The sequence below is a fragment of the Pseudomonas sp. 9.1(2019) genome, assembly GCF_009910445.1.
In the GTDB taxonomy this organism is placed as follows: domain Bacteria; phylum Pseudomonadota; class Gammaproteobacteria; order Pseudomonadales; family Pseudomonadaceae; genus Aquipseudomonas; species Aquipseudomonas paraversuta.
This window is the reverse complement of the sequence record NZ_VBWF01000003.1, coordinates 56,853-172,195: the sequence shown is the minus strand read 5'-3', so window position 1 is coordinate 172,195 and position 115,343 is coordinate 56,853. Positions and strand designations below refer to the sequence as shown.

The 115,343-nt window shown below is 58.0% G+C and carries 97 protein-coding genes and 3 pseudogenes (2 of these 100 cut by a window edge); 68 read left to right on the top strand and 32 right to left on the bottom strand.

Annotated elements, in window-relative coordinates:
• The 5 genes in view from xerC to FEZ21_RS03815 are tightly spaced (at most 13 nt apart) and all read right to left on the bottom strand, a layout consistent with a single transcriptional unit that may run on beyond the window.
• A protein-coding gene (gene xerC / locus FEZ21_RS03835) for a tyrosine recombinase XerC (protein ID WP_160626478.1) crosses the window boundary here: on the bottom strand, window positions 1–812 show its 5' portion. 85 nt of this gene lie to the left of the window's left edge; the window shows 812 of its 897 coding nt (coding positions 1–812); the start codon lies at window positions 810–812; its stop codon lies beyond the left edge, outside the window.
• Between the two features lie 2 nt (window positions 813–814).
• Window positions 815–1,531 (bottom strand): DUF484 family protein, encoded by a 717-nt coding sequence (locus FEZ21_RS03830; protein ID WP_010656738.1) that lies wholly within the window; start codon window positions 1,529–1,531, stop codon window positions 815–817.
• Window positions 1,532–1,544: 13 nt separating this feature from the next.
• Entirely contained in the window at window positions 1,545–2,375 is an 831-nt protein-coding gene (gene dapF / locus FEZ21_RS03825; RefSeq protein WP_003437904.1) for a diaminopimelate epimerase, read from the bottom strand.
• Between the two features lie 4 nt (window positions 2,376–2,379).
• Window positions 2,380–3,627, bottom strand: coding sequence for a diaminopimelate decarboxylase (gene lysA, locus FEZ21_RS03820; protein WP_003437906.1), 1,248 nt, complete (start codon window positions 3,625–3,627; stop codon window positions 2,380–2,382).
• Between the two features lie 9 nt (window positions 3,628–3,636).
• Window positions 3,637–3,792, bottom strand: a complete 156-nt coding sequence (locus tag FEZ21_RS03815) for a lipoprotein (protein ID WP_010656736.1) — start codon at window positions 3,790–3,792, stop codon at window positions 3,637–3,639.
• A gap of 203 nt (window positions 3,793–3,995) precedes the next feature.
• Between FEZ21_RS03815 and cyaY the strand changes: the two genes are divergently transcribed.
• The 3 genes from cyaY (at window position 3,996) to rnk (ending at window position 5,104) form a co-directional block, all read left to right on the top strand.
• Entirely contained in the window at window positions 3,996–4,328 is a 333-nt protein-coding gene (cyaY, locus tag FEZ21_RS03810) for an iron donor protein CyaY (protein WP_003437908.1), read from the top strand.
• On the top strand, window positions 4,325–4,546 hold the full coding sequence (locus FEZ21_RS03805) for a DUF1289 domain-containing protein (protein ID WP_165439565.1): 222 nt from the start codon (window positions 4,325–4,327) through the stop codon (window positions 4,544–4,546). Before cyaY ends, FEZ21_RS03805 begins: the two co-directional genes overlap by 4 nt.
• Window positions 4,547–4,690: 144 nt before the next feature.
• Window positions 4,691–5,104, top strand: coding sequence for a nucleoside diphosphate kinase regulator (rnk, locus tag FEZ21_RS03800; RefSeq protein WP_003437910.1), 414 nt, complete (start codon window positions 4,691–4,693; stop codon window positions 5,102–5,104).
• Between the two features lie 56 nt (window positions 5,105–5,160).
• On the opposite strand, the pseudogene FEZ21_RS03795 reads toward rnk, so the two are convergent.
• A pseudogene (locus FEZ21_RS03795) lies at window positions 5,161–6,435 on the bottom strand (class I adenylate cyclase); the annotation flags it as partial.
• Between the two features lie 179 nt (window positions 6,436–6,614).
• Window positions 6,615–6,884 (bottom strand): TIGR02647 family protein, encoded by a 270-nt coding sequence (locus FEZ21_RS03790; protein WP_003437912.1) that lies wholly within the window; start codon window positions 6,882–6,884, stop codon window positions 6,615–6,617.
• 406 nt (window positions 6,885–7,290) lie between these two features.
• On the opposite strand from FEZ21_RS03790, the gene oscA reads away from it, so the two are divergent.
• The 5 genes from oscA to FEZ21_RS03765 all read left to right on the top strand — a co-directional run bounded on the left by oscA (window position 7,291) and on the right by FEZ21_RS03765 (window position 11,334).
• A complete protein-coding gene (gene oscA, locus FEZ21_RS03785; RefSeq protein ID WP_003437913.1) occupies window positions 7,291–7,473 on the top strand; it encodes a sulfur starvation response protein OscA in 183 nt (60 codons plus the stop codon).
• A gap of 68 nt (window positions 7,474–7,541) precedes the next feature.
• Window positions 7,542–8,555 carry a sulfate ABC transporter substrate-binding protein gene (locus FEZ21_RS03780; protein ID WP_003437914.1) on the top strand — a complete coding sequence of 338 codons (1,014 nt, stop codon included), beginning with the start codon at window positions 7,542–7,544 and terminating at the stop codon, window positions 8,553–8,555.
• 90 nt (window positions 8,556–8,645) lie between these two features.
• Complete coding sequence (gene cysT / locus FEZ21_RS03775) at window positions 8,646–9,464, top strand: sulfate ABC transporter permease subunit CysT (RefSeq protein WP_003437916.1); 819 nt, start codon at window positions 8,646–8,648, stop codon at window positions 9,462–9,464.
• Window positions 9,465–9,477: 13 nt separating this feature from the next.
• The gene (gene cysW, locus FEZ21_RS03770; protein WP_003437917.1) at window positions 9,478–10,350 is read left to right on the top strand and encodes a sulfate ABC transporter permease subunit CysW; all 873 of its coding nucleotides are present in this window, start codon (window positions 9,478–9,480) and stop codon (window positions 10,348–10,350) included.
• Window positions 10,351–10,353: 3 nt separating this feature from the next.
• Window positions 10,354–11,334: a sulfate/molybdate ABC transporter ATP-binding protein gene (locus tag FEZ21_RS03765; RefSeq protein WP_003437918.1), complete on the top strand. Its 981-nt coding sequence runs from the start codon at window positions 10,354–10,356 to the stop codon at window positions 11,332–11,334.
• Between the two features lie 50 nt (window positions 11,335–11,384).
• Here the strand turns inward: FEZ21_RS03765 and FEZ21_RS03760 are convergent, their stop codons facing one another.
• Together FEZ21_RS03760 and prlC are read right to left on the bottom strand one after the other, a co-directional pair.
• Entirely contained in the window at window positions 11,385–11,666 is a 282-nt protein-coding gene (locus FEZ21_RS03760) for a YheV family putative zinc ribbon protein (RefSeq protein ID WP_003437919.1), read from the bottom strand.
• The gene (gene prlC / locus FEZ21_RS03755) at window positions 11,663–13,741 is read right to left on the bottom strand and encodes an oligopeptidase A (RefSeq protein WP_165439556.1); all 2,079 of its coding nucleotides are present in this window, start codon (window positions 13,739–13,741) and stop codon (window positions 11,663–11,665) included. Before prlC ends, FEZ21_RS03760 begins: the two co-directional genes overlap by 4 nt.
• 75 nt (window positions 13,742–13,816) lie before the next feature.
• Here prlC and FEZ21_RS03750 point away from each other — a divergent pair, with 75 nt between their 5' ends.
• Window positions 13,817–14,365 carry a gamma carbonic anhydrase family protein gene (locus FEZ21_RS03750; protein ID WP_160626476.1) on the top strand — a complete coding sequence of 183 codons (549 nt, stop codon included), beginning with the start codon at window positions 13,817–13,819 and terminating at the stop codon, window positions 14,363–14,365.
• Between the two features lie 22 nt (window positions 14,366–14,387).
• A complete protein-coding gene (locus tag FEZ21_RS03745; RefSeq protein WP_003437923.1) occupies window positions 14,388–15,035 on the top strand; it encodes an HAD family hydrolase in 648 nt (215 codons plus the stop codon).
• A 65-nt stretch (window positions 15,036–15,100) separates the two neighbouring features.
• Here FEZ21_RS03745 and FEZ21_RS03740 read toward each other — a convergent pair whose 3' ends face one another.
• Window positions 15,101–15,580, bottom strand: a complete 480-nt coding sequence (locus FEZ21_RS03740) for a DUF962 domain-containing protein (RefSeq protein ID WP_160626474.1) — start codon at window positions 15,578–15,580, stop codon at window positions 15,101–15,103.
• 154 nt (window positions 15,581–15,734) lie between these two features.
• On the opposite strand from FEZ21_RS03740, the gene FEZ21_RS03735 reads away from it, so the two are divergent.
• The 3 genes from FEZ21_RS03735 to FEZ21_RS03725 all read left to right on the top strand — a co-directional run bounded on the left by FEZ21_RS03735 (window position 15,735) and on the right by FEZ21_RS03725 (window position 18,246).
• A complete protein-coding gene (locus FEZ21_RS03735) occupies window positions 15,735–16,316 on the top strand; it encodes an alpha/beta hydrolase (protein ID WP_003437925.1) in 582 nt (193 codons plus the stop codon).
• A 50-nt stretch (window positions 16,317–16,366) separates the two neighbouring features.
• A complete protein-coding gene (locus tag FEZ21_RS03730; RefSeq protein WP_003437926.1) occupies window positions 16,367–17,263 on the top strand; it encodes a sigma 54-interacting transcriptional regulator in 897 nt (298 codons plus the stop codon).
• Between the two features lie 200 nt (window positions 17,264–17,463).
• On the top strand, window positions 17,464–18,246 hold the full coding sequence (locus FEZ21_RS03725; RefSeq protein ID WP_003437927.1) for a MetQ/NlpA family ABC transporter substrate-binding protein: 783 nt from the start codon (window positions 17,464–17,466) through the stop codon (window positions 18,244–18,246).
• 51 nt (window positions 18,247–18,297) lie between these two features.
• Here the strand turns inward: FEZ21_RS03725 and FEZ21_RS03720 are convergent, their stop codons facing one another.
• On the bottom strand, window positions 18,298–19,464 hold the full coding sequence (locus FEZ21_RS03720) for an AAA family ATPase (protein WP_010656734.1): 1,167 nt from the start codon (window positions 19,462–19,464) through the stop codon (window positions 18,298–18,300).
• 118 nt (window positions 19,465–19,582) lie between these two features.
• Between FEZ21_RS03720 and FEZ21_RS03715 the strand changes: the two genes are divergently transcribed.
• The 4 genes from FEZ21_RS03715 (at window position 19,583) to FEZ21_RS03700 (ending at window position 25,780) form a co-directional block, all read left to right on the top strand.
• On the top strand, window positions 19,583–20,674 hold the full coding sequence (locus tag FEZ21_RS03715) for an efflux RND transporter periplasmic adaptor subunit (RefSeq protein ID WP_003437929.1): 1,092 nt from the start codon (window positions 19,583–19,585) through the stop codon (window positions 20,672–20,674).
• Entirely contained in the window at window positions 20,671–21,753 is a 1,083-nt protein-coding gene (locus FEZ21_RS03710; protein ID WP_010656733.1) for an efflux RND transporter periplasmic adaptor subunit, read from the top strand. Before FEZ21_RS03715 ends, FEZ21_RS03710 begins: the two co-directional genes overlap by 4 nt.
• Window positions 21,750–24,812, top strand: coding sequence for an efflux RND transporter permease subunit (locus tag FEZ21_RS03705; protein WP_003437931.1), 3,063 nt, complete (start codon window positions 21,750–21,752; stop codon window positions 24,810–24,812). Before FEZ21_RS03710 ends, FEZ21_RS03705 begins: the two co-directional genes overlap by 4 nt.
• A 227-nt stretch (window positions 24,813–25,039) precedes the next feature.
• Complete coding sequence (locus tag FEZ21_RS03700) at window positions 25,040–25,780, top strand: SDR family oxidoreductase (protein WP_003437932.1); 741 nt, start codon at window positions 25,040–25,042, stop codon at window positions 25,778–25,780.
• A 91-nt stretch (window positions 25,781–25,871) separates the two neighbouring features.
• Here the strand turns inward: FEZ21_RS03700 and betT are convergent, their stop codons facing one another.
• From betT to FEZ21_RS03685, 3 genes are all read right to left on the bottom strand, one after another.
• A complete protein-coding gene (betT, locus tag FEZ21_RS03695; protein ID WP_003437933.1) occupies window positions 25,872–27,869 on the bottom strand; it encodes a choline transporter BetT in 1,998 nt (665 codons plus the stop codon).
• 320 nt (window positions 27,870–28,189) lie between these two features.
• A complete protein-coding gene (locus tag FEZ21_RS03690; protein ID WP_003437934.1) occupies window positions 28,190–28,516 on the bottom strand; it encodes a DOPA 4,5-dioxygenase family protein in 327 nt (108 codons plus the stop codon).
• Window positions 28,517–28,544: 28 nt separating this feature from the next.
• A complete protein-coding gene (locus tag FEZ21_RS03685; protein WP_010656731.1) occupies window positions 28,545–29,456 on the bottom strand; it encodes a LysR family transcriptional regulator in 912 nt (303 codons plus the stop codon).
• A gap of 112 nt (window positions 29,457–29,568) precedes the next feature.
• Between FEZ21_RS03685 and betC the strand changes: the two genes are divergently transcribed.
• Together betC and FEZ21_RS03675 are read left to right on the top strand one after the other, a co-directional pair.
• A complete protein-coding gene (betC, locus tag FEZ21_RS03680) occupies window positions 29,569–31,077 on the top strand; it encodes a choline-sulfatase (protein WP_160626472.1) in 1,509 nt (502 codons plus the stop codon).
• A gap of 146 nt (window positions 31,078–31,223) precedes the next feature.
• Window positions 31,224–32,792: a SulP family inorganic anion transporter gene (locus FEZ21_RS03675; protein ID WP_160626470.1), complete on the top strand. Its 1,569-nt coding sequence runs from the start codon at window positions 31,224–31,226 to the stop codon at window positions 32,790–32,792.
• A gap of 84 nt (window positions 32,793–32,876) precedes the next feature.
• On the opposite strand, the gene aroE is transcribed toward FEZ21_RS03675, so the two are convergent.
• Both aroE and hemF read right to left on the bottom strand, forming a co-directional pair.
• The gene (aroE, locus tag FEZ21_RS03670; RefSeq protein WP_003437938.1) at window positions 32,877–33,698 is read right to left on the bottom strand and encodes a shikimate dehydrogenase; all 822 of its coding nucleotides are present in this window, start codon (window positions 33,696–33,698) and stop codon (window positions 32,877–32,879) included.
• Window positions 33,698–34,624: an oxygen-dependent coproporphyrinogen oxidase gene (hemF, locus tag FEZ21_RS03665; RefSeq protein WP_003437941.1), complete on the bottom strand. Its 927-nt coding sequence runs from the start codon at window positions 34,622–34,624 to the stop codon at window positions 33,698–33,700. Before hemF ends, aroE begins: the two co-directional genes overlap by 1 nt.
• A gap of 161 nt (window positions 34,625–34,785) precedes the next feature.
• Between hemF and FEZ21_RS03660 the strand changes: the two genes are divergently transcribed.
• Entirely contained in the window at window positions 34,786–35,763 is a 978-nt protein-coding gene (locus FEZ21_RS03660; RefSeq protein ID WP_003437943.1) for an NADPH:quinone reductase, read from the top strand.
• A gap of 120 nt (window positions 35,764–35,883) precedes the next feature.
• Here FEZ21_RS03660 and FEZ21_RS03655 read toward each other — a convergent pair whose 3' ends face one another.
• Window positions 35,884–36,441 (bottom strand): L-threonylcarbamoyladenylate synthase, encoded by a 558-nt coding sequence (locus FEZ21_RS03655; protein ID WP_010656728.1) that lies wholly within the window; start codon window positions 36,439–36,441, stop codon window positions 35,884–35,886.
• A 35-nt stretch (window positions 36,442–36,476) separates the two neighbouring features.
• A complete protein-coding gene (dprA, locus tag FEZ21_RS03650) occupies window positions 36,477–37,574 on the bottom strand; it encodes a DNA-processing protein DprA (RefSeq protein ID WP_037001082.1) in 1,098 nt (365 codons plus the stop codon).
• 396 nt (window positions 37,575–37,970) lie between these two features.
• Between dprA and def the strand changes: the two genes are divergently transcribed.
• From def to FEZ21_RS03625, 5 genes are all read left to right on the top strand, one after another.
• The gene (gene def, locus FEZ21_RS03645) at window positions 37,971–38,477 is read left to right on the top strand and encodes a peptide deformylase (protein WP_003437949.1); all 507 of its coding nucleotides are present in this window, start codon (window positions 37,971–37,973) and stop codon (window positions 38,475–38,477) included.
• Window positions 38,478–38,688: 211 nt separating this feature from the next.
• Window positions 38,689–39,648: a methionyl-tRNA formyltransferase gene (gene fmt, locus FEZ21_RS03640; protein WP_160626468.1), complete on the top strand. Its 960-nt coding sequence runs from the start codon at window positions 38,689–38,691 to the stop codon at window positions 39,646–39,648.
• On the top strand, window positions 39,645–40,955 hold the full coding sequence (gene rsmB, locus FEZ21_RS03635; protein ID WP_003437953.1) for a 16S rRNA (cytosine(967)-C(5))-methyltransferase RsmB: 1,311 nt from the start codon (window positions 39,645–39,647) through the stop codon (window positions 40,953–40,955). Before fmt ends, rsmB begins: the two co-directional genes overlap by 4 nt.
• 19 nt (window positions 40,956–40,974) lie before the next feature.
• Window positions 40,975–42,351, top strand: a complete 1,377-nt coding sequence (trkA, locus tag FEZ21_RS03630; protein WP_003437955.1) for a Trk system potassium transporter TrkA — start codon at window positions 40,975–40,977, stop codon at window positions 42,349–42,351.
• Between the two features lie 10 nt (window positions 42,352–42,361).
• Window positions 42,362–42,673: a hypothetical protein gene (locus FEZ21_RS03625; protein ID WP_160626466.1), complete on the top strand. Its 312-nt coding sequence runs from the start codon at window positions 42,362–42,364 to the stop codon at window positions 42,671–42,673.
• Between the two features lie 80 nt (window positions 42,674–42,753).
• Here the strand turns inward: FEZ21_RS03625 and FEZ21_RS03620 are convergent, their stop codons facing one another.
• Both FEZ21_RS03620 and FEZ21_RS03615 read right to left on the bottom strand, forming a co-directional pair.
• Window positions 42,754–43,641, bottom strand: a complete 888-nt coding sequence (locus FEZ21_RS03620; RefSeq protein ID WP_003437960.1) for a lysophospholipid acyltransferase — start codon at window positions 43,639–43,641, stop codon at window positions 42,754–42,756.
• A gap of 76 nt (window positions 43,642–43,717) precedes the next feature.
• On the bottom strand, window positions 43,718–44,275 hold the full coding sequence (locus FEZ21_RS03615; protein WP_003437962.1) for a DNA-3-methyladenine glycosylase I: 558 nt from the start codon (window positions 44,273–44,275) through the stop codon (window positions 43,718–43,720).
• Window positions 44,276–44,356: 81 nt separating this feature from the next.
• Between FEZ21_RS03615 and glyQ the strand changes: the two genes are divergently transcribed.
• The 4 genes from glyQ (at window position 44,357) to FEZ21_RS03595 (ending at window position 48,766) form a co-directional block, all read left to right on the top strand.
• Window positions 44,357–45,310 carry a glycine--tRNA ligase subunit alpha gene (gene glyQ, locus FEZ21_RS03610; protein ID WP_003437964.1) on the top strand — a complete coding sequence of 318 codons (954 nt, stop codon included), beginning with the start codon at window positions 44,357–44,359 and terminating at the stop codon, window positions 45,308–45,310.
• Window positions 45,307–47,361 carry a glycine--tRNA ligase subunit beta gene (gene glyS, locus FEZ21_RS03605; RefSeq protein WP_003437966.1) on the top strand — a complete coding sequence of 685 codons (2,055 nt, stop codon included), beginning with the start codon at window positions 45,307–45,309 and terminating at the stop codon, window positions 47,359–47,361. Before glyQ ends, glyS begins: the two co-directional genes overlap by 4 nt.
• 8 nt (window positions 47,362–47,369) lie before the next feature.
• A complete protein-coding gene (gene gmhB / locus FEZ21_RS03600) occupies window positions 47,370–47,906 on the top strand; it encodes a D-glycero-beta-D-manno-heptose 1,7-bisphosphate 7-phosphatase (RefSeq protein WP_029612713.1) in 537 nt (178 codons plus the stop codon).
• Between the two features lie 77 nt (window positions 47,907–47,983).
• Entirely contained in the window at window positions 47,984–48,766 is a 783-nt protein-coding gene (locus FEZ21_RS03595; protein ID WP_003437968.1) for a 1-acyl-sn-glycerol-3-phosphate acyltransferase, read from the top strand.
• 232 nt (window positions 48,767–48,998) lie between these two features.
• Here FEZ21_RS03595 and FEZ21_RS03590 read toward each other — a convergent pair whose 3' ends face one another.
• The 6 genes from FEZ21_RS03590 to dnaA form a co-directional block, all read right to left on the bottom strand.
• Window positions 48,999–50,621, bottom strand: coding sequence for an MFS transporter (locus FEZ21_RS03590; RefSeq protein ID WP_003437971.1), 1,623 nt, complete (start codon window positions 50,619–50,621; stop codon window positions 48,999–49,001).
• A gap of 95 nt (window positions 50,622–50,716) precedes the next feature.
• Window positions 50,717–52,372, bottom strand: a complete 1,656-nt coding sequence (locus FEZ21_RS03585) for a GMC family oxidoreductase (protein WP_160626464.1) — start codon at window positions 52,370–52,372, stop codon at window positions 50,717–50,719.
• A gap of 344 nt (window positions 52,373–52,716) precedes the next feature.
• Complete coding sequence (gene gyrB / locus FEZ21_RS03580) at window positions 52,717–55,134, bottom strand: DNA topoisomerase (ATP-hydrolyzing) subunit B (protein WP_003437974.1); 2,418 nt, start codon at window positions 55,132–55,134, stop codon at window positions 52,717–52,719.
• A gap of 5 nt (window positions 55,135–55,139) precedes the next feature.
• The gene (gene recF, locus FEZ21_RS03575) at window positions 55,140–56,243 is read right to left on the bottom strand and encodes a DNA replication/repair protein RecF (RefSeq protein ID WP_003437976.1); all 1,104 of its coding nucleotides are present in this window, start codon (window positions 56,241–56,243) and stop codon (window positions 55,140–55,142) included.
• A gap of 21 nt (window positions 56,244–56,264) precedes the next feature.
• On the bottom strand, window positions 56,265–57,368 hold the full coding sequence (gene dnaN, locus FEZ21_RS03570; RefSeq protein ID WP_003437977.1) for a DNA polymerase III subunit beta: 1,104 nt from the start codon (window positions 57,366–57,368) through the stop codon (window positions 56,265–56,267).
• Window positions 57,369–57,406: 38 nt separating this feature from the next.
• Entirely contained in the window at window positions 57,407–58,915 is a 1,509-nt protein-coding gene (gene dnaA, locus FEZ21_RS03565; protein ID WP_003437978.1) for a chromosomal replication initiator protein DnaA, read from the bottom strand.
• 563 nt (window positions 58,916–59,478) lie between these two features.
• Here dnaA and rpmH point away from each other — a divergent pair.
• From rpmH to FEZ21_RS03415, 28 genes are all read left to right on the top strand, one after another.
• Complete coding sequence (gene rpmH / locus FEZ21_RS03560; RefSeq protein ID WP_003213577.1) at window positions 59,479–59,613, top strand: 50S ribosomal protein L34; 135 nt, start codon at window positions 59,479–59,481, stop codon at window positions 59,611–59,613.
• Between the two features lie 16 nt (window positions 59,614–59,629).
• Complete coding sequence (gene rnpA / locus FEZ21_RS03555) at window positions 59,630–60,031, top strand: ribonuclease P protein component (protein ID WP_029612709.1); 402 nt, start codon at window positions 59,630–59,632, stop codon at window positions 60,029–60,031.
• Entirely contained in the window at window positions 60,024–60,269 is a 246-nt protein-coding gene (gene yidD, locus FEZ21_RS03550; RefSeq protein WP_003437980.1) for a membrane protein insertion efficiency factor YidD, read from the top strand. Before rnpA ends, yidD begins: the two co-directional genes overlap by 8 nt.
• A 2-nt stretch (window positions 60,270–60,271) precedes the next feature.
• Entirely contained in the window at window positions 60,272–61,957 is a 1,686-nt protein-coding gene (gene yidC / locus FEZ21_RS03545) for a membrane protein insertase YidC (RefSeq protein ID WP_003437981.1), read from the top strand.
• 80 nt (window positions 61,958–62,037) lie between these two features.
• The gene (gene mnmE / locus FEZ21_RS03540; protein ID WP_003437982.1) at window positions 62,038–63,414 is read left to right on the top strand and encodes a tRNA uridine-5-carboxymethylaminomethyl(34) synthesis GTPase MnmE; all 1,377 of its coding nucleotides are present in this window, start codon (window positions 62,038–62,040) and stop codon (window positions 63,412–63,414) included.
• 186 nt (window positions 63,415–63,600) lie between these two features.
• A complete protein-coding gene (locus FEZ21_RS03535) occupies window positions 63,601–65,217 on the top strand; it encodes an ABC-F family ATP-binding cassette domain-containing protein (protein ID WP_160626462.1) in 1,617 nt (538 codons plus the stop codon).
• A 502-nt stretch (window positions 65,218–65,719) separates the two neighbouring features.
• The gene (gene mnmG / locus FEZ21_RS03530) at window positions 65,720–67,612 is read left to right on the top strand and encodes a tRNA uridine-5-carboxymethylaminomethyl(34) synthesis enzyme MnmG (protein ID WP_003437986.1); all 1,893 of its coding nucleotides are present in this window, start codon (window positions 65,720–65,722) and stop codon (window positions 67,610–67,612) included.
• On the top strand, window positions 67,609–68,253 hold the full coding sequence (gene rsmG / locus FEZ21_RS03525) for a 16S rRNA (guanine(527)-N(7))-methyltransferase RsmG (protein ID WP_003437989.1): 645 nt from the start codon (window positions 67,609–67,611) through the stop codon (window positions 68,251–68,253). Before mnmG ends, rsmG begins: the two co-directional genes overlap by 4 nt.
• Window positions 68,254–68,271: 18 nt before the next feature.
• Complete coding sequence (locus FEZ21_RS03520; protein ID WP_003437990.1) at window positions 68,272–69,063, top strand: ParA family protein; 792 nt, start codon at window positions 68,272–68,274, stop codon at window positions 69,061–69,063.
• A 9-nt stretch (window positions 69,064–69,072) separates the two neighbouring features.
• Window positions 69,073–69,945 (top strand): ParB/RepB/Spo0J family partition protein, encoded by an 873-nt coding sequence (locus FEZ21_RS03515; protein WP_003437992.1) that lies wholly within the window; start codon window positions 69,073–69,075, stop codon window positions 69,943–69,945.
• Window positions 69,946–70,093: 148 nt separating this feature from the next.
• A complete protein-coding gene (locus tag FEZ21_RS03510; RefSeq protein WP_003437994.1) occupies window positions 70,094–70,501 on the top strand; it encodes a F0F1 ATP synthase subunit I in 408 nt (135 codons plus the stop codon).
• A 16-nt stretch (window positions 70,502–70,517) separates the two neighbouring features.
• Window positions 70,518–71,387 carry a F0F1 ATP synthase subunit A gene (gene atpB, locus FEZ21_RS03505; protein WP_003437996.1) on the top strand — a complete coding sequence of 290 codons (870 nt, stop codon included), beginning with the start codon at window positions 70,518–70,520 and terminating at the stop codon, window positions 71,385–71,387.
• A 119-nt stretch (window positions 71,388–71,506) separates the two neighbouring features.
• Window positions 71,507–71,764, top strand: a complete 258-nt coding sequence (gene atpE / locus FEZ21_RS03500; RefSeq protein WP_002555987.1) for a F0F1 ATP synthase subunit C — start codon at window positions 71,507–71,509, stop codon at window positions 71,762–71,764.
• A 57-nt stretch (window positions 71,765–71,821) separates the two neighbouring features.
• On the top strand, window positions 71,822–72,292 hold the full coding sequence (locus tag FEZ21_RS03495) for a F0F1 ATP synthase subunit B (RefSeq protein WP_003437998.1): 471 nt from the start codon (window positions 71,822–71,824) through the stop codon (window positions 72,290–72,292).
• Window positions 72,293–72,304: 12 nt separating this feature from the next.
• Window positions 72,305–72,841: a F0F1 ATP synthase subunit delta gene (locus FEZ21_RS03490; RefSeq protein WP_003437999.1), complete on the top strand. Its 537-nt coding sequence runs from the start codon at window positions 72,305–72,307 to the stop codon at window positions 72,839–72,841.
• A 21-nt stretch (window positions 72,842–72,862) separates the two neighbouring features.
• Window positions 72,863–74,407 carry a F0F1 ATP synthase subunit alpha gene (atpA, locus tag FEZ21_RS03485; protein ID WP_003438001.1) on the top strand — a complete coding sequence of 515 codons (1,545 nt, stop codon included), beginning with the start codon at window positions 72,863–72,865 and terminating at the stop codon, window positions 74,405–74,407.
• 50 nt (window positions 74,408–74,457) lie between these two features.
• Window positions 74,458–75,318, top strand: coding sequence for a F0F1 ATP synthase subunit gamma (gene atpG / locus FEZ21_RS03480; protein ID WP_003438003.1), 861 nt, complete (start codon window positions 74,458–74,460; stop codon window positions 75,316–75,318).
• A gap of 27 nt (window positions 75,319–75,345) precedes the next feature.
• Window positions 75,346–76,725, top strand: a complete 1,380-nt coding sequence (gene atpD / locus FEZ21_RS03475; RefSeq protein WP_003438005.1) for a F0F1 ATP synthase subunit beta — start codon at window positions 75,346–75,348, stop codon at window positions 76,723–76,725.
• 56 nt (window positions 76,726–76,781) lie between these two features.
• A complete protein-coding gene (locus FEZ21_RS03470) occupies window positions 76,782–77,201 on the top strand; it encodes a F0F1 ATP synthase subunit epsilon (RefSeq protein ID WP_003438007.1) in 420 nt (139 codons plus the stop codon).
• 114 nt (window positions 77,202–77,315) lie between these two features.
• Window positions 77,316–78,683, top strand: coding sequence for a bifunctional UDP-N-acetylglucosamine diphosphorylase/glucosamine-1-phosphate N-acetyltransferase GlmU (gene glmU, locus FEZ21_RS03465; protein WP_003438009.1), 1,368 nt, complete (start codon window positions 77,316–77,318; stop codon window positions 78,681–78,683).
• A gap of 267 nt (window positions 78,684–78,950) precedes the next feature.
• Window positions 78,951–79,718, top strand: a complete 768-nt coding sequence (locus tag FEZ21_RS03460; protein WP_003438010.1) for a DeoR/GlpR family DNA-binding transcription regulator — start codon at window positions 78,951–78,953, stop codon at window positions 79,716–79,718.
• Between the two features lie 9 nt (window positions 79,719–79,727).
• Entirely contained in the window at window positions 79,728–81,563 is a 1,836-nt protein-coding gene (gene glmS, locus FEZ21_RS03455) for a glutamine--fructose-6-phosphate transaminase (isomerizing) (protein ID WP_003438011.1), read from the top strand.
• Window positions 81,564–83,291: 1,728 nt separating this feature from the next.
• Window positions 83,292–85,208 carry an Ig-like domain-containing protein gene (locus tag FEZ21_RS22850; protein ID WP_160626460.1) on the top strand — a complete coding sequence of 639 codons (1,917 nt, stop codon included), beginning with the start codon at window positions 83,292–83,294 and terminating at the stop codon, window positions 85,206–85,208.
• Window positions 85,090–90,633 (top strand): BapA/Bap/LapF family large adhesin, encoded by a 5,544-nt coding sequence (locus tag FEZ21_RS22585; protein WP_373683719.1) that lies wholly within the window; start codon window positions 85,090–85,092, stop codon window positions 90,631–90,633. Before FEZ21_RS22850 ends, FEZ21_RS22585 begins: the two co-directional genes overlap by 119 nt.
• A gap of 247 nt (window positions 90,634–90,880) precedes the next feature.
• Entirely contained in the window at window positions 90,881–92,299 is a 1,419-nt protein-coding gene (locus FEZ21_RS03430; RefSeq protein ID WP_160626458.1) for a TolC family outer membrane protein, read from the top strand.
• Complete coding sequence (locus tag FEZ21_RS03425; protein WP_003438029.1) at window positions 92,296–94,479, top strand: type I secretion system permease/ATPase; 2,184 nt, start codon at window positions 92,296–92,298, stop codon at window positions 94,477–94,479. The genes FEZ21_RS03430 and FEZ21_RS03425 overlap by 4 nt, the downstream gene beginning before the upstream one ends.
• A 94-nt stretch (window positions 94,480–94,573) precedes the next feature.
• Complete coding sequence (locus tag FEZ21_RS03420) at window positions 94,574–95,764, top strand: HlyD family efflux transporter periplasmic adaptor subunit (protein ID WP_160626527.1); 1,191 nt, start codon at window positions 94,574–94,576, stop codon at window positions 95,762–95,764.
• Between the two features lie 13 nt (window positions 95,765–95,777).
• Complete coding sequence (locus FEZ21_RS03415; RefSeq protein WP_003438033.1) at window positions 95,778–96,710, top strand: S9 family peptidase; 933 nt, start codon at window positions 95,778–95,780, stop codon at window positions 96,708–96,710.
• Between the two features lie 58 nt (window positions 96,711–96,768).
• Here the strand turns inward: FEZ21_RS03415 and murF are convergent, their stop codons facing one another.
• The 3 genes from murF to FEZ21_RS03400 form a co-directional block, all read right to left on the bottom strand.
• Complete coding sequence (gene murF / locus FEZ21_RS03410) at window positions 96,769–99,903, bottom strand: UDP-N-acetylmuramoyl-tripeptide--D-alanyl-D-alanine ligase (protein WP_160626456.1); 3,135 nt, start codon at window positions 99,901–99,903, stop codon at window positions 96,769–96,771.
• A 209-nt stretch (window positions 99,904–100,112) separates the two neighbouring features.
• A complete protein-coding gene (locus tag FEZ21_RS22580) occupies window positions 100,113–100,313 on the bottom strand; it encodes a ribbon-helix-helix protein, CopG family (RefSeq protein WP_029612854.1) in 201 nt (66 codons plus the stop codon).
• Between the two features lie 172 nt (window positions 100,314–100,485).
• Entirely contained in the window at window positions 100,486–100,785 is a 300-nt protein-coding gene (locus tag FEZ21_RS03400; protein ID WP_160626454.1) for a hypothetical protein, read from the bottom strand.
• Here FEZ21_RS03400 and FEZ21_RS03395 point away from each other — a divergent pair.
• The 9 genes and pseudogenes from FEZ21_RS03395 to cfaB all read left to right on the top strand — a co-directional run bounded on the left by FEZ21_RS03395 (window position 100,784) and on the right by cfaB (window position 110,997).
• Entirely contained in the window at window positions 100,784–101,029 is a 246-nt protein-coding gene (locus tag FEZ21_RS03395) for a hypothetical protein (RefSeq protein ID WP_160626452.1), read from the top strand. The genes FEZ21_RS03400 and FEZ21_RS03395 overlap by 2 nt on opposite strands.
• A 390-nt stretch (window positions 101,030–101,419) precedes the next feature.
• Window positions 101,420–102,334, top strand: a complete 915-nt coding sequence (locus tag FEZ21_RS03390) for a LysR family transcriptional regulator (protein ID WP_003438040.1) — start codon at window positions 101,420–101,422, stop codon at window positions 102,332–102,334.
• Between the two features lie 162 nt (window positions 102,335–102,496).
• Complete coding sequence (locus FEZ21_RS03385; protein WP_160626450.1) at window positions 102,497–103,831, top strand: serine hydrolase; 1,335 nt, start codon at window positions 102,497–102,499, stop codon at window positions 103,829–103,831.
• Between the two features lie 104 nt (window positions 103,832–103,935).
• Window positions 103,936–105,834 (top strand): annotated as a pseudogene (gene hflK / locus FEZ21_RS03380) (protease modulator HflK); the annotation flags it as partial.
• A gap of 17 nt (window positions 105,835–105,851) precedes the next feature.
• Window positions 105,852–107,681 carry a cation-translocating P-type ATPase gene (locus tag FEZ21_RS03375; protein ID WP_165439554.1) on the top strand — a complete coding sequence of 610 codons (1,830 nt, stop codon included), beginning with the start codon at window positions 105,852–105,854 and terminating at the stop codon, window positions 107,679–107,681.
• A 110-nt stretch (window positions 107,682–107,791) separates the two neighbouring features.
• Window positions 107,792–108,043 carry a hypothetical protein gene (locus FEZ21_RS03370; protein WP_160626448.1) on the top strand — a complete coding sequence of 84 codons (252 nt, stop codon included), beginning with the start codon at window positions 107,792–107,794 and terminating at the stop codon, window positions 108,041–108,043.
• Between the two features lie 65 nt (window positions 108,044–108,108).
• Complete coding sequence (locus tag FEZ21_RS03365; protein WP_160626523.1) at window positions 108,109–108,954, top strand: DUF692 domain-containing protein; 846 nt, start codon at window positions 108,109–108,111, stop codon at window positions 108,952–108,954.
• Window positions 108,945–109,730: pseudogene (locus tag FEZ21_RS03360) on the top strand (DNA-binding domain-containing protein). Before FEZ21_RS03365 ends, FEZ21_RS03360 begins: the two are co-directional and overlap by 10 nt.
• An 85-nt stretch (window positions 109,731–109,815) precedes the next feature.
• A complete protein-coding gene (gene cfaB / locus FEZ21_RS03355; protein ID WP_003438061.1) occupies window positions 109,816–110,997 on the top strand; it encodes a C17 cyclopropane fatty acid synthase CfaB in 1,182 nt (393 codons plus the stop codon).
• Between the two features lie 51 nt (window positions 110,998–111,048).
• Here cfaB and cls read toward each other — a convergent pair whose 3' ends face one another.
• A complete protein-coding gene (gene cls, locus FEZ21_RS03350) occupies window positions 111,049–112,488 on the bottom strand; it encodes a cardiolipin synthase (RefSeq protein ID WP_127196936.1) in 1,440 nt (479 codons plus the stop codon).
• Window positions 112,489–112,626: 138 nt separating this feature from the next.
• Here cls and FEZ21_RS03345 point away from each other — a divergent pair, with 138 nt between their 5' ends.
• The gene (locus FEZ21_RS03345) at window positions 112,627–113,151 is read left to right on the top strand and encodes a DUF3617 domain-containing protein (RefSeq protein ID WP_003438065.1); all 525 of its coding nucleotides are present in this window, start codon (window positions 112,627–112,629) and stop codon (window positions 113,149–113,151) included.
• On the opposite strand, the gene FEZ21_RS03340 is transcribed toward FEZ21_RS03345, so the two are convergent.
• Both FEZ21_RS03340 and folE2 read right to left on the bottom strand, forming a co-directional pair.
• On the bottom strand, window positions 113,148–113,708 hold the full coding sequence (locus tag FEZ21_RS03340) for a DapH/DapD/GlmU-related protein (protein WP_160626446.1): 561 nt from the start codon (window positions 113,706–113,708) through the stop codon (window positions 113,148–113,150). The two genes, FEZ21_RS03345 and FEZ21_RS03340, sit on opposite strands and share 4 nt — an antisense overlap.
• Window positions 113,708–114,601, bottom strand: coding sequence for a GTP cyclohydrolase FolE2 (gene folE2 / locus FEZ21_RS03335; RefSeq protein WP_010657061.1), 894 nt, complete (start codon window positions 114,599–114,601; stop codon window positions 113,708–113,710). Before folE2 ends, FEZ21_RS03340 begins: the two co-directional genes overlap by 1 nt.
• A gap of 145 nt (window positions 114,602–114,746) precedes the next feature.
• Here folE2 and zigA point away from each other — a divergent pair, with 145 nt between their 5' ends.
• Window positions 114,747–115,343, top strand: partial view of a zinc metallochaperone GTPase ZigA gene (zigA, locus tag FEZ21_RS03330; RefSeq protein WP_160626444.1) — the beginning only. The gene runs 612 nt beyond the window's last position; the window shows 597 of its 1,209 coding nt (coding positions 1–597); its start codon is at window positions 114,747–114,749; the stop codon falls past the right edge of the window.

Here is a 115,343-nt window from a genome sequence, read left to right as displayed (position 1 = left end):
ATTTGAGTGGTCTTGATGTCGGCATGCCCGAGCAATTCTTGCACGGCGCGCAAGTCCTGGGAGGACTCCAGCAAATGGCTGGCAAATGAATGACGCAACATGTGCGGATGCAGATTTTGCCCCAACTCGCGCTCGCCGGCGGCCTTGACCCGCAACTGAATGGCCCGCGGCCCAAGACGCCTGCCACGCTGACTGACAAACACGGCGTCATCCTCCGGGTTGGCCAGTGCCCGCAACGGCAACCACGCCTGCAGCGCCTCACGGGCCTTCTTGCCCACTGGCAGCACCCGGGTCTTGCTGCCCTTGCCGAGTACTTCAACCAGTCCGTCGGCCAGGTCGAGCTGATCCAGATTGAGCCCCGTGAGCTCTGACAGGCGCAGCCCCGATGAGTAGAACAGCTCCAGGATGGCCTGGTCGCGCAGGGCCAGAAATTCGTCTTCAACCGCGCCCTCAAGCAATTGCAGAGCACGGTCCGTGTCGAGGGTTTTGGGCAGGCGACGCTCGCCTTTGGGCGGCGCCAGGCCATTGGCCGGGTCGTGATCGCACAGGCCTTCACGATTCAGATAGTGATAGAGCCCTCGCACTGCCGACAACAAGCGGGCAATGCTGCGTGAGGACTGGCCTTGCTGATGCAGACGCGACACCAGTTGGCGCAGGCGCTGGATATCCAGTGCGCGCCAGCCGGCAATTGATTCTTTGCTGCAAAACGCCAGCACCTTGTTCAGGTCGCGGCGGTAGGCCTGCAGCGTATGGGGCGACACTTGGCGCTCACTGCGCAGGTGGGTGCAGTAAGCGTCCAGCTGTCGCTCCATGACTAACGTACCGGGCGCAGGGCGTTGGTGAAGCGCGGCAATACACGGCCCAGTACTTGCGCGATATAACCGAGGAACAGCGTGCCTACCGAGCTTTTGTAGTGCTGCGGATCGCGGCTGGCAAGGGCCAGAACACCATGCAGCCCCAGATGATTGAGAGCCACTACCGCGGTGGAACCAATCTCTTTGCGCTGCTCTTCACCGAACAAAAAGTCCAGTTCATGCTCACGCAAGCTGCCACTGACGGCCTTGCCTTCAGTCAGCAAGCCACCCAGGGCACGCTGAGCATCGGCGCTGCTGACCCAACGACCGACCGGCATGGGATTGTCACCAAACAGCACCAGGCTGACGAACGGCACCTGAAAGTCCTGACGCAGGCTGTCTTCGACGGCAATCACCAGCTCTTCAAGGCTGGTGGCGTCCATCAAGGCAAGGTTCAGGCGACGGGTTTTTTCGAACAGCCGATCATTGTCGCGGGCTACGTCCATCAACTGTGACAAACGATGACGCATCTCGATATTACGGCCACGCAACAGTTCCAGCTGTCGTTCTACCAGCGAAATCGTATCGCCGCGCTGGTGAGGAATCCGCAGCGACAGGAGCAACTCCTCACGCTGGCTGAAGAAATCCGGGTGAGCTTGCAGATAGGCCGCAACCGTCGCCGCCTCCGGGGTTTCAGCAGGCATTTCGAGATCTGCAGACTGTGGCTTGTCGGTCATCGTTAGCGCTCACTCATAAACGGACTTGTCCTTCGTAAACACGCATCGCCGGGCCGGTCATGATCACCGAATGACCCGGGCCTGCCCACTCGATGGACAGGCGTCCACCGGGCAAATCCAGAATCAACGGCGAGTCCATCCAGCCCTGGCTGATCGCCGCCACTGCCGCGGCACAGGCACCGGTACCGCAGGCCTGGGTTTCCCCGGCACCACGCTCCCAGACCCGCAGTTGCCCGCGCTGACGATCTATAACGTGCAGAAAACCGACATTGACCCGCGCCGGAAAGCGCGGGTGATGTTCAATTTTTGGCCCCAGTTCATGCACCGGCGCAGCGTTGATATCGTCAACGCGCAACACCGCATGGGGGTTGCCCATCGAGACGGCTGCCAGTTCAACGCGCTGGCCGTCGACATCCAGTTCATAGCTCAGCGCCTGGGCGTCGGCAATGAACGGGATCTCTTCGGGGACCAGTCGCGGCGGCCCCATGTCGACGCTGATTTGCCCGTCGCTGCGCACATTCAGTTCGATAATGCCGCCTTTGGTTTCGACCTTGAACTGGCGCTTGGTGGTCAAACGCTTGTCGAGCACAAAGCGCGCGAAGCAGCGTGCACCGTTACCGCACTGCTCAACTTCGGAACCGTCGGAGTTGAAGATCCGGTAACGGAAGTCCACCTCAGGATTGCTCGGCGCTTCGACCAGCAACAGCTGATCGAAACCGACGCCCGTGTGCCGATCACCCCATTGCTTGGCATGCTTGGGCAAAATATGCGCGTGCTGGCTGACCAGGTCGAGAACCATGAAGTCATTGCCCAGCCCGTGCATTTTAGTAAAACGCAGCAACATGGGATTACTCCGGCAACAGGCTTTCGCCGGCAAACAACTCAGCTACGGTCTCGCGGCGGCGAACTTCAAACGCCTGGTCGCCATCCACCAGAATTTCTGCGGCGCGACCACGGGTGTTGTAGTTCGAGCTCATGACAAAGCCGTAGGCACCGGCCGAATGCACAGCCAGCAAATCACCTTCAGCCAGCGCCAACTGGCGGTCTTTTGCCAGGAAGTCGCCGGTTTCGCAGATCGGCCCCACGATGTCGTAAGCACGGGCCTGAGTGTCACGCGGGCGAACCGCAGTCACGTCCATCCAGGCCTGGTACAGCGCCGGGCGAATCAGGTCGTTCATGGCCGCATCGACGATGGCGAAATCTTTGTGCTCGGTGTGCTTGAGATACTCAACCTGGGTCAACAGTACGCCCGCGTTGGCCACAATAAAACGGCCCGGCTCAAATACCAGCGCCAGATCACGACCGTCGAGACGCTCGCGCACGGCCTTGATGTAATCCCCGGCCAGTGGCGGCTCTTCATCGCGGTAACGCACACCCAGGCCACCGCCAAGGTCGATATGACGCAGATAGATGCCGCAATCGCCCAGGCGATCAACCAGCCCCAGCAGGCGGTCGAGGGCATCGATGAAAGGCTCGAGGGTGGTCAGTTGCGAACCGATATGGCAATCGACGCCAACCACTTCCAGGTTCGGCAACTGGGCGGCGCGGATGTACACATCCTCGGCATCGGCAATGGCGATGCCGAACTTGTTTTCCTTGAGGCCGGTGGAGATGTACGGATGCGTACCCGCATCGACGTCCGGGTTGACCCGCAGCGAGACCGGCGCGCGAACACCCAGCTCGGCGGCCACCACTTGCAGGCGCTCCAGCTCATCGGTGGACTCGACGTTGAAACAGTGCACGCCCACTTCCAGGGCGCGACGCATGTCGTCGCGGGTCTTGCCGACACCGGAAAACACGATTTTGTCTGCCGAGCCGCCCGCGGCCAGCACACGCTCCAGCTCACCACGGGACACAATGTCGAAACCGGCGCCCAGACGCGCCAGGACATTGAGCACGCCCAGGTTGGAGTTGGCCTTGACCGCAAAACACACCAGGTGCGGCATGCCGTCCAGCGCATTGGCAAAAGCGTTGTATTGCGCCTCGATGTGCGCCCGGGAATAAACGTACGTCGGCGTGCCAAAGCGCTCGGCAATGGCCGTCAGTGCGACACCTTCGGCGAACAGCTCGCCGTCCCGATAGTTAAAAGCGTCCATGGTGTTCCCTTATTGGTGCTTATGCGCTTGCGATTGCGACGATTTCGCTTGGTCATCGGGGTTTTGGCTGTCATCGGGCAGATACAGCGGACCTTTTTGACCACAGGCAGAAACAAGGCAGGCGACCGCGACGAGCGCAGCAATAGAAGAGATCAGGCGCTTCATGGCGAAATCCTTTGGAAAGCGTTAATTGCGCCCGAGTATACCCAGCGCCTACCAGCTTGCCTATGCAGCAGACAGCTCGAACAGGAGCACCTGTCTGGATAATCAGTGGTGGTTGGCCGAACGCTGTCTTAGGGTTTGCAATCGGCCTGGAGCGCCCGTATCTTGCGAGTTCCGAGCATGACTAGACACTACGAGGTTCCACCATGAGTTTGACTGAAGCCCGTTTTCACGATCTGGTCGATGCCACCCAGGAAAATCTGGAAGACATCTTCGACGACTGTAATCTGGACGTAGATGTAGAAAATTCCGCCGGAATCCTGACGGTCAAGTTTGAGAATGGCAAAGCGCTGATCTTCAGCCGCCAGGCACCTGTGCTTCAGCTCTGGCTTGCCGCTCCCAATGGCGGTTTTCACTTTGACTACGATGAAAAACGCAGTTCGTGGAAGTGCGATAAAAGCGACGAGTTGCTCAGCGAAATGGTCCATCGGCTGACCAAGGAACACGCAGGCGCCGAGCTGGAATTTGAAGAGATCTGATTGTGACTGCTCCTGCTAAACCCGCTAAACCCCTGTACAGCAATATCAGTCCGGCAGTGCCGTCCCCATGTATCAGCACTTGCCGGCTGGATGAACACAAAGTGTGTCTGGGCTGCTTTCGCCACGTTGAAGATATCCGCGAGTGGCGCTCGGCAGACGACCAGCGGCGTCGGGTGATTTGTGAACAGGCCCGGCAACGCCGCATGCCAGGCCACTGACCCCGGATCACTGTCACCAGCTTGTGTATTTATTTTGCTGTGGTAGTGTCCGGGTTCGCCTCGCACTAACGAGGTTCGTCAAAACCCCGCCATTTTCCGGCGGGGTTTTGCTTTTTTGTGCAGAAAAAAGGAGTCTGCCAGGTCATGAGCACCCCAACCCCACTCATCCTCACCCGTCTGGACGTTCAGCGTCTTGAGCAACTCATCGACAGCCTGCCGGAAACGACTCCTGGCGTTGAGGCTTTGCAAGCTGAACTCGATCGCGCCGAAACCATCGTCGGCCACGAAGAAGTGCCTGCTGGCGTTGTGACCATGAACTCGCGTGTCCATTGCCGCGAAGAAAGCAGTGGCAAGGACTATCGCCTGACCCTGGTTTACCCCAAGGACGCCAATGCGGACGAAGGCAAGATTTCGATTCTGGCACCCGTTGGCAGCGCACTGCTGGGTCTGCAAGTAGGCCAGCACATCAATTGGCCAGCGCCGGGCGGCAAAACCCTCAAGCTGGAACTGCTCGAAGTGGAATACCAGCCAAAAGCCCCCGCCGACTTTACCGCTTAAGCCCCCGACGTCACGACGGTAGCGCTCGGCTTCGCGGCGCTACCCCAGCTTCTTTGCAGCGCGCCAGCCTGCTCATCAAGGGCGAACCGGCTCAAAAACCGATAGCTGACACTCAGCTCTTGAGCCAGCGCCAGGCGTTCGTGGCAGGCCTCTTCAGCCTTCCACTGCGAACGATTGTCGAGCGAAGCCAGCTGACACTCCCCCCAGCCCCACTCCCGGGTAAGGCGCTCAAGCAACTGGCGCTGCCACGGCACCCCGCGCGGTACGGCGCTGCCGGTCAGATTGCAATTAACCTTCAGGTACAGGCTGCGGCGCACCAGTTCCAGTCGTCGCAGGTCACCACGGGCAATCAGGTAGCGCTCGATACGCCGGTACACCACCACGTAAGGGTCCAGCTCATCGAGATTCAACTGGTTGGCGTATACCGCCTGCTTGAAACTCAGGCTCAGGCAGTGCACCTGCGGGTGCTCGCTGGCATAGACCTCAATCAGTAACAGCTTGAGCACCGACTTGTAGGGCGACTCTATGCCCTTGAACAATTGCCACAGCCCGGCGCCCAGGAACTCGCCTGGCGGAATGTGCGCCAGATGCCCCAGATCAATCACCTCACCGGATCCGATCAGGCCTTTGCTCAACAAATTACGGGTGAACTCGTCATACCGGACTTCTGCATTGACCGGCACCCACCACCACAGCGGTATGCGCCCCGCGAGCCAGATGGCGGTGCGATAAAACTCATCGAGCAACAAATTGTGCTGCGTTGTGCTGCCATTGCCCGAACACGGCTGAACCTCACGTTCGCCCCGCGCAAAGCGCTGCGCGTCGATCAGATAGAAGTGGGCTTCACAGCCCTGGCTCGCCGCCCACTGCTCCAGGCGATGGCATTTGTTGCGCAATGCCTGCAACGCCACTTGCGACAAATCCGGACCATGGCAAAGCCACACATCCATGTCGCTTTGATCGGTCTGGGCCAACGTCCCCAGACTGCCCATCAAAAAAAGCCCATGAATCAACTGCGGCCTGGCTGAACAGCTCGTGTAGGAAAAGTTGCAGACAAGATGCTGCGCAAGGGCGAGTGTGTCGGCATCGGGTTCATAACCTGACACCCCGGCCGGGGTGCAGTCCGACACATAGCCGGGCAATAACGGGTGGTTCACATGAAATAGCAACGCCAGCAGGTTCAGCAATCGCTGCTGACGTGGTGCCAGGCCTTCCATTGCACGGGCCAGACGTCCTTGATTGACCGTCAGGAAGCGCCCACGCAGTTGATTGAGAATCGGTCGGTCAACTCCCTCATGGAAGGCGCAATGCATTTCAGGGTGGGGTGTCATTTCACACTCAAACCGGCTCGCCAGGTAAGAAAGAGTAGGGAGCTACAGAACGGGAGTTTACAGCCAGCCACAAGAAAGGCTTAGAACGATTGTGTTTTTGACGTCAGATTTTTTACGCGGGGCAGGAAGTGTGCCCGCGGAATCATGATTCTTTTAGATCCCGAGGGCGATGCGTGGCGTCAGGCAAGTTCTGCCAGGGGTACGGCTACAAAAGGCTTGGTAGTCAGAATCGTCAACAGGGTTTGCACATGTTCAACTGCATCACGTCCCAGGCTCGTGAGGTAACCACCATCCGGCTGAGTGATCAGATCTTTTGCATACAGGCGCTTGGCAGCTTCAACCAGCTTTTTATCAGCGCTTTGATGGACTTTCAAACCCTCCTGGGAACTGTCCAGACTAAATTGTGCGAGGACTTCCAGTTCGGCAACCAACTCAGGGGTAAACGACATAAAGACTCCAGACTATGCAGGAAAAGACGACTTCCGCTCTAAAGTGATCGCACTGTCGCTGGCTGTCCAGTGATAGTTCCCACCTTTGTAAAGCAGCGTGTCGTACCTGCCTCGCGTCGACGCGCAGGCGAGGCTCTGGGAGTGTAGTCGCAGTCGTCATTTGCGCCTGATCAAATCGAATCTCAGCAGGCGCAATCTTGCTCGCATCGGCATCCGCCCGCCATTGCAACCAAATAGCTTTGTGCCTATGCCACGCCAGCGCGCGCCTGCAGCCGAGCGTTATCCGGGCATTCAGGGAGAAATGAGTTTTCAGTTATATAAGCATTCTTAAATAGTATTTTTAAGAATATCCCCGCCTCACTACTATTGCCCCCACGCCAGCCATTCCATCTTTCAGGAGCACACCATGAGCGCATCTCTGCGTAGCGTTGACGGTCAGGACGAAGCCACCATTCTGCGGGAAATCCAGAGCGCGCTTCGAGACCTGCGCTTTGGTGCTGTGGAAATCACCGTGCACAACGCTCAGGTGGTTCAAATCGAACGTAAAGAGAAATTCCGGCTGCAGAACTCCACCCAGAAAACCAGCTGAATCGTTGAGCGCGTACTCAGCCGGGTACGCTTATAAAAACTAAAAACGCATGCTTTGGAGCCTCACCTATGTCCCTACGCCGTTACGCTTTGGCCGCGCTGGCCAGTGCCATTTTTGCTGGCTCCGCTGTGGCCAAAGATTACGAATTGCTCAACGTTTCCTACGATCCGACCCGTGAGCTGTACCAGGATTACAACGCAGAATTCACCAATTTCTGGAAAGCCAGCCATCCCGGCGATAACGTCAAAATCCAGCAATCCCATGGCGGCTCGGGCAAACAGGCGCGCGGCGTCATCGATGGCCTGCGTGCCGACGTAGTGACCCTGGCCCTGGCCGGTGACATCGACGAAATCGCCAAACTGAATAAAGGCTCCCTGCCGGAAAACTGGCAGACCCGCCTGCCGGATGCCAGCACCCCTTACACCTCGACCATCGTGTTCCTGGTGCGCAAGGGCAACCCTAAAGGGATCAAGGACTGGGCTGATTTGACCAAAGACGGGGTGTCGGTGATTACCCCGAACCCTAAAACCAGCGGCGGCGCACGCTGGAACTTCCTTGCAGCCTATGCCTATGGCCTTAAAGCCAACGGTGGCGACGAGGAAAAAGCCAAGCAATACCTGAAAACATTGTTCAAACACGTACCGGTGCTGGATACCGGTGCACGTGGGTCGACCATTACCTTCGTCAACAACGGTCAGGGCGACGTACTGCTGGCGTGGGAAAACGAAGCTTTCCTGGCCCTGAAAGAAGATGGCGGCGCTGACAAGTTCGACATCGTCGTACCTTCACTGTCGATTCTGGCCGAACCGCCAGTAGCTGTAGTCGACAAAAACGCCGACAAAAAAGGCAATGCCGAGATCGCCAAAGCGTACCTCGAGCACCTGTACAGCCCGGCAGGTCAGGAAATAGCAGCGAAGAACTTCTACCGTCCCCGTGACGAAAAAGTCGCTGCCAAATACGCCGCGCAGTTTCCGAAACTGGAACTGGTGACTATCGACAAAGACTTCGGCGGCTGGAAGACTGCGCAACCGAAATTTTTCAATGACGGTGGCGTGTTCGACCAGATCTACCAGGCGCAATAACCTGTGGGAGCGGGGCGTTAGCCTCGCTGAAAGCTAGAACATTAAGCCCGCAATCGGTTTGCGGGCTTCGTGCGTTAACCAAGGACTTTTATGTCGCGTCGTATCTCCCCCGTCATACCCGGCTTCGGGCTGACGCTGGGTTACACCTTGGTGTACCTCAGCCTCATCGTGCTTATTCCACTGGCGGCGATGTTTGTACATGCCGCCCAACTGACCTGGGACCAGTTCTGGGCCATCATCAGCGCCCCCAGAGTGCTGGCTGCATTGCAGCTGAGCTTTGGTACGGCCTTCTTTGCCGCGATCATCAACGGTGTAATCGGCACTGTGCTGGCCTGGATCCTGGTGCGCTACACCTTCCCCGGGCGCAAGGTCATCGATGCCATGATCGACCTTCCATTTGCCCTGCCGACTGCCGTAGCGGGTATTGCCCTGACTGCGCTGTATGCCCCCAACGGCTGGATCGGCCAGTTCGCTGCCGACCTGGGCTTCAAAATCGCTTACACCCCGATGGGTATCACCCTGGCACTGACCTTCGTCACCTTGCCGTTTGTGGTGCGTACCGTGCAGCCGGTGCTGGCCGATATCCCCCGTGAAATCGAAGAAGCCGCCGCCTGCCTGGGGGCCAAGCCTCTGCAAGTGTTCCGCTACATCCTGGTACCGGCCTTGTTGCCGGCCTGGTTGACCGGTTTTGCCCTGGCCTTTGCCCGTGGCGTCGGCGAGTACGGCTCGGTGATTTTCATCGCCGGCAACATGCCGTTCAAAACTGAAATTTTGCCGCTGCTGATCATGGTCAAGCTGGACCAATACGACTACACCGGTGCCACGGCCATTGGCGTGATGATGCTGGTGGTTTCCTTCATTTTGCTGCTGGTGATCAATTTGATTCAGCGGCGCATCGAAAAACCGTGAAGGAGGCCTGACCATGTCCAATTCAACACTGAGCGCCTCGACCGTAGCCAACGCCGCCCGCCGTGGCAGCCCGCTGTCGCGGCGCCTGCTGATCGGCTTCGGCTGGCTGTTTTTCACCCTGTTCCTGTTGCTGCCACTGCTGATCGTGGTGTCCCAGGGTTTGAAAATGGGCGTCGGCACGTTCTTCGACGCCATTCTCGAACCCGACGCCCTGTCGGCACTCAAGCTGACCATCATTGCGGTGGTGATTTCGGTACCGCTGAACGTGGTGTTCGGCGTCAGCGCAGCCTGGTGCGTGAGCAAATACAGCTTCCGCGGCAAAAGCATCCTGGTCACCCTGATCGACCTGCCGTTCTCGGTATCGCCGGTCATCGCCGGTCTGGTCTACGTGCTGATGTTCGGCGCCCAGGGCTTCCTGGGCCCATGGCTGCAGGACCACGACATCCAGATCGTGTTCGCGCTGCCGGGTATTGTGCTGGCAACCATCTTCGTCACCGTGCCCTTCGTCGCCCGTGAGCTGATCCCGCTGATGCAGGAGCAGGGCACGCAGGAAGAAGAAGCCGCACGCCTGCTGGGCGCCAATGGCTGGCAGATGTTCTGGCACGTCACGGTGCCCAATATCAAATGGGGCCTGATCTACGGTGTGGTGCTGTGTACTGCACGGGCGATGGGCGAATTTGGCGCGGTGTCGGTGGTTTCCGGGCACATTCGCGGGGTGACCAACACCCTGCCGCTGCACGTCGAGATCCTCTACAACGAGTACAACCACGTTGCCGCCTTCGCTGTGGCCACCCTGTTGCTGATCCTGGCGCTCTTCATCCTGCTGCTCAAGCAGTGGAGCGAATCCCGTATTAACCGCCTGCGCGCCAGCGCCGCGGAGGAATAAACCATGTCGATCGAAGTCCGTAACGTCAGCAAGAACTTCAATGCCTTCAAGGCCCTGAACAGCATCAACCTGGACATTCACAGCGGCGAACTGGTGGCCCTGCTCGGCCCGTCCGGCTGTGGCAAAACCACCTTGCTGCGCATCATCGCAGGCCTGGAAACTCCGGACGAAGGCAACATCGTGTTCCACGGTGAAGACGTCTCGGGCCACGATGTACGCGATCGCAACGTCGGTTTCGTGTTCCAGCATTACGCCCTGTTCCGCCACATGACGGTGTTCGACAACGTCGCCTTCGGCCTGCGCATGAAGCCGAAAAAAGAGCGCCCGAGTGAAACCCGCATCGCCGAAAAAGTTCATGAACTGCTGAACATGGTGCAACTGGACTGGTTGTCGGATCGTTACCCTGAGCAATTGTCCGGTGGTCAGCGCCAGCGTATCGCCCTGGCCCGCGCCCTGGCCGTAGAGCCCAAGGTGCTGTTGCTGGACGAACCGTTCGGCGCGCTTGATGCCAAGGTCCGTAAAGAGCTGCGCCGCTGGTTGGCGCGCCTGCACGAAGACATCAACCTGACCTCGGTATTCGTGACCCACGACCAGGAAGAAGCGATGGAAGTCGCCGACCGCATCGTGGTCATGAACAAGGGTGTGATCGAGCAGATCGGCTCACCGGGCGAAGTCTACGAAAACCCGGCCAGCGATTTCGTGTACCACTTTCTGGGCGACTCCAACCGCCTGCATGTCGGTGAAGACCAGCACCTGCTGTTCCGCCCGCACGAAGTGTCGCTGTCGCGGCATGAACTCGAAGACCACCATGGTGCCGAGGTACGCGACATCCGCCCGTTGGGTGCGACCACCCGGGTGACGTTGAAAGTTGAAGGGCAAAGCGAGCTAATCGAAGTTGAAGTGGTCAAGGACCACGACAGCCTGACCGATCTGGCCCGTGGCCAGACGTTGTTCTTCAAGCCGAAGGTATGGCAGAAGGGCTGACAGCAACACCTGTTGCAGGAGCGAGCTTGCTCGCTCCTGCAACAGGTGTTTTATTCCGGTTTTTTCAGCTTCGGATTCGGAAAAAACTGAACGGCCTGGACCTTGGGGTCCGGGGCTTTTTTCAGGGCTGAAACATTCACCCGCGTACCCAATTCCTTGGGCACCGACAGGCCTTGTTCATTCAACGTGTCCGAATAACCGCAGGCCACGCATTCGCGGTGCGGCACGTCATCTTCGTTCCACATCATCAACTTGTCAGGCTCGCTGCACGCCGGGCAGACAGCCCCGGCGATAAAGCGTTTTTTGGTCACGTTCACCGGTGTGTCACTCATGCTGCCGCGTCCTCGGTCAGACCGCTGTGACGCAATAACGCGTCGATCGAAGGCTCACGACCACGGAAGTCCTTGAACAACTCCATCGGTGCCAGCGAACCGCCCCGGGCCAGAATCGCCTGACGGAAAGCCTTGCCGGTTTGCGGGTTGAACACGCCTTCTTCTTCAAAGCGCGAGAAAGCATCCGCCGACAGCACTTCAGCCCATTTGTAGCTGTAATAACCCGCCGCGTAACCGCCGGCAAAAATATGCGCAAAGCTGTTGGGGAAGCGGTTGTAGGCCGGCGGACGCATGACCGACACTTCGTCGCGGATACCGTCCAGCACCTGCGCCACACTGCGCCCGTCACCATGGGTGGCGTGCAATTCGAAGTCGAACAGCGAGAATTCCAGCTGGCGAACCATCATCAGCCCGGACTGGAAGTTCTTGGCCGCGAGCATCTTGTCCAGCAGGTCTTTGGGCAGGGCTTCGCCGGTCTCGTAGTGACCGGAAATCAGCGCCAGGCCTTCAGGTTCCCAGCACCAGTTTTCCATGAACTGGCTCGGCAACTCGACCGCATCCCAGGCCACGCCGTTGATACCGGACACGCCCGCGTGCTCGATCTCGGTCAGCATGTGGTGCAGGCCGTGACCAAATTCGTGGAACAACGTGGTGACTTCATCGTGGGTCAGCAACGCAGGCTTGCCCGCAACCGCCGGCGTGAAGTTGCACACCAGGTTGGCCACCGGGTTTTGCAGGGTGCCGGCAGCTGTGCGGCGGCGATCACGAGCGCCGTCCATCCATGCACCGCCACGCTTGTTGGCGCGGGCATAGAGGTCAAAGAAGAAACGCCCGATGTGCTGGCCGTTTTCCTTGATTTCGAACAGTCGAACGTCCGTGTGCCAGGTATCAAAGCCCTTGATTTCAGCGATTTCGATGCCGTACAGCTTCTGCACAATGGCAAACAGGCCGCCCAGTACCTTGTCGATCGGGAAGTAAACCCGCAGTGCTTCCTGGGACACGCTGTAACGCTGCTCGCGCAACTTTTCGCCAAAGAACCCGCTGTCCCAGCTTTTCAGCTCTGGGCAACCCTGCTCGGCAGCATAGGCCTGCAACTGCTGCAGATCGCGGACGGCAAATGGCTTGCTGCGCTTGGCCAAATCCCGCAGGAAGGTCAGCACCTGATCCGGGGTTTCAGCCATTTTGGTGGCCAGGCTCAGCTCGGCAAAGCTGGCAAAACCCAGGAGCCGGGCCAGTTCCTGGCGCAGGTCGAGGATTTCTTCCATCACCGGGCCGTTGTCGAACTTGCCCGCATTCGGGCCCTGGTCCGAGGCACGGGTGCAGTACGCGGCATAGACTTCTTCACGCAGGGCGCGATCTTCGGCGTAGGTCATGACCGGGAAGTAGCTCGGGAATTCCAGGCTGATCAGCCAGCCGTCGAGGCCTTTGGCCTGGGCGGCTGCCGCCATTTGCGCCTTGGCCGACTCTGTCAGGCCCGCCAGCGCAGCTTCGTCGGTGATGTGCTTGGTCCAGGCCTGGGTCGCGTCCAGCAGCTGGTTGGAAAACTTGCTGCCCAGCTCCGACAGCTTGCTCTGCACCTCGGCGTAGCGCTTTTGCTCGGCTGGCGGCAGATCGATACCCGACAGGCGGAAGTCACGCAGCGAATGCTCGAGAATGGTTTTTTGTGCCTGGTCGAAGTCCGCTACTTGCGGACTGTGGGCCAGGGCTTCGAAGGCCTGGAACAGTTCGCGGTTCTGGCCCATCTCGGTCGAATAGGCGCTCAATGCAGGCAAGCAGGCCTCGTAGGCTTCGCGCAGTTCGGCGCTGTTGCACACCGCATTCAGGTGGCTGACCGGGCTCCAGGCGGCGCCCAGTCTGTCGTTCAACTCATCCATCGCCAATACCAGGCCGGCCCATGTCGGCTTCTGACCCTGGTCGGCGAGAATTTTTTGAATGCCGGCGCGGTTGTCGGCGAGGATCTGCTCGATGGCCGGCTGTACGTGCTCAGGACGGATCGCCGAGAACGGCGGCAGGTCGTAGGGCTGCAAAAGAGGGTTGTTCTCGCTCACGTTAGGCACCTTGGCTTGAAGAAACATTGGGCCATCTTAATTACAATCGCTGCAGACCGCAGCACTGCTACGCCCTATCACTGCTAAAGAAGGAAGCAATTTGTGTCCATTCGTCCGTTCCAGCAGCACACACCGACCCTGGGCGAGCGCGCCTTTGTCGATCGCTCGGCGGTGGTGATCGGCGATGTCAAGATCGGCGCCGACAGCTCTGTCTGGCCGCTGACCGTCATCCGCGGCGACATGCACCGCATCCGCATCGGCGCGCGCACCAGCGTGCAGGACGGCTGCGTGCTCCACATCACCCACGCCGGGCCCTTTAATCCGGACGGTTTCCCGCTGTTGATCGGCGATGACGTGACCATCGCGCACAAAGTCATGCTGCATGGCTGTACCGTGGGCAGCCGTATCCTGATCGGCATGGGCAGCATCGTCATGGACGGCGCCATCATCGAAGACCAGGTAATAGTCGGTGCCGGCAGCCTGGTTCCCCCGGGCAAACGTCTGGCCAGCGGCTTTCTGTATGTCGGCAGCCCGGTCAGGCAAGTGCGCGAACTGACCGAAAAAGAACAGGCCTTCTTCACTTACAGCGCCGGCAACTACGTAAAACTCAAAGACCAGCACCTGGCCGAAGGCTACGACCAGCCGGTTTAAGCTCACCATTCTGGAGCCCTGCATGCATTACCAAAACGTTTTGTTCGACCTCGACGGCACCCTGACCGACCCGCGTGAAGGCATCACCCGTTCGATCCAGTTTGGCCTGGGAAAAATGGGCATTGATGAGCCCGACCTGAGCAAACTCGAACACTTCATCGGCCCGCCCCTGCTGCAACAGTTCATGGCCACCTATGGCTTTGACGAGGCTCGGGCGTGGGAAGCGATGGGCTTCTATCGCGAGCGTTTTGCGGTCACCGGCCTGTATGAAAACCACGTCTTCGACGGCGTCCAGCAACTGCTTGAAGAGCTGCAAGGGCAGGGCCGCCAGCTGTTTATCGCGACGTCCAAACCCCACGTCTACGCGCGGGAAATCGCCCGGCATTTTGATTTCGCCAAACACTTCAAAGTGATCTACGGCAGCGAACTGGACGGCACCCGCACCAACAAGGTCGAGCTGATTGCCCATTTGATGCAGGAGCAAGGGCTGGACCCGACCCAGACCCTGATGATCGGCGACCGCAAGCATGACCTGATCGGTGCCCGGGACAACGGCATGGACGCGGCAGCCGTGGGCTATGGTTTTGGCAGCTTTGAAGAGCTGAATTCCTTCGCCCCCAAATACCACTTTGAGACGCTGGCCCAGCTGCATCAGGCATTCAAAGGCTGACAAAAGGCTGTGGGAGCTGGCTTGCCAGCGATGCAGCCATCGCCAGCAAGCGGGCTCCCACACAGTCAAACCTGCCGCGCCTCGATCTCGCGCTTTAAATCCCCGCGCCAGCCCAGCAAAAAGCCCAGCTCCACCACCACAAACAGCGGCCCCACGATCAGCCCGGTCACGTCATCGATAAACGCCGGTTTACGCCCTTCGTAGTAATGCCCGACGAACTGAATCCCCCAGCCGACAACAAACAAGCCAACCCCCCAGCCCAGCCACGCGCCTGTACTCAGCGCCGCCAGGCTGTGCCCCAGCCATACGGCAAGACCCAACAGCAGCGTCATCAACAGCCCCAGGCGCAGCTCCAGGCGCAAGTAAAACACCGCCGCCCCCAGCGTCAGCAGCACCGCGGGAGAAACCCCTGCCAATTGCGGGCGCGACAACAACACCGCAACAGCCACCACAATCAGCGGGATACCAATGAAATGGCTGACGATATTGCGCGGGTCACGGTGGTAAGCGGCGTATTGGCTTAGATGGTCGACCAGGCTTTTCATGGCGGCAGCTCTTGGAGTGGACGATGTGCTGAGCTTAGCCCAGCGCCGAAAATGATTTTTTGGTTATTAATAAATAGCTTCTTATTCCTTAGAGAATCTAAAAACCGTCCCTATACTGACTCGGTAACACACATACCGCTGGAGACGCACACCCATGGGCAACGAATCGATACGCTATTTGATAGTGCCGGGCTGGCAAGGTTCGTCCGACGATCATTGGCAAACCCACTGGCAAAACAGCTTACCGAACAGTACCCGGGTGGAGCAGGACGACTGGCTGACGCCGCGGCGTGAAGACTGGATCGCAGCTCTGGCCGAAGCGATTGCCGCCGACAGCACCCCGGTGATTCTGATTGCCCATAGCCTGGGCTGCATCACGGTGGCGCACTGGGCCGAGCGCGCGCCGTCCAGCCTGCTGAGCCAGGTACGCGGTGCCTTGTTGGTGGCCCCGGCCGATGTCGAACGCCCGGCATGCGCCCCGGCCTTGCGTAACTTTGCACCGATTCCCCGGCAACCGTTGCCGTTCCCGAGCCAGATTGTCAGCTCCGATAACGACTCCGCGGTCAGCGCGCCACGGGCCATGGAGTTTGCCCGCCAGTGGGGTGCCAAGATCGGGATCATCAGCGGCGCCGGACATATCAACGTCAAATCCGGTCACCAGCGCTGGGAACAAGGGTTCGCCTTTTTGTACCGCCTGCAAACCCGCATCGAGCAAGGCGCACTGCGCCGCGCATGAATTTTTTGTAACGCCCGCGCCCACCCATCGGCGGCGGGCGGGAGCCAGCCATGAGCCTGCATGAAACCTTCGGTCAGCCATTGCTGACCTTTCCCGACGCTGAAAAAAGCCCGTTGAGTATTCGCGCCAAAGCGCTGGTATTCGTTGATCCGCGCTCGCGCCAGCTACGCAACGACCTTGAACAGCTGGCACCACGCGCGTTGCCGGTACTGATTCGCGGCGAGACCGGCAGCGGCAAGGAGTTGCTCGCCCGCCACATCCACCGTGGCAGTGATCGCGCCGGCCTGTTCGTATCGGTGAACTGCGGTGCGATCAGCCCCACCTATGCCGACGCAGAGTTGTTCGGCTACGCCCCGGGTGCACACAACAGTTCGGCCAGCAGCCGTGCCGGATGGTTCGGCTCGGCCAATGGCGGCACGTTGTATCTGGACGAAATCGGCGATTTGCCGCTGGCAATTCAGGTCAAGCTGCTGGCCGCCCTGGAAACCCACGAAGTCACCCGCGTGGGCGCCCATCAGCCGAGCCCGGTAGACGTGCGCCTGGTCGCGGCCACCAGCATTGATCTGGCGCAGGCAGTGAGTGCCGGCAAGTTCCACGAACGGCTGTATCACTACCTCAGCGAAGGCCGCCTGGACTTGCCGGCCTTGCGCGAACGGCCCGGGGATATCTTGTCGCTGGCGGAATACTTTCTGGGCATTTATAGCCAGCGCCTGAACCTGCCAGTGCCCTTTATCAGCACCAGTGCCCAGCGCGTCCTGGAACGTCACAGCTGGCCGGGCAACACCCGGGAGCTGGAGAACGTGATCCACTTTGCGCTGCTGGTCAGTACCGGCGAAGAGATCCAGCCCGAGCATCTGAACCTGCCCGACACTCTGAGCCAGATTGAGCTGTTCATCAAAGGCGCAACGGCGCAGGAGCTGGCGGCACTGAAAAACCTGTTGACCTGAGCATCACTGTGGAAGCGGGCGAGCCAGGGATGGCATCGCTGGCAAGCCGGCTCCCACGGTTGCGACGAAAATCGCAAGTGAACAAAATGGCATAAGAAGCTGAATAAATATTATTGTTCGGGAATAAAGAATCTCGGTATTGTTCGTTTCGTCTTCCAATAAAACCGTCATCCGAACGGTCACACACTTAAGGGCATTGCATGAAAAAGGTTCTGTTGTTTACCGCATTGGCGGCTGCTTTGACTGCAGGCCTGGCACAGGCTGGCGAGAAACTGGTGGTCGCTGCGACCCCGGTACCCCACGCCGAAATCCTTGAGCTGATCAAACCGACCCTCGCCAAAGAAGGCGTGGATCTGGAAGTCAAAGTGTTCACCGATTATGTGCAGCCCAACGTACAAGTGGCCGAGAAGCACCTGGATGCCAACTACTTCCAGACCCTGCCGTACCTCGAAAGCTTCAACAAAGGCAAAGGCACCAATCTGGTGACCGTGATCGGCGTTCACGTTGAACCCTTCGGTGGCTACTCGAAAAAAGTCAAAAACCTGTCTGAGTTGAAAGACGGCGCGACCATCGCCATCCCGAACGAAGGCAGCAACAGTGGCCGTGCGTTGATCCTGCTGCAAAAGGCCGGTCTGATCGAACTCAAAGACCCGACCAATGCTGTCTCCACACCGAAAGACATCGCCAAGAACCCGCACAACTTCAAGTTCAAGGAACTTGAGTCCGCGCTGCTGCCACGGGTGCTGGATCAGGTTGACCTGGACATGATCAACACCAACTACGCGCTGGAAGCGGGCCTGAACCCGGCCACCGACGCGCTGATCATTGAAGGCGCCGATTCGCCATACGTGAACTTCCTGGTGGCCCGTCCTGACAACAAGGACAGCGACGCGATCCAGAAGCTGGCCAAGGCCCTGACCAGCCCTGAAGTCAAAGCCTTCATTGAACAGAAATACAAAGGTGCGGTAGTCCCTGCGTTCTAAACAACGCCCGCCCTTGTGAAAACGCCGACGGCTTTTAAAGCGTCGGCGTTTTTATTTGTCCGCCCAGTACCAGGCGGGCTGATCCAGCAAGCGCTGGCCAACGATCTCGGTCTGGCCGAAGTTTTTTTCCAGCACGATGCAGTTGCACTCAAGATCTTGCTGCAGCGCCGCGATCAGACGCCGGGCGTGGGACACCACCCAGACTTGCGATTGTTGCGAAGCACGAATGATCAACCGCGCCAGCGCCGGCAGCAGATCGGGATGCAGGCTGGTCTCGGGTTCGTTCAGCACCATCATGGTGGGTGGGCGAGGGGTGAGCAGGGCTGCGATCAGCAGCAGGTAGCGCAAGGTGCCATCTGACAGTTCAGCCACCGACAATGGACGCAGCAGCCCCTCCTGATAGAACTCCAGGGCAAAGCGCCCGCCGGAAACAAACTGGATCTCCAGCCGCGCACCGGGAAAGGCATCGCTGATTGCCGTGTGTAACGCTTGAGGGTCGCCGATCTCAATAATGGTTTGCAACGCGGCTGCCAGGTCGCGCCCGTCGTGATGCAAGACCGGGGTGCGGGTGCCAAGCTGCGGCTGGCGAACGGGCGCATCGGGGTCGGTGCGAAAGTGGTCATAAAAACGCCATCCGCGAATGGACTCACGCAACTGCAAGACTTCCGGCGAAGCATCCATACTGCCGACCTGATCAAACAGACTGTCGAAAACCGGCGTGTGCTGCGCCAACACCTTCCAGGCGCGGCCATCACGGGACCGGACCACCGGACCTTTACGTTCAACCAGCTCGCTGGCCTTGCGATAAATCGGTCCCGACCAAATACTCTCGTGCTTGATTTGCGGATCGAGATTGAACGACGAAGTCTCATCGTTCGGTGGCAACCCCAAGGCAATTGCATAGCTGAAATCATCGGCAGCGAAGCCCAGACGCAGGCGCTTTACGCCACTGAGTACGGTTCTGCTGATATCCACCTCGCCGAGCTTCATGCGTCGTGAAATCACCTCCGGTCCGGCCCAGAATGTTGATTCCAGCCCTCCTTCACGGGCTACCGCGTTGATCACCCCGCCCTGGGCGGTTTCGGCCAATAAACGCAGGGCACGGTAAAGATTCGATTTGCCACTTCCATTGGGGCCGGTAATCAGATTAAGTCTGGCCAGGGGCACCACCAATTGGTTGATGGAGCGGTAGTTGGCCACAGCCAGGGTGGTGAGCATGGTTGACCTCGAAGTACAGCTACAGGTGCAGTGCACATAGAGTCCCACAGACGCCGAACCCTGTTCTACGCTGTGTGTCGTATCAGGATGTAAAACAGCATCACGCAAAGGAGCTTGCATGGCTGGTCCACGAAACAAGGCTGTTATGGGCTTGAGCCTTTTGGTACTTCTGACCGCTTGCGGCAAAGAGAGGCCCACTGAGCCTTTGTCCCCGCGGGTTTATGTACAACAGGTCAGCACCCGGGAATTTGCCCCGCCAATTCAACTCAGCGGCGATATTCAGGCCCGGGTCGAAACCCAGCTTTCATTCCGGGTCGGCGGCAAAATCATCGAGCGCAAGGTCGATGTCGGTGACCACATCCAGGCCAATCAGGTGCTGGCCCGTCTCGACCCCAAAGACTTGAAAATCCAGGTTGAAACGGCCCAGGCCAGCGTCAATGCGCAACAGGCCCAAGTGGTCCAGACCCGTGCCGCATTTATCCGGCAGCAGAAACTGCTGCCAAAAGGCTACACCAGCCAAAGCGAATACGATGCTGCCAATGCTGCCCGGCTCAGCGCGCAAAGTGCCCTGACTGCCGCACAGGCGCAGTTGGCCAATGCCCGCGAGCAACTGAGCTACAGCCAATTGCAGGCCGAGGCGCCGGGTGTGATTACCGCGCGCCAGGCCGAAGTGGGGCAAGTGGTGCAGGCCACCATGCCGATTTTCACCCTGGCCCGCGACGGAGCCCGCGACGCGGTGTTCAACGTGTATGAATCACTGTTTATCGAGCCGCCGAAAAACCCTACCGTGCAAGTCACGCTGCTGAGTAATCCGGCGATCAAGGTTAACGGCCAGATCCGCGAGATCACCCCCACCGTGTCGGCACAAAGCGGCACCCTGCAAATCAAGGTGCAACTGGACGCGCTGCCCAAAGGCATGGATCTGGGTTCGATTGTCAGCGTCAATCTGACCCCGCCCCCCAGTCGCAGCATTGAGCTGCCCTGGTCCGCCCTGACCAAAGACATCAGCGAGCCTGCCGTATGGATCGCCGACGAGCAAAGCATCGTGCGCCTGCAACGGGTCAAGGTCGGACGCTACCTGACCGGCAGCGTGATAGTCAGTGAAGGTCTCAAGGACGGAGAAAAGGTCGTGGTCGCAGGCGGACAATTGCTGCACCCCGGCATGAAGGTTGAAGTCGCGCCCATCCCGAGCGGGGGAGCCCGGTTATGAGCCGATCATTGATTAACCACTTGTGGACAGTGCCGCTGGCAGCCTTGTTGCTGGCGGGTTGCTCCGAGAAAAAAGCCCCCGAGCCTGTCCGCCCTGCCTTGTATGTGGTGGCTCAGCCGATGCTTTCCGACAATCTCGGGCGCTTTGCCGGCAACATCGAAGCGCGCTACGAAAGCACCCTGGGCTTTCGCGTGCCGGGCCGTATCGTGCGCCGTCATTACGACGTGGGCGCAGTGGTCAAGCAAGGGGACATTCTGGCCAACCTCGATCCCACCGATCAGCAAAACCAGCTGCGCTCGGCCCAGGGCGACCTGGCCAAGGTGCAGGCGCAATTGATCAACGCTCAAGCCAACGCCCGGCGCCAGCAGGAGCTGTTCAACCGCGGGGTCGGCGCCCAGGCGCAACTGGACACGGCCCAGGCCGACCTCAAAACCACCGCGGCCTCCATGCAGCAGGCCGTGGCCGCGGTCAGCCAGGCACAGGACCAGCTCAGTTACTGCGACCTGCGCGCCGACCATGACGCAGTAATCACCCAATGGCACGCCGAAGCAGGGCAGGTGGTCAGCGTCGGCGAAGAAGTGGTCACCCTGGCCCGCCCTGAAATCAAGGAGGCGGTGATTGATCTGCCCGGGCCCCTGGCCGAGGCGCTACCCAAAGGTATCGAGTTTCTGGTCGCCGGCCAGCTCGACCCGAACGTCAACACCAGCGCCCATATCCGCGAAATCGCCCCGCAAGCCGACAGTGCAACCCGCACCCGGCGCACCCGGCTGACCCTGGACCAGACCCCGCCAGCCTTTCGCCTCGGCAGCTCGGTCAGCGTGACCGTCAGCAGCCCGATTGCCGAGCACTTTGAATTACCGCTCACCGCCCTGCAGGAAACCGACGGTCACAGCCGCATCTGGGTCATCGACCCGCAGACCCAAACCGTCAGCCCGCGTGACGTCAACGTGCTGCGCCGTGACGCGCAAACCGTGCTGCTCCAGGGTGGCCTGAAAAACGGCGATTACGTGGTCAGCGCCGGCGTCAACAGCCTCACCCCCGGACAGAAAGTCAGATTCGATAAGGAAAGCTCGCAATGAATGGGAAATTCAACCTGTCCGAGTGGGCTCTGAAACATCAGTCGTTTGTCTGGTACTTGATGTTTATGGCGGTGGTCGCCGGGATCTTTTCTTACATGAACCTGGGCCGCGCGGAAGATCCGTCCTTCGCGATCAAAACCATGGTCATCCAGACCAGATGGCCAGGTGCCACGGTCGATGAAACCCGGCTGCAAATCACTGACCGCATCGAGAAAAAGCTCGAGGAGCTGGACTCTCTCGACTACGTGCAAAGCTATACCAGGCCCGGCGAATCCACGGTCTTCGTGTTCCTCAAGGACACGACCAAGGCCGATGCCATTCCCCATATCTGGTATGAGGTGCGCAAAAAGATCAACGACATTCGCGGCGATTTCCCCCAGGGCATTCAGGGCCCGGGGTTCGACGATGAGTTCGGTGATGTGTATGGCACCATTTTCGCCTTTACCGGCGACGGCTTCACCATGCGCCAGCTGCGCGACTACGTCGAACAGGTGCGCACCGGGATTCGCGATGTGCCCAATCGCGGCAAGGTGATGACCATCGGTGAGCAGGATGAAACCTTCTACCTGAACTTTTCGACCCGCAAACTGGCGGCCCTGGGCCTCGATCAACAACACGTTCTGGAAAGCCTGCAGGCGCAAAACGCCGTGACCCCGGCCGGGGTCGTTGAAGCCGGGCCCGAGCGCATGTCGGTCCGCACTTCGGGACAGTTCCACAGTGTCGAAGACCTGGAAGCGGTGAACCTGCGGGTCAACGACCGCTTCTACCGGCTGGCCGATATCGCCGAAATCAGCCGCGGTTACGTCGACCCGTCCGCGCCCATGTTCCATTACAACGGCAAGCCTGCCATCGGTCTGGCGATTGCCATGATCGACGGCGGCAACATTCAAGAGTTCGGCAAACAGCTGCAGCAACGCATCGACGACCTCACCGCCGAACTGCCGGTGGGGGTGGGCGTGCACATGGTCTCCGATCAGGCGCAGGTGGTAGAGGTGGCCGTAGGCGGCTTCACCAGTGCGCTGTTTGAGGCGGTGGTCATCGTGCTGGCGGTGAGTTTCCTCAGCCTGGGGCTGCGTGCGGGCCTGGTGGTGGCGATCTCGATCCCGCTGGTGCTGGCGCTGGTCTTTGTGTTCATGGAGTTCACCGGCATTGCCATGCAGCGGGTATCCCTGGGTGCGCTGATTATCGCCCTGGGCCTGCTGGTGGACGACGCGATGATCACGGTGGAAATGATGATCACCCGGCTCGAGCTGGGGGAGACCAAGGAACAAGCGGCGACCTTTGCCTACCACTCCACGGCCTTCCCCATGCTCACCGGCACCCTGGTGACGGTGGCAGGCTTCGTGCCCATCGGCCTCAACAACAGCTCGGCAGGGGAATACACCTTCACCCTGTTTGCGGTGATTGCCGTGGCGATGCTGGTGTCGTGGGTGGTGGCGGTACTGTTTGCGCCGGTACTGGGGGTGCATATCCTCAGTTCCAAGGTCAAACCCAAGCCCGAGAAACCCGGACGCCTGGCCCGGTCCTTCGATAATGGCCTGCTGTGGTGCATGCGCCACCGCTGGATGACCATCGGCGTCACGGTACTGATGTTCGTACTGGCCATTTTCGGCATGGGGCTGGTGCAGAACCAGTTCTTCCCGGCCTCCGACCGCCCGGAAATCCTGGTGGACCTGAACCTGCCGCAAAACGCTTCGATTCAGGAAACCCTCAAGGTCACCCAGCGCTTTGAAGAGTCGCTCAAGGGCGACCCGGATATCCTGCGCTGGAGTTCGTACATCGGCGAGGGCGCGATTCGTTTCTACCTGCCACTGGACCAGCAACTGCAAAACCCGTTCTACGCCCAGCTGGTGATTGTCAGCACCGGGCTGGATAGCCGGGATGCCCTGATGGAACGTCTCAATAAACGCCTGCGTGAAGATTACGTTGGGGTCGGCAGCTTTGTGCACACCCTGGAACTGGGGCCGCCGGTGGGTCAGCCGCTGCAATATCGGGTCAGTGGCAAAAACATCGATCTGGTACGCAAGTATTCCCTCGACCTGGCCTCCGTGCTGGACGCCAACCCCAACGTCGGTGAAACCATCTTCAACTGGAACGAACCGGGCAAGGTACTGCGCATCGACATTGCCCAGGACAAGGCCCGCCAGTTCGGGCTGTCATCCGAAGACGTCGCCCATGTGATGAACAGCATCGTCAGCGGCGCGGCGGTCAGCCAGGTCAAGGACGACATCTACCTGATCAACATCATAGGCCGTGCCGTCGGCAGCGAGCGGGGCAGCCCGGAAACCCTGCTGAACCTGCAAATCACCACCCCCAGCGGCACCTCGATTCCGTTGCTGGCCTTTGCCACCGTGCGTTACGAACTGGAGCAACCGCTGATCTGGAGCCGCGACCGGATTCCCACCCTGACCCTCAAGGCCTCGGTGCGCGGCTCGATGCAACCGACCGATCTGGTGGCCAAGCTCAAGCCGGAAGTCGACAAGTTCGCCGCCAGCCTGCCCCAGGGCTACACCTTGCAAACCGGCGGCACGGTTGAACAAAGCGCCAAGGCCCAGGGCCCGATCGCCAAGGTGGTGCCCCTGATGCTGTTTCTGATGGCGACCTTCCTGATGATCCAGTTGCAAAGCGTGCAGAAGATGTTCCTGGTGGTGAGTGTGGCGCCACTGGGGCTGATCGGTGTGGTGCTGGCGCTGGTGCCGACCGGCACGCCGATGGGCTTTGTGGCGATCCTGGGGATTCTGGCCCTGGTGGGGATCATCGTGCGCAACTCGGTGATTCTGGTGACCCAGATCGACCAGTACGAACGCGACGGCTACGACCCCTGGCACGCGGTCATGCAAGCCACCCAGCACCGCCGCCGGCCGATCCTGCTGACCGCTGCTGCGGCCAGCCTGGGCATGATCCCGATTGCCCGTGACGTGTTCTGGGGGCCAATGGCCTACGCCATGATCGGCGGCATCATTTCCGCCACCTTGCTCACTCTGTTGTTCCTGCCCGCGTTGTACGTGGCCTGGTACAAGATCAAGGAAAGCAAGGACGCGCCACCCGCCCATGCCTGATGCCCTCTGAGGGCGATATCCCTTGTGGGAGCGGGCTTGCCCGCGATGCAAACGACCCGGTGTGACAGTTTCAACCGAGTTGCTGCAATCGCGGGCAAGCCCGCGCCCACAAGAGGGCGGGAGGATTGTTGGGCGTTTGCGAATACCGCTATCGAATTCACCATCTTTATCTGCCTGGATACAGATGTGAATCTAGCCCCACGCCAAATCCACTATGGAGTGTTGCCATGAGTACTTCTCTGCCTAAAGTCGCGCTGATCACGGGTGCATCCCGGGGCATCGGTGCCGTGATTGCCAGACAACTGGCCGGCGAAGGGTTTGCCGTCGTTATCAACTATGCCAACAGTGCCGACGAAGCTTCAGCCCTGGTTGCTGAACTGCACAGTGCGGGGCATCAAGCCATTGCCGTACAGGCCGATGTGGCCAGTGCCGCGGACGTCGCGCGGCTGTTCGATGAGGCTGAAGAGCAACTGGGCAAAATCGATGTGCTGATCAATAACGCAGGCGTGCTCAAAGTGTTGCCGCTGGCGCAACACAGCGATGAACTGTACGAACAGACCTTCAACATCAACACCCGGGGTACTTTCAACACCCTGCGCGAAGCGGCCACCCGGCTCAACAGCGGCGGGCGCATCATCAATTTCTCCAGCAGTACGGTGGGCATGAATTTGCCGGGCTATGCGGTGTATATCGCCAGCAAGGCAGCGGTCGAGTCGCTGACCCAGGTGTTTGCCAAAGAGTTGCGTGGCCGGCAAATCACAGTAAACGCCGTGGCACCGGGGCCGGTGGCGACGCAACTGTTCATGCAGGGCAAGACTGAAGAGCAGATCCAGAGCTTCGCCAAAATGCCGCCCCTGGAACGCTTGGGGCAGCCCGAAGACATCGCCAGAATCATCTCGTTTCTGGTGAGTCCGGCGGCGGAGTGGGTAAACGGGCAAGTGCTGCGGGCCAATGGCGGACTGGTTTAAAGGCCAGTGGCGGGCAAGCTCGCTGCTACAGGATTTTCACCGTTCCTGCAGGAGCGAGCTTGCTCGCGTTGACCTCGATCCGTTACCCGAATCAGCGAACCAGGTGTAAGAACTGCATATGGCGTTCGTACTGGTCGAGGATGTCGTTGATGATTTGCTCTTTGGTGTAGCCAGTCAGGTCATAGTCCTGACTGCCTTCACTCAAGTGCACTTCAGCACGGTAGTAGCGGCGGTTGCGCAATTGCTCTTTTTTGCCAAAACCGCCCCGGGCGAATGACGGCGTGAAGTAGCCGCGCATCTGCACCTGGTAGATGAACGGGTGTTCCTCACCATGGCCGATTTCCAGACTCACGTTGTCGTTGGCCGGATCCGGCTGGGTGACGACGTTAAGTCCTTTTTCCCGGAACACCGCACTCACTTCTTCAATCGCCGGGCGCACGGTGGTGTCCATAAAGCGGTACACCTCGTCACGGGACGGGAAGTGCACAGCCTGGCTCAAGCGTTGACGCCAGCCGCCACGACGGGCGTGAGACACCGGCGCCAGTGAGTGCATCTGCGCAATCTTCTTCTGCGACTCGAGGTAGAACGCCTTGTGCAGTCCCCACATCATCAGCAGCAAAATCAGCGAGAACGGCAACGAGGTGAGCACGACCGCTGACTTCAGCGCATCGATGCTCCCCGAGAACAGCAGCGCGCTGGTCACCAGGGCCGTCATCGCGCCCCAGAACACCCGCAGCCATTTCGGACCGTCTTCGTCGGCATTGTTGCCACGCGCAGAGAGGGTAGAGAGCACCACAGTGCCGGAGTCAGCCGAGGTCACGAAGAACACGAAGCTGATGAACACCGTCACCGCAATCACGGTCCGGCTCCACGGGTAGGTTTCAAGCAGCAGGTATAGCGTGCGCGAGGGATCGTCGATGGCCGACTGGCCCAGGGCAACCATGCCGTGGTTGAGTACTTGATCAATGGCACTGTTACCGAAGATCGACATCCACGCCAAAGTGAAGCCCAGCGGGATCAACAGCACCCCGAACACGAACTCGCGGATGGTGCGACCACGGGAAATGCGCGCAATGAACAGGCCTACAAACGGCGACCATGCGATCCACCAGGCCCAATAGAACACAGTCCAGCCACCCAGCCAGTCGCTGGGTTTGTCGTAGGCATACACATCGAAACTCTTGGTCGGCAACGCGCCCAGATAGTCACCGATGTTCTGCACCAGAGTGTTGAGCAAATGCTGGGTAGGGCCGGCGAACAACACAAACAGCAGCAGCGCACAGGCCAGCAGCATGTTGATGTCGGACATAACCCGTACACCCTTGTCCACACCGGCAATGGCCACCAGAATTGCAGCGCCCATCATCAGGGTGATCAAACCCACCTGCACCCACTGGGTGTGCGGCAAGCCAAACAGGTAGTCGAGTCCGGAATTGAGGTGCAACACCCCAAACCCCATGTCGGCCCCCAGACCAAACACCGTGGCGATGATGCCGAAGCCATCCACGGCGTAGCCGATGGGCCCGTTGATGCGTTTACCGATCAGCGGATACAACGCCGAACGTAGCGCCAGCGGCAGGTTGTGGCGATACGCGAAGTACGCCAGCGCCATGCCGACAAAGGCAAACACCCCCCAGCCATGCAAGCCCCAGTGCAAAAACAGCAATTGCATGCCCTGGCGCGCAGCCTCTGACGTACCGGCCGGGCCTTGCGGCGGGGCGAGCATATGGGTCAGGGGTTCGGACACACAGAAGAAAAATAGCGTGATGCTGATCCCGGCGGCAAAGAGCATGCCCGCCCAGGACAGGTAACTGAACTCGGGCTCATCATGATCGGCCCCCAGCTTGATCTTGCCGTAGCCAGACAAGGCGGTGGTGATCACAAAGATCAGGTACAGGGTCATTGCCAGCATGTAGTACCAGCCGACCGTATTGGCCGCCCAGTTTTGCGCCGCCAGCAGCCATTCACCGGCGGCTTGTGGTGTGGCAATAACCACTAACCCAAAGATCAGGATAAACGCGGCAGCAAAGTAAAACACCGGCGGGTTCATGCGAATTTGAGACGTCTCTGACGTCACTGGAGCACTCATTGGATGTGCACCTTGTAGAGGTAAAACGAGAGCAAAAAGAGCGCGTTCGGCAAAGGTAAGCCTCCTGTTGTGAGCGGGCAGCGGACCACCGTTTAACTTGAATAACCGTTCAAGTTAAACATGGATGGCCTTTTAGAACTAATCACTGCCCTCAGCTTCACGTGTCATACGTTAGCTCATGGAAAGCTATGACACATGGCCATGACCAACGTTCAGCCGTTATAGCGTGGGGCTATCAGGCTTTTGCCGGCCATCAGGATTTGCAGGAAATTACCGGGGTGAAAAAAAGCTGAATTTTTTTTTAACCCGCCATGTTTTGATCAAAAAACAGCCAGATTCAAGGGTCGTACCGCCCCCATCCAGATCCCGTGATCGGTATGGTCCAGCAGGTCATGGCCGGTATCGGGATGCAAAAACACCACCAGGCCGTGGCGGTTCAATGCCAACCAGGGCAGCACTACGCCGATCAACTCGGGGCCGAAGGCCAACTGGCAACTCCAGTCCGGGTGCGGACCGACCGGGCGCTCATGAACCCGGCCCATGGTGAGGCCGAACAGCTGCGCAGCCTCTTCACACAAGGCCCGCGCCTGCCCGATGGTCGTGGCGTCGAAATATACGTGGGCGTGGTAACCCTTGATGCGTTGCATGAAGATTCTCCTGCAGGAAATGGGTGGGCTATCGCTCGGCATTCTGCTCCGCCAACATCCAGTCGACAAAAACTTGGGCCAGCCGGTTACGTCGTTTGCGCTGCGGCATCACCGCGTAATAACCGCTGGCCGATTGCGCCGATTCAGCGAACGGCCGGCACAGAACCCCTTGCTCCAGCAAGTTATCCACAAGGTGCTTCCAGCCGATGGCCATGCCTTGACCGGCAATCGCGGCCTGGATCAGCAAGGTGTAGTTGTCGAAACGCAACTGGCCGGGGGCAGGCGGCGGGCCGAGCTTGAGGGCGTCAAACAGCCTGTACCAGTCAAACCACTGGCGGGCATGTTCGCCGCGCAATTGCAGCAACGGGAAGTCCCCCAGGGCCCGGGCCGATAACGGCAGTGTCTGCCCGGCCAGCAAGTGCGGACTGCATACCGGGAACACTTCTTCATTGAATAGCCATCGGGATTCACCCTGGCTGAAGCGCCCCTGACCAAACAGCACCCCCACATCGATATCACCCTGCAGCGCATCATGGCTGCGCTCGCGGGTTACCAGACTGACGTCAATTTGCGGCCAGGCCGCATGAAAACGTGGCAGTCGGGGCATCAACCAATAGGCAGCAAAGGCAAAATCGGTAGCCACTTGCAGCACTTCACGGTCCGGTTGTTCGCTTAACGCCTGCAAACCCGCGTCTATTTGCTGCAAACCAGCTTGCACCTGCAAAAACAGGCCAAGCCCGGCCTCGGTCAGGGCGATGCCGCGGTAGATGCGGTCAAACAAGCGAATCCCCAGGCGCGACTCCAGGCGTTTGAGCTGCTGGCTGACGGCCGGCTGGGTAGTGCCCAGCTCCAGGGCTGCCGCGGTAAAGCTGCGGTGGCGGGCGGCCGCTTCAAAGGTGCGCAACAGGTCCAGAGAGAGATCGCCCAAGGCTTTATACATTAGCTGTGCTTATCCTAGTCATTGCGGTCCATGGGTTTTACCACGAGTTATCCGGCCGTCATGCTGACAGTCAGCACTTTCGCATAAATATTCACCATGAAAGGCCGCCCCCATGTCAGGTAAAAATATTCTCTTCATCATGGCCGATCAAATGGCCGCCCCATTGTTGCCGATCTACGGCCCGTCCCCGATAAAACTGCCGAACCTGAGCCGCCTGGCTGAGCAGGGCGTGGTGTTTGACGCCGCCTATTGCAACAGCCCGCTGTGTGCGCCCTCGCGTTTTACCTTGGTCAGCGGCCAGCTACCGAGCAAAATCGGCGCCTACGACAATGCTGCGGACTTGCCCGCAGATGTGCCGACTTACGCGCACTATCTGCGCCGTATGGGGTATCGCACCGCGCTGGCGGGCAAGATGCACTTTTGCGGGCCCGACCAGCTGCATGGTTTTGAAGAGCGCCTGACCAGTGATATTTACCCCGCCGACTATGGCTGGTCGGTCAACTGGGATGAGCCCGATGCTCGCCCCAGCTGGTATCACAACATGGCCTCGGTGCTGCAAGCCGGGCCGTGCGTGCGCACCAATCAACTGGATTTCGACGAAGAAGTGCTGTTCAAGGCCCAGCAATACTTGTTCGACCATATTCGCCAGGACGGCGACCGGCCGTTTTGTCTGACGGTCTCCATGACTCACCCGCACGACCCGTACACCATCCCCAAGCCGTATTGGGACATGTACTGCAACGAAGACATCCCGTTACCCGAAACCCCGCCCCAGGCCAGCCTCGACCCGCATTCGCAACGTCTGCTCAAGGCCTACGACCTGTGGGACAAACCGCTGCCTGTGGATAAAATTCGCGACGCCCGCCGTGCGTACTTCGGCGCCTGCAGCTACATCGACGACAATATCGGCAAGCTGCTGCAAACCCTTGAAGACACGGGGCTGGCCGATAACACTGTTATCGTGTTTTCCGGCGATCACGGCGACATGCTGGGCGAACGCGGGCTCTGGTACAAAATGCACTGGTTCGACATGGCCGCCCGGGTGCCGTTGCTGGTATACGCACCAGGGCAGTTCGAACCGGCCCGGGTTGGCGCCGCGGTATCCACTGCCGATCTGTTACCGACCTTTGTCGAGCTGGCGGGCGGTACGTTAGAGGCCGGGCTGGCCCTGGACGGACGCTCGCTGGTCTCGCACCTGCGGGGCGAAGGCGGGCATGACGAAGTGTTTGGCGAGTACATGGCCGAAGGCACGATCAGCCCGCTGATGATGATCCGCCGTGGTGCCTACAAGTTCATCTATAGCGAAGACGATCCGTGCCTGCTGTTTGATTTGCACAACGACCCGGGTGAACGCGAAGAGCTGAGCCAGTGCCCCGGGCACCAGTCGCTGTTCAACGACTTTTTGGCCGAGGCCCGGGCCAAATGGGATATTCCGGCGATTCACCAGCAAGTGCTCGCCAGCCAGCGCCGCCGTCGCCTGGTTAGCCAGTCGCTGGCCACGGGCAAGCTGACCAGCTGGGATCACCAGCCCTGGGTCGACGCCAGCCAGCAGTACATGCGCAACCACATCGACCTCGACGACCTTGAGCGCAAGGCGCGTTATCCACAGGTCGGCGGCTAAAGCGACGGGCAATCCGCAGAAGCGAGCTTGCCTGGCGATAGCCTGAGGGACGCCTCGTTTATTCAGCAAACAATGCGTTATCGTTAACAACCATCGCGAGGCAAGCTCGCTCCTGCAGAGAATCTGTTTAACCCGACGAGAGCCCCATGGCCTGGCCCAAATACACCCACCTGCTGCCATTTTTAAGCTGGCTGCCCAAACAGACCCGCGTCAGCGTCAGCCGCGATGCACTGGTGGGCCTTAGCGGGGCGATTCTGGCGTTGCCGCAGTCCATCGCCTACGCGCTGATTGCAGGCTTGCCCCCCGAGTACGGGCTGTATGCGGCGATTGTGCCGGTGATCATCGCCTGCCTGTGGGGCTCATCGTGGCATTTGATCTGCGGCCCGACGGCGGCGATTTCCATCGTGCTGTATGCCAGCGTCAGCCCCCTGGCAGTGCCCGGCACGCAGGACTACATCAGCCTGATTCTATTGCTGACGTTTCTGGCCGGGATTTTTCAGTGGCTGCTGGGCATGTTGAAATTCGGCGCGCTGGCCAATTTCGTATCGCACTCGGTGGTGGTGGGCTTCACCCTGGGCGCCGCCATTGTGATTGCTCTGGGCCAATTGCCGAACGTGCTGGGCCTGCATTTATCGAGCAAGGCCACGGCCCTGGATAGCCTGTTGACCCTGATCGCCCATATTCGCCAATTTGATCCCGCCTCGCTGGGGCTGGGTCTGGGCACCCTGGTGCTGGGCATCGTACTCAAACTGTGGGTGCCGCGCTGGCCCACCTTGCTGCTGACCCTGGTGCTTGCCAGCCTGGCGGTATGGCTGCTGCCCGGGGTATTTGGCCATGTCGAACTGGTGCAGTCGTTTGTCGGCCGCTTGCCGCCCTTCAGCCCCTTGCCCCTGGATCTCGAGACGGTCCTGCGCCTTCTACCGAGCGCCGTGGCGGTGGGCATGCTGGGGCTGGTCACCAGCTTGTCGATCGCCCGCTCGCTGGCGACACGTTCCCAGCAAATGATCGACGCCAATCAGGAAAGCCGGGCACAGGGTTTGTCCAATGTGGTGGGTTCGCTGTTCTCGGGGTATCTGTCGTCGGGCTCGTTCACACGCTCGGGGCTGAGCTATGAAGGGGGCGCCAGCTCACCACTGGCCGGGGTGTTTTCCGCGCTGTGGGTCACGTTGTTTGCGGTGGCGGGTTCGAAACTGATCGCACACATTCCGATCCCGGCGATGGCGGGCAGCATTTTGCTGATCTGCTGGGGCTTGGTGGACACGCGGGGCATTCGCGCGCTGTGGCGGGTCAGTCGTGCCGAGTTCGTGGTGATGGCGCTGACATGCGTCGCCACCCTGTTGCTGGAGCTGCAAACAGCGATTTATGCCGGAGTGCTGGCCTCGCTGTTTTTCTATCTCAAACGCACTTCACGTCCACGCATTCAACAGTGGCGCGATGGCGACGAGGAGATTCTACGGGTAGGCGGCTCGATTTTTTTCGGCGCCAGCCATTACCTGCAAGTACGCCTGCAACGCACCCAGGGGTTACGGGTGGTGATCGATGCGCAGCACATCAACTTTATTGATTACTCGGGGGTAGAAATGCTCCACCAGGAAGCACGACGCTTGCGCGGCCTGGGCCGTAGCCTGACCTTGCGCCGGGCACGGCCGCAGGTGGTGGAGGAATTGAAAAAACTCGAGGGACCGGACAACTGCCCGATTTCTTTTGAGGGTTAAACCTGTACCCCTGTAGGAGCGAGCTTTTGAACCAGCAGCCAAGAGCTCGCGAGCAAGCTCGCTCCTACAGGATTGGGGTGGCGGTTACAGCGCCAGTAACCGGCGCAGTTCAGCCAGTGCCGGCGCCGTATCCGGGCGCACTCCGCGCCACAGGAAGAACGCTTCGCCCGCCTGCTCGGCCAGCATCCCCAGACCGTCCATGACCTGACCCGCGCCGTGCTCGACCGCCCACGCGCAAAACGGCGTCTGCTGCTTGCCGTACATCATGTCGTAGCACAGGGTTTTACCCGGCTCGATCAGGCTGCTGGCAATCGGCGGCAATTCTCCGGCCAGGCTGGCCGAGGTGGCATTGATGATCAGGTCGACCGGTTCGCGCAGCCAGTCATAGCCGCTGGCGGCCACTGGTCCCAGATCGCTGAACAGTTCGGCCAGTACTTCGGCTTTTTCTACCGTGCGATTGGCTATGGTGACCGACGCCGGCTGCTCGGCCAGTAACGGTTCGAGGGCACCCCTTACTGCACCCCCGGCGCCCAGCAGCAGAATGCGTTTGCCCTTGAGACTGAAGCCCGCATTTACCGTCAAATCACGCACCAGCCCCGCGCCGTCGGTGTTGTCACCCAGCAATGTGCCGTCAGCCAGTTTGCTCAGGGTGTTGACTGCGCCAGCCCTTTGCGCCCGCGGCGTAAGGCTGCTGGCCAGACGGTAGGCGTCTTCCTTGAAGGGCACCGTGACGTTGGCGCCGCGACCCTGGCGAAAAAACGCCGAAGCACAGCCAGCAAAATCATCCAGCGGCGCCAACAAGGTCTCGTACTGCATGGACTGGGCAGTCTGCTCGGCAAACAGTCGGTGCAGTACCGGGGATTTGCTGTGGGCAATCGGGTTGCCAAAAACCACGTAACTGTCCATCAGACAGGTTCCCCGGACAATGCCAGCCAGTCACGATCTTGCAGAAAATAGTCGGTAAGACGTGCTTCTTCGCTGCCAGGTTCGGCTTTCCAGTCGTAACTCCAGCGAACTTGCGGCGGCAGCGACATCAGGATCGACTCGGTACGGCCGCCTGATTGCAGGCCGAACAGGGTGCCACGGTCATAGACCAGGTTGAACTCGACGTAGCGGCCACGGCGAAACTCCTGGAACTCACGCTGCTTGACCGTGTATTCGTCGTTTTTGCGGCGTTGAACAATCGGCAGATAGGCGTCGATATAGGCGTCGCCAATGGCGCGAATAAAGGCAAAGCAGGTGTCGAAGTCCCACTGGTTCAGGTCATCAAAGAACAGGCCGCCGATACCGCGGGGCTCGTTGCGGTGCTTGATGTGAAAGTAGCTGTCGCACCAGGCCTTGTAGCGCGGGTACACGTCTGCGCCAAAGGGTGCGCAGGCCTGTTCGGCCACCCGGTGCCAGTGCACGCAGTCTTCTTCAACGGCGTAGTAGGGGGTGAGGTCAAAGCCGCCGCCAAACCACCACACCGGCTCTTCGCCTTCTTTTTCGGCAATGAAAAAGCGTACGTTGGCGTGGGACGTCGGCACATGGGGGTTGTGCGGATGGATCACCAGCGACACACCCAGGGCTTCAAAACCACGTCCGGCCAGTTCCGGGCGATGGGCGCTGGCTGAAGGCGGCAAGCCGCTACCAAATACGTGGGAAAAGTTAACCCCGCCTTTTTCAATCAGGTTGCCGTTTTCCATCACACGGGTGCGACCCCCACCGCCTGCCGGGCGCTCCCAGGCGTCTTCGACGAACGGGGTGCCACCGTCTTCAGTCTGCAGGGCAGCGCAAATGCGGTCTTGAAGGTCGAGCAGGTAGGCTTTTACAGCCTCGGTGCGGGTAGTCATGACATCACCTTAAATCGGGCCAAGCGACGCGGCACATCATTCAGAGCGGGGCCGGCGGCAAAGGCCGCTAGCATAACACCGCACCCAGCTTCACCGCAGTTGACGAAGATCACGCTTAGGCGTTGGATAGTGGCCTCGTCAATTCAGCAAGGACAGTGCAGATGGCTAAGCGTATCCAGTTTCGGAACCACGGCGGACCGGAAGTACTTGAGTATGTCGACTACCAGCCCGCAGAGCCGGGCCCGCTGCAAGTGCGCGTACGCAACCAGGCCATCGGCCTCAACTTCATCGATACCTATTACAGAAACGGCTTGTACCCGCTACCCGAGCTGCCGTCCGGGCTGGGCAATGAAGGTGCAGGCATTGTCGATGCGGTAGGCAGTGAAGTGCACAACGTTAAAGTCGGCGATCGTGTGGCTTACGGCACCGGACCGCTGGGCGCGTACAGCGACTTGCATGTATTGCCTGCCGCCAATGTGGTGAAGCTGCCTGAGGACATTTCGTTTGAGCAAGCCGCTGGCGTAATGCTCAAAGGGCTGACCACCCAATACTTGCTGCGCCAGACCTACGAACTCAAAGGCGGTGAAACCATTCTGTTCCACGCCGCCGCGGGTGGCGTCGGGTCGATTGCCTGCCAATGGGCAAAAGCCCTGGGCGTGAAGTTGATCGGCACTGTCAGCTCGGCAGAAAAGGCCGCCCACGCCAAAGCACTGGGCGCATGGGAAACCATCGACTACAGCCATGAAGATGTAGCCCGCCGGGTGCTGGAACTGACCGACGGCAAAAAATGCCCGGTGGTGTACGACGGCGTTGGCAAAGACACCTGGCTTACCTCACTCGACTGCCTGGCACCACGGGGGCTGATGGTCAGTTTTGGCAATGCGTCGGGCGCGGTGACCGGGGTGAACCTGGGGATCTTGTCGCAGAAGGGCTCGCTGTACGTGACCCGCCCGACCCTGGCGAGCTACGCCAGCAGCCCTGAAAAGCTGCAAGCGATGGCCGATGAGCTGTTCGGGATGATCCGCAGTGGCAAAATCCAGATCGACATCAGCCAGCGTTTTGCGCTGAGTGACGCGGCCAAGGCGCAGACCGAATTGTCGGCACGTCGCACCACCGGGTCGACCATTCTGGTGCCTTGATCCCCCCACCCCCCTGTAGGAGCGAGCTCCCATCTGTAGGAGCGAGCTTGCCTCGCGAGCTTTTAGCGATTTCGAGGAAAAGCTCGCTCCTACAGAGTCTGGGGCGCTGCTACAGGTTTGTTAAGACGGGCGTACGACCTTGCCGGTAGCCAAATCACGGATCAGGCTCGGATTTTTCCGTCCGCCCAGATTACCGCCCAATACATGGTCGACCTGCCCACGAAAGTACTGCTCAACCTTCAACCGCGTGCGCGCAGCAGGCAATCCCGCAGGGTTCGCTGAAGTCGAAACGATCGGCCCCACCAGCGAACACAATTCGCGCACCTGGGGGTGATCGCTCACTCGCAAGGCCACGGTGTCGTGCACACCGGTGATCCATTGCGGCAACAGGCCCTGATGCGGCACCAGCCAGGTATTGGGCCCCGGCCAGGTACTGGCCATGCGGTCGAGCCATTTCTGCGGGAAATCCTCAAACAGAAAGTCGAACTGATGAATGTTGTCGGCCACCAGAATCAGGCCCTTATCCACAGGTCGCGACTTGATAGCCAGCAAACGCTCAACTGCTTCTTCGTCCCACGGGTCGCATCCCAAACCCCAAACAGCTTCGGTTGGATAGGCGATCACCGCGCCTGCGCGAATGGCTCTTGCCGCTTGTTGGACGCGCCAGGTGCTGATCATTGAATGTCTCCGGATATGTGCTGTGCGCAGTGTACTTAGCTGGGGCGAGCAAACCAACGCCCCCCCTCCAGCACCACATGCCCCTCCAGCTCCAGTTCGGTCAACGCGGCGAGCAATCGGGGCAAGTCCCAACCGCTGGCGCTGACCAGGGCTTCGCTGGTGTGAGGCGCTGCCTGCAACAATTGCACTAACGGATGACAGACTGACGCGAGCTGATCCGTAGTGGTAATCGGCATCGAGCGCCAGCCACGCAGCTGCTCCAGAATGTGCTCGACGGTTTCCACCAGGGTGGCGCCATCGCGAATCAGTTGATGACAGCCCCGTGCGCCCGGATGGTGGATAGAACCCGGCATCGCGTAAACCTCACGCCCCTGTTCGGCGGCCAGCCGGGCAGTGATCAGCGAACCGCTGGCGACACTGGCCTCGACCACCAGTACCCCCAGCGACAAGCCGCTGATAATGCGGTTACGGCGCGGGAAGTTGGCCGGCAGTGGCCCGGCGTCCAGAGGGAACTCCGAAACCACCGCGCTGCCACTGGCAATCATCGCATCGGCCAGGGCGCGATGGCGCTGTGGATAAAGTTTTTCCAGGCCGGTGCCCAACACCCCCACAGTCTGCCCGCCAATGCCCAGCGCCGCTTCATGTGCAGCAGCATCGATGCCCGCCGCCAGCCCGCTGGTAATCACAAATCCGGCCCCGGCCAGACAGCGGGAAAAGGCCGCAGCAGTGTCCAGACCCGGCCTTGATGCACGTCGGCTACCGACCATCGCCAATTGCGGTTTTTCCAGAATGCCCGGATCTCCCGCCACGAACAGCAACGGTGGCGCATCGCTGAGTTCCCCCAACAGGGCCGGATAATTTGCCCGGTCGTGCAGCAGCACATGCTGGCTGGAGCTCTCAAGCCAGCGCAATGCAGCGCTGGCACCGTCACGAACTTGCGGGCTGCGCCTGGCCTGGGCACAGCCCGCCGGCAACCCCAGGGCGGACCAGGCACTGGCGGGCGCGCTCAGCGCCGAGCTGGCCGAACCGAATGCACTGAGCAGGGTGTAAAAACGCCGGGGCCCGACCTCGGGCAAACGATGTAAACGCAGGCGGGCTTCGAGTTCGGCAGGGGAAATTTCAGGCAGCGGCATGGGATCATCCTTGATCGATTTCAGCGCCTTCAAAGACAGCACAACCTGTGGATAAGTCTGTTGACAAGTTGTTTGGAAAACGCCCGGAAAGACCCTCCTGAACGGCCGGACTGCCCTTGAAACAGCACGTGGAAACCCAATTTTAGTGAAGTGACTGGCAGAGCCGGCGGCCATAGGTTTCAAACTGCGACACACCCTGGCCCGGGCCAGTCGCGGGCAGCCCGGCAGCTAGTCGTTTCATCCGTTGCTGAATCCCTTTATTATGTGCGTTCGCGTGAAACGCCAGAGCCCGAGCGGGCTATCTCTGAAGGAGACGTTTTGCACAGGTTGCCCGATGTCCTCAGGACCACCTGACAACCGTTTTTGAATCTTTCACACAGTGCATCAATCAAACTTATGGCTATTTTAAACATCCTCGAATTCCCAGACTCGCGTCTGCGCACCATCGCCAAACCCGTGGCGGTTGTGGACGACGAAGTCCGTCAGTTGATCGATGACATGTTTGAAACCATGTACGAGGCGCCGGGCATTGGCCTGGCCGCGACTCAGGTCAACGTGCATAAACGCATTGTCGTCATGGACCTGAGCGAAGACCGCAGCGAACCGCTGGTGCTGATCAACCCCGAGCTTGAAATGCTCACCGACGAGATGGGCCAGTATCAGGAAGGCTGCCTCTCGGTACCGGGTTACTACGAAAACGTTGACCGCCCGCAGCGGGTAAAAATCAAGGCGCTGGACCGTGACGGCAAACCTTTCGAAATGATCGCCGAAGGCCTGCTGGCCGTGTGCATCCAGCACGAATGCGACCACCTCAATGGCAAGCTGTTCGTCGATTATCTGTCTACGCTCAAGCGTGACCGGATCAAGAAGAAGCTGGAAAAACTGCACCGCCAGAACGCTTGATAGTCCTTATCTCAATTCTGTAGTCGCTGCCCAGGCGCTAAGGCTGCGATCGGGCAGAGCCCGTAAAGCCAGCTATTCCCAAGTGCCTGGCATACCGAAGTTGAGTGATTGACGAGAGCTGCGTCGAACCTGATCGCAGCCTCGTACCTCGACAGCGACTACAGGCATCTATCGGGATTACTCCCGCCCCCCCATTCCAAGTGAGTAATTCATGACTGAGCCACTGCGCATCGTATTTGCCGGCACCCCGGAATTCGCCGCGGAACACCTCAAGGCGCTGCTCGACAGCCCTTACGAGATCGTCGCGGTCTACACCCAGCCGGATCGCCCGGCCGGGCGCGGGCAAAAGCTGATGCCGAGCCCGGTCAAGCAACTGGCGCTGGAACACCACATCGCTGTCATGCAGCCGCCCACGCTGCGGGCTCACGAGGCTCAAGCCGAGCTGGCAGCCCTCAAGCCCGACTTGCTGGTGGTGGTGGCCTACGGTCTGATCCTGCCGCAAGTGGTGCTGGATATTCCGCGCCTGGGCTGTATCAACAGCCATGCCTCCTTGCTGCCACGCTGGCGCGGGGCGGCGCCGATTCAGCGGGCCATCGAGGCCGGCGATAGCGAAAGCGGCGTGACCGTGATGCGCATGGAGGCGGGTCTGGACACCGGCCCGATGCTGCTCAAGACCGTCACCCCGATCACCGGTGCAGACACAGGTGGCAGCCTGCACGACCGTCTGGCCGAACTGGGCCCACCTGCGGTGATTGAAGCAATCGCAGGCCTGGCAGCAGGCACGCTGCAAGGCGAAGTGCAGGACGACAGTCTGGCCACCTACGCCCACAAGCTGAATAAAGACGAGGCGCGCATCGACTGGAGCCGCCCGGCAGTGGAGCTGGAGCGTCTGGTTCGGGCTTTCAATCCGTGGCCGATTTGCCACAGCACACTCAATGGCGAAGCTCTGAAAGTACTGGCCGCCACTGTCGCCGACGCCCGGGGCGCACCGGGACAAATCCTCGCAGCGAGCAAAGACGGCCTGATCGTCGGCTGCGGTGAAGGCGCGTTGTGCCTGACACGTCTGCAATTGCCCGGCGGCAAAGCGCTGAACTTCAGCGATTTTTTCAACAGTCGCCGTGAGAAATTCGCCGTCGGCATTACCCTCGGTCAAACGGAAAGCGCGCAATGAATCCTCGTCTGGCCGCCGCCAAGGCACTGACTGCAGTACTGAACGGCAAAGCATCACTCAACAGCTCGTTGCCGCTGCAACTGGACAAGGTTGAGGCCCGTGATCGCGGCCTGACCCAGGATCTGGCATTCGGTACTGCCCGCTGGCAGCCACGCTTGTCGGCGCTGGCCAACAAGCTGCTGCAAAAGCCGTTCAAGGCGGCCGACGCCGATGTCGAGGCGCTGCTGCTGGTGGGTCTGTATCAACTGCTATACACCCGCATTCCGGCCCACGCCGCCATTGGCGAAACCGTGGGCTGTGCTGACAAGTTGAAAAAACCCTGGGCCAAAGCCCTGCTCAACGCCGTGCTGCGTAATGCACAACGCGAGAGCGAAGCCCTGCTGACCGAGCTGGAGCACGACCCGGTGGTGCGTACCGCACACCCGCGCTGGCTGCAAAAATCCCTGAAAGCTTTCTGGCCGCAACAATGGGAAGCCATTTGCGCCGCCAACAACGCGCATCCACCAATGATTCTGCGGGTCAACCGGCGCCATAAAACCCGTGATGCCTACCTGCAACTGCTGGTCGAGAGCGGTATCGAAGCTCAGCCCTGCGTGTTCAGCCAGGACGGCATTGTGCTGGCTGAACCCTGCGATGTACGCAACCTGCCGGGCTTTGCCGAAGGCTGGATCAGCGTGCAGGACGAAGCCGCACAACTGGCCGCCGACCTGCTGGACCTGGCGCCGGGCCAACGGGTTCTCGATGCCTGCTGCGCCCCGGGCGGCAAGACCTGCCACATTCTTGAGGTCGAGCCAGAACTGGCCGGCGTGGTGGCGGTGGATCTGGAAGCCAAGCGCCTGGTACGGGTACGGGAAAACCTTGAGCGTCTGGGCCTGAGCGCCGAACTGATTGCTGCCGATGGCCGTGACACCGCCACCTGGTGGGACGGCAAGCCTTTCCAGCGCATTCTGCTCGATGCACCGTGCTCGGCGACCGGGGTGATTCGTCGTCACCCGGACATCAAGCTGACCCGCCAACCGGACGACATTGCCGCACTCGCCACCCTGCAAGGTGAATTGCTGGACGCGATGTGGCCAACCCTGGAAGTCGGCGGCATCCTGCTCTACGCCACCTGCTCGACGTTGCCGACCGAAAACACCGAGGTGATCGAGGCGTTCCTGGCCCGTACGCCGGGTGCGCGGGAGCTGGATATCGCCGGTCAGTTCGGCATCAAGCAGCCCCATGGCCGCCAGTTGCTGGCCCAGGAGGGCGGGCACGATGGCTTCTATTACGCCAAACTGATCAAGATCGCAGCCGCCCGCGGCTAATCGACAAAGGACTGACGGCATGAAAATCATCATCCTCGGCGCAGGTCAGGTCGGCGGCTCGCTGGCCGAGCATCTGGCCAGCGAAGCCAACGACATTACCGTGGTCGATACCGATGGCGATCGCCTGCGGGATCTGGGCGACCGGCTCGACATTCGTACTATTCAGGGCCGCGCCTCGCTGCCCAATGTGCTGCGTCAGGCCGGGGCCGATGATGCCGACATGCTGGTGGCAGTGACCAACAGTGACGAAACCAACATGGTGGCGTGCCAGGTGGCCTACACCCTGTTTCACACCCCGACCAAAATCGCCCGGGTACGTGAAGCCGCCTATCTGACACGGGGCGGCGAACTGTTCGATAACGACGCGATCCCGGTGGACGTGTTGATCAGTCCCGAGCAAGTGGTGACCAACTACATCAAGCGCCTGATCGAACACCCCGGCGCATTGCAGGTTATCGACTTTGCCGAAGGCAAAGCCCAGCTGGTGGCGGTCAAGGCGTACTACGGCGGCCCTCTGATCGGCCAGCAGTTACGCCAGTTACGCGAACACATGCCGAATGTGGATACGCGGGTAGCGGCAATTTTCCGACGTGACCGTCCCATTACGCCCCGGGGCGACACGGTCATCGAGGCAGACGATGAAGTGTTTTTCATCGCCGCCAAGGCCAACATTCGCGCAGTGATGAGCGAAATGCGCCGCCTCGATGAAAGCTACAAACGCATTGTGATTGCCGGTGGCGGGCAGATCGGCGAACGCCTGGCCGAAGCCATTGAAAACCGTTATCAGGTCAAGATCATCGAGATGAACCCGGCGCGTTGCCGGTATCTGTCAGATACCCTGGACAACACCGTAGTCCTGCAGGGCAGCGCTTCGGATCGCGACTTGATGCTCGAAGAGAACATCGCCGATGCCGACCTGTTTTTGGCCCTGACCAACGACGACGAGGCCAACATCATGTCCTCGCTGCTGGCCAAACGCCTGGGCGCGAAGAAGGTGATGACCATCATCAACAACCCGGCCTACGTGGACCTGATCCAGGGCGGTGAAATCGACATCGCCATCAGCCCGCAACTGGCGACCATCGGCACCTTGCTGGCCCACGTGCGGCGTGGCGACATTGTCAGCGTGCACTCATTGCGCCGGGGCGCAGCGGAGGCCATCGAAGCGATTGCCCACGGTGACTCGAAGTCGAGCAAAGTGATTGGCCGCCGGATCGGCGAAATCCACTTGCCGCCGGGCACCACGATCGGCGCAATCATTCGCGACGAAGAAGTGCTGATTGCCCACGACTCCACTGTGATCAATGCCGGCGACCACGTGATTTTGTTCCTTGTGGATAAAAAGCATATTCGCGACGTGGAGAAGCTGTTCCACGTGGGCCTGAGTTTTTTCTAAGGAGTCACGGATGCTCGAATCACTGGAAAAAATGCTGGCCAAGGGTGTGGATAACTCACTGCTGCGCTTCGGCCTGGGCAAGGGTTATCTCGACCTTGGGGAAAACCTCAAGGCGGCGGAGCATTTACAGCGCTGTGTGGGGTTTGATCCCAAATATTCCGCGGCCTGGAAATTGCTGGGCAAGGCGCATCTGGCGGCAGGGGATCGCGGGGCGGCCCGCACGGCGTGGGAGCAGGGGCTTGAGGCAGCCCGTGCCCATGGCGACAAACAGGCCGAGAAAGAAATGACCGTGTTTTTGAAGAAGCTGGATAAACAGCTTTAACACCACTGATCTGCGTAGGAGCGAGCTTGCTCGCGAGCCCTTCGCACAGCTCGCTCCTACAGATACAGCGGTCTAACGCCCTAGTACCAGCGCGCCTCGCCAGGCGGACGCTTTTTGAAGCGCTTCATGCTCCACATGTACTGGCTCGGGTAAGCCCGTACATACTTCTCCACCACCTGGCTCATGGCTGCACACGAAGTTTCAGTGTCGGTGCTGTACATGGCTTCAGGGGCCGCCTCGAGAATCACCTTGAAACCCGAACCGTCCGGCAGGCGCAATGCGTGCAGGAATACCCCCACCGCTTTGCCACCCGCCAGCATGTTCGGCACGAACTTGCTGGTCAGGGCCATGGTGCCGAGGAATGGCACGAAAATACCGGCCGACTCAGCGGGTTCCGGATCTGCCGGAATGCCTACCTGCCCCCCTTTGCGCACTTCCTTGATGACACTCAAAATGCCTTCTTTGGTCGACGCGGCCACGCGGTTGCCCAGCTGCACGCGCTGCTTGCGCAACAGTTCGTCTACCGCCTTGAGCTTGGGTGGACGGTAGAAAATGATCGGCTTGCACTGGCTGCAATAGAAGTGGTTGAGCACTTCCCAGTTGCCCAGGTGGCTGGTGATGCCGACGACACCTTTACCTGAGGCAAGGGCCTGCTTGAGCACGTCCAGGCCTTCGACTTCACGCACCAGGTCAATCGAACGCTGGGCGGGCCAGATCCAGGCGCAAGCGCTCTCGGTCAGGCTCTTGCCGATATCCTTGAGGCTTTGTCCCACCAGTTGTTCACGGGCCACCGGGTCCATCTCGGGGAAGCATTTGGCCAGGTTGATGCGCACCACCTCGCGCGAGCGATTGGGCAGTTTCCACATTAGCCAGCCGATACCGGAGCCGACCCGTTGAACCGCACTCCACGGGAGCATGGCGAATAACCGCAGAGCCCCGACCAGCAGGGCGCCTTTAAACTTTTCCACAGGGTTTTCTCTTTAAAAAAACGTTTTCTGCAGGGGCGAGCAAGCTCGCTCCTGCAGGTCTGTATTGGGCAGCATTCTAACCGCCGTTCGCCAGCTGAGCGTAGCGGTCACAGGTGGTGGCGTGATCCATGACCATGCCACTGGCCTGCATGAAGGCATAACAAATGGTCGGTCCGACGAACGTGAATCCGGCTTTTTTCAACCCTTTGCTCATGGCTTCAGCCTCGGCGGTGACGGCCGGAAACTCATGGCGTTCAGTGAAGTGGTTGATCTTCGGTTTGCCGCCCACAAAGGACCATAGATACTCGACCGGGTTATCCAGCGCCAGCCAGGCCCGGGCGTTACGCCTTGCCCCGGTAATTTTCAGGCGGTTACGGATAATCCCGGGATCGAGCATCAAGGCCTCGATTTCGGCATCGGTCATGGCTGCCAGACGCTGCACATCAAAGCCGAACATGACCTTGCGATAGTGCTCGCGTTTGCGCAGAACAGTGATCCAGGACAAACCGGCCTGGAACCCTTCGAGCAATAACAACTCGAAGAGCCCATGCGCGTCGCGCAACGGCACGCCCCACTCTTGATCGTGGTACGCCGCATACAGCGGGTCTTCTGGACACCAGAAACAACGTGGCATATAGGCTCCAAGGGGTGGAGGCGCGACCGAATCGGGTATACTCCCGCTCTTTAAATCGCAGCCCAAGAAACAGGTGAATTTGTGAGCCAGCCTACGCCAGCAGTGCGTACCTTCCAAGACTTGATCCTCGCCCTCCAGCAATACTGGGCCGAGCAAGGTTGTGTGGTGCTTCAGCCCTACGATATGGAAGTGGGCGCCGGCACATTCCATACCGCCACGTTTCTGCGCTCTCTGGGCCCGGAAACCTGGAACGCCGCTTATGTGCAGCCCAGTCGTCGTCCGACTGACGGCCGCTACGGCGAAAACCCGAACCGTCTGCAGCATTACTACCAGTTCCAGGTAGTACTCAAGCCCAATCCGCCTAATTTTCAGGAGCTGTACCTGGGCTCGCTGAAGCACATCGGCCTGGATCCGCTGGTGCACGACATTCGTTTCGTGGAAGACAACTGGGAATCGCCGACACTGGGCGCCTGGGGTCTGGGCTGGGAAATCTGGCTCAACGGCATGGAAGTCACGCAGTTCACTTACTTCCAGCAAGTAGGCGGCATCGAGTGCTACCCGGTAACCGGCGAAATCACCTACGGCCTCGAGCGTCTGGCGATGTACCTGCAGGGTGTGGATTCAGTCTACGACCTGGTATGGACTGACGGCCCGTTCGGCAAAGTGACCTACGGCGACGTGTTCCACCAGAACGAAGTCGAGCAATCGACTTACAACTTCGAACACGCCAACGTCGACAAACTGTTCGAACTGTTCGATTTCTATGAAAGCGAAGCCAAGCGTCTGATCGAGCTCGATCAACCGCTGCCGCTGCCAAGCTACGAGATGGTGCTCAAGGCATCCCACACGTTCAACCTGCTGGATGCGCGCCGGGCCATTTCGGTCACTGCACGCCAGCAGTACATCTTGCGTGTGCGGACCCTGGCGCGCTCGGTGGCCCAGGCGTATCTCGAAGCCCGCGCCAAGCTCGGCTTCCCGATGGCTCCACCTGATTTGCGTGATGAAGTGTTGGCTAAGTTGGAGGCTGCACAATGAGTGCTCAAGATTTTCTGGTTGAACTGGGCACTGAAGAACTGCCGCCAAAAGCCCTGAATACCCTGGCCGAAGCTTTCCTGGCCGGGATTGAAAAAGGCCTGCAAAGCGCAGGTTTGAAATTCAGCGCGAAAAAAGTTTACGCCGCGCCCCGTCGTCTGGCCGTGCTGCTGACTCAGCTCGAAACCCAGCAACCGGATCGCAGCATCAACATCGACGGCCCGCCACGCCAGGCCGCCTTCGATGCTGAAGGTAACCCGACCCAGGCGGCCCTCGGGTTTGCCAAGAAATGTGGCGTTGAACTGAGCGAAATCGATCAGAGCGGTCCAAAACTGCGTTTCAGCCAGGTCATCGTCGGCAAGCCGACCGCCAGCCTGCTGCCGACCATCGTTGAAGACTCGCTGAACGATCTGCCTATTCCCAAGCGCATGCGCTGGGGTGCCCGCAAGGTCGAGTTCGTGCGTCCGACCCAATGGCTGGTGATGTTGCTGGGCGATGAAGTCATCGACTGCACGATCCTGGCTCAGAAATCCGGGCGCGACTCCCGTGGTCACCGCTTCCACCACCCGGAAAGTGTGCGCATCAGCGCTCCGGCCAACTACCTCGAAGACCTGCGCCAAGCCCACGTGCTGGCGGATTTCAACGAGCGTCGCGAGTTGATTTCCAAGCGTGTGGCCGAACTGGCAACCATGCAGGAAGGTACCGCAATCGTGCCGCCAGCCCTGCTGGACGAAGTGACCGCGCTGGTTGAATGGCCGGTACCGCTGGTGTGCTCTTTCGAAGAGCGCTTCCTCGATGTGCCGCAAGAAGCCCTGATCACCACCATGCAGGACAACCAGAAGTATTTCTGCCTGCTGGACGTTGATGGCAAGTTGCTGCCGCGTTTCATTACTGTGGCCAACATCGAGAGCAAAGACCCGCAGCAGATCGTCTCGGGTAACGAGAAAGTGGTTCGCCCGCGCCTGACCGACGCCGAGTTTTTCTTCAAGCAAGACAAGAAGCAGACTCTGGAAAGCTTCAACCTGCGCCTGCAAAACGTAGTGTTCCAGGCGCAACTGGGCAGCGTTTACGACAAGGCGGTGCGGGTTTCCAAGCTGGCAGCGTTGATTGCTCCGCGCATTGGTGGCGACGCACAGCGCGCAGCCCGTGCCGGCCTGCTGTCCAAGTGCGACCTGGCCACTGAAATGGTCGGCGAGTTCCCGGAGATGCAAGGCATTGCCGGTTACTACTACGCCCTCAACGATGGCGAGCCGCAGGATGTTGCGCTGGCATTGAACGAACAGTACATGCCACGCGGTGCTGGCGCCGAGTTGCCGGGTACACTGACCGGCGCGGCAGTGGCCATTGCTGACAAGCTCGACACCCTGGTCGGTATTTTCGGCATCGGCATGCTGCCTACCGGTAGCAAAGACCCCTATGCACTGCGTCGTGCAGCGCTGGGTATCTTGCGGATACTGATCGACAAGAAACTCGACCTCGACCTGACCGAAGCGGTGAACTTCGCTGTCAGCGCATTCGGCGCCAAGATCAAGTCGGCCGGCCTGGCTGACCAGGTGCTGGAGTTCATCTTCGACCGCCTGCGTGCGCGTTACGAAGATGAAGGCGTGGACGTCGCCACTTACCTTTCGGTACGTGCGTTGAACCCGACCTCGGCACTGGACTTCGATCAGCGTGTGCAAGCAGTACAGGCCTTCCGTCAATTGCCGGAAGCCGCCGCCCTGGCCGCGGTGAACAAGCGCGTATCGAACCTGCTGAGCAAAGTTGAAGGCACGGTTTCGACCCATGTCGAGGCGCGTTATTTCGATAATGCCAGTGAGTTCTCGCTGTTCTCGGCCATCCAGAAAGCCGACGAAGCAGTACAGCCAATGGCAGCTGCCCGCCAGTACAACGAAGCGCTGACACGTCTGGCATCGTTGCGCGAGCCTGTGGATGCGTTCTTTGAAGCGGTCATGATCAACGCTGAAGACCCGAGTGTGCGGGCTAACCGCTATGCACTGCTGGCGCGCTTGCGCGGTCTGTTCCTGGGCGTTGCCGACATTTCGCTGCTGGGCTAAGGGGTTTACTGTTGAAACTGCTGATTCTCGATCGGGACGGAGTGATCAATTATGACTCCGACGCTTACATCAAGTCTGTCGAGGAGTGGCTCCCGCTCCCTGGCGCGATCGAGGCCATTGCGCAGTTGAGCAAGTCGGGCTGGACCGTCGCGGTAGCGACCAACCAGTCCGGCATTGCCCGCGGCTACTACAGCGTCGCGACCCTGGAGGCCATGCATGAGCGTTTACGGGCGCTCGTGGCCGAGCAGGGTGGCGAGGTCGGCTTGATTGTTTACTGCCCTCACGGCCCCGACGAGGGTTGCGCTTGCCGCAAGCCAAAACCGGGCATGTTGCAGACCATTGCCGAGCATTACGGTGCTGATTTGGCCGAATGTTGGTTTGTCGGCGACAGTTTGGGTGACTTGCAGGCCGCACAAGCCGTCGATTCTCAGCCAGTTTTGGTAAAGACCGGAAAAGGCCTGCTGACTTTGGCCAAGAAGTTACCGGTCAATACCCTAATATTTGACGATCTGGCGGCAGTTGCCGCAGAACTTATCCACAAATAAAGCACCCCCGAACACCCGCCTGAACCCTAGGTGCAGGCCGGTTAAGCGGTGCTTTATCCGCAACGGTAAAAGTCGCTATGTCGATACTGCAGGCCATCAGAACCTTCTTCTTTTACCTGCTGCTGGGCACCAGCGCCCTGCTGTGGTGCTCACTGAGCTTTTTTGTCGCCCCGTTCCTGCCGTTTCGTGCGCGTTACCGGTTTATTAACGTGTACTGGTGCCGCTGCGCTCTGTGGCTGACCCGGGTGTTTCTTAACATTCAGGTTGAAGTGAAGGGTGCTGAAAATATTCCGCAACAGCCTTGCGTGATCCTGGCCAACCATCAAAGTACCTGGGAGACGTTTTTTCTCTCGGCCTACTTTCAGCCGTTGAGTCAGGTACTCAAGCGCGAGCTGCTGTATGTACCGTTCTTTGGCTGGGCGATGGCGATGCTGCGCCCGATTGCCATTGACCGCGACAACCCCAAGGCGGCGCTCAAGCACATCGCCAAAAAGGGCGACGAGCTGCTCAAGGACAACATTTGGGTGCTAATCTTTCCGGAAGGCACACGTGTGCCATTCGGTCAGGTGGGCAAGTTTTCCCGAGGCGGTACCGCACTGGCCGTAAACGCCGAGTTGCCGGTATTGCCGATAGCCCACAATGCCGGCAAATACTGGCCCAAGACAGGCTGGGCGAAAAAACCCGGCACCATTGAGCTGGTGATTGGCGAACCGATGTACGCCAATGGCACTGGGCCCCGGGCAATTGCAGAGCTCAATGACCGGGTGCAAGCCTGGAACGAGAGCACTCAGCGCGAAATGGGTTCACTGCCACCGGTGACGGCACCCACTGCAACCACAGACCAGGCGAATTGTGGATAACTTGTGCACAAGTTTTGGATTATCTTCATAAAACATCCGTAACTTAATGATTTATATACTTATTTCGCGGCATGACTTTTCAATGAAAAACGTGCATAAGTTTTTCCAGGCACTAAAAAAACCGGCTGATTAGCCGGTTTTTTTGTGCCTGACATATACCTGTCCTGTGTAGGAGCGAGCTTTTCAAGGGCTCGCAAGCAATCGAGCGTCGCTCCTGCAGGGTAATCGCCGTTTATATCTTGTCGATATCCACGTTTCGGGTTTCCTTCAGGCACAGCATGCCCACTACTAGGCTGACCCCGGTGATCACCACCGGGTACCACAGCCCGTAGAAGATATCCCCGGTGTAGACCACCAGGGCAAAGGAGACGGTGGGCAAAAAGCCGCCGAACCAGCCATTGCCAATGTGATACGGCAGGGACATGGAGGTGTAGCGGATCCGGGTCGGGAATAGTTCCACCATCACTGCAGCCAGTGGGCCGTAGGTCATGGTTGCGATGAGCGTCAGCAGAACCATCATCAGCACCACCATCGGCTGGTTGACCGCACTCGGATCTGCCTTGGCGGGGTAGCCCGCTTCGTTGATCGCAGCGCGCATGGCCGCTTCGTCAAAGCCTTTGATCTGCGTCTCACCCACCGACACCTGGACATCAGTGCCCGGCGCCACGGCCTGGGAGGTGTAAGGCAGGCCCTGTTTGACCAGGAAGGTCTTGACCTTGTCACAGGGGCTGTCAAAACGCGCCTTACCCACCGGATCGAACTGGAAGGTGCAGGTTGCCGGGTCAGCCATCACTACAATCGGCGACTGACGGCTGGCCGTATCGATTTGCGGGTTGGCATAGTGGCTCAGGCCTTTGAACAGCGGGAAATACAGCACCGTGGCCAGCAATAGCCCGAGCATCAGAATGGGTTTACGACCTACGCGGTCCGACAGCCAGCCGAAAAAGATAAAGAACGGGGCGCCGATAACCACACTGATGATGAGCAGCATATTGGCCTGGGCCGGGTCCATCTTGAGCATCTGGGTAAGGAAGAACAGTACGTAAAACTGTGCCGTGTAAAAGGTCACAGCCTGGCCGGCGTTGATGCCGAACAGTGCAATCAGCACGATCTTGAGGTTTTCCCACTTGCCGAACGATTCCCGGATCGGCGATTTACTGGTTTTACCTTCAGCCTTCATTTTTACGAAGGCCGGGGACTCATGCATGCTCATGCGGATCCAGGTCGAGATGCCCAGCAGCACGATGGACAGCAGGAACGGCAGGCGCCAGCCCCAGACTTCAAACTGGTCACCGGTCAGGTAGCGGCAGCTCAGTACCACCACCAGCGACAGCAGCAGCCCCAGGGTGGCAGTTGATTGAATCCAGCTGGTATTGAAACCGCGTTTGCCGGGCGCTGCGTGCTCCGCCACGTAGGTCGCCGCGCCGCCGTATTCACCGCCCAGCGCCAGCCCCTGGAGCATGCGTAACAGCACGAGCATGATCGGTGCCGCAATGCCGATGCTGGTGTAAGTGGGTAGCAGCCCCACGGCAAAGGTCGATAAACCCATCAGAATGATGGTCATGAGGAAGGTGTATTTACGCCCGATCATGTCGCCCAACCGGCCAAATACCAATGCACCGAAGGGTCTCACCAGAAAGCCGGCGGCGAAGGCCATCAAGGCAAAAATGAACGCTGTGGTGTCGTTGACCCCGGCAAAAAACTGTTTGCTGAGAACGGTCGCCAAAGCGCCATACAAGAAAAAGTCATACCACTCGAAAACCGTCCCGAGGGATGACGCAAAAATGATCTTTCGTTCTTCACGGCCGGTTGTTCCCTTGGCAGAAACAGCCTGTTGTGCAATTGAGTCTGACATGTGCAATGCCCTCAGCCCCATGAATGGGGCCACAGTGATTATTGTTGTTGTCCACTGTCGGTTGCGGATGACTGCGTCCGAAACCACGATCGCATTCAGGCGACCGGTGCTGCTTGTGTGCGGGTGTTTTCTGTTTCTCGTGTGTGAACAGGCGCCGCAAGAATCAGCTGCGCGGCCTTTTCGCCAATCATCAAGGTTGGTGAGCAGGTATTGCCTGAAACGATGAGGGGCATGATCGACGCGTCTGCCACCCTTAAGCCTGGCACCCCGTGTACCCGCAGCTCGGCATCGACCACCGCGTCTGCGTCCTGCCCCATGCGGCAAGTGCCCACCGGGTGAAAGATCGTGGTGCCGATGCGCGCGGCAGCCTCATAGAGCTCCTGCTCGGTCTGCAACGCCTGACCCGGGAGGTATTCCTCGGGTGAAAAGACTTGCAGGGCAGGGCTGGCCACGATGCGGCGGGTCATGCGAATGGCATCTGCCGCGACCTTTAGATCATCGGGGTGGCTCAGGTAATTGGGATCGATAAGCGGCGCGTCGTCCGGGTTGGCCGAGCGGATATCAACCCGGCCACGGCTTTTGGGGCGCAAGTTGCACACCGAAGCGGTGAAAGCCGGGAAGCTGTGCAGCGGCTCGCCAAAACGCTCAAGGGACAGCGGCTGCACATGGTATTGCAGGTTGGCCGAAGGTTGATCCGCAGCGGATTTGACGAAAGCCCCCAATTGACTCGGTGCCATGGCCAGTGGACCACTGCGGTCGTAGGCATATCGCAGGCCCATGCCGATCTTGCCCCACAGGCTATTGGCCACCTGGTTAAGGGTGCGCGCCCTGGTCAGTTTGAAGATCAGACGCAGTTGCAGGTGGTCCTGCAGGTTACCGCCGACGCCGGGCAGTGCGTGCTGCACAGTTATCCCCAGGCTTTCCAGGAGCGGGCGAGGGCCGATGCCCGAGCGCTGCAAGATACCCGGAGAACCAATGGAGCCTGCACACAGGATGATTTCGCGACGGGCGGTAAAGGCCTGTTCGATACCTTGCCTGCGGGCGTTGACCCGGGTGGCGCGACCTTGATCAAGTACGACTTTGTCGACCTGCACATCGGTCAATACGGTCAGGTTAGGCCGTTTGAGTACTGGCCGTAAAAATGCCTTGGAAGCATTCCAGCGCACACCGGCCCGCTGGTTAACCTGAAAATATCCACAGCCCTGATTGTCGCCGCCGTTGAAATCGTCAACGGTGGCAATGCCGCTTTGCTCGGCGGCATCACGGAACGCATCCAGAATCGGCCACGAGTAGCGCTGTTGCTCGACCCGCCACTCGCCGTCAGCACTGTGCAAATCCGAGTTGCCGGCAAAGTGTTTTTCACTGCGTTTGAACAGCGGCAGTACGTCTTTCCAGGCCCAGCCCGGATTGCCCAGCTCGGCCCAGCGGTCGTAATCGCTCGACTGGCCACGCATATAAATCATGCCGTTGATCGACGAACTGCCCCCCAGCACCTTGCCCCGTGGATAACTCAGGCTGCGGCCTTGCAAACCGGCCTGGGCCTCGGTTTTGAAGCACCAGTCGGTACGCGGGTTACCAATGCAATAGAGGTAGCCCACGGGGATGTGAATCCACGGGTAGTTATCCTGGCCGCCCGCTTCGAGCAGCAGCACGCTATGACGGGGATCGGCAGACAGCCGATTCGCCAGCACTGAACCCGCAGGTCCGGCGCCCACCACGATAAAGTCGTACACCTTGCTGGCTGATGTCATGCATCACCTTTTTATTGTTCTTGTCCTGCACCATCGTATTGATTAATTCCGAGTTTGAAACGCGTGATTTCGCCCATGGCTTGTGCGTTTTTGCACTGCCCCCTCAAAAGTGCCGGGACGGGTATTGCGCTTCCCCAACTGCATGACCCGCAAAAGTCGCTGCAACCCAGCGACTGGATCAGCACCCGGTGCACCTTGCACAAATCTGTAAGGCAACGGGTAGTGGGGATCTTTGCTGGAATTTTGTGTAACTGAGCATGGACTGTTATTGGCGCCACAGGATTTTTTCCCATAAAAAAAGCCAACGCTAAGCGTTGGCTTTTTTTGTACTGCTCGCTACACCATCAGAAGTCCAGGTTGGACACTGCCAGTGCGTTGCTCTCGATGAATTCACGGCGCGGTTCTACGGCGTCGCCCATCAAGGTGTTGAAGATCTGGTCGGCACCGACCGCGTCTTCGATGGTGACTTTCAGCATGCGACGCACGCTTGGGTCCATCGTGGTTTCCCAGAGCTGATCCGGGTTCATTTCACCCAGACCTTTGTAGCGCTGGATGGTATGACGCTTGGTGCTTTCGGCCATCAACCAGTCCAGTGCTTCCTTGAACTCGGTCACGGCTTTTTTGCGCTCGCCACGCTGGATGTAAGCGCCTTCGTCCAGCAGAGTGCTGAGTTGAGCGCCCAGGGTCACAACGGTTTTGTAGTCGTTGCTGCCGAAGAAGTCTCGGTTGAAGGTGATGAAGGTCGAGTGGCCGTGGGAGATCAGTTCGACTTCCGGCAACCAGACATTACGCTCGCGATCTTCGCGCAGGCTGGCCTTGTAGACCAGGCCCGACTTCTCGACCAGACGCAGGCGGGCTTCGTATTTCACCATCCATTCCTGCATGGCAGCGTGGTCGCCCAACTGCTCGAGGGTAACGGCCGGCAGGTAGATGAAGTGCTCGGTCAGCTCCTGTGGGTACAGGCGCGACAAACGCTTGAGCGTCTTCATTACCATGCGGAAGTCGTGTACCAGACGCTCCAGCGCTTCTCCGGAGATGCCAGGGGCATCTTCGTTCAAGTGCAGGCTCGCATCTTCAAGGGCCGACTGGGTCATGTACTCTTCCATGGCCTCGTCGTCTTTGATGTATTGCTCTTGCTTGCCCTTTTTCACTTTGTACAACGGCGGCTGAGCGATGTAGATGTAGCCACGCTCGATCAGTTCCGGCAGCTGACGGAAGAAGAAGGTCAGCAGCAGGGTACGGATGTGGGAACCGTCGACGTCAGCATCGGTCATGATGATGATGTTGTGATAACGCAGTTTTTCGATGTTGTACTCGTCGCGGCCAATACCGCAACCCAGTGCAGTGATCAAGGTGCCCACTTCTTGCGAAGAGATCATCTTGTCGAAACGCGCTTTCTCAACGTTAAGAATCTTGCCTTTCAACGGCAGGATCGCTTGGGTACGGCGGTTACGTCCCTGCTTGGCGGAACCGCCAGCAGAGTCACCTTCCACGAGGTACAGTTCGGACAGCGCCGGATCTTTTTCCTGGCAGTCGGCCAGTTTGCCCGGCAAGCCTGCGATGTCGAGCGCGCCTTTACGACGGGTCATTTCACGGGCTTTACGTGCTGCTTCACGGGCACGTGCCGCGTCGATCATCTTGCCGACGATCAGCTTGGCTTCGTTCGGGTTTTCCAGCAGGAAGTCGGAGAAGAAGCGGCCCATTTCCTGTTCAACAGCGGTCTTCACTTCAGAAGAAACCAGCTTGTCTTTGGTCTGGGAGCTGAACTTCGGATCCGGCACTTTCACCGAGATGATCGCGGTCAGGCCTTCACGGGCGTCATCACCAGTGGTGGCGACCTTGTGCTTTTTGGCCAGACCTTCTGCTTCGATGTAAGTGTTGAGGTTACGCGTCAGGGCAGAGCGGAAGCCCACCAGGTGCGTACCGCCATCGCGCTGCGGAATGTTGTTGGTGAAGCACAACAGGTTCTCGTTGAAGCTGTCGTTCCACTGCAGGGCGATTTCTACGCCGATGCCGTCTTCACGTTGAACACTGAAGTGGAACACCTGGTTGACCGGAGTCTTGTTGGTGTTCAGGTAATCGACGAATGCACGCAGACCGCCTTCGTACTTGAACAGCTCTTCTTTACCGCTGCGCTCATCCTTGAGGACGATGCCGACACCGGAGTTCAGGAAGGACAGTTCACGAATCCGCTTGGCCAGGATGTCCCAGCTGAAGTGGATATTTTTGAAGGTCTGATCAGACGGCTTGAAATGGATCTGGGTGCCGGTGGTCTCGCTCTCGCCAACGATAGCCATCGGAGCTTGAGGAACGCCGTGAACGTAGGTCTGTTCCCAGATTTTGCCGCTACGACGTACAGTCAGTACCAGCAATTCGGAAAGGGCGTTTACAACAGACACACCTACACCGTGCAGGCCGCCGGATACTTTGTAGGAGTTGTCATCGAATTTACCGCCAGCGTGCAGCACGGTCATGATGACCTCCGCTGCAGAAACGCCTTCTTCTTTATGCACATCTACCGGAATGCCGCGGCCGTTGTCGCGCACGGTGATGGATTCATCCGGGTGGATGGTGATGGTGATGTCGTCGCAATGGCCAGCCAGCGCTTCGTCGATGGAGTTGTCGACTACTTCGAACACCATGTGGTGCAGACCGCTGCCATCGTCGGTGTCACCAATGTACATACCGGGACGTTTGCGTACGGCATCAAGGCCTTTCAGCACTTTAATGCTCGTTGAGTCGTACGTGTTTTCTTCGCTCAATGCCTTCACTCCCGATGGTCGTGGGTCTGGGTGATACAGCCCTGTTCCACGTGGAACAGGGCAACTGGCGTTTCCGTCTGCCAGCCTTCCCTCAATAATTCGTGATCTACACAGGTAATAAATACCTGGCAGCGTAAGTCTTCCAACAAGCGACACAAGGCGTTGCGATGCTGCTCGTCCAGCTCGGACGGCAAATCATCCACCAGATAAATACATTGGCCGCGTCGGGCCTGGCTAACCAAGTGCCCTTGAGCAATACGCAATGCACAGACCACTAACTTCTGCTGCCCCCGCGACAGGATCTCTGCTGCGTTGTTTGAGCCCAACTTAAGGCGCAAATCAGCACGTTGTGGTCCGGCCTGGGTGTGACCCATTTGCTGGTCCCGGTGGACGGACGCGGCGAGTACGGCACTCAGCTCACGGTCTTTGTCCCAACCACGGTAATAGCTCAGCGTTAAGCCTTCGAGTTGTAGCAACTCGCTTAAGGTCTGCTCAAAGACTGGTTTCAAGGCTTTGATGTAGGCGCGGCGGTATTCATCAATTTCGGCACTGGCCAGGCACAGTTCCCGGTCCCAGGCCGCTTGTGAAACGGCGTCGAGTGTACCATGCCGCAGCCATGAGTTCCGCTGCCGCAGGGCCTTCTGTAGCCGCTGCCAGGTCGACATGAAGCGCGGTTCCACATGGAACACACCCCAATCGAGAAACTGCCTGCGGATCTTGGGGGCGCCTTCCAGCAAGCGGAAGCTGTCCGGGTTGATCAATTGCAGCGGCAGGATCTCGGCCAGCTGCGCCGCACTGCGTGCGTTCTGGCCGTCGATCCGAATTTGAAACTCCCCTTGCCGGTCCCGGGAGATACCCAGCGCGCTGTGCCCGCCCTCAGCCAGCTCGACCTGGCCAAAAACTGTACAGCTCTGTTGCTCGTGGGCAATTACCGGATTGAGCCGCACGCTTCGAAACGAACGCGCCAGCCCCAACAAGTGAATGGCTTCAAGCACGCTGGTTTTTCCGCTGCCGTTGGCGCCGTACAAGATATTGATGCGGGGGGAAGGGGAGAAGGTCACCGGGTGCAGGTTACGCACCGCGGTGACTGTGACACGACTGAGGGACATCTAGCTTGGGCTGTGCATAAGTTACAGGCGCATCGGCATAACAACGTAGGCCGAGTCGTCGTTGTCAGACTCTTGCACCAGGGCACTGCTGTTGGAGTCAGACAGGATCAGTCGCACTTGTTCAGTGGTCATTACGCCCAGCACGTCCAGCAGATAGCTTACGTTAAAGCCGATTTCCAGCGAGCCGCCGTTGTAGTCAACGCCCACTTCTTCTTCCGCTTCTTCCTGTTCCGGGTTATTGGCCTGAATCTTTAGCTGGCCATTGGCCAGTTGCAGGCGGATACCACGGTATTTCTCGTTGGACAGGATCGCGGTACGGCTGAACGCTTCACGCAGTGCCTGGCGATCACCAATCACGATCTTGTCACCGCCTTTGGGCAGCACACGCTCGTAGTCCGGGAACTTGCCGTCTACCAGCTTGGAGGTGAAGGTGAACTCGCCGGTGGTGGCACGGATGTGGTGAGCACCCAGAACGATGCTGACTTCACCATCCGGTTCGGTCAGCAAGCGCGCCAGCTCAAGGATACCCTTGCGCGGGACAATCACCTGGTGACGGTCCGGCTGGCCGATATCGGCTTTCATCGAGCACATGGCCAGACGGTGACCGTCAGTGGCCACGGCACGGATGATGCCGGCCGATACTTCCAGCAGCATGCCGTTGAGGTAGTAACGCACGTCCTGCTGAGCCATCGCGAAGCTGGTGCGCTCGATCAGGCGTCGCAGTTTGCTTTGCTGCAAGTTGCAGGTCAGCGAACCCGGGCCTTCTTCCACAGTCGGGAAATCGTTGGCTGGCAAGGTGGACAACGTAAAGCGGCTACGCCCGGCCTTGACCACCAGCTTGTTGTCGTCGAGCTTGATGTCGATCAGGGCATCGTTGGGCAAGCTTTTGCAGATATCCATCAGCTTGCGAGCAGGCACGGTGATTTCGCCTGGCTCAGCCGGCTCTTCCAGCTGTACCCGACCAACCAGCTCGACTTCAAGGTCGGTACCGGTCAGCGACAGTTGCTGGCCATCGACAACCAACAGCACGTTGGACAATACCGGCAAGGTCTGGCGGCGTTCAACAACGCCTGCGACCAGTTGCAGGGGTTTCAACAGGGCTTCGCGTTGAATGGTGAAATGCATGGTCTAGTCCCTTGCCTTAATAAGCTGCGCTGGTGTCATCAGGTTGTCAGAGTTCGCAGCAGGTTCTTGTAGTCCTCGCGGATGTCCGCGTCGGATTCCTTGAGTTCGTTGATCTTGCGGCATGCGTGCAAGACCGTGGTGTGATCGCGACCGCCAAAAACGTCGCCGATTTCCGGCAGACTGTGGTTGGTCAGTTCTTTGGACAGTGCCATGGCGACCTGACGTGGTCGCGCCACCGAGCGCGAACGGCGCTTGGACAGCAGGTCCGAAATCTTGATCTTGTAGTACTCGGCCACTGTGCGCTGGATGTTATCCACAGAGACCAGTTTGTCCTGTAGCGCCAGCAGGTCTTTAAGGGATTCGCGAATCAGCTCGATGGTGATGTCACGGCCCATAAAGTGCGAGTGAGCGATGACACGCTTGAGCGCACCTTCGAGCTCACGCACGTTGGAACGAATGCGCTGGGCAATGAAGAACGCTGCGTCGTGAGGCAGGTCGACCTTGGCCTGATCGGCTTTCTTCATCAGGATCGCGACCCGGGTCTCAAGCTCCGGCGGTTCAACAGCAACCGTCAGGCCCCAGCCAAAGCGCGACTTGAGACGCTCTTCAAGACCTTCAATTTCTTTCGGATAACGGTCACTGGTGAGGATGACTTGCTGGCCGCCTTCAAGCAGGGCGTTGAAGGTATGGAAGAACTCTTCTTGCGAGCGCTCTTTGCGTGCGAAGAACTGAATATCATCGATCAGCAAGGCGTCCACCGAACGGTAGAAGCGCTTGAATTCGTTGATTGCGTTGAGCTGCAAGGCCTTGACCATGTCAGCTACAAAACGCTCGGAATGCAGGTACACGACCTTGGCATTCGGGTTCTTCTTCAGCAGGTGGTTACCCACCGCGTGCATCAAGTGAGTCTTACCCAGGCCAACGCCGCCATAAAGGAAGAGCGGGTTGTAACCGTGCTTGGGGTTATCCGCCACCTGCCACGCCGCAGCGCGGGCCAGTTGGTTGGACTTGCCTTCTACGAAGTTTTCGAAGGTAAAGGTGCGGTTCAGGTAGCTGGTGTGCTTGAGCGCACCTTCAACCTGAACAGTTCGCTGCTCGGCGCGTACAGGCGCCTGTTGCGAACTGGCACCCGCCATCGGGTCGAAGCTGGCACGCGAAGGTTCTTCGCTTGCTTGAGCCGACTGTTTAGGTGCGGGCGCTGACGCAGGAGCCGAGGCAGTCGGTGCGCTCGCCGGGGCCGGGGCTTGTTGAGAAGCCGCGGCCGCCAGCGGCGCATTGGGTGCTGCACGAGGAGCTGAACTGCGTTTGCTGCCTATTAATAAGGACAACGCAGGCGCCATGCCATTGCTGTGCTCATTCAACAGTTCGAGCAAACGGCTCAGATACTTCTCGTTGACCCAGTCGAGAACAAAGCGGTTGGGTGCATACACACGCAACTCGTCGCCTTCGGCTTCGACCTGTAGTGGACGGATCCAGGTGTTGAATTGCTGGGCAGGCAGTTCATCGCGCAAAAGCTCTACGCACTGCTGCCAAAGTTCCACTGACACGGATATCCCCTAAGTTGAAAGCCGGTGAGGCAAAAACAGGCGCCATTGTAGCGAGCACTCGCCCACTTATCCACATGTAGGTTGCCTGCCTATAAGGGGAGATTCGCCTTTTTGCTGTGAACAAAGCGACAAATGGTATGTGCATAAGGTCTGTGGATAAGCGGGCCTAAGCTCGTTGCACAAGTGGGGTCGAAACTCTGTGCATAACTGGCCTGTGGATAAATAGCCCTTTCGTGCACAGCTTATCCGAGGGTGCAGCACAGGCAGAGCACGGCTTCTCGACAGTGTTGTCATCCTCTGAGAACGTTGATTTATCTAGCCTAGAGCGAGTTATCCACAGAAGATGGCGTCCCTAAGTTTAATAAGCTTTATAAAAGAGCTTTAAATACTTCGTTTCTTTATTTTTATAGTTGGCTGGCGAAAGGGCTGTGCAAAAGGCCAAACATCTATTTAGCAGTAAACGTTGGTTGGAAATTGACCTATCGGCTTGCTTTCTCTAGAATCGCCGGTCTCTTAAAACGGGGGCCATTCCGGCCCGTTGTGGACGAACCAGGTAGCACGACATGAAACGTACTTTCCAACCAAGCACTATCAAACGCGCCCGCACTCACGGTTTCCGTGCTCGCATGGCAACCAAAAACGGCCGTGCAGTCCTGTCGCGTCGCCGCGCCAAAGGCCGTGCACGTCTGGCAGTTTGATAATCAGACAATGGTGGTGAGTCAGGACTTCAGTCGGGAAAAGCGGTTACTCACTCCCCGACATTTCAAGGCAGTCTTTGACTCCCCCACCGGCAAGGTTCCGGGGAAAAATCTCCTGCTCCTTGCGCGCAGCAACGATCTCGATCACCCCCGTTTGGGGTTAGTGATCGGTAAAAAGAGCGTAAAGCTCTCCGTTGAGCGCAATCGCCTTAAGCGTTTGATGCGTGAATCGTTTCGTCTCCACCAGGATTTACTGGTTGGTTGGGATATCGTTATCGTCGCGCGCAAAGGTTTGGGTGACGTAGAGAACCCCGAATTGATTCAGCATTTCGGCAAACTCTGGAAGCGTCTGGCCCGTAACGCGCCAGTTCCAGCGGTTAAAACCGAAACTGTAGGGGTAGGCAGTCCTGATGCGTAAACTGGTGCTCGTTCCGATCCAGTTTTATCGTTATGCCATTAGTCCTTTGATGGCCAGCCACTGCCGTTTCTACCCCAGTTGTTCCTGCTACGCGTTGGAAGCCATCGAAAATCATGGCGTTCTTCGCGGCGGCTGGCTGACCTTTCGTCGTTTAGGTCGCTGTCACCCGTGGAATCCCGGTGGTTACGACCCGGTTCCACCTATCCCTACCTCCCGTTCTTCTTCGATGGCCGAGTAATCATGGATATTAAACGCACGATCCTGATCGTCGCTCTAGCAGTCGTGTCCTACGTTATGGTCCTGAAATGGAACCAGGACTACGGCCAAGCTGCACTGCCGACTCAGAATGTTGCCGCCAGCAGCACCACCGCGCCGGCTTTGCCCGACACGGCTTCAGGTAACAACGCTTCCAACAGTGCCGATGTACCCAGCGCCAATGGCGATACCAGCACACCGACTGAAACTCCGGTTGCTGCAAGCAAAGACCTCATCCACCTGAAAACGGATGTTCTGGACATTGCGATTGATCCACAGGGTGGCGACATTGCCCAGTTGCGTCTGCCGCTTTATCCGCGCCGTCAGGACCACCCGGATGTTCCTTTCCAGTTGTTCGATAACGGCAACGAACGCACCTATCTGGCTCAAAGCGGCCTGACAGGTGTTGATGGACCGGATGCCCGCCCTGCAGGTCGCCCGGTTTTCAGCACAGATAAAAAGACTTATGAACTGGCTCCAGGCCAGGATCAGTTAGTCGTTGACCTGAAATTCAGCGAAAACGGGATCAACTACATCAAGCGTTTCACGCTCAAGCGTGGCCTGTACGATGTTCAAGTCAGCTATTTGATTGATAACGAGAGCGGCAAGCCGTGGAACGGCAACCTGTTCGCGCAATTGAAACGCGACAACAGCTCCGATCCTTCTTCCAGCACCGCCACCGGCACTGCGACTTACCTGGGCGCCGCCCTGTGGACAAGTTCTGAGCCGTACAAAAAAGTGTCGATGAAAGATATCGACAAGGGCCAGCTGAAAGAAACCGTTCAAGGTGGCTGGGTTGCATGGCTGCAACACTACTTTGTAACCGCGTGGATTCCTCAGAAGGGTGATTCCAACGTAGTTCAGACCCGTAAAGACAGCCAGGGCAACTACATCATCGGTTTTACCGGTCCAACCTTGACCGTTGAGCCGGGCAAAACAGGCGAAACCAGCGCTACCTTGTACGCCGGTCCGAAAAGCCAGGGTGTGCTCAAAGAGTTATCCCCAGGCCTGGAACTGACTGTCGACTACGGCATCCTGTGGTTCATTGCCCAGCCTATTTTCTGGCTGCTGCAACATATCCACAGCCTGGTAGGTAACTGGGGCTGGTCGATCATTTTCCTGACCATGCTGATCAAAGGGATCTTCTTCCCTCTGTCGGCCGCCAGCTACAAGTCGATGGCCCGCATGCGCGCTGTGGCACCAAAACTGGCCGCTCTGAAAGAGCAGTTCGGTGATGATCGCCAGAAAATGTCGCAAGCGATGATGGAGCTGTACAAGAAAGAGAAGATCAATCCGCTGGGCGGCTGCTTGCCGATTCTGGTGCAGATGCCGGTCTTCCTGTCCTTGTACTGGGTACTTCTGGAAAGTGTTGAAATGCGCCAGGCGCCGTTCATGCTCTGGATTACCGACCTGTCGATCAAGGACCCGTTCTTCATTCTGCCGATCATCATGGGCGCAACCATGTTCATCCAGCAGCGTCTGAACCCGACTCCTCCGGATCCGATGCAGGCCAAGGTGATGAAGCTGATGCCAATCATCTTCACCTTCTTCTTCCTGTGGTTCCCGGCTGGTCTGGTGCTGTACTGGGTTGTGAACAACTGCCTGTCCATCGCCCAACAGTGGTACATCACACGTAAGGTCGAAGCTGCTACCAAAAAAGCAGCCGAGTAACTTACTCTGGTGAGCACCACTCAAAACGCCCCCTAGTGGGGCGTTTTGCTTTCCATCACTTTTGTTTTGAGGCCTGTTTTATGAGTGTTGCTGCTGAAACCATTGCCGCTGTGGCAACTGCCCAAGGCCGAGGTGGTGTGGGTATCGTGCGTATCTCCGGCCCGCTCGCAAGCATCGCAGCCAAAGCATTCAGCGAGCGCGAATTGAAGCCGCGCTACGCCCACTACGGTCCGTTTTATGGGGAAAACCGCGAAGTACTCGATGAAGGCATCGCGCTGTACTTCCCGGGCCCCAACTCTTTTACCGGCGAAGACGTGCTGGAACTGCAAGGTCACGGCGGCCCCATTGTTCTCGATATGTTGCTGCAACGCTGTATTCAACTGGGTTGCCGCCTGGCACGCCCGGGCGAGTTCAGTGAACGCGCATTTTTGAATGACAAGCTCGATCTGGCCCAGGCCGAAGCCATTGCCGACCTTATCGAGGCCAGCTCTGCACAGGCGGCACGCAATGCCTTGCGCTCCTTGCAGGGAGCGTTTTCGCAGCGTGTGCATAACTTGACCGAACAATTGATCGGTTTGCGCATCTACGTCGAAGCTGCGATTGATTTTCCGGAAGAGGAAATCGACTTTCTGGCCGATGGCCACGTGCTGGGGATGCTCGACAAGGTTCGCCAAGAGTTATCCACCGTGATGCGCGAGGCAGGCCAGGGCGCATTGTTGCGGGACGGCATGACAGTAGTGATTGCCGGCCGGCCCAATGCAGGAAAGTCCAGCTTGCTCAACGCACTGGCCGGACGCGAAGCCGCAATTGTTACTGAAATTGCCGGCACCACCCGTGACGTATTGCGTGAACATATCCACATCGATGGCATGCCGTTGCACGTGGTAGACACTGCAGGTCTGCGCGACACCGATGATCAAGTCGAAAAAATCGGTGTACAACGAGCGCTCAAGGCCATTGGTGAAGCTGACCGGGTGTTGCTGGTGGTGGATGCGACTGCACCTGAGGCTGATGACCCCTTTGCCCTGTGGCCAGAGTTTTTGCAGCAGCGTCCGGACCCGGCCAAAGTAACCTTGATCCGCAACAAGGCTGACCTGACCGGAGAGGATATTCGTCTGCAGGTCTGTGACGATGGCCACGTGACCATCAGCTTGAGTGCCCGCTCCACAGATGCCGGAGATGGCCTCGAGTTGCTGCGCGATCATCTCAAGGCCTGCATGGGCTACGAGCAGACCTCTGAGAGCAGCTTCAGTGCACGCCGTCGTCACCTGGAGGCGTTGCGCCATGCAAGTGATGCCCTGGAGCACGGCAGGGCACAGCTGACCCTGGCGGGTGCCGGTGAGTTGCTGGCGGAGGATTTACGTCAGGCCCAGCATTCCCTCGGCGAGATTACCGGGGCATTCAGCTCGGATGATCTGCTGGGACGGATCTTCTCCAGCTTCTGTATCGGTAAATAGCCAAGATCCCTGTAGGAGCGAGCGGTTAAAAGATAGCAAGCTCGCTCCTACAGTTTTCGGTATAGTTTCCATTCCCCACATCCACAGAGGTGTTAGTCCAATGCGTCATTGATGCCGCCGCGATTCTTGCGGCCAGTTCTTATTCCCCTCACAGCAGGGGCAGTTCTGGGCATCTTTGGAGTGCATATGACTCACGTTCCCTATGTGACGCTGGAAAGCGTTTCTTATCAGCTACCCGACGGTAGCCCGCTGTTTTCTGACCTTGATTTGCACCTCGACCAACGCCCCACAGGCCTGATCGGGCGCAATGGCGTGGGCAAAAGTATCCTGGCGCGTCTAATCGCAGGGGATCTCTTGCCCAGCTCAGGTCGCTGTCTGCGCAACGGATCGGTGTATTACCTGGCACAGCAAGTCAGCCTTGAATCAGAGCGGACCCTGGCCGATCTGGCAGGCGTGCAGCCCATCCTCTGTGCCCTTGAGCGTATCGGGCAAGGCAGCACTGCCCAAGCGGACTTTGACTGCGTAGGAGAGCAGTGGAACATTCGTCAGCAATTGCTCGACCAGCTGCAGCAAAACGGACTCGCCCACCTGAATCCTTCGACCCCTGCTTCGGCGCTCAGTGGTGGCGAAGCCATGCGCGTAGCTTTGATGGGCGCTTTTTTGTCTGAAGCCGACTTTTTGATACTGGATGAACCCTCCAATCATCTCGATCGTCAGCACCGACAGGCTTTGTATCAACAACTGCAACGTTGGCCCGGCGGTCTGCTGGTGATCAGCCATGACCGCGAATTGTTGGAGTGCATGGAACGCATCGTGGAACTCTCATCCCTGGGGCTCACCAGCTATGGCGGCAATTTCTCGTTTTATGCACAGGCCAAAGACCAGCAGCAACTGTCGGCCCAGCAACGACTGGAATCAGCCAAGGTTGAACGCAAACGCGAGGAGCATGCCCTGCGTGAGCAAAGGGAGCGCCTTGAGCGCAGGCAAGCCCGAGGCAAGCAACAGGCCAGTGGCAGTAACCAGGCGAAGATCCTGCTGGATCGGCAAAAGGAACGCAGTCAGACCAGTAGCGGCAAACTGCGGCTGCAACAAAACGCTGCACATCAGGCCTTGTCTGCCAAGGTCCACCTGGCTGCAAGCCAGGTAGAAGACCAACAGAGCATTTTTGTGTATCCACCTGTACGCAGCCAAAACGTACCTTTGCAAATCGCAGAGCTGATAGATGCCCGTTTGCCCCGGGGGGCTGAGCCTCTGCAGCTGGTCAACCTGACCCTGAGTCGGGGCCAGCGAGTCGCCCTTGTGGGGCCAAACGGTTGCGGCAAGTCGACCTTGCTCAAGGTTTTGGCCGGGCAGCTTCCTATCATATCGGGCCAGGCTCACACCTTTGTGACAGCGGCTTATCTCGACCAGCATCTGACATTGCTGGAGCCCGGGCTGTCAGTGCTTGAGCAATTGCGCGCTCTGAACCAGGAGCTCAATGACAGTGAATTGCGTACCCGGCTGGCGCAAATAGGCCTTGACGCTAACCAGGTAAACCAGACTTGTGCACAGCTCAGTGGGGGTGAGCGGGTGAAAGCGGCAATGGCATGTGTGCTTTATGCACAACAGCCAGCACAGCTTTTATTGCTGGATGAACCGGCCAATCATCTCGATTTGCCCTCTATCCGGGCCCTGGAATCGATGCTCCAGCAGTACCGGGGGACTTTGATCGTGACTTCCCACGATGAAGCGTTTGTGGACGCTATCGGAATTACCCACAGGCTTGAGGCCTCGACCTCAGGCTGGCTGAATATCTCCGTCTGAAGGGGTTAATTTCAGGCATTTTTCGCTTTACCCAGCTACCGATCGTCAGGCCGCTTGATGAAACAGCCATTCGAGCGGCCTTCGGCTGCCTGTTTATTGGCTGGATTGCACAATAAACATGAAATAAGCCCTGTGCATAACCGCCCCTCAGCTCGGTGGGTAAGTAGGCCTGAAAACTGAAGATAACCACCCCTGTGGATAAGCGAGGTCTTTATCCACAAGCTTAAAGTACTTATCCAAACCCCTCATTGGCACCTAACCACAGATTTTTGAATCTCTGTACAGTACGTGTTTAAAGGCCTTCAGCAATCTATCCACAGATAGGTCGCTCAGTAGTAATAAACATAAAAACAAAGCTTTATAAATTTCTTCTCTATTTATTTATCTATCTGGCCTTATCCACAGCTGGTTAAATTTTGTGCAAAGGGTTCTTTAAGAAGGGCGAAGTCCCTATACTTTGCGGTCTATCCAAAAACCCCTAGAAACAGGCACGAGGTGCGTGGTGAATTTCCCTTCCCGTTTTGCAGTGATCGTCATCGGCGGCGGTCACGCCGGAACCGAGGCTGCACTTGCTTCAGCACGTATGGGCGTAAAAACCCTGCTGTTGACCCACAACGTGGAAACCCTCGGGCAAATGAGCTGCAATCCTGCGATTGGCGGGATTGGTAAAAGCCATCTGGTTAAAGAAATCGATGCCCTCGGTGGCGCGATGGCGATTGCCACCGATAAAGGCGGTATCCAGTTCCGTGTACTCAATGGCCGCAAAGGCCCGGCAGTGCGTGCAACCCGTGCACAGGCCGACCGCATTCTGTACAAGGCGGCAGTACGGGAAATTCTGGAAAACCAGCCCAACCTGTGGATATTTCAACAAGCGGCTGATGACCTGATCGTTGAACAGGATCAGGTCCGTGGCGTAGTAACCCAGATGGGTCTGCGTTTCATGGCCGATGCCGTGGTTTTGACCACAGGCACTTTCCTCGGTGGACTTATCCACATCGGAATGCAGAACTATTCAGGCGGCCGGGCCGGTGATCCACCTTCGATCGCCCTGGCACAGCGCCTGCGTGAACTGCCATTACGGGTCGGTCGCCTGAAAACCGGTACACCACCGCGTATTGATGGTCGTTCAGTGGATTTTTCGGTCATGACCGAACAGCCTGGCGATACCCCGATTCCAGTGATGTCGTTCATGGGCAACAAGCAACAGCATCCGGCGCAAGTCAGTTGCTGGATTACCCATACCAACGCCCGCACCCACGAAATCATTGCTGCCAACCTTGATCGTTCACCGATGTATTCGGGTGTTATCGAGGGCATTGGTCCGCGCTATTGCCCGTCCATCGAAGACAAGATTCATCGCTTTGCCGACAAGGAAAGCCACCAGGTCTTTATCGAACCTGAAGGTTTGACGACCCACGAGCTGTACCCGAACGGGATTTCCACTTCCTTGCCGTTCGATGTGCAGATCCAGATTGTGCAGTCGATCCGCGGTATGGAAAACGCCCACATCGTGCGTCCAGGTTATGCCATCGAATACGACTATTTCGATCCCCGTGACCTGAAATACAGCCTCGAAACCAAGGTGATCGGCGGTTTGTTCTTTGCCGGACAAATCAACGGCACCACCGGTTACGAAGAAGCCGGAGCACAAGGTTTGCTCGCCGGCGCCAACGCGGCATTGCTTGCACAGGGCAAAGACAGCTGGTGCCCTCGTCGCGATGAGGCCTACATCGGGGTCCTGGTGGACGATCTGATCACCTTGGGAACTCAAGAACCGTACCGGATGTTCACCTCCCGGGCCGAGTACCGCCTGATCCTGCGTGAAGACAACGCCGATATGCGTCTGACCGAGAAAGGACGCGAGCTTGGCCTGGTCGACGACGCCCGCTGGGCTGCGTTTTGCACCAAGCGCGAAAGCATCGCGCAGGAAGAACAGCGCTTGAAGAGCACCTGGGTTCGCCCGGGCACTGAACAGGGTGAAGCGATTGCAGCCCGGTTCGGTACGCCTTTGACCCACGAATACAATTTGCTGAATCTGCTGACCCGTCCCGAAATTGATTACGTCGGTCTGATCGAAGTGACAGGGCAGGGTGCAACCGATCCGCTGGTGGCCGAGCAGGTTGAAATCAAGACCAAATATGCCGGTTACATCGATCGTCAACAGGATGAGATTGCTCGTCTGCGGGCCAGTGAAAATACCAAACTGCCTGTGGATATCGATTACACGACCATCTCCGGACTGTCGAAAGAGATCCAGAGCAAGCTGGGTGCTACGCGTCCCGAGACGCTGGGCCAGGCTTCGCGCATTCCCGGTGTGACACCGGCTGCGATCTCCCTGTTGATGATTCACCTGAAAAAACGCGGCGCTGGCCGCAAGTTGGAGCAAAACGCTTGAGTTCGCTGGTTACCGCACAACATGCTGAAGAGTTATCCACAGGTGCACGCCAGCTGGGCGTCGATCTGACCGAGGCCCAGCACCAGCAGTTGCTGGGTTATCTCGCCCTGTTGATCAAATGGAACAAGGCCTACAACCTTACGGCTGTGCGTAACCCCGACGAAATGGTGTCGCGCCATTTGCTCGACAGTCTGAGCGTGATGCCTTTCATCGAAAACGGCCGCTGGCTGGATGTCGGTAGTGGCGGCGGCATGCCGGGGATTCCCTTGGCCATCCTGTTTCCCGGGTCGCAAGTGACCTGCCTGGACAGTAACGGCAAGAAAACCCGCTTCCTGACCCAGGTCAAACTCGAGCTCAAGCTGGATAACCTGCAAGTTATCCACAGTCGAGTCGAGGAGTATCAGCCTGCGCAACCGTTCACTGGAATTGTGTCCAGAGCTTTCAGCAGTATGGAAAACTTCAGCAACTGGACGCGTCACCTTGGTGACAGCGAAACGCGCTGGTTGGCAATGAAGGGCGTTCATCCGGCCGATGAGCTGGTAGCATTGCCGTCTGATTTTCGTCTCGATGGCGAACACGCCTTGACCGTTCCGGGTTGCCAAGGCCAACGCCATCTGCTGATACTGCGCCGCACGGCATGATTGGGAACGCAAGCAAGAATGGCTAAGGTATTCGCAATAGCGAACCAAAAGGGTGGTGTGGGTAAAACCACCACCTGTATCAACCTCGCAGCATCGTTGGTCGCGACCAAGCGCCGCGTACTGCTGATCGACCTCGATCCACAGGGCAACGCCACCATGGGTAGCGGTGTGGATAAGCATGGTCTCGAGAATTCAGTCTATGACCTGTTGATCGGTGAGTGTGATCTGGCCGAGGCCATGCACTACTCCGAACACGGTGGTTACCAGTTACTGCCAGCTAACCGCGATCTGACCGCGGCTGAAGTCGTACTGCTCGAAATGCAGATGAAGGAAAGCCGTCTGCGTACTGCACTGGCCCCGGTCCGTGAGAGCTACGACTACATCCTGATCGATTGCCCGCCGTCACTGTCGATGCTGACCCTGAACGCTCTGGTCGCTGCCGACGGGGTGATTATCCCCATGCAGTGCGAGTACTTCGCGCTCGAAGGCTTGAGCGACCTTGTGGATAACATCAAGCGTATCGCTGAGCTGCTGAACCCGAACCTGAAAATCGAAGGCTTGCTGCGGACTATGTACGATCCGCGTCTGAGCCTGATGAACGATGTCTCGGCCCAGCTCAAGGAACACTTTGGCGAGCAGCTCTACGACACCGTGATTCCGCGCAATATCCGTCTGGCTGAAGCGCCAAGCTATGGCATGCCTGCCCTGGCCTATGACAAAAATTCCCGTGGCGCGATTGCTTACCTTGCCCTGGCGGGCGAGCTGGTTCGTCGTCAACGTCGTACCTCCCGCACTGCTCAGCCAACTTAAGGAAATCCCATGGCCGTCAAGAAACGAGGTCTCGGACGCGGACTGGATGCTCTTCTGAGTGGTCCTACGGTCAGCTCGCTGGAAGAACAAGCGGTCAAGGTTGATCAAAGCGAACTGCAGCATTTGCCCCTGGACTTGATCCAGCGCGGTAAATACCAGCCTCGTCGCGACATGGACCCCCAGGCACTTGAAGAGCTTGCGAGTTCGATCAAGTCTCAGGGCGTGATGCAGCCGATCGTGGTGCGTCCGATCGCTGGCGGGCGTTTTGAGATCATTGCCGGTGAGCGCCGCTGGCGTGCAAGTCAGCAAGCGGGCAAGGACACCATCCCTGCGATGGTCAAAGACGTACCGGATGAAACTGCCATTGCAATGGCGCTGATCGAAAACATCCAGCGTGAAGACCTCAATCCGATTGAAGAAGCCGTGGCCTTGCAGCGTTTGCAGCAAGAGTTCCAGCTGACTCAGCAACAGGTGGCCGATGCTGTGGGTAAGTCCCGAGTGTCTGTGGCTAACTTGTTACGGTTGATTTCACTGCCGGAAGTGATCAAAACCATGCTGTCCCATGGTGACCTGGAAATGGGTCATGCCCGGGCACTCCTGGGTTTGCCTGAAAATCAGCAGGTTGAAGGGGCGCGACACGTTGTCGCACGTGGTTTAACCGTGCGTCAGACCGAAGCCCTGGTTCGCCAGTGGTTGAGTGGCAAGCAAGAGCCTGCCGAACCGGTCAAAACCGATCCGGATATCACCCGGCTCGAGCAGCGTCTGGCCGAGCGCCTAGGCTCTGCGGTGCAGATTCGCCACGGTAAGAAGGGAAAGGGTCAGTTAGTCATTGGTTACAACTCTCTGGATGAGCTTCAAGGAGTGCTTGCTCACATCCGCTGAAACATTTCCTCATGTAGCGCGCAGTCGGAAATCACTACCTGACAGTTGAATAGGGGCTTAAGCGCCCCTATACTCTGCGCGCATTTTGTCGGCACAAATTATGCCAAGTTTTTTTCTTTTGGCAGCCGACCTTTGAGGAGCAGTTGTGATGGAAACCCGCACGCCAAACCGCTTGCCGTTCCATCGCTTGGCGGTATTTCCAGTTTTACTGGCTCAATTTGTCGTTTTATTGCTGGCTGCTCTGGGGCTCTGGCAATGGCATGGAGTCGTAGCCGGATATTCAGGACTCTGCGGAGGCCTGATAGCTTTGCTACCCAATGTGTATTTTGCTCACAGGGCTTTCCGGTTTTCCGGCGCCCGAGCAGCGCAAGCCATCGTCCGGTCGTTTTACGCTGGCGAGGCAGGCAAATTAATTTTGACGGCAGTGCTGTTCGCGCTGACGTTTGCAGGTGTGAAGCCATTGGCGCCGCTAGCTGTATTCGGCGTCTTCGTGCTGACCCAACTGGTCAGTTGGTTCGCTCCCCTGCTAATGAGAACAACACTTTCGAGACCTTAGGGCGTTTGAGGCAACCATGGCAGAAACAACCGCTTCGGGCTATATCCAGCACCACTTACAGAACCTGACCTTCGGGCAGCTACCTGATGGTGGCTGGGGCTTTGCTCACACCGTTGCAGAAGCTAAATCAATGGGCTTTTGGGCGTTCCATGTCGATACTCTCGGCTGGTCGCTGTTTGTCGGTCTGATTTTCATCCTCGTATTCCGCATGGCGGCCAAGAAGGCAACTTCCGGTCAACCAGGCGCACTGCAAAACTTCGTAGAGGTTTTGATTGAATTCGTTGATGGCAGTGTGAAAGACAGCTTCCATGGTCGCAGTGCCGTCATTGCACCACTGGCGCTGACCATTTTCGTCTGGGTATTCCTGATGAATGCCATCGACCTGGTACCGGTTGACTGGATTCCTCAGTTGGCGATGCTGATCACTGGCGACCCGCACATCCCTTTCCGTGCCGTACCGACGACAGATCCAAACGCGACCATGGGCATGGCCCTGTCGGTGTTTGCACTGATCATCTTCTACAGCATCAAAATCAAAGGCATCGGCGGTTTCATCGGTGAACTGACCCTGCACCCGTTTGGCAGCAAGAATATCTTTATTCAGGCGCTGCTGATTCCGGTGAACTTCCTGCTCGAATTCGTGACGCTGATTGCCAAGCCAATCTCGCTGGCTCTGCGTCTGTTCGGCAATATGTATGCTGGCGAACTGGTATTTATCCTGATCGCCGTAATGTTCGGCAGCGGCCTGCTTTGGCTTAGCGGTCTGGGCGTGGTGCTGCAATGGGCGTGGGCTGTATTCCACATCCTGATCATCACCTTGCAAGCGTTCATCTTCATGATGTTGACCATCGTCTACTTGTCGATGGCACACGAAGATAACCACTAAGACCCGTCTCGGCGAGTCTGGCGCCCCCTGCTCCGGCATGGGGGTGTCGCAAAATGATTTTGTTTTACCGCTTTAATCTAAAAAACCTAAACCATACGACGTAAAAGTCGGGAGGAAAGATGGAAACTGTAGTTGGTCTAACCGCTATCGCTGTTGCACTGTTGATCGGCCTGGGCGCACTGGGTACCGCAATTGGTTTCGGCCTGTTGGGCGGCAAGTTCCTGGAAGGCGCAGCGCGTCAGCCAGAAATGGTTCCAATGCTGCAAGTTAAAATGTTCATCGTTGCCGGTCTGCTCGACGCCGTAACCATGATCGGTGTTGGTATTGCACTGTTCTTCACCTTCGCGAACCCCTTCGTTGGTCAACTCGCTGGCTAATCACTCGAATTTTCGAGTTGATTAGAGTGATGGACAACGAACGAGCGAGGTGTTGGCGTGAACATTAATGCAACCCTGATTGGCCAGTCCGTTGCGTTCTTCATTTTTGTACTGTTTTGCATGAAGTTCGTGTGGCCTCCGGTCATCGCGGCATTGCAAGAACGTCAGAAGAAGATTGCGGCTGGACTGGACGCTGCTAACCGAGCAGCTCGCGACCTGGAGTTGGCCCAAGATAAAGCGGGTCAACAACTGCGCGAAGCTAAGGCTCAAGCAGCTGAAATCATTGAGCAAGCCAAGAAACGCGGTACTCAGATCGTAGACGAAGCCCGTGAACAGGCTCGCGTTGAAGCTGACCGTGTGAAGGCTCAGGCTCAGGCCGAGATCGAACAGGAAATCAACAGTGTCAAAGACGCGCTGCGCACCCAATTGGGTAGCCTGGCCGTTGAAGGCGCTGAAAAGATCCTGGGTGCCACAATCGATCAAAACGCGCACGCGGAGCTGGTTAATAAACTGGCTGCTGAAATTTAAGCGAGGGCGATCATGGCAGAATTGACCACGTTGGCCCGACCTTACGCTAAGGCAGCCTTCGAGCACGCCCAGGCCCACCAGCAACTGGCCTCTTGGTCAGCCATGCTCGGCCTGGCTGCAGCAGTGTCGCAAGACGACACTATGCAGCGCGTGCTCAAGGCCCCGCGACTGACGAGCGCAGAAAAGGCCGCCACGTTTATTGACGTGTGCGGCGACAAGTTCGATGTAAAAATGCAGAACTTCATCAACGTCGTTGCCGAAAACGACCGTCTCCCGCTATTGCCGGAGATCGCCGCTCTGTTTGACCTGTACAAGGCTGAACAAGAGAAGTCGGTAGACGTAGAAGTGACCAGTGCTTTTACATTGGACCAAGAACAGCAAGACAAACTCGCCAAGGTTCTCAGTGCACGACTCAACCGGGAAGTGCGCCTGCAAGTTGCGGAGGATGCCAGCCTTATAGGTGGTGTCATCATCCGCGCCGGCGACCTGGTTATCGATGGCTCGGTTCGCGGAAAACTCGCAAGCCTTGCCGAAGCATTGAAATCTTGAGTTTGAAGGGGCAGCAGAGCAATGCAGCAACTCAATCCTTCCGAAATAAGTGAAATTATCAAGGGCCGCATCGAAAAACTCGATGTGACCTCCCAAGCCCGTAACGAAGGCACCATCGTCAGCGTATCTGACGGTATTGTGCGGATTCACGGTCTGGCCGACGTAATGTACGGCGAGATGATCGAGTTTCCGGGCAGCGTCTTCGGCATGGCCCTCAACCTGGAGCAAGACTCTGTAGGTGCTGTTGTATTGGGCGCATACACGACTCTGGCTGAAGGCATGAGCGCCAAGTGCACTGGCCGCATCCTGGAAGTTCCGGTTGGTAAGGAACTGCTGGGTCGCGTAGTCGACGCACTGGGTAACCCAGTTGATGGCAAAGGTCCGCTGAACAACACCGAGACTGATGCAGTCGAGAAAGTTGCTCCAGGCGTAATCTGGCGTAAGTCGGTAGACCAGCCTGTACAGACTGGCTACAAGGCTGTCGATGCCATGATCCCTGTCGGCCGTGGCCAGCGTGAGCTGATCATCGGTGACCGTCAGATCGGTAAAACCGCTCTGGCGATCGACGCGATCATCAACCAGAAGAACAGCGGCATTTTCTGTGTATACGTAGCGATCGGTCAGAAGCAATCGACCATCGCCAACGTGGTTCGCAAGCTGGAAGAAAACGGCGCGTTGGCTAACACCATCGTCGTTGCTGCCAGTGCTTCCGAATCCGCAGCGCTGCAGTTCCTGGCACCGTACTCCGGTTGCACCATGGGCGAATACTTCCGCGACCGCGGTGAAGACGCACTGATCGTTTATGACGATCTGTCCAAGCAAGCAGTGGCTTACCGCCAGATTTCCCTGCTGCTGCGCCGTCCACCAGGCCGTGAAGCTTACCCGGGCGACGTGTTCTATCTCCACTCCCGTCTTCTGGAGCGCGCATCCCGCGTATCCGAAGAGTACGTAGAGAAGTTCACCAACGGCGCAGTGACCGGCAAAACCGGTTCCCTGACCGCACTGCCGATCATCGAAACTCAAGCTGGCGACGTTTCCGCGTTCGTTCCGACCAACGTGATTTCCATCACTGACGGTCAGATCTTCCTGGAATCGGCCATGTTCAACTCCGGGATCCGTCCTGCAGTGAACGCCGGTGTTTCGGTATCCCGTGTGGGTGGTGCCGCTCAGACCAAGATCATCAAGAAGCTGTCCGGTGGTATCCGTACCGCTCTGGCTCAGTACCGTGAACTGGCGGCATTCGCCCAGTTCGCATCTGACCTGGACGAAGCGACCCGTAAGCAACTTGAGCATGGTCAGCGCGTTACCGAGCTGATGAAGCAGAAGCAATACGCACCAATGTCGATCGCTGACATGGCGCTGTCGCTGTATGCCGCTGAGCGTGGGTTCCTGACTGACGTCGAAATCACCAAGATCGGTAGCTTTGAACAAGCGCTGATTGCTTACTTCAACCGCGATCACGCCGAGCTTATGGCGAAGATCAACGTTAAAGGTGACTTCAATGACGAAATCGATTCTGGCATCAAAGCCGGCATCGAGAAGTTCAAGGCCACCCAAACCTGGTAAGCCGCAGCGGGAGCCGCAAGGCTCCCGCTTGCTAACCTGATAGGTGTTACATGGCAGGCGCAAAAGAGATTCGCAGTAAGATTGCGAGCATCAAAAGCACGCAAAAGATTACCAGCGCCATGGAAAAAGTGGCGGTCAGCAAAATGCGCAAGGCACAAATGCGCATGGCTGCTAGCCGTCCTTATGCGGAGCGCATCCGCCAGGTTATTGGGCATTTGGCCAACGCCAACCCGGAATACCGCCACCCTTTCATGATCGACCGCGAAGTTAAGCGTGTGGGTTATGTGGTTGTGAGCAGTGACCGTGGCTTGTGCGGTGGTTTGAATACCAACCTGTTCAAGGCTTTGGTCAAGGACATGGCGGTAAACCGTGAAAACGGCGTCGAGATTGATCTGTGCGTGGTCGGCAGCAAAGGTGCGGCTTTTTTCCGTAACTTCGGCGGTAACGTCGTCGCTGCAATCAGCCATCTGGGTGAAGAACCGTCGATCAATGATTTGATCGGCAGCGTTAAGGTGATGCTGGATGCTTACCTGGAAGGCCGTATTGATCGCCTGTCCGTGGTGTCCAACAAGTTTATCAACACCATGACGCAACAGCCTACTGTGGAGCAATTGATTCCACTGGTGGCGACCCCGGATCAAGAACTCAAGCACCACTGGGACTATCTCTACGAACCGGACGCCAAAGAGCTGCTAGACGGCTTGATGGTTCGTTACGTGGAGTCGCAGGTGTACCAGGCGGTGGTCGAGAACAGTGCAGCTGAACAAGCTGCGCGGATGATCGCGATGAAGAACGCCACTGATAACGCCGGTGATTTGATCAGCGATTTGCAGCTGATCTACAACAAGGCGCGTCAGGCTGCGATCACCCAAGAGATCTCGGAAATCGTCGGCGGCGCTGCCGCGGTTTAACGGTTCAAATATTCAGAGGATCCAGCTATGAGTAGCGGACGTATCGTTCAAATCATCGGCGCCGTGATCGACGTGGAATTTCCACGCGAAAACGTACCGAGCATCTACAACGCGCTGAAAGTACAAAGCGCGGCCGGAACCACTCTGGAAGTTCAGCAGCAGCTGGGCGACGGCGTGGTTCGTACCATTGCGATGGGTTCCACCGAGGGCTTGAAGCGCGGTCTGGAAGTCACCGACACTGGCGCAGCCATCTCCGTACCGGTCGGTAAAGCGACTCTGGGCCGGATCATGGACGTTCTGGGCAACCCGATCGACGAAGCTGGTCCGATTGATACCGAAGAGCGCTGGGGCATTCACCGTCCTGCACCGTCCTTCGCTGATCAAGCGGGCGGCAACGACCTTCTGGAAACCGGCATCAAGGTTATCGACCTGATCTGCCCGTTTGCAAAAGGCGGTAAGGTTGGTCTGTTCGGTGGTGCCGGTGTAGGCAAAACCGTAAACATGATGGAACTGATCCGTAACATCGCCATGGAACACAGCGGTTACTCTGTGTTTGCTGGTGTGGGCGAGCGTACCCGTGAGGGTAACGACTTCTACCACGAGATGAAGGACTCCAACGTTCTGGACAAAGTGGCACTGGTTTACGGTCAGATGAACGAGCCGCCGGGTAACCGTCTGCGCGTAGCACTGACCGGCCTGACCATGGCCGAGAAGTTCCGTGACGAAGGTAACGACGTACTGTTGTTCGTTGACAACATCTACCGTTACACCCTGGCCGGTACTGAAGTATCCGCACTGCTGGGCCGTATGCCTTCCGCAGTAGGTTACCAGCCGACCCTGGCTGAAGAGATGGGTACTCTGCAAGAGCGCATCACTTCGACCAAGAACGGTTCGATCACTTCGATCCAAGCGGTATACGTACCTGCGGATGACTTGACTGACCCGTCGCCGGCGACCACCTTCGCCCACTTGGACGCCACTGTCGTACTGTCCCGTGACATCGCATCCCTGGGTATCTACCCGGCGGTGGATCCACTGGATTCGACTTCGCGCCAGCTGGACCCGATGGTAATCGGCCAGGAACACTACGACACCGCTCGCGGCGTTCAGTACGTGTTGCAGCGTTACAAAGAACTGAAGGACATCATTGCGATCCTGGGTATGGACGAGCTGTCGGAAGTCGACAAGCAGTTGGTATCCCGCGCTCGTAAGATCCAGCGTTTCTTGTCTCAGCCGTTCTTCGTGGCAGAAGTCTTCACTGGCGCTTCGGGTAAATACGTTTCCCTGAAAGACACCATTGCTGGCTTCAAAGGCATCCTCAACGGTGACTACGACCACCTGCCAGAACAAGCGTTCTACATGGTCGGCGGCATCGAAGAAGCGATCGAGAAAGCCAAGAAACTGTAATTCCGGCGCCCGGTAACGGGCGCTAATCAGGTTGAGGCAATCAGATGGCTAATATGATGACAGTCCATTGCGATATCGTCAGTGCGGAAGGAGAAATCTTTTCCGGTCAGGTCGAGATGGTGATTGCGCACGGCAGCCTGGGTGATCTTGGTATCGCTCTGGGTCACGCTCCGCTGATCACTGAACTCAAGCCAGGTCCGATCCGCCTGATCAAAATGGGTGGAGAAGCCGAGGTGTTTTACATCTCTGGTGGTTACCTCGAGGTTCAGCCGAACATGGTCAAGGTTCTTGCCGACACCGTGCAACGTGCTGCCGACCTGGATGAAGCCTCCGCTCAGGCCGCCGTCAAGGCAGCCGAGAAGGCACTGAACGAGAAAGGCGCAGATTTCGATTACGGATCTGCTGCTGCACGTCTGGCCGAGGCCGCAGCTCAGCTGCGCACCGTCCAGCAAATCCGCAAAAAGTTCGGCGGCTAAGCCTCCTGCTTCATTGTGTGATTGATTAAAAAGGGTAGCCTCGGCTACCCTTTTTCTTTTTCCGCGAATTACTTCTGGTCGCAGCCGCTGACCACCCAGGATTGGTAGCCAGTCATGTCTCTCGATATCGTTATTCTCGCTGCAGGTCAGGGCACCCGCATGCGTTCGGCCCTGCCCAAGGTTCTGCATCCCGTCGCCGGAAACTCCATGCTCGGGCATGTTATCCACAGCGCCCGGCAACTCAAACCGAGAGGCATCCACGTGGTCATCGGGCACGGGGCCGAGTTGGTCCGTGAACGCCTGGCGGCTGATGATCTGAACTTTGTATTGCAAGACAAGCAGCTGGGCACAGGGCATGCCGTCGCCCAGGCGCTGCCATTTCTGACCGCGCAGAACGTACTGATTCTGTACGGCGATGTACCCCTGATCGAGGTGCCGACCCTGGAGCGCCTGCTGAAACAGGTAGGCCCGGAGCAACTGGGTTTGTTGACCGTTAACCTGGCGGACCCGACCGGCTATGGCCGCATCGTGCGTGACGCCGAAGGCAAGGTCTGCGCCATTGTCGAGCACAAGGACGCCACCGAGGCTGAACGTGCGATCACTGAAGGCAATACTGGCATTCTGGCATTGCCCACTGGACGTCTGGCTGACTGGATGAGCCGGCTGTCGAATAACAATGCACAGGGCGAGTACTACCTGACCGATGTGATCGCGATGGCAGTTGCTGATGGTCTGGTGGTGGCCACTGAGCATGCCCACGACCCGATGGAAGTGCAGGGCGCCAACGACCGTAAACAACTCGCGGAGTTGGAGCGTCATTACCAGCTACGTGAAGCCCGTCGCCTGATGGCCCTGGGTGTGACCCTGCGTGATCCGGCGCGCTTCGATGTGCGCGGTGAAGTCACGGTCGGGCGCGATGTCATGATTGATATCAACGTGATTCTCGAAGGCCGTGTGGTCATCGAAGATGACGTGGTGATTGGTCCCAACTGTGTGATCAAAGACAGCACCCTGCGTAAAGGGGTGGTGGTCAAGGCCAACAGCCATATCGACGGTGCGGTGATGGGCGAGGGCAGCGATGCCGGTCCTTTTGCCCGTTTGCGTCCGGGTAGCGTGCTCGATGCCCGCGCCCATGTGGGTAACTTTGTAGAGTTGAAAAACGCCCACCTCGGCGAAGATGCCAAGTGCGGTCACCTGACTTACCTGGGCGATGCCGAAGTTGGGGCGCGTACCAACATCGGCGCGGGCACCATCACCTGCAATTACGATGGCGCCAACAAATGGAAGACCGTGTTGGGAGCCGACGTATTTATTGGTTCGAACAACTCGTTGGTGGCACCTGTGGATATCTCCAGCGGAGCCACCACGGCAGCCGGATCGACCATTAATCAGGACGTAGCCGTCGAACAGCTGGCCGTTGGTCGGGCACGGCAACGCAATATCGATGGCTGGAAGCGCCCGGTAAAGCTGCCAAAGCCTTGATTTGAAGTTATCCACAAGCGAAAACAGTGTTTTTGTGGGTAAAACAGGTTGTCGTATAACTGTTTAAAATCAGCAAGTTAGCAAAAGCCTTATCCACTGCCTGTGGATAAGGCTTTGTTTTATCCGCGTCTATATCAGCCAATCGCCCCGCCCTGCGCCAGCTCAGCGAGTTATTCACTGCTTAAAAGCTACAAAAAATTGTTGACGCTGATTACGGGATCGGGTCTCATTGCTTTCGTTATCTTTCGAAACGAAACTTAGGCTCTCATGTCGAAACGCAATACGCCTCAACGCCGCCACAACATCCTGGCTTTGCTTGCGCAGCAAGGTGAAGTCAGTGTGGATGAGCTGGCCAAGCGCTTCGAAACTTCCGAAGTGACGATCCGCAAGGATTTGGCCGCACTCGAAAGTAACGGTCTGCTGCTGCGTCGTTACGGTGGTGCCATCACCATGCCGCAAGAGTTGGTGAGTGATCCCGCCCAGCCCGTTTCTCTTTATAAGCAAGCCATTGCCCGTGCGGCGGTTGGCCTGATTCGGGAACATGCGCGCATCATCATCGACAGCGGCACCACCACCGCTTCGATGATTCCACAATTGGGCCAGCAACCTGGTCTTGTGGTAATGACCAATTCGTTGCATGTCGCCAGGGCCCTGAGCGAACTCGAACATGAACCCGTGCTGTTGATGACCGGCGGTACCTGGGACCCTCATTCCGAGTCCTTCCAGGGCCAGGTGGCTGAGCAGGTGCTGCGTTCATACGATTTCGATCAATTATTTATCGGCGCTGATGGCATCGATCTGTTGCGTGGCACCACAACTTTTAACGAATTGTTGGGCCTGAGCCGAGTCATGGCCGAGGTCGCGCGTGAAGTGATTGTGATGGTCGAGTCCGACAAAATTGGTCGCAAGATACCCAACCTGGAACTGCCCTGGAGCAGCGTCCATACCCTTATTACAGATGATCGCTTGTCCATGGAGGCACGCGAACAGATTCAGGCCCGGGGCATAACACTGTTATGCGCCGCCCTAAGCTAGGAGAATATTATGTGTGGAATCGTTGGCGCAGTCGCTGAACGCAATATCACGGCCATTCTGCTTGAAGGCCTGAAACGTCTTGAATACCGGGGCTACGACAGCGCCGGTGTAGCAGTGTTTACCCACAACGGTACGCTGGAACGCATGCGCCGCAATGGCAAAGTGGCCGAGCTGGAACAAGCTCTGGCCGGTGAGCCGCTGATGGGGCGCCTGGGTATTGCCCACACCCGTTGGGCGACCCATGGTGCACCCAGCGAGCGTAATGCTCACCCGCATTTTTCGGGTTCCGACCTGGCTGTCGTGCACAACGGCATCATTGAAAACTACGAAGCCCTGCGCGAACAGCTCAAAGGCTTGGGTTATGTGTTCACGTCGGACACCGATACTGAAGTGATCGCACACCTGCTCAATCACAAACTCAAAGATCAAAGCGACCTGACCGAAGCCTTGAAAGCCACGGTTAAAGAGCTGCACGGTGCATACGGCCTGGCCGTCATCAGTGCCAAACAGCCGGATCGTCTGGTTGCTGCACGCAGTGGCAGCCCGCTGGTGATTGGCCTGGGCCTGGGTGAAAACTTCCTGGCTTCCGATCAATTGGCATTGCGCCAGGTCACTGACCGCTTCATGTACCTGGAAGAAGGCGATATCGCTGAAATCCGCCGTGACAGCGTGCAAATCTGGGACGTGAACGGTAAAAGCGTGCAGCGTGAAACCGTGCAGTACCGTGATGGTGCTGAAGCTGCGGACAAAGGCGAATACCGTCACTACATGCTCAAGGAAATTCACGAGCAACCAGCGGTGGTGCAACGCACCCTGGAAAACCGCCTGGGCCAGGACCACGTACTGGTTCAGGCATTCGGTCCACAGGCTGCTGAATTGTTCGCCAAAGTGCGTAATGTTCAGATCGTTGCCTGTGGTACCAGCTATCACGCGGGGATGGTTGCCCGATACTGGCTCGAAAGTCTGGCCGGAATTCCGTGCCAGGTTGAAGTGGCCAGCGAGTTCCGTTATCGCAAGGTCGTGGTCCAGCCTGACACCCTGTTTGTTTCGATCTCGCAATCGGGCGAAACCGCAGACACCCTGGCTGCACTACGTAACGCCAAAGAACTGGGTTTCCTCGCCAGCCTGGCGATTTGTAACGTTGGCATCAGCTCACTGGTACGTGAGTCTGACCTGACCCTGCTGACCCAAGCGGGTCGCGAAATTGGTGTGGCTTCGACCAAAGCCTTCACCACCCAGCTGGTTGGCTTACTGTTGCTGACCCTGTCTTTGGGGCAGGTGCGTGGCACTCTTGAAGCCGGTGTCGAAGCGCAACTGGTTGAAGAACTGCGCCGCCTGCCTGCGCGTTTGGGTGAAGCACTGGCGATGGATGCCACGATTGAGAAAGTCGCCGAACTGTTTGCCGACAAGCACCACACCTTGTTCCTGGGGCGTGGCGCGCAGTTCCCGGTAGCGATGGAAGGTGCTCTCAAGCTGAAAGAAATTTCCTATATCCACGCCGAAGCTTACCCGGCAGGCGAGTTGAAGCATGGTCCGCTGGCACTGGTGGATAACGACATGCCGGTGGTCACCGTGGCGCCGAACAACGAACTGCTGGAAAAACTGAAGTCCAACCTGCAGGAAGTTCGTGCCCGTGGCGGTGAACTGATTGTGTTCGCTGACGAGCAAGCAGGTATGACCAATGGCGAAGGTACCCATGTGATCAACATGCCGCACATCCATGATGTACTGGCGCCGATCCTTTACACCATCCCGCTGCAATTGCTGTCTTACTACGTTGCCGTGCTCAAAGGCACCGATGTGGATCAGCCACGCAACCTGGCCAAATCGGTCACCGTGGAATAAGCAGTTAGCGTTGAGCGTAATTGGATTTAGAGAACTTAATTTGTTGCAGGAGCCGGCCAGGTCTTTCCTACCGCCTCCTGCCTTGAGCAACTCTACAATCTGCATCACGCACGCAAAGCGAGGTCCCGTCCTTGGGGGCCTCGCGGCTGATGGCCGAACACTGAGCAATAGGTGCAGTTATAGTTGCAAAGCGCCCGCAGCCTCCGGCTGGTCCGGGCCTGAATACGGAGACCCTTTGCCACAGTTTTGATTGTCTAACTGCAAGGCTCTCTAAACCCGTTTGTTAATCTCGGTGGATTTATATTTATCCATTTGCCGTCGTTTTTTCGCCACAAATATGACTTTTATATATAAATCCAACAGGCGTTAAATATAAAGAATGCTGAGGCCTGGAGGTTTCTATAAGTGCTTTATGTGTATAAGTTGTCTATTTGTATTAAAAGTATTCCGGGGGCAGTGTTGTTTAAGTTGCCAGTTGTAATGCTTGCTTGCGCTGAGAATAATATTCCGCAACTGTTCGGTCGCCATATGTCCTATGCGCGTAAAGTTTAATCAACAAATATGGGGTTCATTCAAGGTGAAGCTCGTGCCCAAAGCACTGGGCTCCCAGAAAGTCTTGATGGCCTCGTCACTGACAGCCATCGAGTACCCACAGTCGATATTATATCTGCGTCATTCGGCTTAACTCTTTTGACTTTGACGGCTCTACTTCCTTTCAGCTTCCACTGGCTATTCTGCCCCCCTTGATAACCCTTCTACAGACCTCGCTCTAAGGCTATCTCGCCACATTGAAACCTGGATAGTCATGCCTCCCCCCCACGACAGTTACAGCCCAATGCGGCGCATTTCGCGTCATCTTGTCTGGCGAGGCGGTGCATCGTTTTTCTACGAGTATCTGCAATGACAGCGATTTTTTTCATGGGTGGCGGGCAGGCACCTGGTCGCTACAGGGCATTCTCATCTCTGGCGCTTGTCAGGCTGATACCAGCCGTTGCACTGAAGCTCGTCTGTTAAATCACCGAGGGTGGCGGCGTGTGAGCCATCTGGCGCCTTACCATCTGTCGGATTTTTTAAAAAAATATAACGTCGTGATGTTCGTGAAAAACAGACGAATCACTCATCCAGCACTCATCAGGAACACCTGTGATTTGACTTGAATATGATTTCATTATAATGAAATTCACATAGGATTATCAAAGCGTCTAACTTGATTGGCGGTGACATATCACAAGTTGCCATAGGGTATAAGCGACCCTGTTTGGCGATTGAACTTTTCTCTTTGAAGATGATTTTTAGGCGGTTAGTATCCCGTAAGCGAGTCGTTTTGGTGGGGTTAAAAACCCTGCCACTAAGATGACGCATTCAACTCTTGCACCTTTGATAGGCATGCTTGATTTGCTTAGTAAAAGGATGCCCATCCCGGTATTTCCGGGCAAAGGACATGGAGAGCCTACGGTGATCAACCCCCTGCCCAAGCACTGCCTTTCCTGCTCGATACCGACACGGTATCTGGCTGTAAACCCCTTGTGCTACGGCCCTTACTGCCTCTCGCTGCGGGTCATACGCCCGTTGCTAAGTGAGCGCGCGGGCGTGGGCTGAGCCAGGGTTTATTTAAAAACTCACATAACTTTCGCTTGTTCGAATGCTCAGCTTCTCATTCAGAAGCTGCGTAGGCGTTCGGCTCGCTTTTGTTATTGGTTTTGCTTGGTTTAATAAAAAAGGTGTCCGATGAAGAATATAGTCATTGTCGATAAGTCGACGGGGGCGGCGACCGAACAAACGTTCGGGAACATTGCCCTTAAAGAAACCAGTATTGTCAAACTGCCCATAAGTCAGGCATCGATTCAATCGATGCAACAATCGGGTAAAAACTTGGTAGTGACCCTTAAGTCGGGAGAGACGGTCACAATCCAGAATTTCTTTGTGGTAGGTGAGGACGGCGCAGCGAATCAGCTAGTCCTTGAAAATGACGACGGCACACTGCTTCTTGGAAGTTACTCCACTCCCTATTCAGGTTTTACGTTTAGCGAACTCGGATCACTTGAAGATCTGGCCCTTGCTGCACAAGCAGGCGCTGGTGTACCGGACTGGTTAGTCTGGGGTCTGAGCCTGCTGGGTGCTGGCGCGGCAATCGCAGCGCTATCCCACGGTGGCGGCGGTGGTGGCGGCGGCGGTGACGGCGGCAATGGCATTACGTCTGACACGACAGCTCCCAATGCCCCGACCAATCTTAGCGTTGCTGCTGATGGTCTGACTGTCTTCGGTAAAGGTGAAGCGAACACCACCGTGACCGTCAAAGATGCAGCTGGCAATACCATTGGCACTGGCCACGTCGGAGCCGATGGCAACTTTGCGGTTAATCTGGATCACCCTCAAGTCAATGGCGAAACCCTGGACGTGACCCTGACGGATACCGCAGGCAACGTCTCGGTCCCGACGCAAGTGGACGCGGGAGATACAACAGCGCCGGACGCCCCAACCGAACTTGCCGTATCTGCTGATGGCACCACGGTTTCCGGTAAAGGTGAACCAAACACCACCGTAACCATCAAGGATGCCAACGGCAACACCATAGGCACAGGTCAAGTTGGAGCCGATGGCAACTTTGCGATCCAGCTGGATCATCCTCGAGAAAATGGCGAAACCCTGGGCGTGACCCTGACGGATGCCGCCGGTAACGTTTCGTCCCCATCGCAAGTGATTGCTGGTGATACCACGGCGCCTGATGCGCCAACCAACCTTGCCGTCAGTCATGACGGCATCACTGTTTCCGGCAAAGGTGAAGCAAACACAGATGTGACCATCAGAGATGCCGACGGTAACTCCATAGGCACAGGCCACGTTGATAACTTCGGGAACTTTGCGATTGAACTGGCCACCCCGCGAGTCAATGGCGAAACCCTGGGCGTGACCCTGACGGATGCCGCCGGCAATATTTCGAACCCGACCCAAGTTGTTAGTTCTGACTTGAATGAGACGGACGCCGACGCCGACGCGGATGCGGATGCGGATGCGGATGCGGATGCTGATGCTGACGCCGACGCCGACGCCGATGCTGACGCGGATGCTGATGCTGATGCTGATGCTGATGCTGATGCCGACGCTGATGCTGATGCTGATGCTGATGCTGATGCCGATGCCGATGCCGATGCCGACGCCGACGCGGATGCGGATGCGGATGCGGATGCGGATGCCGACGCCGATGCTGATGCGGACGCCGACGCCGACGCCGATGCGGACGCTGATGCCGATGCCGATGCCGATGCCGATGCGGATGCGGATGCCGATGCCGATGCGGATGCTGACGCCGATGCGGATGCGGATGCTGACGCTGACGCTGATGCCGACGCCGACGCCGACGCCGATGCGGATGCGGATGCGGATGCGGATGCGGATGCCGACGCCGACGCTGACGCTGACGCTGACGCCGATGCCGATGCCGATGCCGATGCCGATGCCGATGCGGATGCTGACGCCGATGCGGATGCGGATGCGGATGCCGATGCTGACGCCGATGCCGATGCCGATGCCGACGCTGATGCGGATGCGGATGCTGACGCCGATGCCGATGCCGATGCCGATGCCGATGCTGACGCGGATGCCGATGCTGACGCGGATGCGGATGCGGATGCGGATGCGAGCTGACGCTGATGCCGATGCCGATGCCGATGCTGACGCGGATGCGGATGCTGACGCTGATGCCGATGCCGATGCCGATGCCGATGCCGACGCTGATGCGGATGCGGATGCTGACGCCGATGCCGATGCCGATGCCGATGCCGATGCCGACGCGGATGCCGATGCCGACGCGGATGCCGATGCCGATGCTGACGCCGATGCGGATGCGGATGCCGATGCTGACGCTGATGCTGATGCTGATGCTGATGCTGATGCCGATGCCGATGCCGATGCCGATGCCGACGCGGATGCGGATGCGGATGCTGACGCCGACGCTGATGCTGACGCCGATGCTGATGCTGATGCTGATGCTGATGCTGATGCCGATGCCGACGCGGATGCGGATGCGGATGCGGATGCCGATGCCGATGCCGACGCCGACGCCGACGCCGATGCTGATGCGGATGCGGATGCCGATGCCGACGCTGATGCGGATGCGGATGCGGATGCGGATGCGGATGCGGATGCCGATGCCGACGCGGATGCTGACGCGGATGCCGACGCCGATGCCGATGCTGATGCCGACGCCGATGCTGACGCCGATGCTGATGCTGATGCTGATGCCGATGCCGATGCGGATGCTGATGCGGATGCTGATGCTGATGCTGATGCTGATGCTGATGCTGATGCTGATGCTGATGCTGATGCTGATGCTGATGCTGATGCCGATGCCGATGCCGATGCCGATGCCGACGCCGATGCGGATGCCGACGCCGACGCCGATGCGGATGCCGATGCCGACGCGGATGCGGATGCGGATGCGGATGCCGACGCCGATGCCGATGCCGATGCCGACGCCGATGCGGATGCGGATGCCGATGCCGACGCTGATGCGGATGCGGATGCGGATGCGACCGACGCCGATGCCGATGCCGATGCTGACGCCGATGCCGATGCTGATGCCGACGCCGATGCCGATGCCGATGCCGACGCCGATGCCGATGCTGACGCCGATGCTGATGCTGATGCTGATGCTGATGCCGATGCCGATGCGGATGCTGATGCGGATGCTGATGCGGATGCTGATGCGGATGCTGATGCCGATGCCGATGCGGATGCGGATGCGGATGCCGATGCCGACGCCGACGCTGATGCGGATGCGGATGCGGATGCGGATGCGGATGCTGACGCCGATGCCGATGCCGATGCCGATGCCGACGCCGATGCGGACGCTGATGCGGATGCGGATGCGGATGCCGATGCCGACGCGGATGCTGACGCGGATGCCGACGCCGATGCCGATGCTGATGCCGACGCCGACGCCGACGCCGATGCCGACGCCGATGCCGATGCTGATGCTGATGCTGATGCTGATGCCGATGCCGATGCGGATGCTGATGCGGATGCTGATGCTGACGCCGACGCCGACGCCGACGCCGACGCCGACGCCGACGCCGACGCCGATGCTGATGCGGATGCGGATGCGGATGCGGATGCCGATGCCGATGCCGATGCCGACGCCGATGCGGACGCTGATGCTGATGCTGATGCTGATGCTGATGCGGATGCGGATGCGGATGCGGATGCCGATGCCGACGCGGATGCTGACGCGGATGCCGATGCCGATGCCGATGCCGATGCTGATGCCGACGCGGATGCGGATGCGGATGCGGATGCCGATGCTGACGCCGACGCCGACGCCGACGCCGATGCTGACGCCGATGCTGATGCTGATGCCGACGCCGATGCCGATGCCGATGCCGATGCCGATGCTGATGCTGACGCCGACGCCGACGCCGACGCCGATGCTGATGCCGACGCGGATGCCGATGCGGATGCCGATGCCGACGCGGATGCGGATGCCGATGCTGACGCCGACGCGGACGCGGATGCGGATGCGGATGCTGATGCTGATGCTGATGCCGATGCGGATGCTGACGCCGACGCCGACGCCGACGCCGACGCCGATGCGGATGCTGACGCCGATGCCGATGCCGATGCCGATGCTGATGCCGACGCTGATGCCGATGCCGACGCGGATGCTGACGCCGATGCCGATGCCGATGCCGATGCGGATGCCGACGCCGATGCGGACGCTGATGCGGATGCTGACGCGGATGCCGACGCTGATGCGGATGCGGATGCTGATGCTGATGCCGACGCCGACGCCGACGCCGATGCTGATGCTGATGCTGATGCTGATGCTGATGCTGATGCTGATGCGGACGCTGATGCGGACGCTGATGCCGATGCGGATGCCGATGCCGATGCCGATGCGGATGCCGATGCGGATGCTGATGCCGATGCTGATGCCGATGCTGATGCCGACGCCGATGCTGACGCCGATGCGGATGCGGATGCGGATGCGGATGCCGATGCCGACGCCGATGCCGATGCGGATGCCGACGCCGATGCGGATGCCGATGCCGATGCCGACGCCGATGCGGATGCGGATGCCGACGCCGATGCGGACGCTGATGCGGATGCTGACGCGGATGCCGACGCCGATGCCGATGCGGATGCTGATGCTGATGCTGATGCTGATGCCGACGCCGACGCCGACGCCGATGCCGATGCCGATGCCGATGCTGATGCCGATGCCGATGCCGATGCCGATGCTGACGCCGATGCGGATGCGGATGCGGATGCGGATGCGGATGCGGATGCCGATGCTGACGCCGATGCGGATGCCGACGCCGATGCTGACGCCGATGCGGATGCGGATGCGGATGCCGACGCTGATGCCGATGCCGATGCCGACGCTGATGCCGACGCCGATGCCGACGCCGATGCCGATGCTGATGCGGATGCCGATGCCGACGCCGATGCCGATGCCGACGCTGATGCCGATGCCGATGCCGATGCCGATGCCGATGCTGACGCCGATGCCGATGCCGATGCCGATGCCGATGCCGATGCCGACGCTGATGCCGACGCCGATGCCGATGCCGATGCCGACGCTGATGCCGATGCCGATGCCGATGCCGATGCCGATGCCGATGCTGACGCCGATGCCGATGCCGATGCCGATGCCGATGCCGACGCCGATGCGGATGCGGATGCCGACGCCGATGCGGATGCTGACGCCGATGCGGATGCGGATGCCGATGCCGATGCCGATGCCGATGCCGATGCTGACGCGGATGCCGACGCGGATGCCGATGCCGATGCGGATGCTGATGCCGACGCGGATGCCGATGCCGATGCCGACGCCGATGCGGATGCGGATGCCGACGCGGATGCTGACGCCGATGCGGATGCGGATGCGGATGCCGATGCCGATGCCGATGCCGATGCCGATGCCGATGCCGATGCTGACGCTGACGCGGATGCCGACGCGGATGCCGATGCCGATGCGGATGCTGATGCCGACGCCGACGCCGACGCGGATGCCGACGCCGACGCCGATGCTGACCTGGACGCCTACGATGATGTGGCCACTGCAGAGCTGACGCTTACACCGGTCACAACTCAGACCAGTCTCGCGAATATGAGCGTTCTTAGGCTGGCGGATATTCTTGGTATCCCGGTTGGCACACCTCCGGCGGTTCAGACTTTCACGGTGGCTAATGACACCGAGGGCACGCTGAACCTGACATTCAAACAGGCCGATGTACTTTCTCTGCTCAACGGTGGAGTTACCGTCAGGCTTGAGGTAAGTGACGGGGCCGGCGGTTGGAAACCAGTCCAGGAAGGTAGCAACGGGGCAGGATTGCTCGATTTGCTAGGGCTGTTAGGTTCCTCTACTACGGCGAAGGTCGAAGGCCTGGCGGCGGGTCAGTACCGTCTCACCATGGACATAAACCCTAGTCTGTTGGCCGTGCTCTCCGGTGCGTCCGCGGTGGTCAGTGTGACCAATGAAAGTCAGGTCGATTTCACAGCCACGGGTGGTGTAGTCGAAGGCAACGTAATCACCGATAACGGAGTCTCCGGTATACCGGACTCTACTGGTACTGGCGCAGATGCGACGGTTAATACGGTCAATGGTGAGGCTGTGAATGCCGATCCTGCTGTAGGAACAGTAGTGACCGGGTTGTACGGTGCGCTGACGATCTTCGCTGACGGCAGTTACACCTACACCTCAAATGGCAACCCTGCGGACATCGGGAAACTGGATGCCTTCGTGTATCAACTGACGACACCGGCGGGCGGCACGGCTACGGCTACGCTGTACGTGCGGACCGACAGTACTGACAGCACGGTGGTCTGGGATCCTGCCAATCCAACGGCCCCGGGTACTGGGGAGTTGCTGGCGACCGATGACATCGACACGGCGCAGGTTGATCTGGTTCTCCAGGTGATTAACAGTCCTTCTACGGCAACCAACTACACAGGGCCCGGTATAGCCGGCACTGTCACCGAGCATTTCGGGCAGACCGTGACGGTCGAGGCTGGAATGACGGCGGAGCTGTTTGTCAATCGCACTGGATCGTCTGCCACGACCACCATTGTCCTGCAGAAATTCAATGGTACGACCTGGGTTAACGAGCCTGGTCAAAGCACAACCGATGCGACACATACCTTCACCCTGGGTGCAGGTGATTATCGGTTGTCTTCGTCGACGGCCAAGGTACTGGTGGGGACCGCTGTAAGTGTTGTGCAGACGCTGGCCACCCATACGGGCGTGGAGATCACAGGACCGACAATTGCCGTAACAGGCAATGTTCTGGCAGCTGGTGATCACTCTGTTGCAGACAGCCAAGGTTCTTCGCTGACTGTACTGAGTGTGCTGGTCGACGGGGCCTACGTAGTACCGGGTCAAATCGGTACGGTGGTGCAGGGTGACTTTGGCACGCTGACAATTCAGGGCAACGGAGACTACAGCTACAAACCGACCGAGGGAGGAGCGTCGACAAACATCGGTCAAGTCGACAGCTTCAGTTACCAACTCACCACACCAAGTGGCCAGATGGACACTGCCACTCTGTATATCCGTATTGACTCTCCAGGCAGCGGCCTGGTCTGGGACGATGCTAATCCGGGCAACCCTGGCACTGATTCTCCAGGTTTTGCAGCAGCCTCGGTTGTGGATGATTCGTCACAGGCTAAGCTCACTGAAGTTGCCGACGGTACTGATCCGATTGCCACTCATGACACCGGCTTTGTTGCGGTACATGAAGCAGACGGTTCCGATACCCAGGTTTGGGAGGGTGGCGATGCGTCGATCAACTTGCACTTGCTGATCGGTAACGCCAGCAATGTCGAGAGCATTGACCTGAACGATTTCAGTGCTGTTGATCTGACGGTGAGTCTTGAAGATCTGGTAGCACTGACGTCAACCGGCACGGATAGATTGTTTATCCAGGGTGACGATGAAGACAGCGTTCAGCTGACGGGTAACTGGACAGTGGGCAGTACGCAACTGGAGAACGGGCAGGAGTACGTGGTGTACACCAGCCAGGAAGATGAGACCCATCAACTTTGGGTGCAAAGCGGTATCAACGTGGTTTAACCACGTTGTCGGCGGGGCAGCGTCAGGCCGCAAGGCCTGGCGTTTTCCCTTCATCCTTTCAACTCACAACTGTAACGATCCCGGCGGGGCACTTTGCCCCGCCCGGGCGTTGCATACCGAATTCGAGTAACGCTGTGAATGTCACTGAAGTTCAAACATCTGCATGGCGTGTAAGTGTTTCTCTTTTTGATCACAAGCCAAGTTGGAGTATTACTTGAAACCTAAGGATCGGTTCGGGTTCCTTTATATGGCTTTGTTGGCTATTGCCGTTCAGCCATTGACGATAGAACAGGCCGTAGCGCTGACACGTGACTATGAACCTGAAAGCATCAACATCATCAGCCCAACAGATGTGGGCAAGAATTTACCGGGCGATTCGTTCGGCGCGAGCCAACCCGCAGCTCCCCGAAATGCAGTCCCCGACAACCTCGATCTACCGCGCGCGGTTCAACTGGCCGTGGCATGGCATCCCGCCATCTCGGAGTCGATCGGTCAGCTTTACCAGCAAAACGACTACGTCACCGTGGCTCGTGCTGGCTACTACCCGCAGATTCGGGCGGGACTCAACTCCGGGTATGACTCGGGGCTGACCGGTAACGGTCAAAGCCAGGCCTTTACCTTGTCGCTGTCGCAGATGCTGTATGACTTCGGCAAGGTGGACAGTGCGGTGAACAGCGCCGAGGCCAAACTCAGTGGTCGGCAGGCGTCAGTTTTGTTGGCCATTGACCAGGTGGCGCGCGATACCGCCTTTGCCGTGATCGAGTTGCAGCGTTATCAGGCGTTGCTGGTTATTTCCAAGGCGCAGGTAAAGGGCCTGACAGCCATCGCCGACTTGGCGCAAAAGCGTAGCGATATGGGGGCCAGCACCCGTTCTGACTTGATCCAGGCGCGCTCGCGGGTTGAGGCGGCCGTAGCCACTCAGCTGCAATACACGGCGCTCTATAACCGGTGGCGCAGCACCCTGAGTTCTTTGCTCGGGTCACAAACATCGGTCAGTGTTTCTAACGGTGTACCGCCTTCATTGAGTCAATCCTGCCAGGGGGTCAATGCTGACGAAGTGATGACGCCTTCGCTGTTGATCGCCCAGGCTCAACAGGTGGATGCCTTGGCGCAAATTGCCCTGGCCAAGGCCGAAGGGTTGCCGACCGTTTCGCTGGACCCGTCGGCTACCCAATACCTGGACAGTAACAATGACGATGGCACCCTCGGCGGTCGCGACCGCACGCGCTACGGTATTTATCTCAACGTTGAAATGCCGCTGTATCAGGGGGGAGCCATCAACGCCCGAAAATCGGCTGCCGGACAGGCTCTGCGCACTGCCCAGGCTGCCAATGATGCCGCTCGGCTGGCCGTGCGCCAGGGCCTGCTGGAGGCCAAGGATCAAACGTCGAGCCTCGAACAGCGGCTGACTACCCTGGATTTTCGTGAACGCAGCATTTCTGAAACCCGCGATTTGTATCGCCAGCAATACCTTGAGCTGGGTACGCGGCCGCTACTCGATTTGTTGAACGCCGAGCAGGAAATCCACCAGGCCGCCATGGATCGGGCCAACACCACCGCCGATCTGCACCGCCTGGAAATCGATTGCCTCTATAACAGCAGTGGATTGCGTACGGCGTTCAATCTGGATAGCAGCACGATCCAAGGCGTGGAGATTCAACCATGAATGACGCAGTGAACCTTGAAACCCCGAACGCCACCGAACCCCAGACTCTGGAAGATGTTCGCGCACTCAGTTACGAAGGCTGGCTGGAGGCGATATTACTTGTTGCCCGGCATCATCGCCTGGATTACTCGGCTCAGAATGTGCGTATTGCCACCCAGTGGAGCAAGGACGCAGATGTCGACGAAGTACTGCGTCAGATGGCGCGACAGGCCGGCATGAGCCTGAAGATCGTCGACTTTAGCCAGGATTTGCTGGTGAACAGGCGACTGCCGCTGGTGCTGCAGTTTGACGATGGCCAGATCGGCGTGCTGCAGGCCCTCAACGACGACGATGAACTGGGCATTGTCTACAGTGGCGACCAAGGCCTGCAAAGCCGCATCAGCCGTGCCCAGATACTTGCGTCTGCGCGCAAGGCGCTGATTCTGCGGCCCAGTCAGACGGCCAGGGATTCGCGGGTTGATGATTACGAAAAACCCTACGACAAGAGCTGGTTCAAAAACATCGTCTTGCGCGACATGCGTCCCTACGGTCATGTCATGCTGGCTTCCCTGGCGGCGAACGTCCTGGGCCTTGCCGGTGTGCTGTTTTCGATGCAGGTATACGACCGGGTAATTCCGGCCGAATCGATGCCGACCCTCTACGTGCTGTTCGGTGGGGTGATGCTGGCGTTGTTTTTCGATTTTGTGCTGCGGGTCATGCGTGTGCGCATCACCGACCTGTTGGGCAAGCGTGCGGACATACGGGTGTCTGATCTGGTATTCGGGCATGCCATTCGCCTGCGCAACAGCGCCCGGCCGAAATCGACCGGCTCGTTTATTTCGCAGTTGCGCGAGCTGGAGCAGCTACGTGAGCTGATTACCTCCAGCACTGCCAGCGCTTTGGCTGACCTGCCGTTTTTTCTGATGTTTGTGGTGATCTACTGGTTTATTGCCGGACCTTTGGTGGCAGTACCGCTGGGGGCCGTGTTGTTTATGGTAATCCCGGGCCTGCTGGCGCAGAAAAAACTGGCAGTGCTGGCTAACCAGTCCATGCGTGAGAGCGCGCTGCGCAGCGCCATGCTGGTGGAGACCGTGCAAGGCCTGGACGACATCAAGATGCTGCAGGCCGAACCGCGTTTTCAGCAGCAATGGAACCATTACAACGCCACTGCTGCCGAGGCCAGCCTTCGTTCGCGGATGCTCACCAACGGCCTGATGACCTGGACCCAGTGCGTGCAAGGGGGCGTTTTCGCGGTGGTGGTAGTCATCGGTGCACCGATGGTGATGCTGGGGGATATGACCACTGGTAGCCTGGTGGCCTCGTCAATTCTGGCTTCGCGAATGATGGGACCCTTGTCTCAGATCACTCTGGTAATGACCCGCTGGCAACAGGCCAAAGTGGCCCTGCAGGGTTTGCATCGGATCATGAAATTGCCGATCGATCAGGCCGAAGGCAGCAAACGTGTACACCTGCCCGTGGTGCGTGGCGCTTATGAATTCAAACAGGCAGTGTTCAAATATTCCGAAGAGGCACCCATGCCGGCCTTGACGGTCAAGGCATTGAAGATTGCTCCGGGTGAACGGATCGCAGTGCTTGGACGAAACGGTGCCGGCAAGTCAACGCTGCTGCAGGCGCTGGCTGGCATGATCGACCTCAGCGCAGGTTCCCTGACGCTGGATGGTGTGGGACTCAGCCATATCGACCCGGCCGATATACGCCGCGACGTGGGCCTGTTGACCCAGAACTCGAGACTGTTTCACGGCACCTTGCGCGAAAACCTGACGATGGGTGCCCCGCACGCAGGCGACAAGGAAATCCTCGAAGCGCTGGCGCTGACGGGCGCACTGGAGTTTATCGGTAAGTTTGCGTTGGGCATGGACCATATGATTCTGGAGGGGGGGCTTGGCCTGTCCGGTGGCCAGCGCCAGTCGTTGCTGCTGTCGCGACTGATTATTCGCCAGCCGCAGATCGTGCTGCTGGATGAGCCTACTGCTGCACTGGACGATGCCAGCGAGCGCAAGCTGATTCAGAGCCTGGCGCAGTGGGGCGCGCAGCGCACGCTGATTATCGCGACACACCGTATGAATGTACTGAGTCTGGTGGACCGCATCATCGTCGTCGACAACGGCATGGTGGTGATCGATGACACCAAGGACAACGCGATTGCCCAACTTTCAAAACCCAAGAGTCAGCCGCAGTGAGCCAGCTGCCCCATGCAATTGACTGCGCGAAAGGATAGTTCAGATGTCCAATAAAACGAGTGCTTCGGGTTCGCAGCACCAGGGAGGCACTCCGATGGCGGGGGCTTCCCGAGGTACCGGTAGTCAGTCCGATGATGGCCTCGATGACGCAGTCGTCGTGCGCTCTACACGTATTGTCTGGTGCGTTGCCTTGATGCTGCTGGCGTTTGGTACGTGGGCGTATTTGTTTGAAATAGATGAGGTGTCGACAGGCACCGGCAAGGTCATCCCGTCGTCTCGCGAGCAGGTTATTCAGTCGCTGGAAGGCGGTATCGTTACCGAGCTGAATGTCGCCGAAGGTGACATCGTCAAGCAGGGAGAAGTACTCGCCAGGCTCGACCCTACCAAAACCGAGTCCAACCTGGGTGAGAGTGCGGCCAAGTACCGTTCATCCCTGGCCAGTGTGGCGCGGTTGCAGGCGGAAGTGAGCGGCACAACCCTGAGGTTTGACGAGGAACTCAAGGGTTATCCGGCGCTGATTGCAGCCGAAACAGATCTTTACAAGACCCGACGCAAGGGGCTTGAAGAGTCTCAGGCCGGAGTACGCGCCTCTCTGGGGCTGGTGCGCAGTGAACTGGAAATCACCGAGAACCTGGCCCGGGTCGGTGCGGCGAGTAACGTTGAGGTCTTGCGCCTGAAACGCCAGAAGTCCGAGCTTGAGCTCAAGCTTACCCAGTCGCGTTCCGAATACATGGTGCGCGCCGGCGAAGAACTGGCCAAGGCCAACTCCGATGTACAAACCCTGGCTTCGGTACTCAAGGGCCGCTCCGATTCGGTCACCCGGTTAACCTTGCGCTCACCGGTGCGCGGAATTGTGAAAGGCATTGAAGTCACCACCATCGGCGGCATCATCCCGCCCAATGGCCGGTTGATGCAGATCGTACCCATGGATGACCAGTTGTTGATCGAAGCCCGTATCTCACCCCGGGACATCGCGTTCATCCACCCGGACCAGGATGCCAAGGTCAAGATCACAGCCTATGACTACTCCATCTACGGCAGCATGGACGGGAAGGTGGTCACCATTTCACCCGATACCATTCAGGACGAAGTCAAACCCGAGGTCTTCTACTATCGCGTGTTTATCCGCACCAATGACAATGAACTTCACAACAAGGCCGGCAAGGCGTTTGCCATCGTACCGGGAATGATTGCCGCGGCAGACATCAAGACGGGCCGTAAAACCGTGCTCGATTATTTGATCAAACCCATGAACCGTGCGCGTGAAGCATTGCGCGAACGCTAGTCGGAGGTGGGCGATGGTTGTTTCGCGGTTACTGCTTTGCCTGGCAGTTCTGGCCTGCTCGCCGGCATGGGCGCTGGGCACGGATGACGTCCCGTTGCTGTGGAACACTGCGGCCAACCAGGCGTCCTGTGTCGACCCGGACTCGGCTTTGTGGGTCGAGTTTGCCAGCGGCAAGGCCTGTATCCGCTACTTCAGTTCTTCGCCGCTAGAGCATGCCCCGGTAGTGATCGTAATGTTTCATGGTGACCGGAACATCGAAATGCACCGCCCACCCGAAGCCATAGCGGGCAACACCCTCACGGCCAAAGACAAGCAGGCCGCCACGCTGACCCGGCGAGCCGGCGTGCCGGTGGTGATAGTGGCGCGTCCGGGCACCTACGGCTCCAGCGGTAACCACGGGCAGCGGCGTCAGGCCAGTGAGTTTCAGGCATTGGCGGTTGCGCTCGACCAATTGCGCAAGCGTTATGGCATCGGGCAGTTTGTGTTGCTGGGGCACAGCGGGGGGGCAACGGTGGTTGCATCTCTGTTGACACTGGGGCGTACGGACGTGAAATGCGCGGTCATGACGTCGGGCGCTTTCGGCTTGCTCGAGCGGGCCCGCATGATTCGTCAAACCAAAGGCCTGCCTGCCCGTGACGGGCGCGACACCAATGGTTTGTTCAACCCCTACGATCCCCTGGAGCATATCAGCGGCATTTCCAGGGTGGCTGCCCGGCCGCTGTATGTGATCGGCAATCCCGGCGATCAGGTTGCACCTTTTGAGTTGCAGAAAAAGTTTTACCAGGCGCTAAAAGATGCCGGGCACACGGCACGGTTGATCGAGGCACCGGCCATTGCGCCGGCTAACCATCAACTGCGCAACGACATTGCCCTCAAGACTGCTTCCGCCTGTGCCAGAAGCGGGCTTGCTGGCGATGCTTCCAGGAACGCTGCGTTCACACAGTGAAAACGCCCTTCATCGCCAGCAATTGAATGTCGAGCGCCGCGCTCGCGGGCCCTGCCAGTCAGGCCGTTGCAGACTGCCCGGTGCGCGTGAGCGATTCGACCAGTTCCGAGAGGCCGGTACCGCCCGAGCTTTTTACCAGCACCCAGTCCCCTGCACGGAACCAATGCGCAGCCTGCTCTGGCAGTTTGACCTGCAGCGCCTTGATGTCCTCAAACCACACAACACTCGACTGGTCGCGCAAGTGCATGTAAAGCGCATGCATCTGCGGCCCGCAAAGCACGGTGTGTCGAGGAGAGGCGGCGACAAGATATTCCGCCAGTTCAAGGTGATAGCGCGACGTATCCGGGCCGAGCTCAAGCATATCCCCCAGAACCGCAACCCGCTGATTGGCCGGGACGGGTAATTCGGCGAGCATCTTCAACGAGGCCACCATGGAGCCAGGGTTGGCATTGTAGGCATCGTTAATCAGATGGTAATCACCGTCTGCGCAGGGGATTTGCAGTGTATTGCCACGACCGGAAACGGCCTCGAATGTCTCCAGCGCACTCAGTGCTTCGGCTGTCGGCAGGCCCGCGGCTACCAGTGACGCCAGTACCGACAGGGCATTAAGCACCATGTGCCGACCGCGTGCGCGAAGGTTGAAGCGTACCGTCGTCCCCTGCAGGCTGGCAGTGATCTGAAAGTGTGACGGCATGCTCTTGCACTCGATCATCCGTAGATCGGCGTGTGGGTGTTCGCCATAGCTGAGCACCGTCAATTGCGCCCGCTCGGCTGCTTGAGCGAATACCTGGAAATAAGGCATATCGCGGTTCAGCACTGCGTGGCTGCCCGGCGCCATGGATCTGAAAATCGCACTTTTCTTGCGCGCCAGGTTCTCCAGGGTGCCGTGGTATTCCAGGTGCGCAGGCGACAGGCTGGTGACGACGGCGACGTGAGGCCGAACCAGATCCGAATTGATCGGCATCCTGCCCACGGCCATTTCCAGCACCCAGAATTGAGCCGGGTCGGTCATGCAGGCCATGTTCCAGGCGATGCCATGGGGCAGGTTGGCATTGCCGTCGGTTTGCGCCACGGTACCCAGTGTTTGCAAGGCATGGGTAAGCATGGCGACCACGGTGGTTTTGCCGGCACTGCCCGTGACCCCGAATACCTGGCCTGTAAATGCCTGCCGGGCGTAGCGCCCCAGTTGCAGCATGGCGTCAGCCGTGTCCGGGACTTGCAGCACAGGTAATCCGGCGTTCAGGTAGGGTGTCGGGTCGGAACAAATGAAAGCTGACGGGCGTTGTGCTACGTCAGCTTTGGCCCAGAGACGCGCCAGTCGTGCTTCATTGATCCCGATCTTGCTTTCAGGGCGGTTCAGCATGCGATGCGGTTTGAAGTAAGCCATGGATGGAGCCAGGCCTGTTGCTTGCCAACCGGCCTCGGGAGCTATTGCCCAGGAGCCGCCAGTGGCTTGTGCAACACTTTCTGCATCCCAGCGCCAGCCATTGGCCACCGGCAGCTCGTACTGGACTTGTGGTGCACCATCAAGCAGGTAGCGGTGGTACGCAATGAACCCGGAGAGGTAGTGCTCCACATCATCTATGCGCACCCGGAACGCGTGGTGGCGGATGAAAAACGAGCCGACGATGCGCTCAGGATTGCGAAAGAACATGGCAGTTTCCGGCCAGAAATACCCATTCAGTAAATGGCCGGCGCGGTAGTGCAGCGCGCGATAGAACTTGTCCAGATCGACTTCGTTGAGCAGATGGCGCAGCGACGGTTCCTGGCTGATTCGCTGCAGCATCTGCTGGGCGGCCATCATGAGCTCAAGCAAGGTCGGGAAGGTGGTGATGCGCAACAGGACAAAGTCCAGATAGTCCGTCACGTTGTTCAAGCCGAAACGGAAATACTTTTCTTCCGGACGGTGGCGCGTCAGCTCATTGACGCAGTAGCTCAACCAATGGTCATGCTCGCGCCAGTGTTCTTTGGCAATGAAATAATCGAAGGCTTTTTCCACCACATTCAGCCAGCGCTCGTCACCGCTCAAGCCATAAAGACGCATCAGCCCGAATGCGGCTTCACCGTCGTAATAGATGATCCGGAACGGGGCTTTGACGCTCAGATCCTTGGCATGCAAGACATGATTGAAGCCGCCCGTGAAGGGGTCTTGCATCCAGCTGATGCCATTGGCCAGGGCTGTCAGTAGCGGCAGATAGTCGCGGGTGCCGGTGACCTCGCTGAACTTGACCAGCGCCAGCAGGCAGACCGCATTGCCGCCCAGTTTGATCTCATCTCCCTCATCCACCAGGAACGCTGCCGCGCTGCCATCGGGCAAAGTGTAGTGCTTGATCAGCTGTTCGGTGAGATAGCCAAGGGAGCGACGTATTGATGCTTCAAGCGCATCATCTGCGGTCAGCTCCCAGGCCTCGATCATCGAATAGGTGGTGCTGGCGTGTCGCAGCGTGTTGTAGTTCTGGATCGTACGATCGAAGCACGGGAACTGGCCATAGATGAACTGCCCGCTGTCCTTGACCTGACGGCCGAGAAAATCCGAGGCTGTCGTTACCTTGTCCTTGATTTCGGCCGCGCTCAGTAACCCGCTGAGGCGTCGTCGGCCGACATCTGGCCCGCTGCTGCTCAGCGCATGGGCTTTGCCGTCTTCGGCACAAAACACAGCTTGAGTCTGGAACAGATAAACCGGGGTTTGAGAGTCCGACTGTGCTTGCATGGCCGCGACTTGAGCGACTGAATGGCTAAAGCGTCTTTTCGCATAAATCAGATAATTGTTTATGTTGAACGAGGCAAGAGGAACGTTGGGGCCACCGTAAAGAATGGCGTTGGCGTTGATTTCCTGTTCGGTGATGGCGGTGACCAGGGCTGGGTCGAAGGCCATGCCGTATCTGAAGTAGTTACGTTTGTGGCGCTTGAGGCGTTCCTGAAATTGAGCCCACGACAGCGGCATGATGTTGACGGCGCGTTCAACCCTTAACCACTGGTGCTCCTGCGGCTGCTGTGCAAGGTTCAGCAGGCCGGCGCTCCACGCATTTTCAAACGTGTCGGCGCTGACGTGGAATACCCGGGCCCGCTGTGTACCGTCACTGATAGAAAAAAATAATGTACAAGGCTCGGCTGCAGCGCTGCGGTCACCGAGGTCTGCAGTGGATTCGCTTAACAATGCATGACAGGCCTGGAGTTGCTGTATCAAAGACATAATCAAATCCATTATCAACGTCAGATGACGACAGAGTGCTGACTGAAATAAAGTTATTTTGTCCTGCAGGACAGCGCTCTAGCGGGCAGGCGGACTATAAAATCACACAGGTCGGGCATCATATAACCCGCGTCCAGCATCCACTATTAATCATTTAGTTATAGATGAGGCAGCAACATAATACTTTAGGATTAGTCAAAGACTTAATACTAATTGATTATATGTGAGCTTACGTTGCTTGACTCTCCAGGTGGCAGGTTATTGGGCACCTCGAGAGTATTCAGATGATTCTTGATTAGCTTTCTAAGGATCTGCGAGACCGTGAGATCAGCCATCTCAGAGAGGGCCTCCAGTTTTTCCTTGGTTGGAGTATCAATCAATATGGTTAGCCGCGTAGATTTCTTGTTCATGTTAGATCCTTCAAGTCCCACCGCTGCAGTCTCGGGGTTGGCTTTCATCATCCTGATTAACGATGAGGTAAAAACGCTTTTTAAAACTTGTGAGTTACTTTAATTGATCAAATGAAAACTTTCCACTTAAGGATTTTCAAAAACAAGTCCTGAGCTGTGCTGAATCCTGGCCTCACCCTCCCGGCCAGCCATGCTCCGGATGACGCTTTTCTGTCATCGAATACGCCAGCCCGCACAAACCCGGGGTGGCGAACGGTTCCTCGTCGAGGCGGATCCGGTCGTGCCGTTCCTTGCCAAGGCCGCCGGGAAGCGAAAACCTGAGCAACTGCAAACCAGTCTGCACCTTGACCCGTTGCAGCACGGGTTCTGCCTGCGTCATCCGACGGCTGGCAAGTGCTCCAGAAGATTGTCGCCATGGCTCCATGCCCGCGCCCGGGGCTGTTCGCATCGATCGCGAAGACAGGGCCTGCATGGATATCCAGCCGCCGCTGGAGACAGTTGTTTTGGGCCAGGAATCCCGCATCAATTACTCTGGCCTTCGTGATACAGGAACACGCGGTCGTTACTTTATTGACAACACTCATCCTGTTGGCGCAGGCGCCAGTTATCTGGATCGATCGATTGAAGCCACAACTAAAAACGAAGACCTGCTTCAAGAGCCCGCAAACAGTTTTCAAAGTACAGGGCTCTTCGGGGGCGAGGGTATCGATCAATAACTTGAACAATATTTGTATATGGCGCCTGCTAATAGTTGCCTTGCCATCCTGCTCGGCCCGCTCTAATGAGTAGTTATAGGGGGGGCTGAAGTTTATTATAAACTTGCCAGCTTAAAGGCTTGGAGGAACAGCTCTATTATGTGCATCTCTAGAACTCACGTTTCTCCGGGTGATCGCAGATGCCGGAAAAAGAAATATATGAATTATCGCGACTGTCTTTTATTCGGGCAACAAAGGCAGGCATCAATCAGGTTGATTTCTTTCACCGCCGGCAGTTGCACGCCACAAGCGATCCGGCACTTTATTGTGTAATAATTGGTATAGCCCACTTGACCGGCAATACGGGTTGAGTTGTTTTTGGCACGAGGATTACACCGTCAGGGAGTCGACATGCTTTATACCAACGCACTGAAGCAATTGGATATGCAGGACATTTCGATTGTTTTGTTGCTGATTGAAAACCGCAGCGCCAAGCGGGTCTCGGAAATACTCAACTTGAGTCAGTCGAGCATCAGTTACAGCCTGAAAAAACTGCGCAATTGTTTCGACGACAAATTATTTGAAAGCTGCGAAGGCGCCATGCAGCCCACCGCGCGGGTATTGGCCATGCAGCCTTACCTGCAAAATATTGTCCAGTGCATTAACCAGTGCGCCAAAGAGGGGGTTGCCCAGACATCGGCGACCCGGCAGTGGAACATCACTGCCCCCGAGTATTTCGAAATATTGATGCTGCCCGCGCTCTTGCAGTCAGTCCGTTCGGCAGGGCGTAACTGGTCATTGGGTGTGAGCCGCCTGGGTGAAGATTTACCGATCAATGGGGTACTGGAAGGGGAGACCGATGTATGTTTCGGTTTCGGCGCGGGCTATCACCAGCGTCATCCGCTTTTGGACTATCGAAGCATCAGTGAAGATTCTTTTGTGTGCTTATCCAGTGTGCAAAAGCATCAGCCGAAAACGACACTGAATATTGATGAATTCTGTGAAACACCCCAGGTATTTCCAACGCCATGGTTATCGGAAAAAAACATGGTGGATGATTGGCTGGGCAAGCAGGCACGCAGCAGAAAAATAGTTACCCGCGCCAATTCCTACCACGCCGGGGTCAATATTTTATTGTCGGTTCCGTCACTGATCGCGATTCCGAAAAAAATATTGCCGACGTTGCCCATACCGCCGCAGATAAAAATTCTTAACCCCCCTGCAGGTTTTCCGACCTTTACGCTGGATATGATCTGGCGCAAAAAAAGAAATATCCATAGCGACTTTCACCAACTGGAAGCTCTGATCGGGGAAATAAAAATATAAATTGCCCATGCCGCCCCAGGACCTGTAGCTGCCGGCTCCCGGATCAGATTCAAGCTATGCAAAGTAGCCGGCATGCCGCAAGGTGATGCGCGGCCAGGAATTGAAAAGGAACATTCAGTTCTGTCGTTGGCCCGAGTCTCGTTCCTTTACTGAGGCGTATGCATGTTTAAGCATCTTCTGAATCCCGCCCGCACCGGTGCGGTTTTTTTACTCTCGTGCCTGGCAGCTTCCATTGCCTGCGCAGCCGACAAAACCACTTACCCCGATGCCGCCGCCAGTGATCCCAAGACCATGGGCTGGATGGTCGGCGCGCCACCACCGGCCGATCGTATCGTGCGTTTTGCCGATGGCAGTTATTTCAATTTTCCGGCAATGCGCTGGAGCGTTTCCAACTTCCGCCAACTGATGCCTACCACCAATGTATCCCGTGGCCTGGGAGCACCGGTGCCGCTGGCTCGGGCGTTGCGCAGTGATATCGACAAGCTGACCTTTGTGCCCCTGGGCAGCCAACAGCCAATGACCTGGGAACAGTCCCTGGCGGCCAATTACACCGATGGCATCGTGGTACTGCATCGCGGGCAAGTGGTCTACGAGCGTTACTTCGGTGTGCTCAACCCCGAGGGTCAGCATGGCGCCATGTCGGTCACCAAATCGGTGGTCGGGACCATGGGTGCCATGCTGGTGGCCGATGGCACTCTGGATGCCAATAAAAAAGTCGCGGACTATGTTCCGGAACTGGCCACATCTGCTTTTGGCAACGCCACCCTGCGCCAGGTGCTGGACATGACCACCGGGCTTAAATACAGCGAAGACTATGCCGACCCGAATGCTGAAGTCTGGCAACACTCGGCAGCGGGCAGCCCACTGCCAAAACCCAAGGACTACACCGGCCCGCGCACGTATATGGAGTTTTTGCTGACCGTCAAACCGCTGGGCGAACACGGCCAGGCCTTTGCTTATAAAACCGTCAATACCGATGTCCTGGGCTGGGTAATTGCCCGGGTGACAGGGCGTAACGTTGCGCAACTGATGTCTGAAAGAATCTGGCAACGCCTGGGTGCTGAACAGGATGCCTACTTCACCGTCGACTCCATCGGTACTCCATTTGCTGGCGGCGGGTTGAACACCGGGTTGCGTGATCTGGCGCGGTTTGGCGAGATGATCCGCAATGATGGCCAGTACCTGGGCCAGCAGATTGTGCCCAAGGCCGTGGTCGATGATATCCGTGCCGGTGGTGATAAAGCCGCCTTCGCCAAGGCCGGTTATGACCTGCTCAAGGGCGGCAGCTATCGCAACATGTGGTGGGTCACCCATAACGCGGACGGTGCCTTTATGGCGCGTGGGGTATACGGCCAGCGGATCTATATCGATCCCAAAGCCGAGATGGTGATCGTACGTTATGCCTCCAATCCGATCGCCGGCAATGCGGCCAACGATCCGGTAACCATTCCGGCATTTGAAGCCCTGGCCAAGCAGTTGATCGCACACCCGGAGTAACGCTACGAGCGGTCTTTGTAGAAAGATGAAGATCGCCTCCGGCCGACAGAAGTTTCACTGATTTTGTTTTATCGTAACTAGATATTTCAAAATATGGAGCTTCCATGCGTGTCGATTTAGATGCCGAGGAGGGCGGTCTTGAGTCTTTGTCTCGTTTTCAAAGTGCCTCTGCTCAGGCTCGTCAGCTTTTTCAATTAGGGGTCGTACTGGCGGCTTTGGCATTGATGGCGTGGGCAGTGGCTTTTTTTATCAGCCTGTTTTCGTCAGAGTCTTTATGGCCGGTATTGCTCAACAACAATGCGGCGGCGTTGCTGGTTCTGGCGGCAGGTGCGCAATCCGCGTTCTGGGTCGCCAGTTGGCGCAATAGCGCATTACACCCCGTACCACCCGAGGCCATTGAGGCTCAACCCGACGAAGAGTTGAGTGCCTACGAGCGCTTTTGCCAGGGCCTGAGCCGCGAGTCGTACCGCTTGATAGTCAATATCGGTGCGCCTGCGCTGTGGCTGGCAGGCCTCGGCGGGTTGGCATGGTGGAGTGTGCAACACACCTGGAACCTTGGATTGCCGGGTGTTGCCCTGGGTACTTGGGGCAGTATCGCGGCAGGTTGTGCGGTGCTATTGGCATTTGCCCTGTTGGTGCTGGAACGCTACCTGGCACAACAAAAACCCGCACAATGGCCTGAGGCCCGGTCTTTGGCGCCGCTGGTGCGGGTACCGATCATCACCTTTTTGCTCAGTGCGCTGTGTTTGCTGTTCAGCAGCGCCGAGGCCCTGTGGCCGGCGCGATTCGCGGTATTGATCGGCCTGTTGCCTGCGGCGGTTGCGATTGAACTGATGTTGCGGGCAGTGGCGGCATTGTTCAGTCCGCGGCGTGACAAGCTTGAGCCGCGCATGATTGCGCAAAGTTTTATCGCCGGCATGCTGCGCTGGCCGCCGCAACCATTGCTGGCCCTGCAGCATGAATTGCACAACCGGTTTGGCATCGATCTGCGCCAGATCTGGGCGTTCACCTACATGCGCAAAGCATTCTTACCGGTATTGGCCCTGGTGGTTGTCGTCGGTTGGGTGCTGAGTGGCGTGAATGAAATCCCCCTGCAGGGGCGTGGGATCTATGAGCGCTTTGGCAAGCCGGTGGCCGTATTGGCACCGGGCCTGCACGCCGGTTTGCCCTGGCCGCTGGGCCGGGTGCTGGCGGTGGAAAACGGCGTCGTGCATGAACTGGCCACCGCTACCGAATCGGCTGGCGAGCCAGTACTGACTCCCGCAGACGGGGCGCCGCCGGTCACGGCCAACCGGTTGTGGGATGCCACCCATGTCAATGACAAGTCCCAGGTCATTGCCAGCGACAACCACGATAAACAGGGCTTTCAGATCGTCAACATGGACGTGCGTTTCGTGTACCGCATTGGTTTGAGCGACCAGGCGGCGATTGCCGCCACCTATCACAGCGACGATGTGCCGACCTTGATCCGCAGTACTGCCAGCCGAATTCTGGTGCATGACTTTGCCTCGCGCACCCTGGACGGCGTGCTTGGCGAGCAACGCATCGCACTGGCCGCCGACATCGGGCGTGCAGTGCAAAAGGATCTGGATACCCTCGACAGCGGGGTGGAAATTCTCGCCACCGTGGTTGAGGCCATCCATCCGCCTGCCGGTGCCGCCAACGCTTATCACGGGGTACAGGCCGCGCAAATCAGTGCGCAGGCCCTGATTGCCCGCGAACGCGGGGCGGCCAGTGAGCAAAGCAACGTTGCGCAAATGCTTGCCAGCGCCGCTCTGGATCAGGCCCATGCCAGCGCCCATGAAGTGAATGCCACGGCACAGACTGCCGACCTGCGTTTTGATGCTGAACAAAAAGCCTATGCCCGTGCTGGATACGCCTTTGTCCTGGAGCAGTACCTGGGCCAGTTGAGCACGGGCCTGAACAACGCAAAATTGCTGATCCTCGACCATCGCCTTGGGGGCAGCAGCGCGCCGACCCTCGATCTGCGTTCTTTCACGCTCGCCAGCTCACTCTGGCCATGCTGGCGCTGGGTCTGTTGGGGCTGGGCCTGGTCTGGCGCTGGTTCATGCCACTGCAAGTCGGTACCAGTCAGTTGCTGCTGGGGTTTGCATCGCTGCTGGTCGCGGTGCCGGTCATGCGTTCGGCGTGGTACAGCCTGCGCTATCCGAGCCTGCACGGGATCACCGATCAGCTGATTGCACTGGCGATGCTCGGTGCATGGGCCACCGGCGATTTGCTGACTGCGGCATTGCTGCCGATCATCATGATTTTTGGCCACGTACTCGAAGAGCGCAGTGTCATCGGCTCCCAGGAAGCGATTCACGCCCTGGGCAAATTAACCCGCAGTCAGGCGCGTTTATTTCAAGCAGACGGCAGTCTGCAGGAAGTCGACAACGCCAGTCTGAAGCACGGCGATCAGGTTGAAGTGCGCGCCGGTGACCGGGTCCCGGCCGATGGCGTGGTGCTGTCGGGCCAGGCCAGTCTGGACACCGCTTCGATTACCGGTGAGTCAGTACCCCTGGAAGTGAGCGCGGGGATGCCGATCTTTGGCGGGGCGATCAACCTGGATGGGTTGTTACGGGTAGAGGTCACGCGAACCGGCGATGAATCGACCCTGGGCAAAGTGATCGCTCTGATGCAAAACGCCGAGCGCTCGAAACCGCCCATCACCCGGTTGCTGGAGCGGTATGCCGGTGGCTACATGGTGTTGGTGTTGATGATCGCGGCGGTCACATGGTTTATCACCAACGATGCACAAGCGATGCTCGCCGTGCTGGTCGCGGCGTGTCCCTGCGCTTTGGTGTTGTCGGCACCGGCGACGGCCATTGCCGGGATTGCGGTGGCGGCGCGCCACGGGATATTGATCCGCAGCTCGGCGTTTCTTGAAGAGCTGGCCGACCTCACGTCGCTGGTGGTGGATAAGACCGGCACCCTGACGTACGGCACCTTGCGCCTGCAAACCATTGAATCTGATCTGACCGGGCACCAGCCTCTGCTGCAACTTGCCGCCAGTTTGGGCGCGGCCAGCAGTCATCCGGTAAGCCGGGCGCTGGCCGGGTTGGTGAGTCACGAGCAGATGCTGGCGCTAACCGAGGTTCGTGAGCGCCAGGGGTTGGGCGTTGTCGCCAGTACCGGGCAGGGTGAGGCTGCGTTGGGGCGCCCCGAGTTGTTCAAGCAATTGGGCATCGTCACTACCCCGGTACCCGGGCACGACGGACCCATTGCCGGCCTGTCCCTGGGCGGGGAATTTCTGGGCTGGTTGTTGCTCGCCGACAGCGTCAAGCCTGAGGCCCGGCAAGCCTTGAGCGAGTTGCGTGAGCTGGGGCTCGGGCGCCAGGTGTTGCTGACCGGTGACCGTCAGAGTGTCGCAGAGCATTTGGCCCGGGTGGTGGGCATCAGCGAGGTTCAGGCCCAGGCTTTGCCTGAAGATAAATTGACCCGGGTGTTGAGTGAAATCGAGCGGGGCTTTCGTCCGATGGTGGTGGGCGATGGCATCAACGATTCACTGGCACTCAAGGCTGGTGTGGTGGGTGTGGCCATGGGCGCGGGCGGCGCCGACATCGCTCTGGCCTCATCCGACATTGTGCTGATTGGCAGTGATTTACGGCGCCTGGGCACGTGCGTGCGGTTGAGCCGTGCATGCCGGCACACCCTGCAGGTCAATGTGGTCATAGGTCTGGGCTGGACCCTGGCCATCGTCGCCGCTGCCGCGTTTGGTTGGCTGGGCGTGGCGGGGGCAATGATTGCCGCGCTGTTGCATAACCTCAGTACGTTGTTGGTATTGGGCAATGCAGGGCGATTGTTGAGGTTCCACGAGCCTTTGCAGGCATTGGTCGATGAGCGTTGAAATATTTCGGGTGGCCGCTGTAACAAGTTTGCCCGGTGGATCTCTAGTGGTACGTCGCAGCTGACATTGTGTTTGCCCGACGTACCATGACGCTCATCGAGGATACAAAAATGACTATCAAATCCGCAGCGGCGGGTGCCGCTCTTGCTCTTGCCGCCGCCTCCCTGTTTGCCGGTGTTGCCACTCAAGTGTCAGCCGCCGATGCGCAAGTGCATTGCTATGGTGTGACCTCGTGCAAAGGCATGAACGATTGTAAAACCGCCGACAATACCTGCAAGGGGCAGGGTGCCTGCAAAGGCCAGGGCTTCAAGGCCATGACTCAATCAGCGTGTATGGAAGCAGGTGGCACGGTCGGAAAATAATCCAACAGCCATGTGCCCGCGGCAGTACTGATGGTTGCTGCGGGTACTTCAGCGAGAATGCCGTGATGCAAAAAAACTTTCCCCGCCCGGGCTACGGCCTCGGATTACGCAGTGAGTACTATCAACCGATACTTGAACAGTCGCCGGCGGTGGACTGGTTCGAAATAATTTCCGAAAACTATATGGTCGAGGGTGGCAAAGCGCTGTTTTATCTCGAGGCGATTGCCGAGCAATACCCTGTGGTCATGCACGGTGTATCGCTATCGATCGGCGGCCCCCATGGGTTGGACTTCGAGTATTTACGCCAGCTCAAAAAGCTCGCCGAACGGGTGCAGCCGGTCTGGATTTCAGATCATTTGTGCTGGAGCCGGGGCAATGCGCATCAGCTCCATGACTTGCTGCCTTTGCCCTATACCGAAGAAAGTCTGCATTACATCGCCGGGCGAGTACGCCAGGTTCAGGATTTTTTGGGCCGGCCGTTGATCCTGGAAAATGTCTCCAGTTACGTGCGTTCGAGTGCTGATGAATTTACCGAGTGGGCATTTCTTGACGCTCTGACTCAACTCAGCGGCTGCGAGTTATTGCTGGACGTAAACAACGTGTATGTCAGCGCGCGCAACCATGGCTTTGATCCCTGGGAATTTATCAGCAGCTTGCCCGCTGAAAAAATCCGCCAGTTGCATCTGGCCGGCCACAGTGATTATGGCGACTACGTGATCGATACCCATGATCAGCCCATAAGCGACCCGGTCTGGGCGCTGTATCAAAAAACCCTGGAGCGCCTGGGCCCGGTTGCGACTTTAATTGAGCGCGATGACCATTACCCGCCCTTTGAAACCTTGATGGCCGAGCTGATCAAGGCTCGCCAATTGGGGCAACAGGTTGTAGAGCGAAAATCGCTATGCGCCTGAATGAATGGCAACTGGCGTTTGAAAATTACCTGCTGAGTGATGCCGTAGAGGCGCCTTCGTCATGGGTGACCAGCTTGCAGGGGGGGCCGACGCTGGACGTATCCGGCGGGCTGGCGATTTATCACAATGCTTATCGCGGGCGATTGCTTGAAGCCCTGCGGGGCGACTATCCGGCGCTGGTGTATTGGGTTGGCGACGCGGAGTTCGAGCAATAGGCGGTTGCTTACATCCGGCAGTGTCCTTCTGCGCATTTCAGCCTGCGCTGGTTCGGTGCAGGTTTCGCCGGGTTTTTATCGGGGTATCTGGATCAACAACAGGCAGCACCTCTGGTTGAAATGGCGACTCTGGAATGGGCCTTCACCCTGGCCTTCGATGCACCCTCCCGGCAGCCTCTAACCTGTGAAGAGATGACTGCTTTGCCCGCGAGTGCCTGGCCCGACTTACAGGTTGAGCTGGTCCCGAGTGCGCAGTGGGTAGAGTGCCGGTTCAACACGTTGATGCTCTGGCAGGCGTACAAAGCCGGTGAATCTTTTGTGCCCAGCGAGCGGATTGAAGCCATGGAAGTGTGTCTGATCTGGCGAGCCGGGCAGGTCTGTCAATATCGCAGCCTCGGCGTTGAAGAGGCCAGTGCTTTGCAAGGCATGAACCGCGGGTGGTCTTTTGCCCAACTGTGCTCAGCACTCGATGTCACCCATGAAGAAGGGGCGGCACTGCAGGCCGTGACCTGGTTCAAGGATTGGTTGAGCTTGGGGTTTCTAAACCGTCGCACGCTCTAGCTTCAACCTTCTGGCCCATGGGGCTGAAAGTTTCTGTTAATCAACTACCCTGTAATCTTACGTCTGAAATGTAGGAGGATTACAGATGCTCGCGCAACTTCCACCGGCCTTACAGAAACTTCAGCTTCCATTACGCCTAAGGCTTTGGGACGGTCACGAGTTCAGTTTTGGCCTGACGCCCAGCGTTACGATTGTGGTCAAGGATCCGGCTCTGGTGGCTGAGTTTACTCACCCGAGCCTTGATCTTTTGGGGAGTGCATTTGTTGAAGGACGACTCGAACTGGAGGGGTCCATCAGTGAAGTCATACGGGTGTGTGATGAATTGAGTCAGGCGCTTATCGAGGAAGAAGACACGGCGCCATCTCGTGTTCACCATGACAAAGCCACAGACGCTGCATCCATTTCCTATCACTACGATCTATCCAACGACTTCTACCAGCTGTGGCTTGACCGTGACATGGCCTATTCCTGTGGCTATTTCGAAACCGGTGAAGAGAGCCTGGACGAAGCACAGCAAGCCAAGTTCCGGCTGCTGTGTCGCAAGTTGCGGCTAAAGCCTGGCGAATACTTGCTCGATGTTGGCTGTGGTTGGGGTGGTCTGGCGCGATTTGCCGCCCGTGAGTTCGGGGTCAAGGTGTTTGGCATTACCCTGAGCAAAGAGCAATTGAAGCTGGCACGAGAACGGGTCAACGCCGAAGGCCTGCAAGATAAAGTCGACCTGCAACTGCTGGATTATCGGGATCTGCCACAGGATGGCCGGTTCGACAAAATTGTCAGTGTCGGGATGTTTGAACACGTAGGGCATGCCAACCTGCGAGAGTATTGCGAGATTCTGTCCAAAGCCGTACGTGAAGGTGGCCTGGTGATGAACCACGGGATTACCGCCAAACACACGGATGGACGACCTGTCGGCCGTGGAGCCGGGGATTTTATCGAGCGCTACGTATTTCCCAATGGCGAGCTGCCGCACCTGTCAATGATGACTGCCGAGATCAGTGAGGCCGGGCTGGAAGTGGTCGATGTTGAAAGCCTGCGCCTGCATTACGCGCGCACGCTGGAGCATTGGAGTCAGCGCCTGGAGAGCAATCTTGAAGTAGCAGCAAAAATGGTTCCTGAGCAAATCTTGCGTATCTGGCGCCTGTATCTTGCGGGCTGTGCCTACGCCTTTGCCCATGGCTGGATCAACATAGACCAGATACTGGCGACCAAACCCCGTGCGGATGGCTCGCTGGAATTGCCACCTACCCGTGCGGATATTTATCGCTAAGAGTTTTCGCCGGGCGAAAAGGCCGTGCCGCGCAAAGCGACACGGCCTTTTTTATAGTACGGGGGAAACCAGCCGGGCAACGCGCATGGCCAGTTGCTGGAGACGGTGGGTGGCCTTGATGTCGGCTTCGGTGATCTCCCGGGCCAGGGCGAAGTCATCGAGCAACATGTTCTCCACCTGGCTGGCGAACCCTTGGTCGACGGTGAGCAGCATGACTTCAAAATTGAGGCGGAACGAACGGTTGTCCATATTGGCACTGCCGATGGCGCTGATTTCGTTGTCTACCAACACCACTTTTTGATGCACAAAGCCGGGCTGGTAACGGAAGATCCGCACGCCTGCGCGCACTGCTTCAAAGGCATACAGACTGGAAGCCGCGTAGACAATTTTGTGGTCTGGACGTGACGGTATCAGGATGCGGACATCGACCCCGCGTAGGACTGCGAGGCGCAATGCCGAGAACACCGCTTCATCAGGTACGAAGTAGGGCGTGGTTATCCACACCCGTTGGTTGGCTGCGTGAATGGCTTCGACAAAAAACAGCGAGCAGGTTTCGTAAGGATCTGCCGGGCCGCTGGCCAGGAACTGGCAGAGCACCCCACCGTCCGGATAACTCTGCGGCAGGATCAGGGGCGGTAATTTGCGTGCGGCCCAGAACCAGTCTTCGGCAAATGATTCCTGCAGGCAGGCCACCACCGGACCGCTGACTTCGACATGGGTATCGCGCCACGGCGATAACGGCGGTTTGGCCCCCAGGTATTCGTCGCCGACGTTATGCCCGCCAACGAACCCCGTCACACCATCCACCACCACCACTTTGCGATGGTTGCGGAAGTTTACCTGGAAGCGGCTGATCCATCCGCCACGGGTAGCGAAGGCATAGGTTTGTACACCGCCAGCGCGCAGGCTTTCGCCGTAACTTTTGGGCAAGGAGTGGCTACCAATGCTGTCGTAGAGCAAATAGACAGCAACCCCTTGGGCAGCCTTTTCCAACAGCAGAGCGTGCAACTTCATGCCGATGTCGTCGTCATGGACAATAAAAAACTGAACCAGTACGACCTGTTTCGCCTCGCGTATGGCCTTGAAAATCGCCTCGAACGTGGCGGTGCCATTTATCAGCAAACGCACGCTGTTGTTCGCCAGGCAGGGCATGCGGCCCAACTTGGGCATGGCCCGCAACGAGGTATAAGCTTTGGAACTGCGGGCTGCCAGTGCTTCCTCAACCCAGGGGCGCCAGTTGAGATCGGTGATGGCTTCACGCATTTCCTGATTGGCTTCGCGTCGGGCGCGAATGTAATCGTCGAACGTACTGCGGCCAAATATCAGATAGGGAATAAGTGTGAAGTAGGGGATGAAGAATAATGACATGGCCCAGGCAATCGAGCCCTGCGCCGTTCTCACAGTCAGTACGGCATGCACTGCGGCAATCAAGCCCAGGCTGTGGATTAATAAAATCAGGTATCCGAAAACGTGTGGGCCTAGATAATCCATGCGTATCCTTGCTCCTCAATGTCCGACGTTGTAACTACTAACAGACCATGTTCTGTTATGAATGTCCCTATTTAGTTGCGCGTGCAACGCCCTTCAGTTTTTGACGTCTAATGCGGACAATTCCGTAGGAGTTTCTTGATGAATGTTCGTCTGCTTGGGTTATTTATGGCCTGTGGTTTGTCGATCCCCGTAGCTGCACAGGCCCAGATGCTGCAACCGGGTCTGTGGGAACTTACCTCCAGCAACATGCAGGTAGATGGTCAGCAACTGCCTGACTTGCAGGTAATGCTAGGCCAATTACAGAACATGCTGACCCCGGAACAAAAAGCCCAATTGGAGAATCAGGGACTGACCATGGGAGGCAAGGGGGTTCGGGTTTGTCTCACGCCCGATCAGGTTAAATCGGATGAGATTCCACTGACCGATCCCAAGTCAGGATGTAATCAGCAGATCACTGAGCGTAGTGGAAATAAATGGAAGTTCCGCTTTAGTTGCCCAAAAGCCCAGGGTGCCGGTATAGCAACTTTCGTCAGCGATCGTGAATTCACTACCCAGGTCAATGGCACCTTCAACGCGACGGGCATCCAGCAAAAAGGCAGCATGGATACCCGCGCGGTCTGGCTCGGACAGAACTGTGGAACAGTCAAACCACGGGCTGATTAAAATTCGTTTTGCAGCGCTTTATAGCCGCGCACCAGATCTACGTTGGTGCGCGCTACATCCTCTGAAAACTCCGAGGCACTGACACTGACGGGAGAAAACTGGCTCAGGTCAGTGTTGGGTCCGATACGTGTCGTTGACGGCACATAAAAATTATCCGGCAGGTCGCGGCCATCGACGACCGAGTTATGCCGGACCACGCAACCATCCCCCAGCTCGCAATTGAACAGCACACTGTTGAAACCGATGAACACCCGGTCGCCAACACGGCATGGCCCGTGGACGATGGAGCGGTGGGCAATCGAAGTGTATTCACCAATGGTCACTGCCGCCCCGGACTTTGAATGTATGACTACGCCATCCTGAATATTGGAATTGGCGCCAATGCTGATGGGCTGCATACCGCCGTCATTGTCGACTTCGTCGGCGCGGATAACGGCATATGGCCCGACGAATACGTTCTCGCCAATCACCACCTTGCCGCAGATGATGGCGGTTCTGTCGACGTATGCGGACTCTGCAATTTGCGGTAAATCGCCGGACGGATTTTTGCGGATCATCAGACTCTCCAGTTCCAGCGGCTTTCAGCGACAGCATCATGGCTGTGCAGACTTTCGGCGTGAACCACTTTCAGCATGAAGCCTTTCACCCCGGGAGCTGTCTTCAGTGCCACATTCAAGCGCCGCGCGGCATCTTCACAAAACATTAAATTCTGCCCATTGGCCAGAGCGAAGGCTTGTTCATCTGCACGCTTCACCGCAGTTTGTACCGCAGTCCCCAGCGCTCGTTCTGCCTCATCAATGATCATTTCGATCGGCAAAGACTGTAGCTCGGAGCTCAGGTTGAGCTGCAGGCAAGCGGTACTTCTTTGGCTATGGGGTGTTGCGACTATGCCTTGTGAACTGCCAAGCCAGGTTAATACATCGGCGTGATGCAGCGGCTGGTTGGCAAAGTCACTGACGAATTGTTGCTGAATTAACTGCCGGGCCAATGCCGCCGAGCACGGGCAGGTGGATGAATAGGTCACCTCAATTTTTAGTTCCACGTGGAACATTCCGTTTTTCAGAGATGCATCGATGCTCACCGGGTAACTCTTCCAGCCGCTTAAAGGGCTGACCAGTGCCGGCCGCTTTAGCAGCAATTGGGTGTGAATTCTCAGGTAGGCACAGATCGATAAATCATCGTGACTGTCGAGAAATCGCTGCAAAATTATTTTCAAAAGTAGAGGGTTCAGCTCCTGCGACTCTAGAACTTCTAGCGCGAGATAAAGGCGCGACATGTGGATCCCGCGAGCTTCTCCATCATCCAGGCTAACGCCTGCATCGGCTGTTGCGGTGTGTCGCTGAGCGTTAATCAGCACGGGCAATGCGATCCCGCACATGCCGACCCATTCGAGGGGTAGAGATTGTCGGGCGTTTTGCGAGGCGATGTCCGGAAGGGTCAGGGCGTTCATTAGGGCTTCCATCGAGTGAATGGCGAAACGTTACAAGATAACAATTCTAATGCTTTGTATTGTTATAATGTATCATTATCGACGATCGGAAACGGTCGGCCTTAAAGCGGGCGCTTTGACCTGCTAACCCTGGTGAGGAACTCCCATGTCAAAACGTTTGCCGGTGACTGTGCTGTCCGGATTTCTCGGAGCAGGAAAAAGTACCCTGCTCAATTACATTTTGCGCAATCGCGACAACTTGCGCGTGGCCGTCATCGTCAATGACATGAGCGAAATCAATATTGATGGTGGTGAGGTTCAGCGCGATGTGAGCCTCAATCGGGCCGAAGAAAAACTGGTCGAAATGAGCAATGGCTGCATCTGTTGCACCCTGCGTGAAGACCTTCTTGAAGAAGTCAGCAAGTTAGCCAAAGAGGGGCGGTTTGATTATTTATTGATCGAATCAACCGGTATTTCGGAACCCCTGCCGGTGGCAGAAACTTTCACTTTTCGCGACGATTCAGGCCAAAGCCTGGCCGATATCGCTCGCCTGGACACCATGGTCACTGTGGTCGATGGCCTGAATTTTTTGCAGGATTACCAGGACTCGGAGAGCCTGGCATCCCGTGGAGAGACCCTGGGTGAAGACGATGAACGCTCAATAACCGATCTGCTAATAGAACAAATTGAGTTCGCAGACGTTATCTTGATCAGCAAAAGTGATCTCATCAGTAGCGCCGACCGCCTGGAATTAATCGCCATT

Bases quoted from the DNA above. Each gene is read 5' to 3' on its own strand.
- FEZ21_RS03720 (WP_010656734.1), bottom strand. From the start codon at position 19,464: ATGCTCACCACCCTGGCTGTGGCCAACTACCGCTCCATCAACCAATTG.
- cyaY (WP_003437908.1), top strand. From the start codon at position 3,996: ATGAGTTTGACTGAAGCCCGTTTTCACGATCTGGTCGATGCCACCCAG.
- FEZ21_RS03730 (WP_003437926.1), top strand. From the start codon at position 16,367: ATGAGCCTGCATGAAACCTTCGGTCAGCCATTGCTGACCTTTCCCGAC.
- yidC (WP_003437981.1), top strand. From the start codon at position 60,272: ATGGATATTAAACGCACGATCCTGATCGTCGCTCTAGCAGTCGTGTCC.
- FEZ21_RS03615 (WP_003437962.1), bottom strand. From the start codon at position 44,275: ATGCCACGTTGTTTCTGGTGTCCAGAAGACCCGCTGTATGCGGCGTAC.
- FEZ21_RS22585 (WP_373683719.1), top strand. From the start codon at position 85,090: ATGCCGACGCTGATGCGGATGCGGATGCTGACGCCGATGCCGATGCCG.
- FEZ21_RS03535 (WP_160626462.1), top strand. From the start codon at position 63,601: ATGACTCACGTTCCCTATGTGACGCTGGAAAGCGTTTCTTATCAGCTA.
- FEZ21_RS03655 (WP_010656728.1), bottom strand. From the start codon at position 36,441: ATGATCAGCACCTGGCGCGTCCAACAAGCGGCAAGAGCCATTCGCGCA.
- atpA (WP_003438001.1), top strand. From the start codon at position 72,863: ATGCAGCAACTCAATCCTTCCGAAATAAGTGAAATTATCAAGGGCCGC.
- lysA (WP_003437906.1), bottom strand. From the start codon at position 3,627: ATGGACGCTTTTAACTATCGGGACGGCGAGCTGTTCGCCGAAGGTGTC.
- murF (WP_160626456.1), bottom strand. From the start codon at position 99,903: ATGTCTTTGATACAGCAACTCCAGGCCTGTCATGCATTGTTAAGCGAA.
- cysT (WP_003437916.1), top strand. From the start codon at position 8,646: ATGTCGCGTCGTATCTCCCCCGTCATACCCGGCTTCGGGCTGACGCTG.
- FEZ21_RS03725 (WP_003437927.1), top strand. From the start codon at position 17,464: ATGAAAAAGGTTCTGTTGTTTACCGCATTGGCGGCTGCTTTGACTGCA.
- FEZ21_RS03765 (WP_003437918.1), top strand. From the start codon at position 10,354: ATGTCGATCGAAGTCCGTAACGTCAGCAAGAACTTCAATGCCTTCAAG.
- FEZ21_RS03375 (WP_165439554.1), top strand. From the start codon at position 105,852: ATGCTGGCGCTGGGTCTGTTGGGGCTGGGCCTGGTCTGGCGCTGGTTC.
- FEZ21_RS03425 (WP_003438029.1), top strand. From the start codon at position 92,296: ATGAATGACGCAGTGAACCTTGAAACCCCGAACGCCACCGAACCCCAG.
- FEZ21_RS03705 (WP_003437931.1), top strand. From the start codon at position 21,750: ATGAATGGGAAATTCAACCTGTCCGAGTGGGCTCTGAAACATCAGTCG.
- FEZ21_RS03780 (WP_003437914.1), top strand. From the start codon at position 7,542: ATGTCCCTACGCCGTTACGCTTTGGCCGCGCTGGCCAGTGCCATTTTT.
- FEZ21_RS03385 (WP_160626450.1), top strand. From the start codon at position 102,497: ATGTTTAAGCATCTTCTGAATCCCGCCCGCACCGGTGCGGTTTTTTTA.
- FEZ21_RS03660 (WP_003437943.1), top strand. From the start codon at position 34,786: ATGGCTAAGCGTATCCAGTTTCGGAACCACGGCGGACCGGAAGTACTT.
- FEZ21_RS03520 (WP_003437990.1), top strand. From the start codon at position 68,272: ATGGCTAAGGTATTCGCAATAGCGAACCAAAAGGGTGGTGTGGGTAAA.
- FEZ21_RS03515 (WP_003437992.1), top strand. From the start codon at position 69,073: ATGGCCGTCAAGAAACGAGGTCTCGGACGCGGACTGGATGCTCTTCTG.
- FEZ21_RS03490 (WP_003437999.1), top strand. From the start codon at position 72,305: ATGGCAGAATTGACCACGTTGGCCCGACCTTACGCTAAGGCAGCCTTC.
- FEZ21_RS03370 (WP_160626448.1), top strand. From the start codon at position 107,792: ATGACTATCAAATCCGCAGCGGCGGGTGCCGCTCTTGCTCTTGCCGCC.
- FEZ21_RS03740 (WP_160626474.1), bottom strand. From the start codon at position 15,580: ATGAAAAGCCTGGTCGACCATCTAAGCCAATACGCCGCTTACCACCGT.
- FEZ21_RS03395 (WP_160626452.1), top strand. From the start codon at position 100,784: ATGGATATCCAGCCGCCGCTGGAGACAGTTGTTTTGGGCCAGGAATCC.
- trkA (WP_003437955.1), top strand. From the start codon at position 40,975: ATGAAAATCATCATCCTCGGCGCAGGTCAGGTCGGCGGCTCGCTGGCC.
- FEZ21_RS03420 (WP_160626527.1), top strand. From the start codon at position 94,574: ATGGCGGGGGCTTCCCGAGGTACCGGTAGTCAGTCCGATGATGGCCTC.
- mnmE (WP_003437982.1), top strand. From the start codon at position 62,038: ATGAGTGTTGCTGCTGAAACCATTGCCGCTGTGGCAACTGCCCAAGGC.
- FEZ21_RS03390 (WP_003438040.1), top strand. From the start codon at position 101,420: ATGCTTTATACCAACGCACTGAAGCAATTGGATATGCAGGACATTTCG.
- FEZ21_RS03745 (WP_003437923.1), top strand. From the start codon at position 14,388: ATGCATTACCAAAACGTTTTGTTCGACCTCGACGGCACCCTGACCGAC.
- FEZ21_RS03700 (WP_003437932.1), top strand. From the start codon at position 25,040: ATGAGTACTTCTCTGCCTAAAGTCGCGCTGATCACGGGTGCATCCCGG.
- betT (WP_003437933.1), bottom strand. From the start codon at position 27,869: ATGAGTGCTCCAGTGACGTCAGAGACGTCTCAAATTCGCATGAACCCG.
- def (WP_003437949.1), top strand. From the start codon at position 37,971: ATGGCTATTTTAAACATCCTCGAATTCCCAGACTCGCGTCTGCGCACC.
- FEZ21_RS03710 (WP_010656733.1), top strand. From the start codon at position 20,671: ATGAGCCGATCATTGATTAACCACTTGTGGACAGTGCCGCTGGCAGCC.
- recF (WP_003437976.1), bottom strand. From the start codon at position 56,243: ATGTCCCTCAGTCGTGTCACAGTCACCGCGGTGCGTAACCTGCACCCG.
- FEZ21_RS03585 (WP_160626464.1), bottom strand. From the start codon at position 52,372: ATGACATCAGCCAGCAAGGTGTACGACTTTATCGTGGTGGGCGCCGGA.
- FEZ21_RS03345 (WP_003438065.1), top strand. From the start codon at position 112,627: ATGAATGTTCGTCTGCTTGGGTTATTTATGGCCTGTGGTTTGTCGATC.
- glyS (WP_003437966.1), top strand. From the start codon at position 45,307: ATGAGTGCTCAAGATTTTCTGGTTGAACTGGGCACTGAAGAACTGCCG.
- fmt (WP_160626468.1), top strand. From the start codon at position 38,689: ATGACTGAGCCACTGCGCATCGTATTTGCCGGCACCCCGGAATTCGCC.
- FEZ21_RS03400 (WP_160626454.1), bottom strand. From the start codon at position 100,785: ATGCAGGCCCTGTCTTCGCGATCGATGCGAACAGCCCCGGGCGCGGGC.
- cysW (WP_003437917.1), top strand. From the start codon at position 9,478: ATGTCCAATTCAACACTGAGCGCCTCGACCGTAGCCAACGCCGCCCGC.
- glmU (WP_003438009.1), top strand. From the start codon at position 77,316: ATGTCTCTCGATATCGTTATTCTCGCTGCAGGTCAGGGCACCCGCATG.
- FEZ21_RS03830 (WP_010656738.1), bottom strand. From the start codon at position 1,531: ATGACCGACAAGCCACAGTCTGCAGATCTCGAAATGCCTGCTGAAACC.
- cls (WP_127196936.1), bottom strand. From the start codon at position 112,488: ATGGATTATCTAGGCCCACACGTTTTCGGATACCTGATTTTATTAATC.
- folE2 (WP_010657061.1), bottom strand. From the start codon at position 114,601: ATGAACGCCCTGACCCTTCCGGACATCGCCTCGCAAAACGCCCGACAA.
- FEZ21_RS03675 (WP_160626470.1), top strand. From the start codon at position 31,224: ATGGCCTGGCCCAAATACACCCACCTGCTGCCATTTTTAAGCTGGCTG.
- yidD (WP_003437980.1), top strand. From the start codon at position 60,024: ATGCGTAAACTGGTGCTCGTTCCGATCCAGTTTTATCGTTATGCCATT.
- cfaB (WP_003438061.1), top strand. From the start codon at position 109,816: ATGCTCGCGCAACTTCCACCGGCCTTACAGAAACTTCAGCTTCCATTA.
- atpE (WP_002555987.1), top strand. From the start codon at position 71,507: ATGGAAACTGTAGTTGGTCTAACCGCTATCGCTGTTGCACTGTTGATC.
- dnaN (WP_003437977.1), bottom strand. From the start codon at position 57,368: ATGCATTTCACCATTCAACGCGAAGCCCTGTTGAAACCCCTGCAACTG.
- FEZ21_RS03365 (WP_160626523.1), top strand. From the start codon at position 108,109: ATGCAAAAAAACTTTCCCCGCCCGGGCTACGGCCTCGGATTACGCAGT.
- FEZ21_RS03815 (WP_010656736.1), bottom strand. From the start codon at position 3,792: ATGAAGCGCCTGATCTCTTCTATTGCTGCGCTCGTCGCGGTCGCCTGC.
- FEZ21_RS03430 (WP_160626458.1), top strand. From the start codon at position 90,881: ATGGCTTTGTTGGCTATTGCCGTTCAGCCATTGACGATAGAACAGGCC.
- glmS (WP_003438011.1), top strand. From the start codon at position 79,728: ATGTGTGGAATCGTTGGCGCAGTCGCTGAACGCAATATCACGGCCATT.
- FEZ21_RS03685 (WP_010656731.1), bottom strand. From the start codon at position 29,456: ATGTATAAAGCCTTGGGCGATCTCTCTCTGGACCTGTTGCGCACCTTT.
- FEZ21_RS03735 (WP_003437925.1), top strand. From the start codon at position 15,735: ATGGGCAACGAATCGATACGCTATTTGATAGTGCCGGGCTGGCAAGGT.
- FEZ21_RS03690 (WP_003437934.1), bottom strand. From the start codon at position 28,516: ATGCAACGCATCAAGGGTTACCACGCCCACGTATATTTCGACGCCACG.
- FEZ21_RS22850 (WP_160626460.1), top strand. From the start codon at position 83,292: ATGAAGAATATAGTCATTGTCGATAAGTCGACGGGGGCGGCGACCGAA.
- aroE (WP_003437938.1), bottom strand. From the start codon at position 33,698: ATGGACAGTTACGTGGTTTTTGGCAACCCGATTGCCCACAGCAAATCC.
- dapF (WP_003437904.1), bottom strand. From the start codon at position 2,375: ATGTTGCTGCGTTTTACTAAAATGCACGGGCTGGGCAATGACTTCATG.
- FEZ21_RS03460 (WP_003438010.1), top strand. From the start codon at position 78,951: ATGTCGAAACGCAATACGCCTCAACGCCGCCACAACATCCTGGCTTTG.
- FEZ21_RS03595 (WP_003437968.1), top strand. From the start codon at position 47,984: ATGTCGATACTGCAGGCCATCAGAACCTTCTTCTTTTACCTGCTGCTG.
- FEZ21_RS03510 (WP_003437994.1), top strand. From the start codon at position 70,094: ATGGAAACCCGCACGCCAAACCGCTTGCCGTTCCATCGCTTGGCGGTA.
- FEZ21_RS03590 (WP_003437971.1), bottom strand. From the start codon at position 50,621: ATGTCAGACTCAATTGCACAACAGGCTGTTTCTGCCAAGGGAACAACC.
- rnk (WP_003437910.1), top strand. From the start codon at position 4,691: ATGAGCACCCCAACCCCACTCATCCTCACCCGTCTGGACGTTCAGCGT.
- FEZ21_RS03760 (WP_003437919.1), bottom strand. From the start codon at position 11,666: ATGAGTGACACACCGGTGAACGTGACCAAAAAACGCTTTATCGCCGGG.
- prlC (WP_165439556.1), bottom strand. From the start codon at position 13,741: ATGTTTCTTCAAGCCAAGGTGCCTAACGTGAGCGAGAACAACCCTCTT.
- FEZ21_RS22580 (WP_029612854.1), bottom strand. From the start codon at position 100,313: ATGAACAAGAAATCTACGCGGCTAACCATATTGATTGATACTCCAACC.
- FEZ21_RS03340 (WP_160626446.1), bottom strand. From the start codon at position 113,708: ATGATCCGCAAAAATCCGTCCGGCGATTTACCGCAAATTGCAGAGTCC.
- FEZ21_RS03715 (WP_003437929.1), top strand. From the start codon at position 19,583: ATGGCTGGTCCACGAAACAAGGCTGTTATGGGCTTGAGCCTTTTGGTA.
- oscA (WP_003437913.1), top strand. From the start codon at position 7,291: ATGAGCGCATCTCTGCGTAGCGTTGACGGTCAGGACGAAGCCACCATT.
- rpmH (WP_003213577.1), top strand. From the start codon at position 59,479: ATGAAACGTACTTTCCAACCAAGCACTATCAAACGCGCCCGCACTCAC.
- atpG (WP_003438003.1), top strand. From the start codon at position 74,458: ATGGCAGGCGCAAAAGAGATTCGCAGTAAGATTGCGAGCATCAAAAGC.
- FEZ21_RS03415 (WP_003438033.1), top strand. From the start codon at position 95,778: ATGGTTGTTTCGCGGTTACTGCTTTGCCTGGCAGTTCTGGCCTGCTCG.
- FEZ21_RS03470 (WP_003438007.1), top strand. From the start codon at position 76,782: ATGACAGTCCATTGCGATATCGTCAGTGCGGAAGGAGAAATCTTTTCC.
- hemF (WP_003437941.1), bottom strand. From the start codon at position 34,624: ATGACTACCCGCACCGAGGCTGTAAAAGCCTACCTGCTCGACCTTCAA.
- atpD (WP_003438005.1), top strand. From the start codon at position 75,346: ATGAGTAGCGGACGTATCGTTCAAATCATCGGCGCCGTGATCGACGTG.
- rsmB (WP_003437953.1), top strand. From the start codon at position 39,645: ATGAATCCTCGTCTGGCCGCCGCCAAGGCACTGACTGCAGTACTGAAC.
- FEZ21_RS03625 (WP_160626466.1), top strand. From the start codon at position 42,362: ATGCTCGAATCACTGGAAAAAATGCTGGCCAAGGGTGTGGATAACTCA.
- FEZ21_RS03790 (WP_003437912.1), bottom strand. From the start codon at position 6,884: ATGTCGTTTACCCCTGAGTTGGTTGCCGAACTGGAAGTCCTCGCACAA.
- atpB (WP_003437996.1), top strand. From the start codon at position 70,518: ATGGCAGAAACAACCGCTTCGGGCTATATCCAGCACCACTTACAGAAC.
- betC (WP_160626472.1), top strand. From the start codon at position 29,569: ATGTCAGGTAAAAATATTCTCTTCATCATGGCCGATCAAATGGCCGCC.
- dprA (WP_037001082.1), bottom strand. From the start codon at position 37,574: ATGCCGCTGCCTGAAATTTCCCCTGCCGAACTCGAAGCCCGCCTGCGT.